Origin of the sequence: Leclercia sp., assembly GCF_036780805.1 — a bacterium.
In the GTDB taxonomy this organism is placed as follows: Bacteria; Pseudomonadota; Gammaproteobacteria; order Enterobacterales; family Enterobacteriaceae; genus Enterobacter.
Window position 1 is genome coordinate 1 of sequence record NZ_DAIQCE010000008.1, and the last position, 113597, is coordinate 113597.

The 113597-nt window shown below is 56.2% G+C and carries 110 protein-coding genes, 1 tRNA gene and 1 other RNA gene (1 of these 112 running past the window's edge); 35 read left to right on the top strand and 77 right to left on the bottom strand.

Going from position 1 to position 113597, the window contains the following annotated elements; all coding sequences use genetic code 11:
- Window positions 1-155: 155 nt before the first annotated feature.
- Window positions 156-1409 carry an N-acetylmuramoyl-L-alanine amidase AmiC gene (gene amiC, locus V7Q49_RS16935; RefSeq protein ID WP_333853714.1) on the bottom strand — a complete coding sequence of 418 codons (1254 nt, stop codon included), beginning with the start codon at window positions 1407-1409 and terminating at the stop codon, window positions 156-158.
- A gap of 229 nt (window positions 1410-1638) precedes the next feature.
- Here amiC and argA point away from each other — a divergent pair, with 229 nt between their 5' ends.
- On the top strand, window positions 1639-2970 hold the full coding sequence (gene argA, locus V7Q49_RS16940; RefSeq protein ID WP_333853717.1) for an amino-acid N-acetyltransferase: 1332 nt from the start codon (window positions 1639-1641) through the stop codon (window positions 2968-2970).
- A 37-nt stretch (window positions 2971-3007) separates the two neighbouring features.
- Here argA and recD read toward each other — a convergent pair whose 3' ends face one another.
- The 12 genes from recD to rppH form a co-directional block, all read right to left on the bottom strand.
- Window positions 3008-4828: an exodeoxyribonuclease V subunit alpha gene (recD, locus tag V7Q49_RS16945; protein WP_333853719.1), complete on the bottom strand. Its 1821-nt coding sequence runs from the start codon at window positions 4826-4828 to the stop codon at window positions 3008-3010.
- Complete coding sequence (recB, locus tag V7Q49_RS16950; RefSeq protein WP_333853720.1) at window positions 4825-8370, bottom strand: exodeoxyribonuclease V subunit beta; 3546 nt, start codon at window positions 8368-8370, stop codon at window positions 4825-4827. The genes recD and recB overlap by 4 nt, the downstream gene beginning before the upstream one ends.
- Window positions 8367-11249: a pitrilysin gene (gene ptrA / locus V7Q49_RS16955; protein ID WP_333853722.1), complete on the bottom strand. Its 2883-nt coding sequence runs from the start codon at window positions 11247-11249 to the stop codon at window positions 8367-8369. Before ptrA ends, recB begins: the two co-directional genes overlap by 4 nt.
- A 145-nt stretch (window positions 11250-11394) precedes the next feature.
- A complete protein-coding gene (gene recC / locus V7Q49_RS16960) occupies window positions 11395-14763 on the bottom strand; it encodes an exodeoxyribonuclease V subunit gamma (RefSeq protein ID WP_333853724.1) in 3369 nt (1122 codons plus the stop codon).
- A 12-nt stretch (window positions 14764-14775) separates the two neighbouring features.
- Window positions 14776-15099, bottom strand: a complete 324-nt coding sequence (locus V7Q49_RS16965) for a prepilin-type N-terminal cleavage/methylation domain-containing protein (protein WP_333853726.1) — start codon at window positions 15097-15099, stop codon at window positions 14776-14778.
- Window positions 15084-15488 carry a DUF2509 family protein gene (locus V7Q49_RS16970; RefSeq protein ID WP_333853728.1) on the bottom strand — a complete coding sequence of 135 codons (405 nt, stop codon included), beginning with the start codon at window positions 15486-15488 and terminating at the stop codon, window positions 15084-15086. Before V7Q49_RS16970 ends, V7Q49_RS16965 begins: the two co-directional genes overlap by 16 nt.
- Window positions 15485-16048 (bottom strand): prepilin peptidase-dependent protein, encoded by a 564-nt coding sequence (locus V7Q49_RS16975; protein ID WP_333853730.1) that lies wholly within the window; start codon window positions 16046-16048, stop codon window positions 15485-15487. The genes V7Q49_RS16970 and V7Q49_RS16975 overlap by 4 nt, the downstream gene beginning before the upstream one ends.
- Window positions 16039-16503, bottom strand: coding sequence for a prepilin peptidase-dependent protein (locus tag V7Q49_RS16980; RefSeq protein ID WP_333853732.1), 465 nt, complete (start codon window positions 16501-16503; stop codon window positions 16039-16041). Before V7Q49_RS16980 ends, V7Q49_RS16975 begins: the two co-directional genes overlap by 10 nt.
- 184 nt (window positions 16504-16687) lie before the next feature.
- Window positions 16688-17482, bottom strand: coding sequence for a thymidylate synthase (gene thyA, locus V7Q49_RS16985; RefSeq protein WP_333853734.1), 795 nt, complete (start codon window positions 17480-17482; stop codon window positions 16688-16690).
- Between the two features lie 6 nt (window positions 17483-17488).
- Window positions 17489-18361 carry a prolipoprotein diacylglyceryl transferase gene (gene lgt / locus V7Q49_RS16990; RefSeq protein WP_333853736.1) on the bottom strand — a complete coding sequence of 291 codons (873 nt, stop codon included), beginning with the start codon at window positions 18359-18361 and terminating at the stop codon, window positions 17489-17491.
- A gap of 191 nt (window positions 18362-18552) precedes the next feature.
- Window positions 18553-20799: a phosphoenolpyruvate--protein phosphotransferase gene (gene ptsP / locus V7Q49_RS16995; RefSeq protein WP_333853738.1), complete on the bottom strand. Its 2247-nt coding sequence runs from the start codon at window positions 20797-20799 to the stop codon at window positions 18553-18555.
- Between the two features lie 12 nt (window positions 20800-20811).
- Entirely contained in the window at window positions 20812-21342 is a 531-nt protein-coding gene (gene rppH, locus V7Q49_RS17000; protein ID WP_142486968.1) for an RNA pyrophosphohydrolase, read from the bottom strand.
- Window positions 21343-22026: 684 nt separating this feature from the next.
- Here rppH and mutH point away from each other — a divergent pair.
- The 3 genes from mutH (at window position 22027) to V7Q49_RS17015 (ending at window position 24361) form a co-directional block, all read left to right on the top strand.
- Window positions 22027-22719, top strand: coding sequence for a DNA mismatch repair endonuclease MutH (mutH, locus tag V7Q49_RS17005; RefSeq protein ID WP_333853740.1), 693 nt, complete (start codon window positions 22027-22029; stop codon window positions 22717-22719).
- Between the two features lie 130 nt (window positions 22720-22849).
- Complete coding sequence (locus tag V7Q49_RS17010; protein ID WP_039029896.1) at window positions 22850-23068, top strand: YgdI/YgdR family lipoprotein; 219 nt, start codon at window positions 22850-22852, stop codon at window positions 23066-23068.
- Window positions 23069-23320: 252 nt separating this feature from the next.
- On the top strand, window positions 23321-24361 hold the full coding sequence (locus V7Q49_RS17015) for an NADP(H)-dependent aldo-keto reductase (RefSeq protein WP_333853742.1): 1041 nt from the start codon (window positions 23321-23323) through the stop codon (window positions 24359-24361).
- 172 nt (window positions 24362-24533) lie between these two features.
- On the opposite strand, the gene lplT is transcribed toward V7Q49_RS17015, so the two are convergent.
- A complete protein-coding gene (lplT, locus tag V7Q49_RS17020) occupies window positions 24534-25727 on the bottom strand; it encodes a lysophospholipid transporter LplT (RefSeq protein ID WP_333853745.1) in 1194 nt (397 codons plus the stop codon).
- On the bottom strand, window positions 25720-27879 hold the full coding sequence (gene aas, locus V7Q49_RS17025) for a bifunctional acyl-ACP--phospholipid O-acyltransferase/long-chain-fatty-acid--ACP ligase (RefSeq protein ID WP_333853747.1): 2160 nt from the start codon (window positions 27877-27879) through the stop codon (window positions 25720-25722). The genes lplT and aas overlap by 8 nt, the downstream gene beginning before the upstream one ends.
- 620 nt (window positions 27880-28499) lie before the next feature.
- On the opposite strand from aas, the gene galR reads away from it, so the two are divergent.
- Window positions 28500-29516, top strand: coding sequence for an HTH-type transcriptional regulator GalR (galR, locus tag V7Q49_RS17030; protein WP_333853749.1), 1017 nt, complete (start codon window positions 28500-28502; stop codon window positions 29514-29516).
- On the opposite strand, the gene V7Q49_RS17035 is transcribed toward galR, so the two are convergent.
- The 4 genes from V7Q49_RS17035 to V7Q49_RS17050 all read right to left on the bottom strand — a co-directional run bounded on the left by V7Q49_RS17035 (window position 29477) and on the right by V7Q49_RS17050 (window position 33557).
- On the bottom strand, window positions 29477-29953 hold the full coding sequence (locus V7Q49_RS17035) for a GNAT family N-acetyltransferase (RefSeq protein ID WP_333853750.1): 477 nt from the start codon (window positions 29951-29953) through the stop codon (window positions 29477-29479). The genes galR and V7Q49_RS17035 overlap by 40 nt on opposite strands.
- Window positions 29950-30723, bottom strand: coding sequence for a GntR family transcriptional regulator (locus V7Q49_RS17040; RefSeq protein WP_333853751.1), 774 nt, complete (start codon window positions 30721-30723; stop codon window positions 29950-29952). Before V7Q49_RS17040 ends, V7Q49_RS17035 begins: the two co-directional genes overlap by 4 nt.
- Window positions 30724-30795: 72 nt before the next feature.
- The gene (locus V7Q49_RS17045) at window positions 30796-32223 is read right to left on the bottom strand and encodes a glycoside hydrolase family 1 protein (protein WP_333853754.1); all 1428 of its coding nucleotides are present in this window, start codon (window positions 32221-32223) and stop codon (window positions 30796-30798) included.
- Window positions 32220-33557, bottom strand: a complete 1338-nt coding sequence (locus V7Q49_RS17050) for a PTS sugar transporter subunit IIC (protein WP_333853755.1) — start codon at window positions 33555-33557, stop codon at window positions 32220-32222. The genes V7Q49_RS17045 and V7Q49_RS17050 overlap by 4 nt, the downstream gene beginning before the upstream one ends.
- 291 nt (window positions 33558-33848) lie before the next feature.
- Here V7Q49_RS17050 and V7Q49_RS17055 point away from each other — a divergent pair, with 291 nt between their 5' ends.
- Entirely contained in the window at window positions 33849-34886 is a 1038-nt protein-coding gene (locus tag V7Q49_RS17055) for a LacI family DNA-binding transcriptional regulator (RefSeq protein WP_333853757.1), read from the top strand.
- Here V7Q49_RS17055 and lysA read toward each other — a convergent pair.
- A complete protein-coding gene (gene lysA, locus V7Q49_RS17060; protein ID WP_333853759.1) occupies window positions 34856-36118 on the bottom strand; it encodes a diaminopimelate decarboxylase in 1263 nt (420 codons plus the stop codon). The two genes, V7Q49_RS17055 and lysA, sit on opposite strands and share 31 nt — an antisense overlap.
- 121 nt (window positions 36119-36239) lie before the next feature.
- Between lysA and V7Q49_RS17065 the strand changes: the two genes are divergently transcribed.
- Window positions 36240-37178 (top strand): LysR family transcriptional regulator, encoded by a 939-nt coding sequence (locus V7Q49_RS17065; RefSeq protein ID WP_333853761.1) that lies wholly within the window; start codon window positions 36240-36242, stop codon window positions 37176-37178.
- Here the strand turns inward: V7Q49_RS17065 and V7Q49_RS17070 are convergent.
- Window positions 37165-37857 carry an aspartate/glutamate racemase gene (locus tag V7Q49_RS17070; protein WP_333853763.1) on the bottom strand — a complete coding sequence of 231 codons (693 nt, stop codon included), beginning with the start codon at window positions 37855-37857 and terminating at the stop codon, window positions 37165-37167. The genes V7Q49_RS17065 and V7Q49_RS17070 overlap by 14 nt on opposite strands.
- A 137-nt stretch (window positions 37858-37994) precedes the next feature.
- On the opposite strand from V7Q49_RS17070, the gene V7Q49_RS17075 reads away from it, so the two are divergent.
- From V7Q49_RS17075 to V7Q49_RS17100, 6 genes are all read left to right on the top strand, one after another.
- Entirely contained in the window at window positions 37995-38318 is a 324-nt protein-coding gene (locus V7Q49_RS17075; RefSeq protein WP_333853765.1) for a cupin domain-containing protein, read from the top strand.
- Between the two features lie 450 nt (window positions 38319-38768).
- Window positions 38769-39659 (top strand): carbohydrate ABC transporter permease, encoded by an 891-nt coding sequence (locus V7Q49_RS17080; protein ID WP_032613798.1) that lies wholly within the window; start codon window positions 38769-38771, stop codon window positions 39657-39659.
- Entirely contained in the window at window positions 39652-40554 is a 903-nt protein-coding gene (locus tag V7Q49_RS17085) for a carbohydrate ABC transporter permease (RefSeq protein WP_333853770.1), read from the top strand. Before V7Q49_RS17080 ends, V7Q49_RS17085 begins: the two co-directional genes overlap by 8 nt.
- A 12-nt stretch (window positions 40555-40566) precedes the next feature.
- On the top strand, window positions 40567-41694 hold the full coding sequence (locus V7Q49_RS17090; RefSeq protein ID WP_333853772.1) for an ABC transporter ATP-binding protein: 1128 nt from the start codon (window positions 40567-40569) through the stop codon (window positions 41692-41694).
- 13 nt (window positions 41695-41707) lie between these two features.
- Window positions 41708-42997: an ABC transporter substrate-binding protein gene (locus V7Q49_RS17095; protein WP_333853774.1), complete on the top strand. Its 1290-nt coding sequence runs from the start codon at window positions 41708-41710 to the stop codon at window positions 42995-42997.
- Window positions 42998-43063: 66 nt separating this feature from the next.
- Window positions 43064-44191, top strand: a complete 1128-nt coding sequence (locus V7Q49_RS17100) for an oligogalacturonate lyase family protein (RefSeq protein ID WP_333853776.1) — start codon at window positions 43064-43066, stop codon at window positions 44189-44191.
- Between the two features lie 79 nt (window positions 44192-44270).
- Here V7Q49_RS17100 and araE read toward each other — a convergent pair whose 3' ends face one another.
- From araE to kduI, 3 genes are all read right to left on the bottom strand, one after another.
- The gene (gene araE / locus V7Q49_RS17105) at window positions 44271-45704 is read right to left on the bottom strand and encodes an arabinose-proton symporter AraE (protein ID WP_333853969.1); all 1434 of its coding nucleotides are present in this window, start codon (window positions 45702-45704) and stop codon (window positions 44271-44273) included.
- A gap of 295 nt (window positions 45705-45999) precedes the next feature.
- Window positions 46000-46761 (bottom strand): 2-dehydro-3-deoxy-D-gluconate 5-dehydrogenase KduD, encoded by a 762-nt coding sequence (gene kduD, locus V7Q49_RS17110; protein WP_032613810.1) that lies wholly within the window; start codon window positions 46759-46761, stop codon window positions 46000-46002.
- A gap of 62 nt (window positions 46762-46823) precedes the next feature.
- Window positions 46824-47660: a 5-dehydro-4-deoxy-D-glucuronate isomerase gene (kduI, locus tag V7Q49_RS17115; protein WP_333853778.1), complete on the bottom strand. Its 837-nt coding sequence runs from the start codon at window positions 47658-47660 to the stop codon at window positions 46824-46826.
- A gap of 455 nt (window positions 47661-48115) precedes the next feature.
- Between kduI and V7Q49_RS17120 the strand changes: the two genes are divergently transcribed.
- Window positions 48116-49291 (top strand): oligogalacturonate lyase family protein, encoded by a 1176-nt coding sequence (locus V7Q49_RS17120; protein ID WP_333853780.1) that lies wholly within the window; start codon window positions 48116-48118, stop codon window positions 49289-49291.
- Window positions 49292-49436: 145 nt separating this feature from the next.
- Here the strand turns inward: V7Q49_RS17120 and V7Q49_RS17125 are convergent, their stop codons facing one another.
- Together V7Q49_RS17125 and V7Q49_RS17130 are read right to left on the bottom strand one after the other, a co-directional pair.
- Window positions 49437-50120, bottom strand: a complete 684-nt coding sequence (locus V7Q49_RS17125; RefSeq protein ID WP_333853782.1) for an oligogalacturonate-specific porin KdgM family protein — start codon at window positions 50118-50120, stop codon at window positions 49437-49439.
- Between the two features lie 328 nt (window positions 50121-50448).
- On the bottom strand, window positions 50449-51627 hold the full coding sequence (locus V7Q49_RS17130; RefSeq protein ID WP_333853784.1) for an acetyl-CoA C-acetyltransferase: 1179 nt from the start codon (window positions 51625-51627) through the stop codon (window positions 50449-50451).
- Window positions 51628-51875: 248 nt separating this feature from the next.
- Here V7Q49_RS17130 and V7Q49_RS17135 point away from each other — a divergent pair, with 248 nt between their 5' ends.
- Complete coding sequence (locus V7Q49_RS17135) at window positions 51876-53054, top strand: M20 aminoacylase family protein (protein ID WP_333853786.1); 1179 nt, start codon at window positions 51876-51878, stop codon at window positions 53052-53054.
- A gap of 14 nt (window positions 53055-53068) precedes the next feature.
- Entirely contained in the window at window positions 53069-53845 is a 777-nt protein-coding gene (locus tag V7Q49_RS17140) for an ABC transporter substrate-binding protein (RefSeq protein ID WP_333853788.1), read from the top strand.
- A 14-nt stretch (window positions 53846-53859) separates the two neighbouring features.
- Here V7Q49_RS17140 and V7Q49_RS17145 read toward each other — a convergent pair whose 3' ends face one another.
- Window positions 53860-54387: a cupin domain-containing protein gene (locus V7Q49_RS17145; RefSeq protein ID WP_333853790.1), complete on the bottom strand. Its 528-nt coding sequence runs from the start codon at window positions 54385-54387 to the stop codon at window positions 53860-53862.
- 80 nt (window positions 54388-54467) lie between these two features.
- Window positions 54468-55343, bottom strand: coding sequence for a LysR family transcriptional regulator (locus V7Q49_RS17150; protein ID WP_333853792.1), 876 nt, complete (start codon window positions 55341-55343; stop codon window positions 54468-54470).
- A gap of 106 nt (window positions 55344-55449) precedes the next feature.
- On the opposite strand from V7Q49_RS17150, the gene V7Q49_RS17155 reads away from it, so the two are divergent.
- Window positions 55450-55911, top strand: coding sequence for a multidrug/biocide efflux PACE transporter (locus V7Q49_RS17155; protein ID WP_333853794.1), 462 nt, complete (start codon window positions 55450-55452; stop codon window positions 55909-55911).
- A 118-nt stretch (window positions 55912-56029) separates the two neighbouring features.
- Window positions 56030-57259: an amino acid permease gene (locus V7Q49_RS17160; protein ID WP_333853796.1), complete on the top strand. Its 1230-nt coding sequence runs from the start codon at window positions 56030-56032 to the stop codon at window positions 57257-57259.
- Here V7Q49_RS17160 and V7Q49_RS17165 read toward each other — a convergent pair.
- The 3 genes from V7Q49_RS17165 to yjdI are packed head-to-tail and all read right to left on the bottom strand — an operon-like array spanning window position 57249 to window position 58309.
- Window positions 57249-57815, bottom strand: a complete 567-nt coding sequence (locus V7Q49_RS17165) for a GNAT family N-acetyltransferase (RefSeq protein WP_333853797.1) — start codon at window positions 57813-57815, stop codon at window positions 57249-57251. The genes V7Q49_RS17160 and V7Q49_RS17165 overlap by 11 nt on opposite strands.
- Entirely contained in the window at window positions 57796-58068 is a 273-nt protein-coding gene (locus tag V7Q49_RS17170; RefSeq protein ID WP_039029866.1) for a GNAT family N-acetyltransferase, read from the bottom strand. Before V7Q49_RS17170 ends, V7Q49_RS17165 begins: the two co-directional genes overlap by 20 nt.
- A 10-nt stretch (window positions 58069-58078) precedes the next feature.
- Window positions 58079-58309 carry a 4Fe-4S mono-cluster protein YjdI gene (yjdI, locus tag V7Q49_RS17175; protein ID WP_333853799.1) on the bottom strand — a complete coding sequence of 77 codons (231 nt, stop codon included), beginning with the start codon at window positions 58307-58309 and terminating at the stop codon, window positions 58079-58081.
- 196 nt (window positions 58310-58505) lie between these two features.
- Here yjdI and V7Q49_RS17180 point away from each other — a divergent pair, with 196 nt between their 5' ends.
- Together V7Q49_RS17180 and fabV are read left to right on the top strand one after the other, a co-directional pair.
- Entirely contained in the window at window positions 58506-58733 is a 228-nt protein-coding gene (locus V7Q49_RS17180; RefSeq protein ID WP_333853801.1) for a hypothetical protein, read from the top strand.
- A gap of 183 nt (window positions 58734-58916) precedes the next feature.
- Entirely contained in the window at window positions 58917-60113 is a 1197-nt protein-coding gene (fabV, locus tag V7Q49_RS17185) for an enoyl-ACP reductase FabV (RefSeq protein ID WP_333853803.1), read from the top strand.
- A gap of 29 nt (window positions 60114-60142) precedes the next feature.
- Here the strand turns inward: fabV and V7Q49_RS17190 are convergent, their stop codons facing one another.
- The 6 genes from V7Q49_RS17190 to V7Q49_RS17215 form a co-directional block, all read right to left on the bottom strand.
- Window positions 60143-60787 (bottom strand): LysE family translocator, encoded by a 645-nt coding sequence (locus tag V7Q49_RS17190; RefSeq protein WP_333853805.1) that lies wholly within the window; start codon window positions 60785-60787, stop codon window positions 60143-60145.
- Between the two features lie 463 nt (window positions 60788-61250).
- Window positions 61251-61436: a hypothetical protein gene (locus V7Q49_RS17195; protein ID WP_333853807.1), complete on the bottom strand. Its 186-nt coding sequence runs from the start codon at window positions 61434-61436 to the stop codon at window positions 61251-61253.
- A gap of 763 nt (window positions 61437-62199) precedes the next feature.
- Window positions 62200-62718, bottom strand: coding sequence for a GNAT family N-acetyltransferase (locus V7Q49_RS17200; RefSeq protein ID WP_333853809.1), 519 nt, complete (start codon window positions 62716-62718; stop codon window positions 62200-62202).
- A 25-nt stretch (window positions 62719-62743) separates the two neighbouring features.
- The gene (locus V7Q49_RS17205; RefSeq protein ID WP_333853811.1) at window positions 62744-63205 is read right to left on the bottom strand and encodes a GNAT family N-acetyltransferase; all 462 of its coding nucleotides are present in this window, start codon (window positions 63203-63205) and stop codon (window positions 62744-62746) included.
- Window positions 63202-63705: a DinB family protein gene (locus V7Q49_RS17210; protein ID WP_333853813.1), complete on the bottom strand. Its 504-nt coding sequence runs from the start codon at window positions 63703-63705 to the stop codon at window positions 63202-63204. Before V7Q49_RS17210 ends, V7Q49_RS17205 begins: the two co-directional genes overlap by 4 nt.
- Before the next feature lie 51 nt (window positions 63706-63756).
- Window positions 63757-64359 carry a helix-turn-helix domain-containing protein gene (locus V7Q49_RS17215; RefSeq protein WP_333853815.1) on the bottom strand — a complete coding sequence of 201 codons (603 nt, stop codon included), beginning with the start codon at window positions 64357-64359 and terminating at the stop codon, window positions 63757-63759.
- Between the two features lie 43 nt (window positions 64360-64402).
- On the opposite strand from V7Q49_RS17215, the gene V7Q49_RS17220 reads away from it, so the two are divergent.
- The 6 genes from V7Q49_RS17220 (at window position 64403) to V7Q49_RS17245 (ending at window position 69633) form a co-directional block, all read left to right on the top strand.
- On the top strand, window positions 64403-65092 hold the full coding sequence (locus V7Q49_RS17220) for a B3/B4 domain-containing protein (RefSeq protein ID WP_333853817.1): 690 nt from the start codon (window positions 64403-64405) through the stop codon (window positions 65090-65092).
- Between the two features lie 26 nt (window positions 65093-65118).
- Window positions 65119-66012 (top strand): dihydrodipicolinate synthase family protein, encoded by an 894-nt coding sequence (locus V7Q49_RS17225; RefSeq protein WP_333853819.1) that lies wholly within the window; start codon window positions 65119-65121, stop codon window positions 66010-66012.
- Window positions 66013-66138: 126 nt separating this feature from the next.
- On the top strand, window positions 66139-67284 hold the full coding sequence (locus V7Q49_RS17230) for an MFS transporter (RefSeq protein WP_333853821.1): 1146 nt from the start codon (window positions 66139-66141) through the stop codon (window positions 67282-67284).
- A gap of 37 nt (window positions 67285-67321) precedes the next feature.
- Window positions 67322-67960 carry a leucine efflux protein LeuE gene (gene leuE, locus V7Q49_RS17235; protein WP_333853823.1) on the top strand — a complete coding sequence of 213 codons (639 nt, stop codon included), beginning with the start codon at window positions 67322-67324 and terminating at the stop codon, window positions 67958-67960.
- Window positions 67961-68060: 100 nt separating this feature from the next.
- Window positions 68061-68375, top strand: a complete 315-nt coding sequence (locus V7Q49_RS17240; protein WP_333853825.1) for a DMT family transporter — start codon at window positions 68061-68063, stop codon at window positions 68373-68375.
- A 718-nt stretch (window positions 68376-69093) separates the two neighbouring features.
- Entirely contained in the window at window positions 69094-69633 is a 540-nt protein-coding gene (locus V7Q49_RS17245; RefSeq protein WP_333853827.1) for a hypothetical protein, read from the top strand.
- A 35-nt stretch (window positions 69634-69668) separates the two neighbouring features.
- Here V7Q49_RS17245 and V7Q49_RS17250 read toward each other — a convergent pair whose 3' ends face one another.
- From V7Q49_RS17250 to actS, 21 genes are all read right to left on the bottom strand, one after another.
- Entirely contained in the window at window positions 69669-69998 is a 330-nt protein-coding gene (locus tag V7Q49_RS17250) for an HGGxSTG domain-containing protein (protein WP_333853829.1), read from the bottom strand.
- A 78-nt stretch (window positions 69999-70076) separates the two neighbouring features.
- Window positions 70077-73229, bottom strand: coding sequence for a phage tail tape measure protein (locus V7Q49_RS17255; RefSeq protein WP_333853831.1), 3153 nt, complete (start codon window positions 73227-73229; stop codon window positions 70077-70079).
- 11 nt (window positions 73230-73240) lie between these two features.
- Entirely contained in the window at window positions 73241-73576 is a 336-nt protein-coding gene (locus V7Q49_RS17260; protein ID WP_181593647.1) for a phage tail assembly chaperone, read from the bottom strand.
- Complete coding sequence (locus V7Q49_RS17265) at window positions 73564-73842, bottom strand: hypothetical protein (protein ID WP_181593648.1); 279 nt, start codon at window positions 73840-73842, stop codon at window positions 73564-73566. Before V7Q49_RS17265 ends, V7Q49_RS17260 begins: the two co-directional genes overlap by 13 nt.
- A complete protein-coding gene (locus V7Q49_RS17270; RefSeq protein WP_181593649.1) occupies window positions 73839-74012 on the bottom strand; it encodes a hypothetical protein in 174 nt (57 codons plus the stop codon). Before V7Q49_RS17270 ends, V7Q49_RS17265 begins: the two co-directional genes overlap by 4 nt.
- 134 nt (window positions 74013-74146) lie before the next feature.
- Window positions 74147-74515, bottom strand: a complete 369-nt coding sequence (locus V7Q49_RS17275; RefSeq protein ID WP_333853971.1) for a zinc ribbon domain-containing protein — start codon at window positions 74513-74515, stop codon at window positions 74147-74149.
- A 252-nt stretch (window positions 74516-74767) separates the two neighbouring features.
- A complete protein-coding gene (locus V7Q49_RS17280; RefSeq protein ID WP_333853836.1) occupies window positions 74768-75760 on the bottom strand; it encodes a helix-turn-helix domain-containing protein in 993 nt (330 codons plus the stop codon).
- Window positions 75751-76212 (bottom strand): ProQ/FinO family protein, encoded by a 462-nt coding sequence (locus V7Q49_RS17285; RefSeq protein WP_333853838.1) that lies wholly within the window; start codon window positions 76210-76212, stop codon window positions 75751-75753. The genes V7Q49_RS17280 and V7Q49_RS17285 overlap by 10 nt, the downstream gene beginning before the upstream one ends.
- Window positions 76213-76223: 11 nt before the next feature.
- Complete coding sequence (locus tag V7Q49_RS17290) at window positions 76224-76673, bottom strand: single-stranded DNA-binding protein (protein WP_333853840.1); 450 nt, start codon at window positions 76671-76673, stop codon at window positions 76224-76226.
- 190 nt (window positions 76674-76863) lie between these two features.
- Entirely contained in the window at window positions 76864-79644 is a 2781-nt protein-coding gene (locus tag V7Q49_RS17295; protein WP_333853842.1) for a DUF927 domain-containing protein, read from the bottom strand.
- Window positions 79637-79990 (bottom strand): hypothetical protein, encoded by a 354-nt coding sequence (locus V7Q49_RS17300; protein ID WP_333853843.1) that lies wholly within the window; start codon window positions 79988-79990, stop codon window positions 79637-79639. Before V7Q49_RS17300 ends, V7Q49_RS17295 begins: the two co-directional genes overlap by 8 nt.
- Window positions 79987-80196 carry a hypothetical protein gene (locus V7Q49_RS17305; RefSeq protein WP_181819680.1) on the bottom strand — a complete coding sequence of 70 codons (210 nt, stop codon included), beginning with the start codon at window positions 80194-80196 and terminating at the stop codon, window positions 79987-79989. Before V7Q49_RS17305 ends, V7Q49_RS17300 begins: the two co-directional genes overlap by 4 nt.
- Entirely contained in the window at window positions 80193-80375 is a 183-nt protein-coding gene (locus V7Q49_RS17310) for a hypothetical protein (protein WP_181819681.1), read from the bottom strand. Before V7Q49_RS17310 ends, V7Q49_RS17305 begins: the two co-directional genes overlap by 4 nt.
- Window positions 80372-80917, bottom strand: coding sequence for a host cell division inhibitor Icd-like protein (locus tag V7Q49_RS17315; RefSeq protein ID WP_333853844.1), 546 nt, complete (start codon window positions 80915-80917; stop codon window positions 80372-80374). Before V7Q49_RS17315 ends, V7Q49_RS17310 begins: the two co-directional genes overlap by 4 nt.
- Window positions 80910-81488, bottom strand: coding sequence for a BRO-N domain-containing protein (locus V7Q49_RS17320; protein ID WP_333853846.1), 579 nt, complete (start codon window positions 81486-81488; stop codon window positions 80910-80912). The genes V7Q49_RS17315 and V7Q49_RS17320 overlap by 8 nt, the downstream gene beginning before the upstream one ends.
- A gap of 308 nt (window positions 81489-81796) precedes the next feature.
- Window positions 81797-82246 carry a hypothetical protein gene (locus V7Q49_RS17325; protein WP_442913077.1) on the bottom strand — a complete coding sequence of 150 codons (450 nt, stop codon included), beginning with the start codon at window positions 82244-82246 and terminating at the stop codon, window positions 81797-81799.
- A complete protein-coding gene (locus tag V7Q49_RS17330; protein WP_181819685.1) occupies window positions 82246-82443 on the bottom strand; it encodes a helix-turn-helix transcriptional regulator in 198 nt (65 codons plus the stop codon). The genes V7Q49_RS17325 and V7Q49_RS17330 overlap by 1 nt, the downstream gene beginning before the upstream one ends.
- 190 nt (window positions 82444-82633) lie before the next feature.
- On the bottom strand, window positions 82634-83434 hold the full coding sequence (locus V7Q49_RS17335) for a hypothetical protein (protein WP_333853850.1): 801 nt from the start codon (window positions 83432-83434) through the stop codon (window positions 82634-82636).
- Between the two features lie 143 nt (window positions 83435-83577).
- On the bottom strand, window positions 83578-84792 hold the full coding sequence (locus V7Q49_RS17340) for a tyrosine-type recombinase/integrase (protein WP_333853852.1): 1215 nt from the start codon (window positions 84790-84792) through the stop codon (window positions 83578-83580).
- Between the two features lie 164 nt (window positions 84793-84956).
- Window positions 84957-85030 (bottom strand) — tRNA-Gly (locus V7Q49_RS17345).
- A gap of 80 nt (window positions 85031-85110) precedes the next feature.
- Window positions 85111-85848 carry an amidase activator ActS gene (actS, locus tag V7Q49_RS17350; protein ID WP_333853854.1) on the bottom strand — a complete coding sequence of 246 codons (738 nt, stop codon included), beginning with the start codon at window positions 85846-85848 and terminating at the stop codon, window positions 85111-85113.
- Window positions 85849-86012: 164 nt separating this feature from the next.
- Between actS and idi the strand changes: the two genes are divergently transcribed.
- Entirely contained in the window at window positions 86013-86555 is a 543-nt protein-coding gene (idi, locus tag V7Q49_RS17355) for an isopentenyl-diphosphate Delta-isomerase (RefSeq protein ID WP_333853856.1), read from the top strand.
- A 38-nt stretch (window positions 86556-86593) separates the two neighbouring features.
- On the opposite strand, the gene lysS is transcribed toward idi, so the two are convergent.
- The 5 genes from lysS to xerD form a co-directional block, all read right to left on the bottom strand.
- A complete protein-coding gene (gene lysS / locus V7Q49_RS17360; protein ID WP_333853858.1) occupies window positions 86594-88111 on the bottom strand; it encodes a lysine--tRNA ligase in 1518 nt (505 codons plus the stop codon).
- Window positions 88112-88120: 9 nt separating this feature from the next.
- Window positions 88121-89219, bottom strand: a protein-coding gene (gene prfB / locus V7Q49_RS17365; protein WP_333853859.1) for a peptide chain release factor 2 whose coding sequence is annotated in 2 segments (ribosomal slippage) — window positions 88121-89143 and window positions 89145-89219 — 1098 coding nt in all. Because the reading frame shifts where the segments join, the coding sequence is not laid out codon by codon here.
- A gap of 91 nt (window positions 89220-89310) precedes the next feature.
- Window positions 89311-91044, bottom strand: a complete 1734-nt coding sequence (gene recJ / locus V7Q49_RS17370; protein WP_333853860.1) for a single-stranded-DNA-specific exonuclease RecJ — start codon at window positions 91042-91044, stop codon at window positions 89311-89313.
- A gap of 5 nt (window positions 91045-91049) precedes the next feature.
- Complete coding sequence (gene dsbC / locus V7Q49_RS17375; protein ID WP_333853862.1) at window positions 91050-91763, bottom strand: bifunctional protein-disulfide isomerase/oxidoreductase DsbC; 714 nt, start codon at window positions 91761-91763, stop codon at window positions 91050-91052.
- A 21-nt stretch (window positions 91764-91784) separates the two neighbouring features.
- Window positions 91785-92681, bottom strand: a complete 897-nt coding sequence (gene xerD / locus V7Q49_RS17380) for a site-specific tyrosine recombinase XerD (RefSeq protein WP_333853864.1) — start codon at window positions 92679-92681, stop codon at window positions 91785-91787.
- 102 nt (window positions 92682-92783) lie between these two features.
- Between xerD and fldB the strand changes: the two genes are divergently transcribed.
- Window positions 92784-93305 carry a flavodoxin FldB gene (fldB, locus tag V7Q49_RS17385; RefSeq protein WP_333853866.1) on the top strand — a complete coding sequence of 174 codons (522 nt, stop codon included), beginning with the start codon at window positions 92784-92786 and terminating at the stop codon, window positions 93303-93305.
- Window positions 93306-93309: 4 nt separating this feature from the next.
- Here the strand turns inward: fldB and V7Q49_RS17390 are convergent, their stop codons facing one another.
- Both V7Q49_RS17390 and sdhE read right to left on the bottom strand, forming a co-directional pair.
- Window positions 93310-93723 (bottom strand): protein YgfX, encoded by a 414-nt coding sequence (locus tag V7Q49_RS17390; protein ID WP_333853868.1) that lies wholly within the window; start codon window positions 93721-93723, stop codon window positions 93310-93312.
- Entirely contained in the window at window positions 93704-93970 is a 267-nt protein-coding gene (gene sdhE, locus V7Q49_RS17395) for an FAD assembly factor SdhE (RefSeq protein ID WP_142487010.1), read from the bottom strand. The genes V7Q49_RS17390 and sdhE overlap by 20 nt, the downstream gene beginning before the upstream one ends.
- Before the next feature lie 304 nt (window positions 93971-94274).
- Here sdhE and ygfZ point away from each other — a divergent pair, with 304 nt between their 5' ends.
- Window positions 94275-95255, top strand: coding sequence for a tRNA-modifying protein YgfZ (gene ygfZ, locus V7Q49_RS17400; protein WP_333853870.1), 981 nt, complete (start codon window positions 94275-94277; stop codon window positions 95253-95255).
- Between the two features lie 99 nt (window positions 95256-95354).
- Here the strand turns inward: ygfZ and trhA are convergent, their stop codons facing one another.
- Window positions 95355-96005 (bottom strand): PAQR family membrane homeostasis protein TrhA, encoded by a 651-nt coding sequence (gene trhA / locus V7Q49_RS17405; RefSeq protein WP_333853871.1) that lies wholly within the window; start codon window positions 96003-96005, stop codon window positions 95355-95357.
- Between the two features lie 164 nt (window positions 96006-96169).
- Window positions 96170-96481, bottom strand: coding sequence for a N(4)-acetylcytidine aminohydrolase (gene yqfB / locus V7Q49_RS17410; RefSeq protein WP_333853872.1), 312 nt, complete (start codon window positions 96479-96481; stop codon window positions 96170-96172).
- A 52-nt stretch (window positions 96482-96533) separates the two neighbouring features.
- On the opposite strand from yqfB, the gene V7Q49_RS17415 reads away from it, so the two are divergent.
- Window positions 96534-97265, top strand: a complete 732-nt coding sequence (locus tag V7Q49_RS17415; RefSeq protein WP_333853973.1) for a MurR/RpiR family transcriptional regulator — start codon at window positions 96534-96536, stop codon at window positions 97263-97265.
- Between the two features lie 114 nt (window positions 97266-97379).
- Entirely contained in the window at window positions 97380-98813 is a 1434-nt protein-coding gene (locus tag V7Q49_RS17420) for a 6-phospho-beta-glucosidase (RefSeq protein WP_333853874.1), read from the top strand.
- Between the two features lie 85 nt (window positions 98814-98898).
- Here V7Q49_RS17420 and V7Q49_RS17425 read toward each other — a convergent pair whose 3' ends face one another.
- The 8 genes from V7Q49_RS17425 to V7Q49_RS17460 all read right to left on the bottom strand — a co-directional run bounded on the left by V7Q49_RS17425 (window position 98899) and on the right by V7Q49_RS17460 (window position 108951).
- Window positions 98899-99642 carry an SDR family oxidoreductase gene (locus V7Q49_RS17425; RefSeq protein ID WP_333853876.1) on the bottom strand — a complete coding sequence of 248 codons (744 nt, stop codon included), beginning with the start codon at window positions 99640-99642 and terminating at the stop codon, window positions 98899-98901.
- A gap of 69 nt (window positions 99643-99711) precedes the next feature.
- On the bottom strand, window positions 99712-102585 hold the full coding sequence (gene gcvP, locus V7Q49_RS17430; protein ID WP_333853878.1) for an aminomethyl-transferring glycine dehydrogenase: 2874 nt from the start codon (window positions 102583-102585) through the stop codon (window positions 99712-99714).
- 126 nt (window positions 102586-102711) lie between these two features.
- The gene (gene gcvH, locus V7Q49_RS17435; protein WP_039029826.1) at window positions 102712-103101 is read right to left on the bottom strand and encodes a glycine cleavage system protein GcvH; all 390 of its coding nucleotides are present in this window, start codon (window positions 103099-103101) and stop codon (window positions 102712-102714) included.
- A gap of 23 nt (window positions 103102-103124) precedes the next feature.
- Complete coding sequence (gcvT, locus tag V7Q49_RS17440) at window positions 103125-104219, bottom strand: glycine cleavage system aminomethyltransferase GcvT (RefSeq protein WP_333853881.1); 1095 nt, start codon at window positions 104217-104219, stop codon at window positions 103125-103127.
- Window positions 104220-104647: 428 nt separating this feature from the next.
- Complete coding sequence (gene ubiI / locus V7Q49_RS17445) at window positions 104648-105850, bottom strand: FAD-dependent 2-octaprenylphenol hydroxylase (protein ID WP_333853883.1); 1203 nt, start codon at window positions 105848-105850, stop codon at window positions 104648-104650.
- Window positions 105851-105862: 12 nt separating this feature from the next.
- On the bottom strand, window positions 105863-107041 hold the full coding sequence (ubiH, locus tag V7Q49_RS17450) for a 2-octaprenyl-6-methoxyphenyl hydroxylase (protein ID WP_333853885.1): 1179 nt from the start codon (window positions 107039-107041) through the stop codon (window positions 105863-105865).
- Window positions 107038-108351 carry a Xaa-Pro aminopeptidase gene (gene pepP, locus V7Q49_RS17455; protein ID WP_333853887.1) on the bottom strand — a complete coding sequence of 438 codons (1314 nt, stop codon included), beginning with the start codon at window positions 108349-108351 and terminating at the stop codon, window positions 107038-107040. The genes ubiH and pepP overlap by 4 nt, the downstream gene beginning before the upstream one ends.
- Before the next feature lie 21 nt (window positions 108352-108372).
- Window positions 108373-108951 (bottom strand): YecA/YgfB family protein, encoded by a 579-nt coding sequence (locus tag V7Q49_RS17460; protein ID WP_333853889.1) that lies wholly within the window; start codon window positions 108949-108951, stop codon window positions 108373-108375.
- Between the two features lie 167 nt (window positions 108952-109118).
- Between V7Q49_RS17460 and zapA the strand changes: the two genes are divergently transcribed.
- The 3 genes from zapA to V7Q49_RS17475 all read left to right on the top strand — a co-directional run bounded on the left by zapA (window position 109119) and on the right by V7Q49_RS17475 (window position 110295).
- A complete protein-coding gene (gene zapA, locus V7Q49_RS17465) occupies window positions 109119-109448 on the top strand; it encodes a cell division protein ZapA (RefSeq protein WP_032613890.1) in 330 nt (109 codons plus the stop codon).
- A 41-nt stretch (window positions 109449-109489) separates the two neighbouring features.
- Window positions 109490-109673, top strand: a non-coding RNA gene (ssrS, locus tag V7Q49_RS17470) — 6S RNA.
- Between the two features lie 25 nt (window positions 109674-109698).
- Complete coding sequence (locus V7Q49_RS17475) at window positions 109699-110295, top strand: 5-formyltetrahydrofolate cyclo-ligase (protein ID WP_333853893.1); 597 nt, start codon at window positions 109699-109701, stop codon at window positions 110293-110295.
- Window positions 110296-110395: 100 nt separating this feature from the next.
- Here V7Q49_RS17475 and serA read toward each other — a convergent pair whose 3' ends face one another.
- The gene (gene serA / locus V7Q49_RS17480) at window positions 110396-111628 is read right to left on the bottom strand and encodes a phosphoglycerate dehydrogenase (RefSeq protein ID WP_106994369.1); all 1233 of its coding nucleotides are present in this window, start codon (window positions 111626-111628) and stop codon (window positions 110396-110398) included.
- Window positions 111629-111895: 267 nt separating this feature from the next.
- Window positions 111896-112555, bottom strand: coding sequence for a ribose-5-phosphate isomerase RpiA (gene rpiA, locus V7Q49_RS17485; protein WP_032613951.1), 660 nt, complete (start codon window positions 112553-112555; stop codon window positions 111896-111898).
- 150 nt (window positions 112556-112705) lie between these two features.
- On the opposite strand from rpiA, the gene argP reads away from it, so the two are divergent.
- Window positions 112706-113597 carry the 5' portion of a DNA-binding transcriptional regulator ArgP gene (gene argP / locus V7Q49_RS17490; protein ID WP_106994367.1) on the top strand. The gene runs 2 nt beyond the window's last position, so 892 of the gene's 894 nt are visible here — the first part of the coding sequence; the start codon lies at window positions 112706-112708; the stop codon is cut by the window's right edge — 1 of its three bases falls inside, at window position 113597.

The following is a 113597-nucleotide window of genomic DNA, read 5'->3' on the forward strand; positions in this document are numbered from 1 at the left end:
CTCGTCGGGCTCATAACCCGAAGGTCGTCGGTTCAAATCCGGCCCCCGCAACCAACACTTCTGAAAACAATAAACACCCTTTCGGGTGTTTTTTTGTTTTTGTCGCCCGCCATTCACAGGCCCGGCAAGCGCAGCGCCGCCGGGCAGTGTTGAAGTTATCCGCGTCTCGCCAGCGTCGCGCTATCCGAGAAATAGGCTTTAATCCCCGCCAGTATCGACTCCGCCACTTCCTGCTGGAAGGCCGCTGTCTTGAGCTTGCGCTCCTCTTCCACGTTACTGATAAACGCCGTCTCCACCAGAATCGACGGGATATCCGGCGCTTTTAACACCGCAAACCCGGCCTGCTCGACGCTGTTCTTATGCAGCTTATTCACGTTGCCGAGCTTACCCAGCACCGCTTTACCAAATTTCAGGCTGTCGGTGATGGTCAGCGACTGCACCATATCAAACATGGTGTGGTCGACGTAGCGATCGCCGCTCTTCCCTACCCCACCGATCAGGTCGGAGGCGTTTTGGGTATCAGCGAGATAGCGCGCCGCGGTACTGGTTGCCCCTTTGGTGGAGAGCGCAAACACCGACGACCCGCTCGGCTGACGGCTGGTAAAGGCATCCGCATGGATCGAGACGAACAGATCCGCACGCTGCTTCTGCGCCTTTGCCACACGCACCTTCAACGGAATAAAGACGTCTTCATTACGCGTCATATAGGCGCGCATGTTGCCTTCCCTGTCGATCAGCGCCTTCAGGCGGCGGGCGATTTGCAGCACCACATCTTTTTCCCGCGTGCGGTATTTGCCCACCGCACCGGAGTCTTCCCCGCCGTGTCCCGGATCGAGCATGATCACAATCGGGCGATCGCGCCCGGCTTTGCCCGGCTGCGGGCCACTCTGCGCAGGCGGAACCTGACGCTCGAGATCGCCTTTGTTGTAATCTTCCAGCAGCGCCAGCAAAGGATCCTGAATGTCCGTCGCGTTGGCCGGATAGAGATCCATCACCAGACGCTCTTTAAAACCGGCCACCGGCGCCAGAGCAAACAGCTGCGGCTTTACGTTCTGCTTGAGTTCAAACACCATGCGCACGGTATTCGGATCAAACTGCCCGACCCGCGCAGACTTGATAAAAGGATCGTCGCCACGGATCTGGGCGCTCATCCCTTTGAGGACTGAATTGAGGTTCACCCCTTCGATATCCACCACCACCCGCTCCGGATTACTCAGAGCGAATTGCTTATAGTTCAGCACCCGGTTGGACTCGACCGTCACGCGTGTATAGGTCGACGCTGGCCAGACACGAACCGCCACCACCTGACTGACGGCGGCAAGCCCTACCTGACTTACGCTAAGCAACCACATTGCCCCGGCCCCTTGTAACAGACGGCGGCGACTTAATGCTTTACTGGATCCCGACATGCTTCTCCCGAGCAAAGATATCGAATAACTTCTCATAACGTCCAAATTGACCGAAAACTTTAACGAATGATGCATAAACTGTCATCCCTAAAAGGGTAAACAATCATGCGTTAACGATTACTTCACTGAATGTTTTCTTTGCTTCGTAGAAAACTTTGGCTTGCGCGCAGGCGCATATTCGAATAAAAATACAAAAATTACGAATAAACATTCATTGAGGGGTTGTGCCGTGGTGAAGGAACGTAGAATCGAACTGGTCCAGGGATTCCGCCATTCTGTTCCCTATATCAACACTCACCGGGGGAAGACGTTCGTCATTATGCTCGGCGGCGAAGCCATTGAGCACGAGAACTTCTCCAGCATTGTCAATGACATCGGCCTGCTGCACAGCCTGGGAATTCGCCTTGTTGTTGTTTATGGTGCCCGCCCGCAGATTGAGGCCAACCTGGCCACACATCATCACGAGCCGATTTACCATAAACATACCCGCGTCACCGACGCCAAAACGCTGGAGCTGGTGAAGCAGGCCGCCGGTCTGCTGCAGCTGGACATCACCGCGCGGCTGTCGATGAGCCTCAACAATACCCCGTTGCAGGGGGCGCATATCAACGTGGTGAGCGGCAATTTTATTATCGCTCAGCCGCTTGGCGTGGATGACGGGGTGGATTACTGCCACAGCGGACGTATTCGTCGTATTGATGAAGAGGCGATCCACCGCCAGCTCGACGGCGGCGCGATTGTGCTGACTGGCCCGGTCGCGGTCTCGGTGACCGGCGAAAGCTTCAATCTCACCTCTGAAGAGATTGCCACCCAGCTGGCGATCAAGCTGAAGGCCGAAAAGATGATCGGCTTCTGCTCCTCACAGGGGGTGACTAACGAGCTGGGAAATATCGTCTCGGAGCTGTTCCCGAACGAGGCCCAGGCGCGGGTCGAGGCGCTTGAGGAACAGGGCGATTATTACTCTGGCACCGTGCGTTTCCTGCGCGGCGCCATCAAAGCCTGCCGCAGCGGCGTGCGCCGCAGCCACCTGATCAGCTATCAGGAAGATGGCGCCCTGTTGCAGGAGCTGTTCTCCCGCGACGGTATCGGGACGCAGATCGTGATGGAGAGCGCCGAGCAGATCCGCCGCGCCACCATCAACGACATCGGCGGCATTCTGGAACTGATTCGTCCGCTGGAGCAGCAGGGGATCCTGGTGCGTCGTTCCCGCGAACAGCTGGAAATGGAGATCGACAAGTTCACCATCATTCAGCGCGACAACCTCACCATCGCCTGCGCGGCGCTCTATCCCTTCCCGGAAGAGAAAATTGGTGAGATGGCCTGCGTGGCAGTACACCCTGACTACCGCAGCTCATCACGCGGTGAGGTGTTACTGGAGCGAATCGCGGTTCAGGCGCGGCAGCTGGGGCTGAGCAAGCTGTTCGTGCTGACGACCCGCAGCATCCACTGGTTCCAGGAGCGCGGCTTCACGCCGGTGGACATTGATTCCCTGCCGGAAACCAAGAAAGAGATGTACAACTATCAGCGTCGCTCGAAGGTGCTGATGGCCGATCTGGGTTAAGACGCCTCACCCTCTCCCTAAAGGGGAGAGGGAATAATTACAGGGCCTCAAAAATCGCACTCAGGCCGCTGCGTCGCTCCGTACGGGTGGTAACGGCCTGCACCAGCACGCCGTCGTCCGCATACAGCGATAACCGACGACGGGCACGCGTAATGGCCGTATAGACCAGCTCGCGGGTCACCACCGGGGAGATCTGGGTGGGCAGGATCAGCGCCGCATGATCGAACTCCGATCCCTGAGATTTATGCACCGTCATCGCCCACGCTGTTTCATGCTCCGGCAGGCGGCTCGGCTGTACGGACTTCAGACTGCCATCCGGCATCTGGAACCAGACGCGCAGCCCCTGGCCCCGATCCAGCGCAATCCCGATATCACCGTTAAACAGACCCAGCGCACTGTCGTTGCGCGAAATCATCACCGGGCGGCCTTCATACCAGCGCGAATGCGGCTGACGGCTGATACGGCGTTTTTGCACCAGCACCTGCTCCAGCCTTTCGTTGAGCCCGGCGACGCCAAAAGGCCCGTCCCGTAAGGCGCACAGCAGCTGGTAGCGGCCAAATGCCGCCAGAATCTCCCCTTCGGAAGCCTGGTGTTGCACCTGGTCAAGAAAATGGTGATATCCCTGCAGGGCGTCTTCAAGCATTACCAGATACTCTTCCCCACTCTGGAGCTTTTTTTTCTCGATATCGCCGAACTTGCCATCAAATACCGAGCGCAGAGCGTGCCGGTCGCCGCGGTTGACCGCCGCCGCCAGCTGCCCGATGCCCGAGTCGCTGCCGAACCGGTAGCTTTTTTGCAGCAGGCACAGGCTGTCGCGCAGCGCACCCGCTACCGGGCTAACGTTGCCTTCCATCTGGCATCCGGTCATTCCGGCCAGCTCCTGAGCACGCTGTACGGTAAAACCGGCGCTGGCCCAGGTGCAGATATCGCCCAGCACGGCCCCGGCTTCGACGGAGGCCAGCTGATCGCGATCGCCAAGGAAAATCACCCGGGCATGGGGCGGCAGAGCATCAATCAGACGAGACATCATCGTCAGGTCGATCATCGAGGCTTCATCCACCACCAGCACATCCAGATGCAGCGGGTTACCGGCATGGTAGCGCAGACGCTGGCTGCCCGGCTGAGCGCCGAGCAAACGGTGCAGGGTACTGGCTTCGGTCGGGAAGCGCTTGCGCTGGACGTCGGTCAACGGAAGCTGTTGCAATGCCCCGCCCAGCGACTCGGTGAGACGCGCGGCGGCTTTACCGGTCGGGGCCGCCAGCCGGATACGGCACTTCTCCTCCCCCGCCATCTGGATCAGCGCCGCCAGCAGGCGGGCGACGGTAGTGGTTTTACCGGTGCCCGGGCCGCCGGAAATCACCGAGATACGCCGCGTTAACGCCACGGCTGCCGCCACCTTTTGCCAGTTGACGGCTTCGTCAGAGGTGAACAGCGCGTTCAGGGTACGCTGAACGTCGGCGCTGTCATGGGCCAACGGCTGGTTGGCTTCACTAAAGAAACTGGCCACGGCCCGCTCGTAGCGCCACATCCGGTTAAGGTAGAGGCGGTCGCCCACCAGCACCAGCGGCGTTGGTTCGTCCCCTGCGCTTACTGCGCGCGAACGCATCAGCGTAGCGGACCAGTCCAGGGTTTCATCATGCAGGGCAAAACAGGCCTGCAGCGCAGCGCTTTTCGCCTCTGCCTGCAGGCGCGACAGCGGCAGGCAGACATGCCCCTCTCCGGCGTCCCGGCTTAAGATCGCCGTCGCCAGCATCACCGAGGGTTCATCGTTCCCCGCCACCATCATCGCAAACTGTACATCCAGACGACGCAATACGCGCTGTTCGACGGCCTCCAGCAATAACTCCTGCATCGTCATGACACAAGCTCCTCTCGGCTTGCAGAAAACAAGCTATCCATTTGATTTATTAACATTTCATTCGGGCGAGTGGCGAAGCAGCCTGATCCCGGCGAGCTGCCGTCCACCCCGCGTAAAAACAGGTAGATCACGCCGCCGAAATGCCGCTCATAGTCGTAGTCGGCAATACGGTGGCGCAGATAACGGTGCAGCGCCAGGGTGTAGAGCTGGTACTGCAGATCGTAGCGGTGGGTCTGCATCGCGCGGGCCATCGCCTCCGGGGTATAGGCCTCGCCGTTCTCCCCCAGCCAGTTGGACTTATAGTCCAGCAGGTAGTAGCGGCAATTATGGCGGAATACCAGATCGATAAAGCCTTTCAGCATGCCGCGCACCTGGCGGAAATCGAGCGGTGGGCAGTCGCGCGACAGCGGATCGTGCTCGCGGATCAGCGCATCCAGCGCATCGGCGGTCAGCGGCCCGGCGACCGGCAGGTAAAACTCCATCTCCACCTGTTTATCAGACGCTGAAAGCTGGCTCAGTGAGACCCCCTCCTCATTGAGCGGCGTCTGCAGGATCTGCGTAAGCCAGTGGGTCAGCACCGGCTCCCAGCGGGCGTCATAGCCGCCTTTCTGCAGCATCTCCAGCACCCACTCTGGGGAGACCGGTTGCGTAAAATCGAGCGTTTCAAACAGGCTGTGTAAAAAGGTGCCCGGCGAGGCGCCGCGCGGGAACTGATGCGGCGTCAGCTCCGGCTCCTGTGCCACCTCGCCGGTGCCTGCGGCATCCACGTCGAGGCGCGGCATCAGATCCTGAGCAATACTGTGCCCGTGCTGCTGCAGCCCGGAGTAACTGGTCACCCGCCAGTCATCGAACAGGGCGCGAGCCACCTGCCTCGCCTGCAGGTCCGGCATTGTCGACTCCGGCATGTGCCAGCGGGCGGTGTCGGCCACCCCGGCAACCTGGAGCGCAATATGGTCATTGCACAGGGTTTCCAGACACTGGCGCAGCCCGGCAGAATCTTTCGGCTCGCCGCGCTGGATCAGGCGTCCGAGGGCGCTGAGGTGGAAATCGCTGTCGCCGGACTTGTCGCCCCGACGACGAAACAGCGGTGCAACGCCCAGGCTGCAGTGCCAGACCGAGCGGGTTAACGCCACATACAGCAGACGCAAATCCTCCGCCAGCCGCTCGGCTTCGGCCAGCTCGACGCTGTCCTCGGCTTTGCTGAGGTCGAGCACGGCTTCAAAGGTTTGGCGATCGTGGTAAAACGCCTGATCCTGCACCCGGTAATTGGCAATGAAAGGCAGCCAGACCAGGGGGTACTCCAGCCCTTTCGATTTGTGAATGGTGACGATTTTGACCAGATGTTTGTCACTCTCTAGGCGCATCTGCTGGCTGGAGGCATTGCTGTTGGGTTCAGCGATGTGCTGCGCCAGCCAGCGCACCAGGGCATGCTCGCTCTCAAGCTGCGTTCCTGCTTCCTGCAGCAGCTCGCTGATGTGCAAAATATCGGTCAGACGGCGTTCACCGCCCGCGGTGGCCAGCATATTTTCGGCAATATTGCGCTGCGCCATGATGTCGCGCAGCATCGCCATCACGCCCCGCTTCTGCCAGCGCTCGCGGTAGCGGGTAAACTCTTCCACCGCCTCATCCCACAGGGTTTCACTGTTATTCAGCCTGTCGATGTCACGGGCGTTCAGCCCGAGCATTGAGCTTGCCAGCGCGCTGCGCAGGAGGCTTTCACGCTCGGGTGCCAGCACTGCCTGCAGCAGCCAGAGCATCTCCTGGGCTTCGAGGGTTTCAAACACGCTATCGCGGTTGGAGAGATAGACCGAGGGAATGGTGAGCAGCGTCAGCGCGTCGCGGATCAGCGCCGCCTCCTGACGGCTGCGCACCAGTACCGTAATGTCGGAGGCCCTCACCGACCGGGCCTCGTCGCCCCGGTGCAGGACGGCTTCACCGCGAACCCCGGCGCTCAGCCAGTCGCGGATTTGCGCCGCGCAGTGCTGGGCCATAAAGGCCTGATAATCCCCGACGCCGCATCCTTCGCCGTCCATCAGCCAGACGTTCATCGCCGGCTGGAAATCTCCCCGTAGCTCAAAGCGCAGCCCGGCGTTTCGCGGGGCGGATTTGACCGGCTGGAAGGGGATTTCACGGAACATGAAGGCGTCGTTCATCTGTGAAAAAAGGGTATTCACGCTTTCTACCATGCCGGGCGCCGAGCGCCAGTTGGTATCCAGCGTATAGTGCGCAGCGACTTCGCCACGCGCTTTCATATAGGTGAAGATATCCGCCCCACGGAATGCGTAGATCGCCTGTTTCGGGTCGCCAATCAGCAGCAACGCGGTGTCAGGCTGCTGGCGCCAGATCCGGCGGAAAATGCGGTACTGCTGGGGGTCGGTATCCTGGAATTCATCGATCATCGCCACCGGAAAACGACCACGGATGGCCGCGGCCAGCGCGTCGCCATTGTCGCTGTTCAGAGCCTCATCGAGACGGCTGAGCATGTCGTCAAAACCCAGCTCGCCGCGACGGCGCTTTTCGCGCGCCACCGCGTCACGGATCTCGGCCAGCGCCCGGGTGATCATCAGATCGTTCAGGGTCAACGGCTCGGCCAGCAGGGTATCGATAGCGACAAAGAGAGGGTGCTGCGGCACCTCGCCGCCCGCTTTGGTCCGCTCCGCCAGGAACGTCTGCGAGAACTTTTCCAGCGCGTCGGGGAGCTGATAGCTGTGCTTCTCTTCCTGGGCCCAGGCCGTGATGCGTTCGATGTATTTTGCCTGGTTGCCGCGGTTGAACTTGCGCCGGTCGATACCGGAGCGCTCAATCACCGCGTCGATTTCCGCCACGCTGTTGGACCACTGCTGTTTCATGGTCGCGATGAGGCCGACGATCTTCTCATGGCGGGAGGCCAGGGTTTCGTCCGCAGGCGGGGGCGATTTGATTACCGGGGCTTCACCCTGCAGATAACGGTCAAGGGACCGGAGTAACTCTTCCGGGCCTTTCCATAAACCGTGTACCGCTTCGGCAATGTCGCGAGGCAGAGGATAGCAGTGACGACGCCAGAAGTCGGCGCACGCCTGGTAGCGCAACAGGGATTCGTCTTCGATGAGTTGCTGCTCAAAGAGCATGCCGGATTCAAAGGCATTCAGGCTGAGCATCCGCTGACAGAAGCCGTGGATGGTGAACACCGCGGCCTCATCCATCTGGCGTTCCGCCAGCAGCAGCCACTGCGCCGCCTGCTGTTTATCGACGATCTCTTCCAGCAGGCTGACATACAGCGGGTTGTCCGTGCTCTGTCTCAGGCAGGCGATGCGCAGCTCGTGGATGTTGGCGCGGATACGGCCGCGCAGCTCTTCCGTTGCGGCTTCGGTGAAGGTCACCACCAGCAGCTCTTCCACGCTGAGCGGGCGGCTGAAGGCTGCGCTGCCGCCCAGTCCGAGCAGCAGTCGCAGATAGAGCGCAGCGATGGTGAAGGTTTTTCCGGTTCCCGCTGAGGCCTCTATCAGTCGCTCCCCCTGTAACGGTAAACGTAGGGGATCAAGGGACTCGGCGGTATCGGTCATTCGTTCTTACTCCTGGGCAAAGATTGCTGCAACGCACTCACGCTCTTCCAGACCGTCCAGCCAGCAGGCGGGGTGACGTCAGCTTTTTTACTCTGACTACCCGACACCTGAGACAGGATCGCCATCCCCTGCGGGGCAACCACCGCCTGGTGGAAGAAGTCGGCGACTTTCTGCGGCGTGAGCTGTTTTATCTCGGCCACTACTTTATCATGCGAATCGAAGCGCATATTACCCCGATCAAAATCTTTGCTGATCTTTGAGGCCTCTTCGGCCAGGGTTTGCGGCGGCTGCGTGATCTGGGCGATCACCGCCTGCTGGATCTGGGCAAACTCTTCTGGCTTCATGGCGCGCAGCTTCGCTTCCGCCTGCGGGAAGAAGGCCTGGAAACGCTGCCAGAGGTAATCCGGCTGTTTATCACTGCTTTGCAGCAGGAAGCCCATCCCCCACTGGCGGCCGACGTTCATCGAGAAGGCAAACACGGCATAGCCCAGCTGCTCTTCGGTACGTAACTGGGTGTAGAACCAGGGCTGCACGATCTGTCCGAGTATGGCGCTGTAGGCCGAGCTGGCATATTCGTCATAGCCGGTCGGGACAAAGACCGCCGCCAGCGCGGAGTCGGTGCTGCTGCCCGGTTTCTCGAAAATCACGTTCTGCTGTTTTTCCACCAGCACATCCTGGTTGCGGCACCATTCGGTCCCCTTCGCCCCCAGCTGGGTGCGGACGTCCTGCGCCAGGGTTTTCGCCTGATCTTCGCTCATATTGCCGACCACCAGAAACTCTGGTCTGGCGTTGGTTTTCAGCGCCGCACGGTAGGCCATCACTTCGTCCAGAGTAATAGACGGCAGCAGATCCCGGCGCGCTTCACGCTGGAAATAAGGTACCTGGGACAACATCTGCACCGGCATAATCGCCTGGTCGAAGGCTTTGCCCTTTTCGGCGGAGTCCATCATCTGGGCATACCAGGATTTGGCCTGCGCCAGCTGCTCCTCGGTGGCGGTGTAGCTGAAGTAACCCTCCAGCAATGCCTTAAACAGCTGCGGCAGACGCTGGGTGTAGCCGTTGGCGTTGAGCATCAGGCCATTGTTGGCGTTGGTCGAAAAACCAATCCCGCCCACGGCGGCCTGGTTGCTGAGCTGATCCAGCGCGATACCTGCCAGATAATCATTCAGGGCAAACATCACCTGGTTTTTGGCGCTGTCCATTGCCGCAGGGTTACGCAGTACCATGCTGACGTTAGCTTTCGGCTCGCTGGCAAAATAGCGACTCGGGGTGTAGACCACGCGCAGGTCAGGTTCATCCACAATCAGCTGCGGTTTCGGATACTCTTTAGCAGGTTTGATCAGCGTAAAGTCATCCGGGATATAGGGGTTCACCTCCGGCAGCTTGAGCGCGATAGCAGCGGATTTCTTCTGCCAGTCGGCAAAAGTTTGCTCGCTGATTTTGTCCACCTGATACTCAGCATTCACAAAGTAGGCGGTTTTGTTATGCGGCTCGTCCGGGCTGATATACCAGATACGGGCGTTCTGCGGGGTCATCATTGCCAGGCGGGCTTTGACGGCGTCGGCATCGTACTTATCCGCGATATTGACCGCATCCAGCGTATGCTCAACCGGCACACGGATCATGGTATCGGCCAGCCACTCCACGTAGTCCATATCGCGGGTGATGGAAGGATAACGGAAGTCGAGATCCAGCACGTGCGCCAGCTCGTCGAAGTAGCGTTTATCGACACCTTTGTCACGCAGCAGCGAGAGGTAGCTGAAAATCGCGGCGACCACCTCATCACGATGGGCCAGCCCTTTATCGGTCAGGGTTGCGGAGATGGCCAGCACACCGCTGTTGCCGTTGACGATCGGATCGGAGTCGGCGCGGATGCCTTCCACCAGGCCCTGGTTTTGCAACCAGTCGGAAAGCGTGTCCGGGCTACGATTGCCAATCAGGTAGTTAACCAGCTCGTCGGTTTTGCTGCGAAACTGCGCGGTGTTGTTATCAATGCGGAATTCAACGCGCAGCACCTTACGCGGCATCGCGGGAACGTAGTGAATGATTAACCCTTTCTGCGCATCGGTGACGACCGGCACGGTAACTTCCGGGCGGGTAATGTTTTTATTCGGGACCCGGCCGTAGGTTTCAGCGGCGAGTTTCGCCAGCTCCGGCAGGGGTTTATTGCTGTACACCACCGCTTTCATCAGGTTGGCGGAGTAATATTTGTCGCGGAACGCGTGCAGCGCATCGAGTACCGGGCTGTTCGGTTTATCGCTCAGGGTTTCAAGGTTGCCGCCCGAGAAGCGGGAGCCAGGGTGCGCGGGGTTGATGGTTTCGGCGCTGACCTGGGCCATACGCATACCGTCCCGGGTGCGGGCCAGCGTCAGCTCGGCATTAACGGCGTTGCGCTCGCGATCGGCATATTTTTTATCCAGCAGCGGGGAGGCAATGGCGTCCGCAAGGCGATCGACCGCCCCTTCCAGCGCATCGTTTTCGACTTCAAGATAAAAGGCCGTACGGTAAGGCGCGGTGCTGGCGTTATGGCTGCCACCGTGCATTTTTAAAAATTCGGCCAGGCTGTCAGGCTGCGGATACTTCGTTGAGCCCATCAGGGTCATATGTTCAAGATAGTGCGCAAGCCCTGGATGAGATTCAGGATCTTCCAGCGAGCCCACCGGCACCACCAGCGCCGACAGTGACTTTACGGCCTGCGGATCGGAAACCAGCAGCACGACCATCCCGTTATCAAGGCGGATCGCCTGATAGTCACGGGTATCTTTATCGCTTTTGCGAATCGTTTCCTGAACGGGTTGCCAACCGGTATTTGCCTGACTGAGGGGGGCCCAAAGAGCGACGAACAAAACTAACGTTTTCAACAAGGTGCTGCCTGGCATTCACTACCTCTTCATCACGGACATCATCATTAACACGCTTCGTGCCGGACAGGCCAGCATCTCTTTGTGGTGTACATCAGTCCATGACAAGATGGGCATCATAAATGAATGCCCAAACCTGCGCAATTTTTATACAGGGTCAGGACTAATTAAATTTATACAGCGGCAACAGGTAGCGTCGGGCCTCTTCGGTGATGGCCTCAAAGTACTCTGGCTCAAGGGTTCGCCACAGGCGTTGATACCAGACGTCGTCCCCTTCCCCACGCACGATCATGTTGCCTTCGTATGCCTGCAAAAACTTGCTGCGCGCTTTTTGCAGGGTCGCATCATCCGTTAACATCGCATCATTTGTGGCGTCGTAACAGGTTTTAATCCACGCCCCCCCACTTTCTGGCAGCAGCAGCAGCGGCGTATTCATCCCCCGCCGGTAACCGTCTACCAGCTGCGAGAGATACTCCATGGCCTGCGCGGCAGGCAGTGCCGGGAAGCGCCATTCACCGTCTTTGCGCACAAACAGCCGGCTCTCACCTTCGCCACCGCTTGCACAGTAGACAAGGTGTTCCAGCCAAAGTTGCAAACCTTGCGAAACGCTGAGCATCGACGGACGCCAGCGCAGCAGCCCGTCAGGCTGGACATGCTGCAGCCACCCCGTCAGATTCACGCCGTTGCAGTTGAGATCGATCTCCATGCTCTTGCCGGGCTGGCGACACTCAATCACCCGCTCAGCCAGGACCTGCATCTCCTCACACTGGGCATCCCAGGTGATTTCCCCGAAAGCACCATACGGCAGTTGGCCCGCCGCACGGTAGCGACGGAACAGCTTCTGCGCATCCTCCTGCTCCACCAGCGCGTTGAGCAGCTGCTGGTTTAACTGGTAGCGGCTTAACCCGTCCAGCGTAAACGGCTCCGCATCCGGGATCTCGCTCTCTTCGGAGCGGAAATGGACCTGCAACCGCATCTGGAAAAAGGCCCGCACCGGGTGGGCCCAGAAACGCTGGAGCTGTTCAAACGCGACCGTATCCAGCGGCAGCGGATCCAGCGTCTGGATAAAGTCGCCATGGGCCACCCCTTCCCGCTTCGCGGCCGGCAGCCATTCCCGGGCGTAGCTCTGCTGCTCGTTGTTCTCGTAGTTGACGGCATCAAACGGCATACGACTGTGACAGCAGGTAATATGCGCCTTCACCCGCTGTTCGCTCTCATCGCAATTGAGATGCTCATCCCCCGGCAGGTAGTGGCTTTGACCGATGTAATCCACCAGTTCCTGAACCAGCACCGAAGGGAAACGTTCGCTGTTGTCCTGGATGGAGCGGCCGATGTAGCTGATATAGAGCTGCTGCTGGGCGGAGATCAGCGCCTCGAGGAACAGATAGCGGTCGTCATCGCGACGGCTACGGTCGCCGCGCTGGGACTGTTGGCTCATTAAATCAAACCCCAGCGGCGCCAGCGCCCGCGGGTAGACGCCGTCGTTCATGCCCAGCAGGCAGACCACCTTAAACGGAATGGAGCGCATCGGCATCAGGGTGCAGATATTCACCGGCCCGGCGAGGAAACGCTGGCTGATACGCTCCTGGTCGAGACGCAGCGTAAGTTCATCGCGTAACAGCGACAAAGGAATCGCTTCGCCATAGTGCGAGGAGATCCCTTCATCAATAATCGCCTGCCACTGCTGCTCGATTAACGCCATCGCCGCCTCGGTTTCCTGATCCGGCAGGAAGAAATCATTGAGCATCTCCCGGCATACCGGCATCCACTCCTCGAGCGAGCGCGACTTCATCAGCTCCCGCCGCCAGCGGTTAAGCTGCATCAGCAGCGAAGCCAGATGGCCGACCAGCTCGGCAATTAAGCCACTGGATTCGTCATACGGCAGGACGGCATTCCACTCCCCCTGGCTGCTCTCCATGGCATAGCCGAGTAGCATACGCGTCAGGCCAAACTGCCAGGTATGCTGACCGGTGACCGGTAGCTCAAACTCCTGCACGTTGTCATCGTCCATGCCCCAGCGTACGCCCGATTCGTTGACCCACTGGCGCAGGTAGCGCAGCGCGTCCTCATCAATATCAAAACGGGCCGCCAGTACCGGCACGTCCAGCAGAGCCAGCACATCCTCCGGCACGAAGCGGCTGTCCGGCAGGGAAAGCAGGCTGACAAACGCCTGCAGGGCCGGGTGCGACTGGCGCGCACGACGATCCGATATCGCAAACGGCAGGTAGCGATCGCCCGTCGCGCTGCCAAACACCGCCTGAATATAGGGGCTGTAGCTGTCGATATCGGCCACCATCACCACGATATCGCGCGGCGTTAGCTGCGGATCCTCCTCCAGCATCGCCAGCAGTTTGTCATGCAGCACCTCCACCTCACGCTGCGGGCTGTGGCACAGGTGGATGGTCACACTGCGATCGTCAGGATCGAGCAGACGCTTGTTGGCGCTGTTAGCAAACTCGGCGGCGGTGACGCCTGCCACTGCGTGGTTATCCAGATCCAGAATATCCCGCTGCACGTTATGCAGCAGGCTGTCCGGAGTGATATCCGCAAAAGCATCGACATCCCCTTCACCGGAGGCGGTAAGCTCGGAGAGCATGTAGATATAGTCGCGACCCAGTTTTCCCCAGGAAGCCAGCAGCGGATTCGGCAGGTTCTGATTACCCTGTTCGTCAAAGAGGTCAGCCGCCGTATCGCTGTCTTTAAACAGCGGCACCGCGCGTTCGTCAAACAGGCGACGACGCTGGCGCGTGACGATGCGGGCCAGCCAGCGGGCATCCTGAATATCCCCCCAGTAGTGCCGGCAGGGATTGGTGAAAAGAATATGAATGTCGATATGCCTGCCCAGCGCATTTAGCGCTCTCAGATAAACCGGCGGCAAGGCGGAGATTCCGCAGATAAAGACCCGGGACGGTAATCCGGCAGGCGGAACAGCGGCCGACTCCAGCGTGGCGATAAAACGTTCATAGAGATTGGCACGGTGCCACTGCGGCTGGCCCAGCTTTTCAGTGTGCTCCACCAGCGCTTTCCACAGCGGCGCCTGCCAGACCTGCGCCTGGTCAAGGCCGTCAATCAGTTCACCGGCTTCCCAGCGCGTTAACCACTCGGGACGATAGACCAGATACTGGTCATAGAGATCGGCGGTACGCGATGCCAGCTGAAACAGTTTTCGTTTGTCGGTATCGTCGTTCAGGTAGTGGCGCAGCATGGCGAATTCGTCATGCGTCAGCATCTCCGGCAGCAGCGTCATTAGCTTCCAGCTCATGCTCTGTTTGTTGAACGCGCTCTGTTTGGGGATCTCCGGCAGCACGCGGACAAACATATCCCAGATAAAGCTGGCGGGCAGCGGGAAATCAATGTTGGCGGCAATGCCAAACTTTTGCGACAGGGACATCTGCAGCCACTGGGCCATACCGGTGCTCTGAACCAGGATCATCTCCGGTTCAAAGGGATCGTCGAGCCGCTGCTGCTCGACGATAAATTCCATCAGCGCTTCCAGCACATCAAGACGGTTTGAGTGGTAGACCCTTAACATTGCTGCTCCCAACTACTGGCTAACCGGGCAGTGCAGGCGCGTAATTTGACCCTGCCGACCCAATGGAGAAATAAGTGTGACCGAGATGCTGACACATCCGGCCGGTGTTGTCTGCACCCTGTTTAGCCGCCAGCCCGGAGGGATCTCCCCGGCGGCCAGCTGTGACTGCGACCAGACATGACGCCAGAGCTGGCGATACTGCTCAAGCGTGATAAACCGGCTGGCTAAAACACGATGGTAACCCGCCAGCCCGGTGACGACCATCATCATCAGCATCATGGCCAGCAACACCTCGACGATGCTGAACCCCTTCTGTTTCGCTACGGTTGCTGACATAACGTCCTCTCCTTCAGGGGGCAGAAATCGCTCCAGCCCTGCGGCGAAAAACGCACCCCGTCGACCGTCACTTCGCCCAGCCGCCACAGCGTTACGCTGCCGCTGCTGGCGACAAGCAGCGCGCGTCCCTCCATAATGCGTAAGCAGACGCGCCACGGCTGCTGCGGATGCTGTTGGCACGCGAACTCAGTCTGGCTTTGCCACGGGAGCGTTCTTCCCCACTCCAGCGCAGACTGGGCGATGGCCTGATGCTGTATCGCCTGACGTTCCGTACTGACGATACGCGTCAGGGCAGCCAACTGCTGGTTAAGCCCGGCCAGCATCATGCTGCCGAGCATCAACAGCAGGAGCACCAGCGCCAGCGACGACATACCCTGCTGCCGGTTCACAGATTAAACCCGGTCACGGTGTGGCGCGCTTCGACCTCATCGTCATGCTGTCCGTTGACGGAGGCCGTCAGCGTCAGGCTCAGCTCCGGAGCAAAGCCCGTGCGCGAAATGCGTTGCACCTGAAAACGCTGAACCTTGATCCTGTCAGGGTCAGTCATTCTCTCCCACCCCTTCCCATCGCACTGCGTTGCACCTCGCAACGTTTCCAGTGCGCCGCCGTTGAGGCGAAAGCCGGTCTGCTCTGCGGCGGCTGATGGCAAGGTTTCCCAACGGCCGTTGCTGTTTTCATCCCACTGGACAAGGACGCATTCGCCGCGCAGGCCAATCTTCAACGCCTCGCCTTCACATTTGCCCGCACAATACCCCGCCCGTTGCAGATGCTTACCAATGCCGTTGATGCGCAGCCACAGCTCCTCTTCCAGTTCCTGCTGCTTCGTGAGCACCATGATCGACCGCTGTAGCGCGGGCAAAAATCGCGCCGCACTCATCAGCAGTACGCTGCTTATCGCCATCGCGATCAGCACTTCGATCAGGGAAAACCCCTGCTGCTTTACCGGCATGCGAACTCTCCTTTACCGTTGCACATGCGGATACGGCCCCACGCGGAAACGAGGATCAGCCACTCTCCGGCCGGGCTTTGCAAACGGACGCGTCCGGCCCAGGCGGTATCCCGCAGACCGTAAAACCCCAGCGCAGGCGTCAACTCGGCGAGGCGAATATCAGGCCACTGTGGGGTGAGGACAAACGCGTTGTCTGCCTGACATGCCGGGATACCGGTCTTTAACAGACACCACCGCTTGCCGTCCTGTTTCAGGGCCACGATATGGTCCCGGTTATTCCGCCAGGCGTCGTTTCGCAGCACCACCAGATAGTCCCGCACCTGGCGCGCCGTCTGCCACAGCTGCTGTTGCTGCTGCCAGCGCCGCCAGCCATAAAGCCCTGCAGCACTGAGCGTCACGATCAGCGAGAGGGCGATCAGCATTTCCATGAGGGTAAAACCCTTTTCCTTTTTCATGGCGGCAGTGTGACGTGAAGAAAAAAACGGTTCGAGGGGCAAACAGGCAGATTACGAGGCGGTTTCAGCACTTTTGAAGGAATTGCAGCGCGTTGCAATTCACGCGGACGCAGGCTCGCAAAACCACCATGCAGACATAAAAAAAACCGGCGCAGAGGGCGCCGGTTGTGTCAGGATTGCAGCATCAAATGGCTACAGGGGCTTTGATGCCCGGATGCGGGTCGTAACCTTCAATTTCGAAATCTTCGAAGCGATAGTCGAAGATAGAGTCCGGTTTACGTTTGATCACCAGCTTCGGCAGCGCACGCGGCTCACGGGTCAGCTGCAAGTGGGTCTGCTCCATGTGGTTGCTGTACAGATGGGTATCCCCACCGGTCCAGACAAAATCACCCACTTCCAGGTCACACTGCTGCGCCATCATATGCACCAGCAGCGCATAGCTGGCGATGTTAAACGGCAGGCCGAGGAACACGTCGCAGGAGCGCTGGTAGAGCTGGCAGGAGAGCTTGCCATCCGCTACGTAGAACTGGAAAAACGCGTGGCACGGGGCCAGCGCCATCTTATCCAGTTCACCCACGTTCCAGGCCGACACGATGATACGGCGCGAGTCTGGATCGTTTTTCAGCTGATTCACCACGGTGGTGATCTGGTCAATATGGCGGCCATCCGGCGTTGGCCAGGCGCGCCACTGTTTGCCGTAGACTGGGCCCAGATCGCCATTTTCATCCGCCCATTCGTCCCAGATAGAGACGTTGTTTTCACGCAGATAAGCGATATTAGTATCGCCCTGCAGGAACCAGAGCAGCTCATGAATGATTGAGCGTAAATGGCAGCGCTTGGTCGTGACCAGCGGAAAGCCTTCCTGTAGGTTGAAGCGCATCTGGTGGCCAAAAATGGAGACCGTACCGGTACCGGTGCGATCGTTCTTTGGCGTGCCCTCATCGAGCACTTTTTGCATCAGTTCAAGATACTGTTTCATGATTCCTCAGGAGACCTGTTGCTGTGGACGACGGTACGCCCAGACCATCATCGCGATACCCGCGACAATCATCGGAATGGAGAGGATCTGCCCCATGCTGATGTACTGGACCCACGTCCCGGTAAACTGCGCATCCGGCTGGCGGAAGAACTCAACGATGATGCGGAACGCGCCATAACCGATGAGGAACAGACCCGATACGGAGCCCGTAGGACGCGGCTTGCGGATGAACAGGTTCAGAATGATAAACAGCACCACACCTTCCAGCGCCATTTCATACAGCTGGGACATATGGCGCGGCAGAACACCGTAGGTGTCGAAAATCGACTGCCACTCCGGGTGCGACGGCAGCAGCGCGATATCTTCGGCACGCGACTGCGGGAACAGCATGGTAAAGGAGACGCTCGGATCGACGCGGCCCCACAGTTCACCGTTGATAAAGTTACCGAGACGCCCAGCGCCCAGACCAAACGGGATCAGGGGAGCAATAAAATCAGCCACCTGGAAGAAGCTGCGTTTGGTACGTTTAGCGAAGATGACCATCACCAGGATGACGCCAATCAGGCCACCGTGGAAGGACATGCCGCCATCCCAGACGCGGAACAGGTAGAGCGGATCGGCCAGGAAGACCGGGAAGTTATAGAACAATACATAGCCGATACGTCCACCGAGGAAAACGCCGAGGAAGCCGGCATACAGCAGGTTTTCCACTTCGTCTTTGGTCCAGCCGCTGCCAGGGCGTTTGGCGCGACGGCCAGCCAGCCACATGGCAAAGACGAAACCGACCAGATACATCAGGCCGTACCAGTGAAGCGCAACGGGTCCAATTGAGAAAATGACCGGATCAAACTCCGGAAAATGCAGATAGCCACTGTTCATCTGTCACCACAAGATGTTGTTATTCCGCTGAAAGTGGACAGCGGCAGAGATGCGCGCAAAGGATTACCCTGCGCTCCAAAGTTGCGAATCATAGCACAAGCGAGCGTGGAGGTTGCGCCCGAGATGTAAAAGATGTGTATAGAGACCTGGCGTAGTTTGTATCCCTTCCCGGGGGAAGGGATACCCGGCGCTTAGCGCCCTCCGCGGATCAGGCCACCCATGCCGCGACGCTCCATAAAGGCCGCCACCTGATGACGCACTTCCGTTGCCAGCTGTGCTTCAAGGCTGCGTTTCGCCAGCAGCTGTGCCTCTTCGAAGTCGATATGGCGCAGGAGATACTTCACGCGGGCGACGGAGCGTCCGTTCATGGACAGGTGACGGAAGCCGAGGCCAATCAGGATCGCCACACACATTGAGTCCCCGGCCATCTCGCCGCACAAACGCAGATCGAGCCCCTGCTCCTGCGCCTCGCGGGCAATCATCGCCAGCGCACGCAGCATTGCCGGATGCAGGCTATCGTAAATGCTCGCCACCCGGGTGTTGTTGCGATCCACCGCCAGCATGTACTGGGTCAGGTCGTTGGTGCCTACCGAGATGAAATCGACGCGGCTCGCCAGCTGCGGCAGCATAAAGACCATGGAAGGCACTTCAAGCATCACCCCAATGCGCGGTTTCGGAATTTCGTAGCCGATCATCTCTTCGACTTCGCGTCCGGCGCGTTCGATCAGACGGCGGGCTTCATCGATCTCGTCAATGCTGGTGACCATCGGCAGCAAAATGCTGAGGTTGCCGGTGGCGGCATTGGCGCGCAGCATGGCGCGCACCTGGATCAGGAAGATCTCCGGCTGATCGAGGGTAATGCGGATCCCGCGCCAGCCCAGACAGGGGTTTTCTTCGCTGATCGGCATGTACGGCAGTTGCTTATCCGCGCCAACGTCCAGGGTGCGCAAGGTCACCGGTTTGTCGTTGAACATCTGCAACATGCCCTGATACTGTGCGACCTGCTCCTCCTCAGAGGGGAAGCCGCTTTGCAGCATGAACGGAATTTCTGTGCGATAGAGACCGATGCCATCAATGCGGCTGCCGAGCTTTTCTTCATGTTCCGGGCTCAACCCGGCATTGAGCATCACTTTGATTCGCTCGCCGCTTTTCAGCGCGGCAGGCTGATTAACATCATCTTCGGCAAGACGGCTCAGCTCGTTCTCTTCGCTGATAAGTTTTTGATATTCCTGCAGCAGTACCGGTTCAGGATCGACCAGCAGCTCGCCGCGATAGCCGTCGACCACCAGCGTGCGCCGGTGCAGCGCCGAGGGCTGAATATCCGCACCCATCACCGTCGGGATCCCCAGCGCACGCACCATAATGGCGGCATGGGAGTTGGCGGCACCATCGCGTACCACGATCCCGGCCAGCCGGTCCTGCGGCAGTTCCGCAAGGGTGGTTGCCGAGAGTTCATCCGCCACCAGCACGAAGCGCGGCGGCCAGGTATTGGCACCCTGAATGGTGTCATCGAGATGGAACAGCAGGCGCTGGCCTAAGGTGCGAAGATCCCCGGCACGCTCTTTCAGATAACCGTCAGTTAAGGCGGCAAACTGCTCGGCGAATTTTTCGATGATCTTTTTGACCGCCCACTCGGCGACCGAGCCTCTGTCGACCTCGTCAAACAGCTCCCGGCGCAGCCGGGCATCGGACAGCAGGTGGGAATAAAGATCGAAGATCGCCGCCGTCTCTTTCTGCGCACCGGCAGCAAAACGCTTGCTGTAGCGACGAAACTCATTGGCGGCCTCTTCCAGCGCGCCGGTGAGACGCTCCCGCTCAAGGGCAGTGTCCAGCGTCGAGGCTTCGTAAACCTGCTCCATTAACGGCAGCGTGGCGTCCATCCAGCCTTCCGCAATCGCAACGCCCGGCGAGGCCGGTAAGGCGCGAATACGCGTCTGACGGTACTGACCAAACAGCGCCGCCAGCTGAGACTGTGAGAGGATGGCCGCCATTTGCGTGGCCAGCGTAACGAGGAACGACTCTTCGCTTTCATCGTACTGACGCAGTTCACGCTGCTGTACCACCAGCACGCCAAGGAGTTGACGACGCTGGATAATAGGTACGCCGAGGAAGGCGCGGAAGCGCTCCTCTTTTACGGAGGGGATGTATTTAAAGCTGGGATGTTTCTGCGCATCGGCAAGGTTGATGGGTTCCGCCAGTCGCCCGACCAGACCCACAACGCCTTCATCAAATGCCAGCGCAACGGTACGACCACGCGGTTTTTTTAATCCGCGCGTGGCCATAAGGTAGTAACACCTGCGGTCGTGGTCGGCCAGATAGACCGAACATACCTCGGTTTCCATCGCAAGGCAGATATCCGTGACCAGAATATCCAGCGCCTCGTTGAGCCGTGGGGCACTGGCCACCTTCTCGACTATTTCGCGCAGGCGGGTGAGCATAATGTGCGTAGCTTAACCTCTTTTACGTCGCCAGGCAGGTGCGCTCTGCGGCTTAGGAGGCGTCTCCTGAAGCAACATCACAGCACTTGCGAACTCTTTCATCACCCTACGGTAAACGTCGCGCTTAAACGACACGACCTGACGAACGGGATACCAGTAGCTGACCCAGCGCCAGCCATCAAATTCGGGCGTGCTGCTGGTTTGCATATTGATATCCGCATCGCTGCTCACCAATTGCAGAAGAAACCATTTCTGTTTCTGGCCGATACATACCGGCTTTGTGTCCCAACGCACCAAACGCTTCGGTAACTTGTAACGCAACCAGTTGCGGGTCGAAGCCAGAATGCGAACATCCTTGCGGCTTAAGCCAACCTCTTCGAACAGCTCCCGGTACATCGCTTGCTCTGCGGACTCTCCTGGATTGATCCCACCTTGGGGAAATTGCCAGGAGTGCTGACCATATCGCCGGGCCCACATAACCTGACCCTGGCGATTACAAATTACGATACCTACATTCGGGCGGTAGCCATCGTCATCAATCACCGGACTACCCCAAACTAAACCTTATATATAAATGATTGTTTCACACTCCAGTGAGGCGGTAAACCACTCTCTTTCTGGCCTGAAGCCTAATAACATTTGAATAACTCACAATTATCAGCCGAGTTATAAACAGATGACCGGTTTGAAGGGCAATTTTATTCACTTTTTCTGTGGATAGAGTTGTGAAGAAGTGTGGAATTACCGATGGACAACCCAGATCACTCTGAATATTGCAGAGATGAGCGTTTTTTACAAACCGCTATAATTCATGAAGTTAAACTGTGAATTACCTGAATTGCACAGCATAGTGTGATGTACATCACCTTAAAGATCCTGGTGCTGATGAAAGATCGAACAACGTCGGTTTTATCCACAGATTGTGCCAATAAGTTAGGCACATTTTGTCTGATTTTTCGATTTTCGTCGCACGTCAAGGCTGTAAATGGAAACAGTAGTGGGGGTTATTCGCAGTTATCCCATTTTTCTGTGGATAACAGGGTGTAAGATCCTGTTCATTGTCAGTGACCAGATTTGAACAACCGGGATAACCTCCTTGGCGAAACGGGATTACAGGCAATAAAAAGGCTGATAAATCATCGACCTGGCATCGGTAAAAAGAAAAAGATAAACTCAGTCCGTGCAGTGGAAAACTGCTGTTCATTTTTTAACCAGAAGGCAATGCTCATGCTTCCCCTCGCTCCCCTGACCTCTCCCCCCGCAACGGAAGCGGCATTACTGCAACAAGCGCAACGCCTGGCGGGATACTCGCTGGGAGAACTGGCTGCCCTTGCTGGTTTGCCCATTCCGCCCGATCTTAAGCGGGATAAAGGATGGACGGGCGTTCTGCTGGAGCTGTGGCTGGGGGCCTGCGCGGGCAGCAAACCTGAACAGGATTTTGCCGCGCTGGGGGTGGAGCTGAAGACCATCCCGATCGACAGCCTGGGTCGCCCGCTGGAGACCACCTTTGTCTGCGTGGCACCGTTAACCGGCAATACGGGGATCACCTGGGAGAGCAGCCACGTGCGGCATAAGCTGAAGCGCGTGCTGTGGATCCCGGTAGAGGGGGACCGCGCGATCCCGCTGGCAGCCAGGCGCGTCGGGGCACCTTTGATCTGGAGCCCGGATGAAGAGGAAGATCGCCAGCTACGGCTGGACTGGGAAGAGCTGATGGACATGATCGTGCTGGGCCAGGTTGAGCGTATCACCGCCCGCCACGGCGAAGTGCTCCAGCTCAGACCCAAAGCGGCAAACAGCAAAGCCCTGACTGAAGCCATCGGCGCGCGCGGCGAACCGATCCTGACCCTGCCCCGCGGCTTTTATCTCAAAAAGAACTTCACGGGCGCTCTTTTAGCACGTCACTTTCTGCTGAACACCTGACTTTTTAGCCAGAATTATGCTGTTTATCACATATTTGCCTGTTTTTTCAGATTTCACCGCTTTGTGAAAACCATTGCCCGGGTTATTACTACAATAAGATGTGATACGAGCCAGGTGGAGGTAATAAACAATGAAAAAATGGGCAGTAATAATCTCGGCTGTTGGTTTAGCGTTTGCCGTTTCAGGTTGTAGCAGTGATTACGTCATGGCGACGAAAGATGGTCGTATGATCCTGACCGACGGCAAACCCGAAGTCGACGATGATACCGGTCTGGTCAGCTACCGCGATCAGCAGGGTAATAATATGCAGATTAACCGCGACGAAGTTTCCCAGATTATCGAAAGATAGTATTGAAGGTCAGCGGCTTGCTGGCCTTTTGATTTTTCTCTTCCTCTTTCGCTTCCCCTCTGCCATGTTTATATACCCGTCATACTTCAAGTTACAGACGCGTTGGCTGCGCTCGCTCAACCCAGTCACATAGTTATCTATGCTCCTGGGGATTCGCTCTCTTGCCGCCTTCCTGCAACTCGAATTATTTAGGGTAGGTCCTTTGTCAGGAGTTTCCTGACGCGTACAACATGTCTACTAAGGAAGCCGGCTATGCATTATCACCGTATCCCCCATAGCGCTCTTGAGATAAGCCAACTGGGGTTGGGCACGATGACATTTGGTGAACAAAATAGCGAAGCCGATGCCCATGCACAACTCGATTACGCCGTCAGCCAGGGCATTAACCTGATTGACGTCGCTGAAATGTATCCGGTTCCGCCACGTCCGGAAACCCAGGGTTTAACCGAAACCTACGTCGGCAACTGGCTGGCAAAACGCGGCAACCGCGAAAAGCTGATTGTTGCCTCCAAGGTGAGCGGCCCGTCGCGCAATAACGACAGCGGCATTCGCCCGAACCAGATCCTCGATCGTAAGAACATCCGCGCGGCGCTGGACGCCAGCCTGACGCGTCTGCAGACCGATTACCTCGACCTCTATCAGGTTCACTGGCCTCAGCGCCCGACCAACTGCTTCGGCAAGCTCGGCTACAGCTGGAGCGACAGCGCGCCGGTCGTTACGCTGCTGGAAACGCTGGAAGCCTTAACCGAGTGCCAGCGTGCGGGTAAAATCCGCTACATCGGCGTCTCTAACGAAACGGCCTTCGGCGTGATGCGCTACCTGCATCTTGCAGATAAGCACGACCTGCCGCGCATCGTCACCATTCAAAACCCCTACAGCCTGGTAAACCGCAGCTACGAGGTGGGTCTGGCGGAGGTGAGCCAGTATGAAGGCGTTGAGCTGCTGGCATACTCCTGCCTCGGCTTTGGCACGCTGACCGGTAAGTATCTCAACGGGGCAAAACCGGCGGGGGCGCGTAATACCCTGTTCAGCCGCTTTACCCGTTACAGCGGCGAGCAGACGCAGAAAGCGGTAGCGGCCTATGTGGATATCGCCAGACGTCACGGGCTCGATCCGGCGCAGATGGCGCTGGCTTTTGTGCGTCGTCAGCCGTTTGTTGCCAGCACCCTGCTGGGCGCGACCACCATGGAGCAGCTGAAAACGAATATCGAAAGCTTCCATCTGGAGCTGAGCGAAGAGGTGTTAGCGGAGATTGAAGCGGTGCATCAGGTGTATACCTACCCGGCACCGTAATAAAAGCAAAAAGGCAACGTAAGTTGCCTTTTTTGTGTTTGCTCCCTCTCCCTGTGGGAGAGGGTCGGGGTGAGGGCATCAGGCCGCACATCCGCCTGATTGCCCGGCGGCGCTTCGCTTGCCGGGCCTACAAGGTCAAAGGCGGGGTGTTACCGCCACCCAACAAATCCCGTTAACGCCGACGTTGCCACACCCACAGCGCCGCAATCGCCAGCGCAAACAGGCCACCAAACCCGACGCCAATGCCGACCACCGGCACCCCTACCTTCACCGCCAGTGAGTAAACCCCGAGCATCAGCAGCATGGCGGCGTTTTCGCCAAGATTTTGCACCGCAATCGCATTACCGGCCCCGACGGTCTGCTTCCCGCGCTCCTGTAGCAGCGCATTCAGCGGCACCACAAAGAAACCACCGCAGATCCCCATCAGGAACAGCAGCGCATAGGCCGGTAACAGCGCATGCTGCAGCGCGAAGAGCAGCACGATAACGCCAATCAGGATCCCGGCGGGCATGCAGCGCGCGACGGTTTGTAAGGTCACCAGCTTCGCCGCCGCCCCTGCGCCCAGCACGATCCCCACCGCCACCATGGCGTTAAGGTAGGTTGGCGTGGCGTTATCGGTAATGCCCAGTGCCGTCGGTACCCACAGCACCAGCAGGAAGCGCAGCGTGACGCCCGCGCCCCAGAACATGCTGGTTCCCAGCAGCGAGAAGCGGGTTTCTCCATTCCGCCACAGCACGCGGCAGGCGTTAAAGAAGCTGGCGGTCATCGGCGTAAAGCGCCAGGACTGCCCCGGACGCGCCGCCGGCAGTTTCGGGATAAACAGGTTGGCGATCACCGCTCCGGCATACATCACCGCGCAGACACCCAGCGCCGCCAGCACGTGCCAGTCTGCCAGCACGCCGCCCGCCATCGAGCCCAGCAGGATCGCCGCTATGGTTGAGGCCTCCATCAGCCCGTTGGCTTTGACCAGCTTATCGCCGGTTGTGAGTTCACCGAGGATGCCGTACTTGGCCGGCGAGTAGGCTGCCGCCCCGATCCCCACCAGCGTATAGCCAATAAACGGATTCACGCCAAAGCAGATGCTGGCCGCGCCCAGCAGTTTCAGGCTGTTGGCGAACATCATCACCCGGCCTTTGGCGAAGCTGTCCGCCACCTGACCGACAAAGGGGGCGAAAATGATGTAAGCGCCCACAAACACCATCTGCAGGATCGGCTGGCTCCAGTCCGGATAAAACTGGGATTTGAGCAGCGCCAGGGTGGCAAACAGCAGCGCGTTATCACCAAAGGCAGAGAGGAACTGGGCGGCGGTGACCGCCATCATCCCCTTTGACCAGATGGAGGTGTTAGTGGGTACTGACTCACTCATTATGCGGCTCCGCCTGTTCAACCATGCCTTTGAGGGTGACAAAATCCGGTTTGCCGCTGCCCAGCACCGGGAGTTGTTTCAGATAACGAATATCACGCGGCACGGCGAGCTCCGGGATGCCGTGTTCACGCGCATGCTGGAGCAGCTGCTCGCGCTTCAGCTCGCTGTCGGTGGTAAAGAGCACCAGCGCCTCGCCTTTGCTGGCATCGGCTTTCACCGCGGTGGCGTGCATTTTGTCGGCCGATACGGCCAGCGCCAGCTGTTCCACCATCTCCAGGGACACCATTTCCCCGGCGATTTTAGCGAAGCGTTTCGCGCGGCCCTGGATCTGCACAAAGCCCTGCTCGTCGAAGCGCACGATGTCACCGGTGTCGTACCAGCCGGTCTCCACCTCACCGTTAACGTTTTCCGCGGTCGGCGCTTCCAGCACGCCCGGGTTTTCAACCCGCAGATAGCCGTTCATCACGTTCGGCCCTTTCAGCTGCAGGCGTCCGCCCTCTTCAATGCCCGGAACGGCGAGCAGACGCGCGTCCATCCCCGGTAAGATGCGCCCGACGGTGCCGGGTTTGGCCGCCATCGGCACGTTAATGGAGACGACCGGCGCGCACTCGGTCACGCCGTAGCCTTCCAGAATGCGCAGACCAAACTTGTCCTGCCACAGCTGGCGGGTGCTCTCCTGCAGTTTCTCTGCCCCGGCCACCACGTAACGCACGCGGTGGAAATCATACGGATTGGCGAATCGGGCGTAGTTGCCGAGGAAGGTCGAGGTGCCGAAAATCACCGTACAGTTACGGTCATAGGTCAGCTCCGGCACGATGCGATAGTGCAGCGGGCTCGGGTAGAGGAACACCTCGGCACCGGTCAGCAGCGGCGTGAACAGCCCCACCGTCAGGCCAAAGGAGTGGAACAGCGGTAGCGCCGACATAAAGCGGTCTTTCGCAGTGAAGTCGGCGATAGTTTTGATCTGCTCGACGTTGGCCAGCAGGCTCTTATGGCTATGAACCACCCCTTTAGGGTTCCCCTCCGAACCGGAGGTAAAAAGGATCACGGCGGCATCTTCCGGCTGCTGTTTAACCTGCGCCAGATGCGGTACCAGCAGGTGCGCAAAAATCCACAGCTTGTCGCCGGTGGTCACTTCCGCTTTCAGATCTTCGAGGAAGACCCAGCGCACCTGGGTGAGCTGCTCCGGCAGATGCCAGAGTTTGCCTTTATCGAGGAAGGTGCGTGAGGTGAACACGGTGTTGATCTGCGCGGCGGTGATGGCGCTGCCGAGCCCCTTCACCCCTGCGGTGTAGTTCAGCATCGCCGGGATACGCCCGCGAGAGACGGCACCAAAGATCACCGCGGCGCTGATCCCGGCATTCGGCAGCATCAGACCGATCTTTTCGCCCTGCTTGCTGTATTTCTCGAGAATACGGCCAACAAACAGGGTTTTGGTCAGCAGCTTGTGATAGCTGTCAGGGGCAAAATTGATGTCGTCGATGCAGTGTTTTTTCGCGCCATAGCGGTACATCGCCGTCAGCAACGACTCGTACAGGGTTTCACGCGGGCGCACCGCCATCCGGGCTTCCATCATCACCTGATGCAGCATCTCACCGGCGATTTTACGTCGATCGCGGGCGCGCGGCGCGTCGGGCATCGGCAGGGAGGTCGGCGGCAGCAGATGCAGGGTGATGCGCGGGAACAGGCGCTGTTTCACCAGTCCTTTCAGGCGGCTGAAAAAGGTCAGCTCCGCGCCTTCAATACGTACCGGCACCACCGTGGCGCCGGATTTCGCCGCCACAAAGCCCGCGCCGTCATAGATTTTCATCAGCGAGCCGGTAATGGTGATCCGCCCTTCCGGGAAGATCACCACCGGACGCCCCTGCTCAATCAGACGCACCAGGTGTTTGATCATCATCGGCTTGGTCGGGTCGAGCGGGACAAAATCAATCAGCTTCGTCAGCCAGCGCATGTACCACTGTTGGCTGACGGAGGTATAGACCGCAAACACCGGACGCACGGGTAAAAACAGCGCCAGCAGGATGCCATCAATAAAGGAGACGTGGTTGGGGGTAATAAGAACGCGCCCGGCGTGCAAAGCCTGGGTATCGCCCGTCAGACGGACGCGAAAAAGGATACGGAACAGCGTGCGGAAGAACCCAAATAGCATTTCAACTCCCTTTGCCTTTCAATAAGCCGGGTTACGGTAAATTGTGGCAGATTACACGAGAAGTGCAGCAGGAGCGACAGCCGGATAAAGACAAAAAAAAACCTGCGCATCTGCGCAGGCTGGTGCAAGAGATGAGTACGCAGTACGTACTAAGAATTCTCACCAATCAATACCTCTGGGATCTTGATTGTGGATCCTGGCCATCGACTTCACCAGCGCAAAAAAGCAAGCGAATGAGCCGAAGTGCAACCAGGTGTGAATTTTATCGGCGGCTGTTACATGTTGAACAACAAGCAAAAAAAACCTGCGTAAGAACGCAGGCTGGTGTAAAGCGTGGCAGTTAACCGGGGTTAACTTCACCTATCAATACCTCTGGGATCTCAAATGTAGCAACGGCGACCAAATCCTCGCCAGCGGACAATCGCAACAGCCTGAGGCAAAGTGTAACCAAAGATTCAAATTCGCCCGTCTCTGTCACGCTTCGCTGTGTAACGATTACACGAATTCCGCAGCCGAGTGTCACCTTTGTGAATTGCCTCACCGCCCTGCGCTTGAATACGCCTCACTTTTCCGCAACACTATTTAGTGTGTAAACGCTTACCCCAACGAGAAGGTAGATAATGGCGACAATTAAGGATGTGGCCCGGCTGGCGGGTGTTTCTGTCGCCACGGTTTCACGCGTCATCAATAATTCCCCTAAAGCCAGCGAAACCTCCCGCCAGGCGGTGCTGACGGCTATGGAGTCGCTTAACTATCACCCCAACGCTAACGCCCGGGCGCTGGCTCAGCAGTCCACCGACACCGTCGGGCTGGTGGTGGGCGATGTGTCGGATCCTTTTTTCGGCGCGATGGTGAAAGCCGTCGAGCAGGTCGCCTACCACACCGGCAACTTTCTGCTGATTGGCAATGGCTACCACAACGAGCAGAAAGAGCGTCAGGCAATAGAGCAGCTGATCCGCCATCGCTGCGCGGCGCTGGTGGTGCATGCTAAAAAGCTGTCGGATGACGAGCTAGTGCATTTGATGAAGCAGATCCCCGGCATGGTGATTGTGAACCGCATTATCCCCGGCTATGAACAACGCTGCGTGGCGCTGGACGATCGCTACGGCGCCTGGCTTGCCACCCGTCATCTGATCCAGCAGGGTCATACCCGCATCGGCTATCTCTGCTCAAACCACGCCATTTCTGACGCCGAAGATCGGCTGCAGGGCTACTACGACGCGCTGCGCGAGAACGATCTGCCCTGCAACGATCGGCTGGTTACTTACGGTGAACCCGATGAGAGCGGCGGCGAGCAGGCGATGACGGAGCTGCTGGGACGGGGGCGTAACTTTACGGCGATCGCCTGTTACAACGACTCGATGGCCGCCGGGGCAATGGGTGTGCTGAACGATAACGGGATTGACGTGCCGGGAGATATTTCGCTGATCGGCTTCGATGACATTCTTATCTCCCGCTACGTGCGGCCGCGGCTGACCACGGTGCGCTACCCGATCGTCACCATGGCGACCCAGGCGGCGGAGCTGGCGCTATCCCTGGCGGATAAACGTCAGCCGCCGGAGATCACGCACGTGTTCAGCCCGACTCTGGTGCGCCGTCACTCGGTCACGCCGCCGGCAGAGTCCGCCAGCGAATAGCGGTAGAGGTGCACGGTTTTGTCCGGGTACTCCAGACCGTCACCGATATAGTGCCAGCCGTAGCCTTCATAGAAGTCGCGGCAGGCAGACCAGAGATGCAGTTCGCGATAGCCGCGCTCTGCGGCGTATCTCTGCACGTGCTGCTGTAATTTTCCCGCCAGCCCCTGCCCGCGCGCCGCTTCATCCACGTACAGCGCCGCCAGCCAGGGATAAAGATCCTGGCGGGTGATCAGGTCGCAGCGCCATAGCCCCACCGTACCGAGTAGCTGTTCGCCCTCGGTGGCAATAAAGGTCAGCGGCAGCGCGCCGGAGGTTTGACTGTGGGTCACTACGCTGGCAAAAAAGTCGCGCGACAGACCATCACCAAAGGCCTGCCACAGCCAGTCGATCACCTGCTCCGCATGCTGCGGGGCGGCGTACAGCGGCTGGATCTTCACACCAGCTTGCCCTGAAAAATGGGCACCGACTCAAACAGATAGCCGTCAAAATCCGGGGCGTCTTCGTCGGAAAGCTCCAGCAGGCTCTTTTTCACATTCTCCAGATGCTGGAACATCGCCTGCCAGGCCCCCATCACGTCGCGGCGGCGTAACGCGGCGAGGATGGTCTGCCTGTCGCCCAGCCACTTCAGGCGATACGCCCGGCTGGCAATGTGGGCATTAAACTGCTGCCAGAGCGGGCTGCTGTCCATGTTGTGCCAGACGCTTTCGACGGTCGCCAGCAGCATCTGATTCTGGGTGGCACCCGCCAGCACCAGATGGAACATCTTGCTGTTGTCCTGGCTGTTGTCGTTGGCGGCGATCGCCCGCTGCTCCTGCTCGATGATGCGACGCAGATTGTCGATGTCCGCCCGGGTTGCCATTTTGGCAGCAAAGGCGGCGATGTTGCTTTCGAGCAGCTGGCGCGCCTGCAAAATCTCGAACGGGCCAACGTCGCTTTTCAGCAGACGCTCTTCCTCGTTCTCATGCTCCTCAGGGATGCGCATCACGTAGACGCCGGAGCCCTGGCGGATATCCACGGTGCCCTGCAGCTCGAGCATCAGCAGCGCTTCCCGCACGATGGTGCGGCTCACGCCGTAGGTCTCCGCGATATTGCGCTCCGGCGGCAGACGCGAGCCCACGGGATAGTGCCCCTGGATGATCTGGGCGCGTAAATCCTCGCCAATCTCCTGGTACTGCTTCTTTTCCGCCGGGACGACAGCCTTATCCACGTTATCACCTGTACTCTGAGTTAATGCGGGCCAGTTTGCGCACTATGTTACCAGAAGCGTCGCGATCTGCGCCTACTTCCATTCGTCATCGAGGGTCAGGGTCAGGACGCGCTCATCGCGCAGTTGCCGGAACCAGCTGGCCGACTTTTTGGCGCGTCGGGCGCGGTTATCCGCCAGGTCGATCTCAATCAGGCCATAGCGGTTCTTGAAGGCGTTCATCGGCGAGACGTTATCGGTGAAGGCCCACAGCATGTAACCGTGGCAGTTCGCCCCCTCCTCCCGCGCCAGCAGGGTGTAATAGAGATGCTCGCTGATAAAGTTGATGCGGTAGTTATCCTCGATGATGCCGTCGCGGTTGCGGTACTGCCCTTCGTTTTCGACTCCCATTCCGCTTTCGGCCACGAACCAGTCGATGTTGCGATAGTCGTTTTTGATGCGCATCGCCATGTCGTAAATGATGCGCGGGGCGATCTCCCAGCCACGGGAGGGATTCATCCGCCGCCCCGGCAGTTCAAACGGCTCGTAGTAGTACGCCGGGTGGAACGGCGTCTCGGAGTGCCAGGCCCGGGACGGAGCCTTCACCCGGTGCGGGTAATAGAGGTTGATGCCCAGCTCGTCGACGGTGTTGTCGGCAATCAGCGCCAGCTCGTCGGGGCTGTACTCCCACGGCACCTGATGTTTCTCCAGCAGGGTGAAGAGTTCCTGCGGGTAATGCCCGTGCACCAGCGGATCGAGGAACACCCGGTTGTAGAACAGGTCGTAGATCTCCGCGGCCTTCACATCGTGGGCCGCGCGTGAGCGGGGATACGTTACTTCCGGATTGAGAATGCAGCCCACGCTGCCGCTGTAGCCCTTCTCGCGGAATAGCTTCACCACCTTCGCCGTTGCCAGCACTTTGTGGTGATTCCACTGCATCCAGGTGCTGGTGTTCTGCTCATAGGGCCAGCGCAGCGCGTCAAGATAAACCCGGGTCTGGACCACAATAGGCTCGTTGAAGCTAAACCAGCGCTTCACCACGTGGTGATAGCGGGCAAAGACCTGTTCGGCATAGCGGACAAACAGCTCCACCACATGCTTCGACGCCCAGCCGCCGTAGGTTTCCAGCAAGGTACCCGGCAGCTCGTAGTGCTCAAGGCAGATCATCGGCTCAATGCCCTGGCGGTGCATCTCGGCAAACAGGGCGTCGTAATACGCGGCGTACTCCTCATCGACGGTGGCGTTTTCATAGTCGGTAAGAAAACGCGACCAGTTGATGGAGGTGCGGTAGTGGGTCAGCCCGGCCAGCTTCATCAGCGCCACGTCTTCGCGGAAACGGTTGATGAAATCGGTGGCGACCGCCGGGCCGTAGCCGTTATGCCACACCTGGCGATCGTTTTTGTACCAGAGATCGATCCACGAATCCTGCCCCGCTTTCTTGCCGCCCCAGCCCTCGGTCTGCCAGGCGGAGGCCGCAGCCCCAAGGATAAAGTCCTCGGGAATAGTCATCTGTTTGATACTCATACGTTATTCGTCGCCTCCTGGTTAGCGGCCTGAATCGCGGCCTGTTCAGCACGGCGTGAAGCGATCTTCACAAACGGCAGATAGATAAGAATGGCCGTGATGATGCACACAAACTGGGTGACCACTGCGCCCATAGAGCCCGCGGTGGAGAGCCAGGCGTTGATCAGCGGCGGCGTGGTCCAGGGCACCATCACCACCGCTTTGCCGGCAAAACCGGTAACGGTAGCGAAGTAGCCGATGGAGCCGGTCACCAGCGGGGTGATGATGAACGGGATCGCCAGAATTGGGTTCAGCATGATTGGCATACCGAAGATCACCGGCTCGTTGATGTTAAAGATCCCCGGGCCGATGGAGAGCTTGGCGATCTCCTTCATCTCTTTGCGTTTGGTGCCGATCATCACTGCGATCAGCAGGCCGATGGTCAGGCCCGAGCCGCCGATGCTCATGTACACATCCCAGAATGGCATGGTGATGATGTTCGGGATCTCTTTACCCTGCTCAAAGGCGCTCATGTTGACGGTGATCGCCCCCAGCAGCAGCGGCTCGCGGATCGGTTTGATCATCTGGTTACCGTGAATACCGATCACCCAGAACAGCTGAGCGACGAACATCAGCAGCAGGATCCCCGGCAGGCTTTGCACTACCCGCTCCAGCGGCTGTTGCACCACCTGGTAAACCGCATCGTAGAGGTACATGCCGGTGACCTGATGGAACACAAAGCCAAAGGTAGCGATGAGGGTGGTGGTAATGATCGCCGGGATCAGCGCCGAGAACGAGGCCGATACGTTCGGCGGCACGGTGTCAGGCATGCGGATTTTCAGCCCCGGACGGCCCTCCAGCCAGCAGTAGATCTCGACCGACAGGATGGCGATAAACATGCCGAGGAACAGGCTGCGGGTATCGGAGAACTGGCGCAGGAGCACATCTTTTACCATGTGCATTTCGCCGTCGACCATCATCTCGACGGTCGTCGGCGTGACGCAGATAAAGCAGATCACCGCCAGCAGGCCCGGGAACAGGGACTTAATGCCGTTGATACGCCCCAGCTCGATGCCGATCAGGAACACGGCCCCGATATTGAGGAAGTTCAGCGTGGCGTAGTTCAGGGCGCTGGTGATCGGCTTCAGCGTGGCGAGAAACGAAAGCGACTGAAAGCTGGCTAAGCCGTTTTTCGGATCCAGCACCATGTTGGAGATCAGCACCGAAAATGCGCCCACGATGATGACCGGCATTAAGGTGATGAAGGCGGACTTTATCGCCATGATATAGCGATAACTGTTGAACTTTGTGGCGAAACTGCCCAGAGAGTTGATCAGTTTTTCCTGTAATGCCATGGGGTAATACCTCAGTAAAAGGGCCTTTATTGGGATAAGGTGTACAGCCGTCTTCTATTGGCATACCAAAAATAGCTTCCAGTCACGATTTGTTCTGTGATTAAGCTCTCAACGCGGCAAGAGGTATCCCAGAGTGTGAATTATAATCACTTTGGTATGCCACTTTTGCCTGGCCCGCTATCCGTTACCAGAAAGCGTGATCCTGATGGGGGTTTTGCCTCTCCCGCCCGGCGTATGCCCCTGAACGTCTGTGATAAACTTGCGTGCATAACGTGGAAGCAGGAAGAGCAAATGGCAACAATGCTGGATGTCTCACTGCGTGCGGGCGTGTCGAAAGCCACGGTGTCGCGCGTACTGAACGGCACAGGTCAGGTCAAAGAGAGTACCCGTCAGCAGGTGTTTAACGCGATGGAAGAGCTGGGCTATCGCCCGAATTTTCTGGCGCGATCGCTGGCGAACCGGACCAGCAACAGCATTGGTCTGGTGGTCTCGACCTTTGACGGTTTTTACTTTGGTCGCCTGCTGCAGCAGGCCTCCCGTCAGACCGAAACGCACGGCAAGCAGCTGATTGTCACCGACGGTCACGATACCCCGGAGCGGGAAGAGGAAGCGGTGCAGATGCTGGCCGATCGCCAGTGCGATGCCATCGTGCTCTACACCCGCTACATGAGCGAAAAAGCGATCATGAAGCTCATCAACAGCGTGAAGATGCCGCTTATCGTGATCAACCGCGATGTCAGCCAGGCCCGGGAGCGCTGCGTGTTCTTCGAGCAGCAGGCAGCCGCCTTCAGCGCCGTGGAGTACCTGATAAGCCAGGGGCATCGGGAAATTGCCTGCATGACGGTGCCGATCCACACCCCCACCGGCAAGGCGCGTCTGACCGGCTACCGCAAGGCGCTGGAAAAGCACGGCATTCCCTGGGATGAGAGCCGGGTGAAGTATGGCGATTCGGGGATGACCCGCGGGTATGAGCTGTGTCAGGAGTTGCTAAGCGACAAGGTGCCCTTCAGCGCCCTGTTTGCCTGTAACGATGATATGGCGCTGGGCGCCTCAAAGGCGCTGCACCAGGCCGGACTGCACATTCCGCAGGATGTGTCGCTGTTCGGTTTTGACGACGCGCCCTGCGCGAAGTGGCTGGAGCCGGCGCTGTCCACCGTCTATCTGCCGATCGACAACATGATCACCACTGCCATCGATCAGGCGATCCGGCTGGCGAAAAACGAGCCGATCGACGCGATCCCGCCCTTTACCGGCACGCTGGTGTTACGCGATTCGGTGGCGACGGGACCCTGGTTCGATCAGAACAGCTCGAGGGCGAGCAGCTCCTGAATGGTCTGGCGACGACGGATTAACCGCGCCGTGCCCTGGTCGAACAGCACTTCCGGCAGCAGCGGACGGCTGTTGTAGTTCGAGGACATGGACGCGCCGTACGCGCCGGTGTCGTGCAGCACCAGATAATCCCCCGGCACCACCTGCGGCAGCGCGCGGGTTTCCACTTTCCCGCCCTCCTGCTGGGTGAAGACATCCCCGGATTCGCACAGCGGCCCGGCCACCACCGTCTCCACCACCGGGGCCTGGGTTAAATCCCGGCCATCAGCCGCGAGGGCGGTAATGTGATGATAGCTGCCGTACATGGACGGACGCATCAGATCGTTAAAGCCCGCGTCGATCAGCACAAAGTGACGGCTGCCCATCGCCTTCACGCTGCGCACCTGCGCCACCAGCACGCCGGATTCCGCCACCAGGAAACGCCCCGGCTCGATCTCCAGCTTCACCGCGTGCCCCAGATGGGCGGCAATTTTGTCGCGCGCGCCGTTCCACAGGCCGTAGTAGTGATCGGTGTCGATCGCCTCTTCCCCTTCGCGATACGGGATCGATAAGCCACCGCCCGCAGAGATCGCCTCAAGATCCTGACCAAACTCGATCACCTGGCGCACCATCGCGCCGCACACCTGCTCAAGGTGACCGTAGTCCACGCCCGAACCGATGTGCATGTGGATCCCCACCAGCTGCAGGTTATAGCGCTGCAAAACGTCCAGAGCCGCAGGCAGATCGCTGTACCAGATGCCGTGCTTACTGTTTTCGCCGCCGGTGTTGGTCTTCTGGCTGTGGCCGTGACCAAAGCCCGGGTTGACGCGCAGCCAGACGCGATGGCCCGGCGACACCTGACCCAGCTGCTCCAGCATATCCACCGAACCGGCGTTGACCGGGATTTGCAGCTCATGCACTCGCGCCAGGGTGGCGCTGTCGATCAGGTCGGCGGTAAAGACGATGGCATCGTGGTCGGCCTTTGGATCGTAGCCTGCCGCCAGCGCGCGCTCGATCTCACCCAGCGATACGGAGTCGACCTTGACGCCCTGCTCGCGCATCAGACGCAGAATATGGATGTTAGAGCAGGCTTTCTGAGCAAAGCGCACCACGTCGAACTGATGCAGGGCGGCAATTTTGTCGCGGATAATCTGCGCGTCATAGACCCAGACCGGGCAGCCAAACTCCGCAGGCAGGCGCAGCAAATTGTCGGCATTGAGATCGGTATCGGTGTTGTTCAGCGGGCGTGGCATGGTGTTCTCCGGGAGTGCAATTTTTACTGATTACGCCACAGCGCGAAGAGAATAAAAAATATCGTTTTATCGCCAGTCTATGCAAAAATGATATGGATTACCCTCAACCAGGTCGCCTCCCATGCCCGCTGTAAACCTGCGCCATATTGAAATTTTCCACGCGGTGATGACCGCCGGAAACCTGACCGAAGCCGCGCGCCTGCTGCATACCTCCCAGCCGACGGTGAGCCGCGAGCTGGCCCGGTTCGAGAAGGTGATCGGCCTGACGCTGTTCGAGCGCACGCGCGGACGGCTGCACCCCACGGTGCAGGGGCTGCGGCTGTTCGAGGAGGTGCAGCGATCCTGGTACGGGCTGGACCGCATCGTCAGCGCCGCCGACAGCCTGCGCGAGTTTCGTCAGGGCGAGCTCTCCATCGTCTGCCTGCCGGTCTTCTCCCAGTCGTTTTTACCCGCCCTGCTGCAGCCGTTTCTCGCCCGCTACCCGGACGTAAACCTGACCATCGTGCCGCAGGAGTCGCCTCTGCTGGAGGAGTGGCTTTCGGCCCAACGCCACGATCTCGGCCTGACCGAAACCCTCGCCACCCCGGCGGGGACCGCCCGGCACGAGCTGCTGTCATTAGATGAGGTGTGCGTCCTGCCCGCCGGACATCGGCTTGCCGAAAAAGCGGTGCTGACCCCGGCGGATTTTCAGGGCGAGAACTACATCAGCCTGTCGCGCACCGACAGTTACCGGCAGCTGCTGGACCAGCTCTTTGCCGAGCATCAGGTAAAGCGACGGATGGTGGTGGAGACGCACAGCGCGGCGTCGATCTGCGCCATGGTACGGGCGGGAGTGGGAATTTCGGTGGTGAATCCGCTGACGGCGCTGGATTATGCCGACAGCGGCATTGCGATCCGCCGCTTCACTGTTTCGGTGCCCTTTACGGTGAGCCTGATCAGGCCGCTGCACCGCCCGGCCTCGGCGCTGGTGGAGACCTTTAGCGCCCATCTGCAACAGGGGCTGGGCGCCATCATTGACCCGCTGGAGCGGCTTTTAGCCCCGCACGCTACGAAAGCATAAACGCCACCGCATCGGCGGCGTGGATCGCGGCGGTATCAAACACCGGGATCGGGCTTTCATCCGCCGGGATCAGCAGGCCAATCTCGGTGCAGCCGAAGATCACCCCCTGCGCGCCTCGATCGGCGAGGGTCTGGATCACGCTCAGGTAGTACTGGCGCGAGGCCTCGCTAAAGGTGCCGAGGCACAGCTCTTCAAAAATAATCTGATTAATGCGGGCCCGATCCGCCTCGTCCGGGATCAGGCTCTCGATGCCGTACTGCGCCGTCAGCCGTCCACGGTAGAAATCCTGCTCCATGGTGTAGCGGGTGCCGAGCAGGGCCACGCGGTTCATGCCCGCTGCGGTGATAGCCCGTCCGGTGGCATCGGCGATATGCAGGAACGGCAGGGAGCAGCGCGCTTCAATCTGCGCGGCGACTTTGTGCATGGTGTTGGTACAGAGCAGAATGGCTTCCGCCCCTGCCCCCTGCAATCCCAGCGCCGCATCGGCGAGGATCTCCCCGGCTTTGTCCCAGTCGCCGCTGGACTGGCAGGCTTCGATCTCATGAAAATCGACGCTGTGCAGCAGCAGGCTGGCCGAGTGCAATCCTCCCAGACGCTGCTTCACCCCCTCGTTAATCAGACGATAATAGGGAATGGTGGATTCCCAACTCATTCCCCCCAACAGGCCAATCGTTTTCATGGTGCTCTCCTTTCCAGTTTTACTCAGTGAAGCAAACTTGTGATCGAGTTTCCAGTTCTCTGGTTCCACATTTCCTTTTACCCGGCACTGGGATAAATTAAATGAAACGATGTTTCACTATATAACAGGATCTGAGCATGTTTATTTTCCACAAAGAGACCCAACTTGACGATCTGGGTAACGGCGTTACCCGCCGTATTCTGGCGCACGACGGCAAAATGATGGCGGTGGAGGTTAATTTTGAACAGGGCGCCGTCGGCCCGATGCACAACCATCCGCACGAGCAGCTGACCTACGTTTTATCCGGCGAATTCGAATTCACCATCGGTGAAGAGAAGCATGTGGTTACCGCCGGGGATACGCTGTATAAGCAGCCGCACATTATGCACGGCTGCGTTTGCCTGAAGCCGGGCACCCTGCTGGATACCTTTACCCCGGTTCGGGAAGACTTCCTGAAATAAAAAACAAGGCGATGCTCCGGCATCGCCTTTTTTCTGCTTAAGCGCAATTCCGCTTTATCTCAGCAAAGTAATCATTCAACAAGTTAATTATATCCTCGCTACCTTAATTGCCATGTTACAAATTTGCTACAAATATTAGTAGTTTGTATCTGCTGGCGATAATTCCCAGAATATGTGAGCAAAGTCCTCTGTTTAACGGTTTTTTTCTCATCGTCTTTCCGCGCAAGTCGATAAAAATGCCATCCACCTCACCTTATTGAAACGCTGTTTCGACCGCGATCACATTTCCACTATTTATCGAATGACGTGGATTTAAATCACAATAAAATAAATTAAAACGTCGTTTTACAAATTGAAAACGGTGGTTCATAAGTTTTAAAAAATTGAAACAGCGGCCAGCAGCACCTGTACAGATTCCGTTTTAAACCATTAATTACCAGGTAGGTATGTATGAATGAAAACAAGATGTTGGGGCTGGCGTGGATATCACCCTACATAATTGGGTTGATACTTTTCACCGCCTTCCCCTTTGTTTCATCTTTCTTCCTCAGTTTTACTGAGTACGATTTGATGAGCCCGCCGGTATTTAACGGCATAGAAAACTATCGCTACATGTTTACGGAAGATACCCTCTTCTGGAAATCCATGGGCGTGACCTTTGCCTATGTCTTTTTAACCATCCCTCTGAAACTGGCCTTTGCGCTGGGTATTGCGTTTGTTCTGAACTTTAAACTGCGCGGCATCGGCTTCTTCCGTACCGCTTACTATATTCCGTCGATCCTCGGCAGCTCCGTGGCCATTGCCGTGCTGTGGCGCGCTCTGTTTGCGATTGATGGTCTGCTCAACAGCTTCATCGGCGTGTTTGGTTTTGACGCGGTGAACTGGCTTGGCGAACCCTCTCTGGCGCTGATGTCCGTAACCCTGCTGCGCGTCTGGCAGTTCGGCTCCGCGATGGTGATCTTCCTCGCCGCCCTGCAGAACGTCCCGCAGTCGCAGTATGAAGCGGCGATGATCGACGGCGCGTCCAAGTGGCAGATGTTCATGAAAGTGACCGTGCCGCTGATTACGCCGGTGATTTTCTTCAACTTCATCATGCAGACCACTCAGGCGTTCCAGGAATTTACCGGTCCGTATGTTATTACCGGCGGTGGACCAACCTACTCCACCTATCTGTTCTCACTGTACATCTACGACACCGCATTCAAGTACTTTGACATGGGTTACGGCGCGGCACTGGCCTGGGTCCTGTTCCTGGTAGTTGCTGTCTTCGCCGCTATCGCCTTTAAGTCTTCGAAATACTGGGTGTTCTACTCCGCCGATAAGGGAGGCAAAAATGGCTGATATTCAACAACTCTCCACGGCGAGAAGCATCGCGGAACGTGAAGTCGCCCGGACGATGCGTCGTGAAAAAATTAGCGCCAGCATTCGCTATGTGATCCTGCTGTTTGTTGGCCTGCTGATGCTCTATCCGCTGGTGTGGATGTTCTCGGCGTCGTTCAAACCGAACCACGAGATCTTTACCACGCTGAGCCTGTGGCCAGCCCACGCGACCTGGGACGGCTTCATTAACGGCTGGAAAACCGGTACCGAGTACAACTTCGGTCATTACATGCTGAACACCTTCAAGTATGTGATCCCGAAAGTGATCCTGACCATTATCTCCTCCACTATCGTGGCGTACGGCTTTGCCCGTTTCGAGATCCCGTGGAAGAAGTTCTGGTTCGCGACGCTGATCACCACCATGTTGCTGCCAAGCACCGTGCTGCTGATCCCTCAGTACCTGATGTTCCGTGAAATGGGCATGCTGAACAGCTATATGCCGCTGTATCTGCCGCTGGCTTTCGCGACGCAAGGGTTCTTCGTCTTCATGCTGATCCAGTTCCTGCGCGGCGTACCGCGCGATATGGAAGAGGCGGCGCAGATTGATGGCTGTAACTCCATTCAGGTGCTCTGGTACGTGGTCGTACCTATCCTGAAACCGGCCATCATCTCCGTGGCGCTGTTCCAGTTCATGTGGTCAATGAACGACTTTATCGGGCCGCTGATTTATGTCTACAGCGTGGATAAATACCCGATTGCACTGGCTCTGAAAATGTCCATCGACGTCACCGAAGGTGCGCCGTGGAACGAAATTCTGGCAATGGCGAGCATCTCCATTCTGCCATCCATCATTGTCTTCTTCCTGGCACAGCGCTACTTCGTACAGGGCGTAACCAGCAGCGGAATTAAAGGTTAAGAGGGAAATATCATGGCTGAAGTTATTTTCAACAAACTGGAAAAGGTTTACTCCAACGGCTTCAAAGCGGTACATGCTATCGACCTGAAAATCGCTGAAGGTGAATTCATGGTGATCGTCGGCCCTTCCGGCTGCGCCAAGTCCACCACCCTGCGTATGCTGGCCGGTCTGGAGACCATCAGCGGCGGCGAAGTGCGCATCGGCGACAAGATCGTCAACAACCTCGCGCCAAAAGAGCGCGGGATTGCGATGGTGTTCCAGAACTATGCGCTCTATCCGCACATGACCGTGCGTGAAAACCTGGCCTTTGGCCTGAAGCTGAGCAAGCTGCCAAAAGCGCAGATTGAGGCTCAGGTGAACGAAGCGGCCAAAATCCTCGAACTGGACGAGCTACTGGACCGCCTGCCGCGCCAGCTCTCCGGTGGCCAGGCTCAGCGTGTGGCCGTAGGCCGTGCGATTGTGAAAAAGCCGGACGTGTTCCTGTTCGACGAACCGCTCTCCAACCTTGATGCCAAACTGCGTGCGTCGATGCGTATCCGTATTTCGGATCTGCACAAGCAGCTGAAGGCCTCCGGCAAACCGGCGACCACCGTCTACGTGACACACGACCAGACCGAAGCGATGACCATGGGCGACCGCATCTGCGTGATGAAGCTCGGTCATATCATGCAGGTAGATACCCCGGACAACCTGTACCACAAACCGAAAAACATGTTCGTGGCTGGCTTTATCGGCTCGCCGGAGATGAACATCCGCGCCAGCAAACTGGTGCAGCAGGACGGCCAACTCTCCCTGACCATCGGCAACCAGACTATGCCGTTAAGCCCTGAGCTGAAAGAGAAAGTCGCCAGCTACGCCGACAAGGACATTTTCTACGGTATTCGCCCGGATTTTGTCTCGATCTCCGATGAGCCCTTCGCCCAGGGCAGCTGCAGCGGCGAGATGGTTCGCGCGGAAAACATGGGACATGAATTCTTCGTGTACCTGAAAGTTGGCGAGTATGAACTGACGGCCCGAATTCCTTCCGATGAAGCTAAGCCTATGATCAACAAGGGTCTTCACCGTAAGGTGTACTTCAAGTTTGATATGAATAAATGTCATATTTTTGACGCTAAAACTGAACAGAACATCTCTCTTTAATGGAGTTATAAAAATGAAAAAAGTGCTTTTAAGCGCCGTTATCTCCGCTACCTTTGGAATGAGTGCCCTACCCACTTTTGCTGCGGACAGCACCGATCTGCGTATGTCCTGGTGGGGCGGCAATGGCCGTCACCAAGTCACGTTGAAAGCTCTGGAAGAGTTCCACAAGCAGAACCCGGATATTAACGTTAAGTCGGAATACACCGGCTGGGATGGTCACCTGTCGCGCCTGACCACGCAGATTGCGGGCGGCACCGAGCCTGACGTGATGCAGACCAACTGGAACTGGCTGCCGATCTTCTCCAAAACCGGCGACGGCTTCTACGACCTGAACAAAATGAAGGACGTTATCGACCTGTCTCAGTTCGATCCAAAAGAGCTGCAGTCCACCACGGTGAACGGCAAGCTGAACGGGATCCCAATCTCCGTCACCGCGCGCGTCTTCTACTTCAACGATGAAGTCTGGAAAAAAGCGGGCGTTGAATACCCCAAAACCTGGGATGAGCTGATGGCGGCGGGTAAAGCCTTCGAGAGCAAACTGGGCAAACAGTATTACCCGGTCGTGCTGGAGCACCAGGATACCCTGGCGCTGCTGAACTCATACATGATCCAGAAGTACAACATCCCGGCAGTCGACGAGCAGGCGAAGAAATTCTCCTACAGCAAAGAGCAGTGGGTGGAGTTCTTCCAGACCTATAAAAAGCTGATCGACAGCCACGTGATGCCGGACACCAAGTACTACGCCTCCTTCGGTAAGAGCAACATGTATGAGATGAAGCCGTGGATCGAGGGGGAATGGGGCGGGACCTACATGTGGAACTCCACCATCAAGAAATACTCCGACAACCTGAAGCCACCAGCGAAGCTGGAGCTGGGTAGCTACCCAATGCTGCCGGGTGCAACGGATGCCGGTCTGTTCTTTAAACCTGCTCAGATGCTCTCAATCGGTAAATCCACCAAAAACCCGGAAGCCGCAGCGAAAGTCATCAACTTCCTGCTGAACAGCAAAGAAGGTGTTGAGACCCTGGGCCTGGAGCGTGGCGTACCGTTGAGCAAAGTGGCGGTGAAATACCTGACCGAAGACGGCACCATTAAAGAGAACGATCCGGCGGTTGCCGGTCTGCGCCTGGCGCAGTCTCTGCCAGCCAAACTCTCCGTATCGCCATACTTTGACGATCCGCAGATCGTGGCCCAGTTCGGCACCTCCCTGCAGTACATCGACTACGGTCAGAAAACCGTGGAAGAGACTGCCGCTGACTTCCAGCGTCAGGCAGAACGTATCCTGAAACGCGCAATGCGCTAATTATCTTAGATTATCAATACCCTGCCGTTATGCGGTGGGGTATTTTTTTATCTGAAGGAACATATCATGAAAGGAAAAATCATCCCCCTGAGTTTTCGTACCCGTCAGGACAATCAAACCGGACATGAGGTGATACGCCTGACGCCGCCGCACATTATTTGTCACCGTAACTACTTCTATCAGAAATGCTTTACCCGCGATGGCAGCAAGCTGATCTTTGGCGGTGCCTTTGAGGGGCACTGGAACTACTATCTGCTGGATATTGAGCAGCAAAAGGCGACCCAGCTGACCGACGGCGCGGGCGACAACACCTTCGGCGGCTTCCTCTCGGCTGACGACAACTCTCTGTGGTACGTGAAAAATAGCCGCGAGCTGAGACGCGTCGATCTCGAGAGCCTGGAAGAGTATGTGGTGTATGAGGTCGATAGCGACTGGGTGGCCTACGGCACCTGGGTGGCGAACTCTGACTGCACGAAGCTGGTGGGCATCGAAATCAAAAGCAGCGACTGGCAGCCGCTTACCGACTGGAGCAAGTTCCGCGCGTTTTACTTCACCAACCCGGAATGCCGCCTGATCAACATCGATCTGCAAACCGGCGAACGGCGAGTAATTTTGCAGGAAAAACGCTGGCTCGGGCACCCCATTTATCGCCCGTTCGACGACAGCACGGTAGCCTTTTGTCACGAAGGCCCGCGCGATGCGATTGATGCGCGGATGTGGCTGATCGGCGAAGATGGCAGCAATCTGCGTAAGGTACGCCAGCACGCCGCGGGCGAGAGCTTTACTCACGAATTCTGGGTGCCGGACGGCTCGGCGCTCTATTACGTGGCGCACAAGGAGAACGATCCTAAGCGCTATCTTTTCAGCGCCGATCCCGCGACGCTGGAGAATCGTCAGCTGATGGCGATCCCCCCCTGCTCTCATTTGATGAGTAACCACGACGGCTCGCTGATCGTCGGTGATGGCGCCCCGCACAATACCGGGGATATTAGCCTCAACGATCCTTTCATCTGGGTATTCGATATTGCACAAGGCACGCAAACGGCCATTTGCCAGCACAACACCAGCTGGAAAGTGCTGGACGGCGATCGCCAGGTGACCCACCCGCATCCGTCGTTTTCACCGGATAATAAGTGGGTGCTGTATACCTCGGACGAAGAAGGGATGCCGGCGCTGTATCTCGCCCGGGTGTAAAAAAGCCGGGTAGCGGCTACGCCTTACCCGGCCTACGGTTTTGTAGGCCCGGCAAGCGAAGCGCCGCCGGGCATTAACCTCACACGCCGATATTTCTTAACTTCTCCCCTGCCATCAGCTTGCGCTCGATGTGCTCCAGGGTGACGCCTTTGGTTTCAGGAATCAGCCAGAAGGTGATACCAATAAATGCCACGTTCAGCACCGTATAAAGCCAGAAGGTTCCCGCCGCGCCGATAGCATCCAGCAGGGTCAGGAAGGTGGCGCCAATGATCATGTTCGATACCCAGTTCGTGGTGGTGGAACAGGTGATGCCAAAGTCGCGGCATTTTAGCGGCTGAATTTCAGAGCACAGGATCCACACCACCGGGGCGGCACTCATCGCATAACCCGCGATGCACATCATCGTCATCCCCACCGAGAGCCAGGACAAGCTGCTGGACGCCGTACCGTTATCAAACTGCATCAGGCAGTAGCCGAGGATCAGCGTCCCCAGCGCCATCACGCTAAAACCAATTTTAAGCGCTGGCTTACGGCCCGCTTTATCGACGGTAAACACCGCAATAAAGGTGGCAAACATAAAGGTCAGGCCAACCACCAGGGTGGCGATCATCTGCTGTTCGGTGGTGGTGAAGCCGGCCATTTTGAAAATACGCGGCGCGTAATACATGATGATATTCATGCCGGTAAACTGCTGCATCGCCTGCAACAGCATGCCGAGGAAGACCGCCCGACGGACGTTGCGGTTTATTTTGAATAACGACCAGCCCCCCTGTTTCAGCTTGAGGCTTTCGCGGATCTCATTCAGCTCTTCACGCGCTTTCTCCGAGGTATCGCGCAGCATCCGCAGCACCTCTTCCGCCTCGACGTGACGCCCCTTTTGCGCCAGCCAGCGTGGGCTATTGGGCAAAAAGATCACCAGCACAATCAGCAATATCGCCGGTAATGCCAGAACCCCCAGCATCGCGCGCCAGTTGCCGCTGTAGCTGAAATACGTATCAGAAAGAAAGGCCAGCACGATACCGAGCGTGACCATCAGCTGGTACATGCTGATCATTTTGCCGCGTACGTTTTCGCTCGCCATCTCCGAGAGGTAAAGAGGAGCGGTGTAGGAGGCAATCCCCACGGCTACGCCAAGCAGCACGCGAGAAAGCAGTAACGCCTCAACGCCTGTGGCAAACGCGGAGCCGAGTGAACCGGCCACAAACAGAACGGCGCCCACCATCAGGCTGTATTTTCGGCCCAGGCGGAACGAGAGCCAGCCGTTGAACAGGGCCCCCAATGCCGCGCCCAGCATCATACTGCTCACCACCCACTCCTGCAGGCGGTTGCTGAGCGTAAAGTGATCGGTGATAAAGGGTAACGCACCGGCAATCACGCCGATATCCAGCCCAAAGAGTAAACCGGCCACCGCGGCGGAAACGGACACAAACAGGTTCATCCTGCGGGTATCGCGCAGGGCGCGGGGCATAAAGGTAGAGTCGTTAATAGATGTCATATTTTCCTGCCTGAACAGCGAAGACGTTAAATGAAATTACGAGAAACCCTGAGAAAGTGTCAGGTCGTATAACGTGAAAATATGGATTTATCAGCTGGCAAGGTGCGATCTGTGATGGACATTACACTTTAAAACAGGGATGAATATTCCCCACTTTTTGTTAATAACATGATTTTTAGACACTAAAGATGTGATGCATGCCCTTTTCGTAAAATGACTATGGATTTTCCTCTTTAAACGATATGGACAATGTCTGATTCAGGACAAAAAAAACCTCCGCCCGGGGGCAGAGGTCTTTTGACAGGCGCGAGAATTAACGCGCCAGCCAGCCGCCATCAACCGCTACGGTGTAGCCGTTGATGTAGTCAGATGCGCTGGAGGCCAGGAACACCACCGGCCCCATCAGATCGCTCGGCAGACCCCAACGACCCGCCGGGATACGCTCGAGGATCGCCGCGCTACGCTCTTCGTCAGCACGCAGCTGCTGGGTGTTGTTGGTGGCCATGTAGCCCGGAGCGATGGCGTTGACGTTGATGTTGTGCTGCGCCCATTCGTTCGCCAGCAGACGGGTGACGCCCATGACGCCGCTTTTGGACGCGGTGTAAGAAGGCACACGGATGCCGCCCTGGAAAGAGAGCATGGAGGCGATGTTGATGATTTTGCCGCCGTTGCCCTGCGCGATGAAGTGCTTCGCTGCCGCCTGAGACATGAAGAATACGCTCTTGATGTTCAGGTTCATCACGTCGTCCCAGTCCTGCTCGCTGAAGTTAATCGCATCTTCGCGACGGATCAGACCGGCGTTGTTGACCAGAATGTCGATTTTACCGAATTCAGCCACCGCACGATCCAGCAGCTCAGGAATGGCGTCGATTTTACGCAGATCGGCGGTCAGGCTCAGGAAACGACGGCCCAGCGCAGTCACACGCTCGATGGTCTCCTGTGGCTCAACGATGTTGATGCCGACGATGTCACAGCCGGCTTCCGCCAGACCTACCGCCATACCCTGGCCCAGACCGGTGTCACAACCGGTGACGACCGCAACTTTACCCTGCAGAGAGAATGCATCCAGAATCATTTTTTATCCTTTATCTTTCAGCGCCTGAACGAACAGGCAAGTTTGTGCTTAACTGTCCGCGACTAGCGCAGATCCTTAACGGCTACGTGGTCCATATCATCGAAGACCTGGTTTTCACCCACCATGCCCCAGATGAAGGTATAGGCACGCGTGCCCACGCCGGAGTGAATCGACCAGCTTGGCGAAATCACCGCCTGCTCGTTATGCATCACGATATGGCGAGTTTCCTGCGGCTGTCCCATCATGTGGAATACGCAGGCGTCCTCTTCCATGTTGAAGTAGAAGTACACTTCCATGCGGCGCTCGTGGGTATGGCACGGCATGGTGTTCCACAGGTTGCCCGGCTCAAGCTCGGTCAGACCCATGCTGAGCTGGCAGGTTTCCAGCACATCAGGAACGAAGTATTTGTTGATGGTGCGGCGGTTGCTGGTGAGGTTGTCACCCAGAGTGACCGGAGAGACGTCCGCCGGGGTCACTTTTTTGGTTGGATAAGTGGTGTGTGCCGGGGCGCAGTTATAGTAGAACTTCGCCGGTTTGCTGCTATCGACGCTGGCGAAGACCACTTCCTGCGCGCCTTTCCCAACGTACAGGGCGTCGCGATGACCAATCTCGTAGCACTGACCGTCAACGGTGATGGTGCCCGGCCCGCCGATGTTAATCACGCCCAGCTCACGACGCTCAAGGAAGAAGCTCACGCCGAGCTGCTTGCCCACTTCACCACCCACGGAGACCGTTTTGGTCACCGGCTTGATGCCGCCAACGATGATGCGGTCAATGTGGCTGTACACCATGGTGTACTCATCCGCGACAAACACTTTCTCGACTAAAAACTCATCGCGCAGACCCTGGGTATCCAGCGTTTTTGCATGCGCGCTGTGGATGCTTTGTCTGACTTCCACATTAACCTCCAGAATTTATCGGCCTCAAAGGCCTGGATAATTAACAAAACGGCGTTCCGTTTTCATGATGAGCACATATTATCTGCTGTGAAATGGGTTTTCAATTACATTTAAAACGTTGTTTCACTTTTTCTGCCAGTTAATCTCAAAATTGCAATTGCGATCACGATTGTCAGGGAGTTGACATCGCTTTCTTAAAACAGTTTTTTAAAACCACCTGGTTAATTTGCAATTTAAACAATAAGTTAAACAAGAATAAAAAATTGATTCCGGGATGATAAAATTCTGAACAGATGTAAAGAAGAGGATGATTTTGCGGGGTTTTCCTTCAGAAGTGCGCCACCAGTCACACACATTGAAACAATGTTTTGATATTTTAACACCCAGTTTTTAAACTCATATTTTATCGATCGGACCGCAGGCAAAACCCTGCTGTCGAATTCAAGGAGCGCATCATGGCAAAAGGCATGCGGGTCAAACTGAACTATGAGGTCAGTCGCGATCCGGATACAGGCGTGGAAGTGACCCGTCTGACCCCACCTGAAGTTACCTGTCATCGTAACTACTTCTATCAAAAGTGCTTTTTCAACGACGGTAGTCATCTGCTGTTTGCCGGCGAATTCGATGGCCACTGGAACTACTATCTGCTGGATCTGAAGAAGGCCGAAGCGGTGCAGTTAACCGAAGGCGCGGGGGATAACACCTTCGGCGGCTTCCTGTCACCGGATGATAAATCCCTCTATTACGTTAAGAACGATCGCACCCTGCTGGAAGTCAATCTGACGACGCTTGTCGAGCGTGAAGTGTACCGCGTCAGCGACGACTGGGTCGGCTACGGCACCTGGGTCGCCAACTCTGACTGCACCAAACTGGTGGGTATCGAAATTGCGAAGCGCGACTGGACCCCGCTGAACGACTGGAAAATCTTCCATGACTTCTTCCACAAAGGCCCGCATTGCCGCCTGCTGCGCGTCGACCTACAGACCGGTGAAAGCAGCGTGATCCACGAAGAGAAAAACTGGCTCGGCCACCCGATCTACCGTCCGTTTGATGACAACACCGTTGCGTTCTGCCACGAAGGTCCGCACGATCTGGTGGATGCCCGCATGTGGATGGTTAACGAAGACGGCAGCAACGTGCGTAAGGTAAAAGAGCATGCGGAAGGCGAAAGCTGCACCCATGAATTCTGGGTACCGAACGGCTCGGCGCTGGTGTATGTCTCTTATCTGAAAGGTCAACAAGGCCGTACCGTGTACAGCTTCAACCCGGATACCGGGGAGAACAGCGCGGTGATGCAGATGCCAGCCTGTTCGCATCTGATGAGTAACTTTGACGGCACAATGCTGGTGGGCGATGGTTCCGGTACTCCGGTCGACGTGAAGGACACCAGCGGTTACACCATCGATAACGACCCTTATCTGTATGCGTTCGACGTGGCGAAAAAGGCTTACTTCCGCATCGCCCGTCACGATACCTCCTGGGCAACCGTGGCGAACAGCCGCCAGGTAACCCATCCGCATCCATCCTTTACCCCGGATGATAAAGCGGTCCTGTTTAGTTCCGATAAAGACGGCAAACCTGCTCTCTATATTGCGAAGCTTCCTGAGCAACCTGAACTGTTGCGTGAGTAAAAAGTAAGTGTTTGTGTTCCTGTAACTGGCCTTGCCCTTCTTTATGGAGGGCTTTTTTTTGTCTGCCGATCGCTGCCATCATAAATTGCAGGCATAAAAAAACCGGCTCATACGAGCCGGTTTATCCCGGAGGTACTGCTTGTTATTAGAACGAGTAGGCTACACCGACACGCAGACGGGTCTGGCGTTCATCCGTTGTTTTCACACCGACGTTACCCACTTCACCATACGGGGACCAGTTTTTATCAATTTTGTACGCCAGCTTGACGTTATATTCCTGGGAGTAATCTTTGTTGTTGTTACGAATATTGCCTTCGGAGCTTTTCGCGTAAACGTAGTTCAGCTCGGTACGCCAGTCACCCATCACCCAGCCAATCCACGCATCACCACGGTTAACTTTATCGTCTTCTCTGTCCGGGGTTGAAGGATAACGGGTGTACTCATAGCGGTAACGACCGGAAATATAGAAACCATTGTCGAAGCTATATTGCGCTTGCAGGAATGGTTTATAAATAGTGTTGCTTTCTTTACTTTCGACCGTAAAGCCCGGCGTCAGGGAAATATTATCGTTGGCCTTCCAGCGCCAGCTAATCTGGTCTTCGTGACCATTACCTACCACATCGGAAAACGGCTGGTCAGCTTTATCACCGCCGGATTTCCATTTCGCTTCGACAGAAAAACCAAAGCCATTATCAAAACGGTGTGAAACTGCCACGCGGTCTGCGTTGGTACCCGTATCAATGTATTCGTGACGCAGGTCGACGGTGACAGCCTGAGCTGCGAAAGACGCGCCAATAAGAGAAGCAAGGACCAGAGATTTCTTAAACATGGAAAAACCCTCGTTTAAAATGATGTTTCGTTTTTATGGAATTGCATTTTATTTTTTTAAACACGTAATTTTAGTGATCATGATCGTAATTATTTGTTTCATTTTTTTTGGCAAAGCCAGGCGTGAGCAATATCAACAAAAGAGAGCTTTTAAGCGGAATTTAACGGATCGGGATCACACTAAAGTGTTATTAGCGATTCAGGGAATGAAGTAAATATTTCGGGGATGTTTGAGAATTTACTTACAAGGGTAAAAATATGACAAAGCTCACAAACAAATAAGCCTCCGCAACGGGAGGCCTGTTTGGGTTGATATAAATCAAAGCGAATTAACGTTCTATGGCTAGCGCCACGCCCTGCCCGCCGCCGATGCACAGCGTAGCCAGCCCTTTGCGGGCATCACGTTTCACCATCTCATGCACCAGTGAGACCAGAATACGGCAGCCTGATGCGCCGATGGGGTGACCCAGCGCAATCGCCCCGCCGTTAACATTGACCCGCCGCTCATCCCACTCAAGCATTTTGCCCACCGACAGCGCCTGGGCGGCAAAGGCTTCGTTCACTTCAATCAGATCGACATCCGCCAGCTGCCACCCTGCCCGCTCCAGGCAGCGGCGCGTGGCATGCACCGGGGCGATCCCCATCAGGGCAGGATCCACGCCAACGCTGGCAAAGGCTTTGATCCGCGCCAGCACCGGCAGATTCAGCGCTTCGGCTTTGCTTTCGCTCATCATCATCACGGCGGCGGCACCGTCGTTAATAGAGGAGGCATTCCCGGCAGTGACCGAACCCGTGAGTTCAAAGGCCGGATCGAGCAACGCCAGCCCTTCGGCGCTGGCATCGGTGCGTGGCTGTTCATCGGTATCTACCAGCAGAGGTTCACCGTTCTGCTTCCGGGCGCTGACCGGGACAATCTCATCCCGGAAGCGGCCTGCGTCGATGGCGGCCCGGGCTTTATGTTGAGAGCTCAGGGCGTAAGCGTCCTGACGCTCACGGGTGATACCGTATTCCCGCGCCAGGTTTTCCGCCGTCACGCCCATATGGTAATCGTTGAAGGCATCCCACAGCCCGTCATGCACCAGGCTGTCGATAAGCTGGCTGTTCCCCAGCTGGGCGCCCGTGCGGCTGTCGGTCAGAACGTGTGGCGCGCGGCTCATGTTCTCCTGACCCCCGGCAATCACCACGTCGGCTTCACCGCACTGGATTGCCTGGGTTGCCAGGTGCAGCGCCTTGAGCCCGGAGCCACAGACGTCGTTGATGGTAATGGCAGAGACGGTGTTGGGTAATCCCCCCTTCAGCGCGGCCTGGCGGGCAGGGTTTTGCCCGGCCCCGGCGGTCAGCACCTGACCGAGGATCACCTCGTCGACCTCGTGGGCCTCAATGCCACTGCGCTCCACCAGCGCGCGGACCACCACGCTGCCCAAATCTACCGCAGAGTGGCGTGAGAGCGCTCCCTGGAAACAGCCAATTGCTGTGCGCAACGCACCCACTATCACGACGTCTTTCATCTCAACCTCTGCGCAAAATGACACCGCACATACTAGAGTATGTGTTATCAACTAATGATGTAATTGTTTAAAAAAAGTGAGTTTTATCACAAAGGATCGGCCATTCATTTTGCATGCCTCGCCGTAAAGCCTTGCATGTATTCACACAACTTATAATTTCCGCGCTAATTATAAGAGAACGCATTTGCATTATGCCGACACGGCGATAAGTTAGGAGTTGCAAACACGCGTTTACACTGGAGTAACAAATGTCCGACTGTATCATTCCAGAAATAAAAGAATCAGAAGAAGAAATCATCGCCATTCGCCGTCATTTACATGCCAATCCTGAATTAAGCCTCGAAGAGTTTAATACCAGTAACCTGGTGGCTCGCCAGCTGGAAGGCTGGGGTTATCAGGTGACGCGCGAAATCGGAAAAACCGGCGTGGTGGGTTCGCTCAGCAAAGGCCAGGGCAGCAAATCCATCGGCCTGCGCGCCGATATGGACGCCCTGCCGATCTTTGAAGCCACCGATTTACCCTGGGCCAGCACCGTACCGGGCAAAATGCACGCCTGCGGCCATGACGGCCATACGGCGATATTGCTGGCCGCAGCGAAATATATCGCTTCCGACGCCTGCCAGTTTAACGGCACCGTGCACCTTATTTTTCAGCCTGCCGAAGAGGCGATTGGCGGCGCGGATTTAATGATTAAAGACGGACTGTTTGACCGCTTCCCCTGCGACCGTATTTTTGCCCTGCACAATATGCCTTACCTGCCGACCGGTAAGTTTGGCTTCTATGAAGGCAACTTTATGGCCTCCGCCGATACCGTGAAAATTACCCTCAAAGGGTACGGCGGACACGGCGCGCACCCTGAACGCACCGTGGATCCGATTGTGACCGGAGCGGCCCTGATCATGTCCCTGCAAAGCATTGTGGCGCGTAACGTGCCGCCGGGTGAAACCGCCGTGGTGACCGTCGGGACCTTCCAGGCGGGCATCGCCTCCAACGTGATCCCGGACAGCGCGGTGATGGAGCTAACGGTACGTTCGATGAAGCCGGAGATCCGCGATCTGCTGATCCGCCGCATTCAGGAGCTGACCGATTTCACCGCCCGCAGCTACGGTGCCACCAGCGAAGTGGAGATTTACGACTCCTACCCGGTGTTGGTCAACGATGCGGAACAGACCGCGTTTGCCCGCCAGCTGGCCGTCGAATTCTTTGGCGAGGATGCGGTGCTCGACAGCGTCTCCCCGTCCAACGGCAGTGAAGATTTTGCCTTTATGCTCCAGCAACGCCCGGGCAGCTATTTCCTGCTCGGCAACGGCGAGAAAGGGGAAAAAGGCGGCTGCATGGTGCATAACCCCGGCTACGACTTCAATGACGAGATCATTACCACCGGGGCCTCCTTCTTTGCCCGTTTGGTTGAAAACTATTGCCGTTAAGACAGGGACAGATAATGAAAAAATACCTTTTACCGCTGGTAGCACTGCTGGCCACGTCATCCGCGTTTGCGGGTGAGATCAAAGAGCTGCGTTTTGGCGTGGATCCGACCTTTGCCCCCTTCGAGTCGAAAAACCCGCAGGGCGAGGTGGTCGGTTTTGATATCGATCTGGGCAATGCCATCTGCAAACAGCTGCAGGCGAAATGCGTCTGGGTTGAAAGCAACTTCGACGGCATCATCCCTTCCCTGAAGGCGCGTAAATTTGATGCCATCCTCTCCGGGATGTATATCACTGAGAAGCGTAAAGAGCAGATTGCCTTCAGCGATAAGATCTACAGCGGCCCGGCCTTCCTGGTGGCGCGTAAAAACAGCCTCACCGGCAACAGCGTGGATCAGCTCAAGGGGAAAACCATCGGCGTTGAGCAGGGTTCTGCCCAGGAAACTTATGCCAACGAGCAGTGGCGCGGCAAGGGCGTTAACGTGGTGGCCTATCAGGGTGCCGATCAGGTGATCCGCGACCTCGAGTCCGGGCGTATTGACGGCGCGGTGCTCTCCGGGGTGATGGCGGATTACAGCTTCCTCAGCAAGCCGCAGGGTAAAGAGTTTGCCTTTGTCGGCAGTGCGCTACAGGACGATGCCCTGTTTGGTGCCGGAGCGGCGATTGGCCTGCGCAAAGAGGATGACAAGCTGCGTCAGGAGCTGAACGGCGCTATCGCGGCGATCCTGGCCGACGGCACCTACAAAAAGCTCGCCTCACGCTACTTCAGCTTTGATATTTATACGGGCAAGTAACGCCAGTCCGCCCTTCACTGGCTGAAGGGCGGAGATTTCCAGTACTGGGTCAAGGCGGGCGAGTTGCCATTTAACGGGTCCGATTCAGGAAACGGCAGCGCAACGATACGCGCCAGTATTGCCGGCGTTGCCGCCTGTTTACAGAGATCGAACTCCATTCCCGGCGGATACGCCCCCACCACCTGAAAATCGAGCGTGGCGGATAAGCGGCAATGCCCGGTTCCCGCAGGCAATAACAGCGCGTCCCCGGCTTCGACCTCGATCTCTTCTCCCCCCGGACCGCCAATCATCAGGCGCGCCGCCCCCCGGGCAACCCCCAGCACTTCATGAGCAGTGGAGTGGTAATGGTGATAGTCGAAAATCCCATCGCGCCACTGGGGCGGCCACCCGTTGTCGGCAAAGCGTTGTTCAAACTGGCTGGCAATATCGCCTTCCGATAGCACCCCTTTATAGATCAGCACCGGCAGATGGGGATGATTCGGCACCCAGTCTCTGGCGGAGAGCATCAGTGCCCGGGGCGTAATGGTATTTTTAGCGTTCATGTCTTTTCTCGCCGGTTAATTCACCCCATTAAGTGTAGTCCTTTTAAATTTCGGTACCGATCAGGTGAATGTCGTATTCATCACACCGGATCCGCCTGGTGCTGAAGCCAGTGCCGGAGCCAGTTTCCCGCCGTCCCCGGCGGGGAGCGTTTATTCCACACCAGATCGATCGCCACCGAACGTGGCCAGCCCGGCACGTTGATCTGCACCAGCGCGTTCGCAGGGGCGAACTCCGCCACCAGCGCACAGGGCAGCGCGCACCAGCCGAAGCCCTGCACCGCCATGCTGAGCAACATCAAGTAGTTGGGCGCTGACCACACCGGCCCCTGGGCCAGCACCGGTTCGCGCTCGAGATAGGTGTTCAGGCGCAGCTCCCGCCAGCCGTGCAGTTCATCGGCCTCGGTGCGGCTTTGCGCGGCCAGGGGATGGGTGGCGGAGGTATAGATCGCCATGTGGGTCTGCATCGGCAGGCGGACGGCGGCGATGTCGGTAGGATAGTTCTCCCGCGCCTCGGTAAGGCCGATGTGCGCCCGCCCTTTTTGCAGCAGGTCGATGACATCCTCCTCTTCACCGATCAGGCACTCAAATTCGGTATGGGGAAAACGCTCGTCAAAACGAAACAGCATCTCCTCCAGCACGTCCGGGTGCAGGGTATCGGAGAGCACAAAGGTCAGCCGCGCTTCGGTATCTTCGCTGAGGGAGACCGCCAGCTCGTCCAGCCGCGCGCTGGCGGCAAGGATCGACTGAACGTAGCCCAGCACCTGCTTGCCCTGGGCGGTAAGCACCGGCTGGCGGGCGCTGCGATCGAACAGCGCAAAGCCGAGGTCGTCTTCCAGATGGGCGATGGCGGTGCTAATGGTGGACTGACTTTTACGCAGACGGCGGGCGGCGGCGGAGAACGAGCCCGCGGCAACCGTCTCGACAAAAGCGGTTAAGGCTTCGGGTGAGTAGCGCATGATGTATCTACTTTATCGATGGAATCTAACTTTTATATATCAGTTTTAGCGATAAAAATAGCGGCCTGATTCTGCCCATCCTGGCAAGTTAATGAGGTATCAGGTTATGCAGCACAACGATATTCAACACCGAAAACTGCCGGAGCGTATCTTCCACGCCGTCTTATTCGAAGGGATTGCCACGGCGATCCTCGCCCCGACTACCGCCTGGCTGATGCAGCGCCCGGTGCTGGAGATGGGCGGATTAACTATTCTGCTCGCCACCACGGCGATGATCTGGAACATCATCTATAACGCCGGTTTTGACAGACTGTGGCCGCGGCATGTTGTCACCCGCACCGCCAAAGTCCGCGCCCTGCATGCCCTCGGCTTTGAGGTCGGGTTTATTTTTATCGGCGTCGGCATTGTGTCGCTGGTGCTGGGCGTGAGCCTGCTGCAGGCGTTCACCCTGGAGATTGGCTTCTTTATTTTCTTCCTGCCGTACACCATGCTTTATAACTGGGCGTACGACACCCTGCGCGATCGCGTGATGAAGCGCCGCCAGCAGCGCCAGACCGCCACGTCTTAATCCCTCCGGCCGGAAATGCTTTCCGGCCCGCTTAAACCCGCGCCAACCGCCACGCCAACTGATGATTATGGTAAAATAGTCTCCTTTTTGTTGGTTTTATAGTTGATACGTTTCTCTCATGTCGAAAATCTGGTCTAAAGAAGAGACCCTCTGGAGCTTTGCCCTGTACGGCACGGCCGTGGGCGCAGGAACCCTGTTTCTGCCCATCCAGCTGGGATCTGCGGGCGCTGTCGTCCTGTTTATCACCGCCCTCGTGGCATATCCATTCACCTACTGGCCCCACAAAGCGTTATGCCAGTTCATCCTTTCGGCAAAAACTAAAGGTAGCGAAGGGATCACCGGTGCGGTGACGCACTACTACGGGAAAAAGATCGGCAATTTGATCACCACCCTCTACTTCGTCGCCTTTTTTGTGGTGGTGCAGATCTATGCCGTGGCGATCACCAACTCGCTGACCGAACAGCTGGCGAAGCATATAACGGTGGATATGACCGTGCGGGTGCTGGTCAGTCTGGGCGTGGTGCTGACGTTAAATCTGATCTTCCTGATGGGGCGTCATGTCACCATCCGGGTGATGGGTTTTCTGGTCTTTCCGCTGATTGCTTACTTCCTGCTGGTGTCGCTGTATCTCACCCACAGCTGGCAGCCCGCGCTGCTCACCAGCCAGATGAGCGTGGATAAACACACTCTGCACCAGGTGTGGATCTCCATTCCGGTGATGGTGTTCGCCTTCAGCCATACCCCGATTATTTCGACCTTTGCCGTCGATCGGCAGGAGAAATATGGCGACGCCGCGATGGGCAAATGTACCCGCATCATGAAGGTGGCGTATCTGATCATCTGCCTGAGCGTGCTGTTCTTCGTCTTCAGTTGCCTGCTGTCGATCCCCCCGTCGTACATCGTCGCCGCCAAAGAGGAAGGGGTCACCATTCTCTCTGCGCTGTCGATGATGCCCTCCTCCCCCTCCTGGCTTGGGATCTCCGGGATTGTGGTGGCCATCATCGCAATGTCGAAGTCGTTTCTCGGCACCTATTTTGGCGTGATTGAGGGGGCGACGGAGATGGTGAAGTCAGGGTTAAATCAGGTTGGGGTAAAGAAAAGCCGGGCCTTTAATCGGGCCGTGTCGGTGATGGGAGTCTCGCTGATCACCTTTGCGGTGTGCTGCATTAATCCCAATGCCATCTCGATGATCTACGCCATCAGCGGGCCGCTCATTGCCATGATCCTGTTTATCATGCCGACCCTGTCGACCTTCCTGATCCCGGCCCTGAAGCCTTACCGCTCCGTTGGCAATGTGCTGACGCTGATTGTCGGGGTGTTATGCGTGTCGGTGATGTTTATTGCGTAAAGCGGGGATGCGTGAGATAGCGCTGCCGGGAAAGGCTATAAAGCACATGAGTGGCAAGCCGGTGATCCGCCGGCAGGCCCGGATGCAGAAAGTGCCCCTGCCGGGTCATTCCCAGGCGCTGCATTAACGCCTCGGAAGGGAGGTTATGGATGGAGGTAAAAGAGACCACCTCGTCCAGCGCAAGCACCTCAAAGGCGTACGCCAGGCAGGCCGTGGCGGCTTCACAGGCGAATCCCTTGTGCCAGAACGGTTTCGCCAGCCGCCAGCCAATTTCGGTGCAGGGGGAAAACGAAAAACGATCGGGCTGATGGTGCAGGCCGACCATGCCGATCAACGTTCCGCTGGCCTTCTCCTCTACAGCCCAGAAGCCCCAGCCGTTAAGGTCAATGAGGGCGTGACAACGTTCCGCCAGGGCGTCGCTCTCTTCCCGACTCAGGAGCGCGGGAAAACAGCCCATCACCTCCGGGTCACTGTTCAGCGCGGCAAATGGCGCCAGATCCTCTGGTCGCCACTGCCGGAGCCGGAGCCGTTCGGTCTCAGGCGCGGATATCGTCATACTCGCGGGTGTTATCAAATTCGTGTTTCGCAAACGGACACAGGGGAATGATTTTGCGGTTCTCTGCGCGCATCTTCTCTACCACCTTCGCCACCAGCTGTTTGCCCACGCCCTGCCCTTTCAGGCTGGGATCGACATCGGTATGCTCAATAATGCTGAGGTGTTCGCCGGTGGGAACAAAGACGATCTCCGCGACCTGATTACCTTCGGCATCATTGACATAAAACTTGTTATGGCCTTCCTGAATTTCCATAGTTTCTCGCTTATTTGTGGCGGTATTTGAGTGCGCCGCTTGGGCAGGTGTCAATCACACGCACCACCGTATCAACATCCACTTCATCAGGGATGATCCACGGCTTACGTTTCAGGTTGAAGAGTCTGGCGCTGCCACGCACGCAGTTTCCCGCGTGCTGACAAATACCGGTATTGAAGTAGACGTCAATTTTCTCACCGGTATAGGCCCGGTATCCCGCTTCCAGCAGTTCGTTATCCATGACATTGCCTCTATGGTTATTATGGGTTCGGGAACAAACATAGCGCTGGCATGCAGCTTCAAAAAGTTAACATTTATTTAATACATTGATCCACTCCCTTTCGCGCCCGGCATCATTCAGTAACCATGGTTAATGAAAGGCCTTTCGGTTAGTCTGTTTTTTTGATCGGCAAACCTCCCGGAGCTTAGGATTCGCTATGGATAACCCGCTACTTTTGAAAGGATTAGTTGTTTTGCTATTTGCCCTTTGGATCTGGGATCTCCTCAAACCAAAGCGAAAAAAACAACCCGCTGATCCTGCCATTGCACAAGCTGATGCCAGAGAACGCCATGCATGGCGCGATGTCAGATGGGGGTTTCTGGTAATAAAGATTGCTTGTGCGTTGTATTTTGTACAGATGCTGACTCAGTTCTTATTGACGTAATTTTGCAGGAAGAATTCTGGCCCTGCAGTGATGACGCTGAAATCTAATAACAGTTACGTTTTAACAAAACCATTATCAATCTGATGGTTAGTTAATGAAGGCGTATTCTTCATTACAACTGTTCCTAAAAGAGTTATCATTAATTGTATGTTAAAGAAATTTTGAATATGGATTAAAATCAACATGATAATTAAACCCAAGATTCGTGGATTCATCTGTACCACCACACATCCGGTTGGTTGCCAGGTCAACGTAAACAAACAAATCGAGTACGTCCGCCAAAACGGAAAACTCACTGATGGCCCTCGGCGTGTGCTGGTGATCGGCGCTTCCACGGGTTACGGGCTTGCATCCAGAATTTCTGCTGCATTTGGCGGCGGTGCTTCTACTATCGGTGTTTTCTTTGAAAAACCGGGAACGGATACCAAGCCTGGCTCTGCGGGCTGGTACAACTCTGCGGCTTTTGATGAAGCGGCGAAACGTGAAGGACTTTACGCGAAAAGCATTAACGGCGATGCATTCTCCGATGAATGCCGCGACGAAGTCATCAAGCTCATCAAAGAAGATCTGGGTCAGATTGATTTAGTGGTGTATTCGCTGGCGTCTCCGGTAAGAAAGATGCCAAAAACAGGCGAAGTAGTTCGTTCTGCGCTGAAGCCAATCGGTGAGGTTTATACCTCTAAAGCCATTGATACCAACAAAGATCAGATCATTACCGCCAGCATCGAACCGGCAACCGAAGAAGAAGTACGTAATACGGTTACCGTGATGGGCGGCGAGGACTGGGAACTGTGGATTGATGCCCTGAATAACGCGGGCGTTCTGGCTGACGGCGTGAAGACCGTTGCCTACTCCTACATCGGCACAGATTTGACCTGGCCTATTTACTGGCACGGCGCGCTGGGTAAGGCGAAGGAAGATCTGGATCGGGCTGCGGAAGCGTTACGCAACAAGCTGGCTCCTCTCAACGGCGCTGCAAACGTCGCGGTATTAAAGTCTGTTGTCACCCAGGCATCCTCAGCCATTCCTGTCATGCCGCTTTATATTTCTATCGTGTTCAAGCTCATGAAAGACCGTGGGATCCACGAAGGTTGTATCGAGCAAATTAATCGTCTGATGACAACCAGCCTGTATGGGGGTAATGCCCAACTCGATGACGAGCAGCGAATCCGCATGGACGATCTGGAACTGCGGGAAGACGTGCAGCAAGCGTGTCGCGAAATATGGCCGACGATTACCGATGAAAATCTGGAACAGTTAACAGATTACATTGCTTATAAAGAAGAGTTCCTGAAGTTGTTTGGTTTTGGATTCGAAGAGGTTAATTACGAAGCCGATACCAATACAAACATAGATTTTGATGTGAAAACATTAATCTAATAAAAGGGGGCGAAACGCCCCCTCATTTTTTAACGACGTGTCAGAGCCAGCCTTAAACCTAATCCAATAAACGTCACACCCACAATCCGATCTAAGATCTTCTGCAATCCTCTATTTTGTGAGACGGCACCCGCGGCGCTTCCTGCAAGTATGGCGAAGGTTAAATCCGTCAAAAAAGCGATCAGCGCGTAAGCCATCCCCAGGATCAGAAAAGAGGCTGTTTGGTGCTCGCCTCCGGGTGAAACGAACTGAGGAAAGAAGGAGATAAAGAACAACAGAACCTTCGGATTGGTTAAAGTTGTAATGAAGCCTTTAGAAAGCAGATTCGTAAGATTAGCTTTTGTCTTAACGGGTTCAGCTTCGCTGTGATTCGTGGTTTGTTTTGCGAAGGTGCCCAAAACCATCTTACTGCCGAGATAAATAAGATAAGCCGCACCGAGATACTTGATGATGGTGAACATCAACGGAGAAGCGGTAATCAATGCCGTTAATCCCACTGCGCTTGCTACAGCATGAGTACAGCTACCTAATGCTACACCAGCAGCAGAGATGACCCCCGATCGTCTTCCGTTAGCCACGCTTTGACCTATCACATAGGCCATATCAGGCCCTGGTGTCACGGAAAGAAGAAAAACAGACAGGGCAAAAAGCCCAAAGTTTGTTATGTCCAGCATAGCCATCTCCAGAAGTACTAAAACAGACCTGTCATGCTAGCACTGAATGGATATGCGTTAAATGAAGATTTTTATTCAAAACGAGTGATAAACACGACTGTGCAGTATGCTGAAAGAAATGGCGTTTTTCGAACGATTTTACCTGGGGAGAGAACTGGAGCGGCGAAGGGCTTATAACAAACCACAACCAACCCAGCAATAGAGCAAAACCATGAGTTTTTAAATTGTTTCTATACACATTCCTATACACATACGATCGCTGCTTGGCGGTTTTCCGGCTCCAGAACCAGCTTAACTTCCAATGGGGTCGCCATCGGATTCTCTATATAAGCAGAAAAGTGCCGATTTTTTTGGGATAACGGGATAACTTCGAAATATGTCATTGATATCATGAGATTAAGAGGTTGAGTTTATCCCAAGGTTATCCCAGTTATCCCAAAACAGGACTGTTTATCCCAGTCCCTCACCGCCGCGGTACCGGCTTACTCCACCGGTATACGGGGCCGGTCATCATTTCACGGTACCGCTTGGATAATGCCGCTCCGTCTTCCAGCTGCCGCTTCAGTTTCCGCAGTTCTACCGCTTCGAGCTGGTGGCCGTCATGCTCGAGCTTGGCAATGGTCAGTAACTCTATTTCACGTGGCGTCATGGTTCATCTCCCTGCTGGTGGTGATCAGCATTGTAATGCCCGCCAGGAGATACTTCACTGGCTGGTGCCGTTATGCGTGAACCCCGGCGGCTATGCGTTAAGTTGCCACTGAGAAACCACCTTTTCGCTGGAAACCTGTTTGGAAACCTCATGTTTGGCAACCGCTCTATCCGGCTGCCGGGCCGGTGACCAACTGCAGGTATCCAGTCCACTCCCTGCCGTTCTGGTGGATACCAGCGTGGATACCTCGCGTTTGGATACCGGTGCGATCCGGATGCTGCTTACAGCGGCTTCGCCAATCCACCTCACCATTTGCAAGCCACTGCCAATGGCTCACAAACCATATGACATGGCGAATGAACGGGCAGCACGGTGGCAAGCACTACGAAACTCTCGTAGTTCGAGAGTTTGCCGGTACCACTCCGCAAACATCCAGCAGGCGTTGGCGCTCCTCTGGTTCGCGCTGATAAACAGGCAAAACTCTGCGAACCTCTCGTTTGCGAACCTGCCAGCTCCGGTTACCTGCCCGATGACCACTGCAGGTACCCAGTCCCCCCTGCTGTTCTGGTGGATACGGAAGTGGTTACCAGCCTTAATTTTTATACCACCTCATGAGCAGCCAGCAGTAGGTGCCTAATTAGCGAATTGCTTAAGTAAATGGAGGAGTAATAACCAGGCCGCAAGTATCAGTGAGTGTGATGAAAGACTAAGCTCAGATATTGGGCTTGGCTCAAAGGTCTGCTTGGTGCCAAAAGGGAACTGCTCAGCTAACACAAATTGAGCGTTTCATAATGATATCTCTCTGCGGATCTGACCCAACCTCAAAGATATGCTCACCCACCTCGGTAAAACCAAGCTTAAGGTAAAAAGAGATTGCCCTTGGGTTATGTTCCCATACACCCAACCAGACAGGATCCGATCCCTTTTCTTCAAATTCAGCAAAGCACTTTTGCATCAGTGCTTGTGCAACCCCTTTGCCATGGTAAGGCTCATCAACATAGAGACAGAGGATTTCTCCGGCGTGGATGCTATTTATACACAGAGGAAACTCTTCCCACCTCAGTTGGGCATATCCGATTAGTTTGCTCTCATATTCGCAGACTAATGTAATCCAGTCTTGTCTGAGAATTTCCTTCAACTGGATATCTGTTGAGTAGCTTGCCTGGCAGTGAAGATCCATATCCTCCTGAGTATTACCTTCCTGGAAGGTCTTTCTGAAGGTTCGTTCGGCTAAAATGGCAAGCTCTTCTGCATCAAAGGGCCTGGCTCTACGAATTAACATTTACATTACTCTCTGAAACGTATTCTCATTTTTGCCCGGCCTTACGATAGATGTCGGGCCGATTGATCTGCCAGACAAAATCTGGCCGGTTTAAGGGGGTATATCCGAGCTTCTGATAAAGCCAGGGGGCACTGTCCGTTACCAGCATTATGCGTCGCAGACGTGACATTACAGGGTGGGCATGACAACACTCGACCAGCCAGCGTCCAAGCCCTGTCTTCTGATACGTTTCAATTACATAGACATCGCAGAGATAACCAAAGGTAGCATAGTCTGTAACCAGGCGCGCAAACCCGATTTGGTCAGCACCGTCGAGTAAGCCGAAACACAGACTGTTCTGCACGGATACCCGAACCGTTTCTTCATCAATCCCGGGAGCCCAGGATGACTGAGACAGATAATCACGGATGGCGGCTATCTGAAAAAACGCAGGGTTGGTGGTTACCGTAAAGCGGTCATTTTTAAAGGTCAGATATTGTTCGCTCACAAGTTATATCCTCGTGATGAGCCCAGCATGGTAGTGAGTAGCATAGAAGGAACTGGAAGCTGTTTTTTTTCCAGTGACGGACTGCAGGTGCTCAGGTGATAACTGGCATGAGTGAGCAGATGCAGAAGAATTTCTTCACGCGTCATATCGCCAGGTGCTCCGTCTGTGAATGTGAACTGAACGCTCTCGGTGGCAATGTCTGCTGTCAGTGACCCTGCGTAGGCAATAAGCCAGTCATTACTGTTAATGGCCTCTTGTCTCAGCATTCGTAGTTCCGGGACATCATCGCTCACCGTGGACGTAAAACCATGTCTTTCACCGCACAGGTGAGCGCGAAATATTTTGTCCACAATATGAATATGATAAAGCCAGTAAGAGCCTGTACGAACAATTTCGGGCAGGGAATGGCACGCCGGGGAAAGTAACAGGTCATAAAAAGCAATTTCCTGATATTTCTTGAGTTCCATCAGGGTGACTAAAAGACCGGATGGCTTACGCATGATCATATTCTCCTTGTGCCTGAGGACAGTGAATATCCTGTGATGCATCCCTCAGGATGCTTTTTCATTAACCGTCATGATGAATCTCAGTGTTCCTTCACCCTGGTTTTCATAGAAATGAGGTACATCCGTTCTGGCTGTGGCGGAATAACCAGTCATCACCTGGAAAAGACTCTCATTCACACCCAGCGTGAGCGTTCCTGATTGCACATACAGCAACTCAAGCGTTCCCGGAGGGTGTCCTGGCGAAGTAAATTTTTCACCTGCCTGCATTTCCCACATCCAGAGTTCTGTCATATCAGGCCCGCCTGAGCCCGCAAGAAGCCTTGCGCTACCGCCTTTTTCTCCCTTCCAGAGTTCAGGGATTTCTGTATCGCCAATAATGTGAACGTCAGGTTTTGCGCTGACATCGACAAAATCCGCAACGGATACACCCATTGCAGCGGCGAGGCGGCACAACAGGGCAATACTTGGGTTGGCCTTACACCCTTCTATCTCTACCAGCATGCCTTTACTGACATTTGCTCGTTTTGACAGCTCGTCGAGAGACAATTTTTTTTGCTTACGGTACTGCTTAATCCGGAGTGAAACAGCTTCGTTCACCAGACTGACATCTGCACCGGCATCGGTCACTAAATTGACTTTTTTGGTCATAGGTCGATATCATGTAATAAATTGGTCATTACAGGATTATCACGTGTTAACTGTCTCTCCGTCAATTGCCCCGGATGTTTATGGTATCGCCCCCGGTTTCCGTGCTCTCAGTATCACCGTGAAGGCAGCAGCGGTGCAAAATCCTCACGTTGGTGAAACAGCGCTGAAAGAAGCCTGCGCTGCGGTACTGGCGGGCGCACCTGAATGGGCTGAGGATCATCTCGCTGCATGGGCGAAGGTGTTTCAGGGGTTTGGTGCTAAACCCAAACGTACACCCTGCTCAGCCGATGCGCTCCGTAAACGCGTTCTTCGCGATGGTGAAATGCCGGCGCTCGACCCGGTAGTGGATCTCTATAACGCCGTCAGCCTGCAGTATGCCGTGCCGGTTGGTGGAGAGAATATCTCTGCCTATCAGGGTTCACCGCGTCTGGTTGTGGCAAAAGGCACCGAGCCTTTTGATACCGTCAAAGAAGGCGAGCCCGCCATTGAATACCCTTCACAGGGTGAGGTCATCTGGTGTGATGATATCGGCGTGACCTGCCGCCGCTGGAACTGGAGACAGGGGATCAGAACCCGTCTGGGCGTGGAAGCGCAGGAAATGTGGTTCATCCTGGAAAGTCTGCCGCAGATGCCGCTGGAGAAGCTTCATGAAGCCGGAAAGATGCTGACCGACGGCCTTGAAAAAATGATGCCTGGTCTGTGGTTTGATGTGGCTCTCATCGAAGAGCAATAAGAGTAATATCATTCAGGAGAAACACAATGTTTACCGGCTTGTCTGCATTTCCGTTAACCCCGATCACTGCCAGCGGCGTCGACGAACAGGGGTTCATTAAAATTCTGGCCCGCCTTACGGCGGCACGCGTTGATTCTATGGGTATTCTGGGTTCAACCGGAAGCTATGCCTACCTGACCCGCGAACAGCGCAAGCGCATTGCTACTCTGGCAAAACAGCATGCCGGTGATATTCCAATGATGGTGTGCGTGGGGGCGGTCAGTACCGATGCCATCCTGGGCCTGGCAGATGATGCGCAGGCTGCAGGCGCAGATGCCCTTTTACTCCCACCGGTAAGCTACCAGTCACTCCGTGATGAAGAAGTCTTCGCACTTTTTGAGACGGTGACCCGGCACGCCTCTGTCCCGGTTTGCGTTTATGATAATCCGGGCACCACGCATTTTATCTTTACGGATGAACTGCACGGTCTGCTGTCATCACTGAACGGGGTCCGTTCAGTTAAGATCCCGGGCGTACCTGACAGCCCGGCAGCGGCCAATGAGCGGGTGAATGCGCTACGCAGACATCTTCGCCCGGGAATGACCATCGGTATCAGTGGTGATGCTTATGCCGGGCTGGGATTAAATGCAGGCTGTGAGGTCTGGTACTCCGTGTGCGGCGGTCTGTTCCCGGAAACAGCAAAACAGATCACGGAGGCCGCAGCAGCCCAGGATCATGCCCGCGTCACGGCACTGACAACCCGGCTCGAACCGTTGTGGGCGCTGTTCCGTAAACATGGCGGAAGTATACGCGTTATTGCCGCTGCCGCTGGCGTGCTTGGACTGACCGATACGGATTGCCTGCCTCGTCCTCTGCAGCCGTTGTCAGCAGGCGATATCGCGGATATTGCCCGTGTAATAACGGCACTGGAGCTGAAGTAACTCTCCCGCAGGACCGGCAGTCTGCCGGTCCTTCTGAAACCTGACCGGGCAATAATCTTCATGACTACCCTTCGGTATACAAACACCTCTGCCAGGGCAGGCCTTGCCCGCTATGCCTGTGCCGCAATGCTGGCACGCATTGCTGATGGCGGCGGGGTGCTGGCCGTGATCTTACTGTGTCAGTCATCTGAACAGTATTTCGCGGTAACAGGATGGATGGCTGCCTGCATAACCCTCCCCCATATGCTGGGTCCGTTTATTGCCCGCAGGATCGATACGGCCAGTGACGGGCGCAGGGTAATCGCGGCGGCCTGCCTGGCCTATGCCGTTATCACGGGGTTAATGACGGCAACTTTCGGCCATGTCCCTTTAATTTTGACTGCATTATTACTTATCGCCGCAGGACTCTGTGGCCCACTCCTTACGGGCGGGATCAGCACATTCCTGCCTGCCATTGCAGGTCCGGACCAGAGAAGTCAGCGCCGTGCTCAGGGTCTTGACGTGGCAACCTACGGTTTCGGTGGCACGATTGGCCCCTCTGCTGTTGCTGCCATCTCCGCCTGGGCTTCTCCTTATGCAGCGTTTTACCTTCTGGCTCTTGGCACTGTTATTGCTGCTTTCTTTATCATGCGGCTACCGGTGCCACCGATAACACACACCGGCAAGTCAGCAGAGGTAGCAGGTGCCATCGCAACGGTAGGTTTAATGATCAGGCACACCCGACTTCGCAGGACACTGTATCTGACGATGGCCGTCGCTTTTGCTGTCGCAGTCCTGCCAGTTGTTGCTGTAAATATGTCCGGGATCCTGGGGGTACCTGCAGCCACTGCTGCTTTTCTGACGGTTGCCTACGGTGCGGGTAATCTGGCGGGGTCAGTATGCCTGATGGTTATTCCGCTGAGAGGTGAACCCGATGGGCTGATGCTGAACACCGGATGGCTGATTGTCGGAGGTCTGATTTCCATTTTTGTGGTCAGCAGTTTTGTGCCGGTATTTATATGCTTCTTCATTACCGGAATGCTCAATTCAGCCTTTTTCGCCGCCACGCTCGCCGCACGCAGTGAATACTCTCCTCCTTCCTGCCGGGGACAGGTCTTCGTCTGGGTTGGCGCAATGAAGATTACTGCAGGTTCTCTTGGTACCGCTGCAGCAGGCCAGATAATGACTTCAGGGACGTATGCACCGCTGCTATTAAGCCTAGGTGTCCTGTCGGCAATACTTATTATGGCCCTGTCGGGCCGTCTCTGGCTGTCGATTAAAAATCATAGATAAAAGAACAATTTCAGGAACTATTTAAGAGGAGGAAGGTATGTTTCACGACTATGGAGTACTGAATTTCTGGACCTTTCTGGCCGGTGCGCTGGTTATTATAATAGTGCCCGGACCTAACAGTCTCTATGTACTGCGTACAGGGATAAGCAGAGGTACCGGCGCAGCATACAGGGGCGTGGCTGGCATTATGCTTGGAGACATTTTTCTCATTTTTCTGGCCTGGGCAGGAATAGCAACACTGATTCAGACAAGCCCGCATATATTTATCGCCGTCAGATATCTCGGCGCGCTTTTTCTCTTCTGGCTTGGTTTTAAAGTCATCTTGTCCACCCTTCGGTCCCCTCTCAAACAAAGCGAAGAGGTGCTTATCAGGAAGGAAAATTACTTCCTGAAAGCATTTCTGCTGAGTATAACGAACCCAAAATCTATTCTGTTTTACGTATCATTTTTTATCCAGTTTATCGATCCGGTAGCCACGCATACGACCATTGCCTTTAGTCTTCTCGGGGCAACACTTCAGATCATTAGCTTTATCTGGTTATCTATTTTGTTGCTAACTGGTGCAGTGTTGGCCCGGTGGTTTCGTGGACATCAACGTATGGTTCGACTGGCTAACACACTTACTGGCCTGCTCTTTATTAGTTTTGCTACACGTCTGGCGGTGTCCCAAAACTGACGCCATCAGCAGGCTTCACAGTATTCAGGCCGTAGCGGGACGACCCGTTACATCAAAGGCTTTAAACGGGACGACCCGGACCAAGACAGAAGGAATAATTATGGCCTGGTTAATGCTGGTTGCCGCAGGTTTACTTGAAGTGTTATGGGCTTATGCGATGAAGCTCTCTGAGGGATTCACACGCCCGTTATACTCGGTAGTGACTCTAGTGGGTATGATAGCGAGCTTTGCCTTACTCTCGGCAGCAATGCGCTCATTACCATTGGGAACAGCATATACAATATGGACCGGGATAGGGGCAGTAGGCTCATTTGTCGCAGGCCTGTATTTTCTGGGAGAGCCTGCTACGCCGATGCGCATACTTGCAGCAGTGGTGATCGTAGTAGGCCTTATTATGATGAAACTGGCATCCTGAGATATTTCATGTGCTGGGATGAGGTAACCTCGCCCAGCAGGAGAGCAATTATCATCACCTGTTTGAAACGAAACCTTTAGGGCCGTTTTTCGCTCAAAGCAGACATTAAGTGCCCTTGGTTGCCACTTCCTTACCAGGTCATAGAGAATATCCATAAAGCCCACCGCAACCATAACAGGCTCTGCGTACTAACAATGACTAACAGGGTGACACGCGGTCCCCTAGTTTTCCCTAGCGGATAGCTGCGCGCCTGAAGTTATCTGAAGCCTCCAGATGGCCCTTTGTGCGGTCGCAATGTCAGCTTTTATCAACCTTTCATGGGGTAAGGCAGAATTGCGCAGTTTGCGGATTACTGCGCAGTGCGCAATTTTGCGCAGCTCTGTGCGCAGATTGAGGGGGGATCTCTCTGGCGTGATATTGGGCCACCAGCCCTTATCTGACGGGTATTGTCGGGGCGATCTGCGCGCGAGCGTCGGCATCGCGCTGCGCATTTCATGCGTGAGGAAACGACAGGTAGTACGCAACTAAATAGTGCGTTTTTGCTGCGTACCAGTCTGCGTACCGGTGCGGGTTTCGTATCTGGCGTTAGCTGTGTACCTTACTGCACACCGGTACCGTAGCCCATTCCCTCTCAGTAAAGAGCGGGAAAGCCAGCACTCTTTGTGTGAAAATAAGTACCTTCATGTCAATTATCACTCCATCAAACATAGAGCTATCAATGAACATTGATGATTTTGAGAACCATTATCGCGCCCGTTCAAAGCCATCCGAAGAAAGACTGCTTCTTGAGGCGATACATAAACGCTCTAGATGGGTGGAGTTTCTTAATACGATTCAGAAAGATAGCTCGGCTACACCAGCTCTGAAAGAGGCCTTCCATTTAAAATGGATAGAGAGTGGTCATTTTATCCGTGAAAAAGTAAATAACGACGAAATTTTGACGAAGCTACTGGTGACCTTGCTGCCTGAGTATGAAGGTGAAGCGGTGACTATTTACCGCGGCGAAAATGAAGAACGGTTCAATTCTGGAAGCGTTGGTTTTTGCTGGTCGGAGGATCGCAAGGTTGCTGAGATGTTTGGTCGCGGATTGAACGCTTGTAAATCTCGAGGCATGCTTTTACAGGCACACGCGCCTATAAAGGCCATTATCTCCGGGCCTAATGCCCACAGTCGTTATTTGGGTGAGCATGAGCTAACCGTAGATCCAAAAATGTTGGAGGATATAACCATTATAAAATTCTATCCCCCATCCCATTGAGACGACTTTTAGGCCATGATGGCTGAAGCACACACTCATTGCGTATTTGCGGCCGCTCGGCACTTTTCCTCCAGCCAGCGGCGATATCCTTCACGCTGCCGCGCCTTCCCTTCTTCCGTTCTGGCCCCGGTGCTCATGCCGCCGTGAAACTTACAGCGCCCATTGGCATGAATATCCGTGCGTTTGCAGGGTGTGCCGGCTCTCGTCATGGCTTCGCACTTCATACCCTTTAAATCGTCAGGAAACTGGCGCAGCGGCGGCCTGACAGCGTAACCAAAGCCGCTGGCCTCCCATGTATTGTGCTCGGTTGCGCGCTGGTCAGTAAGGGCTTTCTTTCGTAATAATTTTCGGGCGCGTTCGTCCATTCAAAAACTCCGGAAATGACCCCACCAGCATTTGCTGGTGAGGCGTTTTAATGTTGCGATGAGATTAGCTGATGTCTCTTACCGTGCCCTTCTACTGGCATCCTGAACCGCATCTCTGAGAGGCCCGGGCTTATTAACTGTCGCAGCAACAGTATCGATTATGGCTTTCATCAACTGGCTGGTCGCAGCACTGGAAGCCCCTCCCCTGGTCTGCTGCCCGGATTGCTGACCATTGCCGTAGATATTGATATCACCCATCGTCACACTCACTACAGGTGCGCCACCACCACCACCCTGGGCGCGGACACCCAGTCGCCCGGCAGAATCGCGAGTAAGCGGCATGATCGCCTCTGGCCCGGCCTCCGCAAACACGCCACCTTTTGCAAACTTCGACGCCCCCTGGAACGCGAAGTACTGAGGTGAGTCGTAGATCCCGTTCACGTACTTACTGAGGCCCGGCGATTCGTACACCCCACCTTTGGCATTGGCGACCGTTCCACCCATCGACTTGCCGATAGACGCTATCCAGCCAGTAGAGGAGCCTGACATGCCGTCAAACGCAGCTTTCAATGCTGCGGCAACTGCCAGCTGCATGGTGACCTTCTCGATTATTTTGATAACCGACATGCCCCAGCTTTTCCACGAACTGGCTGAGCCGTTCAGCGTATCAACCAGGCTGTCTATCGCTCCACCCATAGTGACGTTGATAACTTCACCCGCCGCCTTTGACGAATCAGCAGCCTGATCCATCCAGTCCTTCATTGAGCTGTTGGCGCCGGACATCCAGTCGCCCTGGCTTTCCTTCAGCTTGTCGTATTTAGCGTCAATCAGGTCGAGCGTTTTGAGGTATTCCTGTGTGGATCTCGCGTTTGTATCGCTGAGGTTGCCGCCCCCTTTCTCAAATTCAACGCGCGCCTGCTGGAGGTCGGCAAACTTCTGCCGCTGGAGCGATGACATACCCGCGGTATCGGTGATGTTTCGGATCTGCGCCTGATACTTCAGCTGCTCATCCTGCATGGTCTTAGCCAGGCTGTTTATCTTCTTCTGGGCTTCCAGCTCTTCGTTCTTTTTGTCCACGGCTTTGGCCGCCAGCTCAATGGCCGTCTGGTTGGCAAGCTTGGATTTTTCCTGAGCACTGAGCAGGTTGTCCTGGGCGTAGGTAGCCAGTTCGATGAAGTGGGCGTGAACCTTGCTGTATTCGGTATTGCGCACCTGTACTTCGCCGGACTGCTTCAGCGTTTCGAGCGTTTCGCTGAGGGTTAAGGACTGCGCTTTATAGTTCAGCAAAGTGCGATCGCCGGCAGGCATGGTGATTGCCGGAGTTTTGGTTTTGGCCTCCTTGTACATCTCGTCGATGCCTTTGCGCGCCCGGGCGATATCGGCATCTGACCAGAGGGTTACACGCTGGTCTTTAGGCAGGAATTGTGTTTCTTTGGCGGCCTTGGCATTTTCGGCAATGAGTTTGTTGAGGCGCGTCACCGCTTGCGAGCGTTTCTCTGTGGTGGTGGTACCGGCATCGAGGTATTTATTCAGCTCCTGCTGGCCAGCAATCGCTGCTTCATTGGCGCTGGTGGCTCTTGCCTGCGCAGCGGCATAGCCTTGTTGAGATTTAATAACAAATTCAAGAGCACTTTGCTGTTGCTTTAACTCTGCGATTTGGCGTGCATTAGCCCCGCCATCACCAATACTTCCCAGCCCAAAGACGCCTGGCCGGGAGGTATCGCTTAATGTTTTGATTTGCTGCCTGACCTGCTCAAGACGATCGGAATCGCTGGTTGTTCGGCCAATACCCATAGCCGCATCCCAATACTTGCCCCAAGCATCAGCAGCCCCCCGCAGAATGCGGTCAATAAGCCCCATATTTTCCAGCGTTGCCTGAGCCCTTTGCTGCTCAGCCTGACTGTAAGCTTTGGCAGCGGCCTCCGCTGCGCCCTCTTTGTCTCCCCGGCGCTCCAGCGATGAAATGTATTCGTACTGGCTGGCCGTCAGGTAGTGCATGGTGGAGTTCAGCTCTTCTGAGGCTTTGGTCGGGCTGGCGTAAAGCTTCTGGAAGTTCTTCACCGTGGCGTCCACGGACTGACCGGTGGCCTGCTCCATGGCCATAGCCGCACGGGTGACAGATTCGAGCTGCTCAGGTTTGAACGTACCGGCGCCCGCAACCTGTGCGAGTGCGCGGGCCGCTGCAGATACCTTCCCGCTGGCTCCGCCAATCTTGAGCGCCATATCCGCGAGCTGTCCGGCAGATTCAGCTGAATAGTGCCCGGTCAATATCAGTTGCTTGTTGAACTCCGTTGCCTCCTGTGCCCCCTGATACCAAGCGGTCGCCAGCGCGCCGGCGCCAACAGCCAGCGCACCGATCCCGAGTGTTGCTGGTGTAAGCGCGCCCGCCAGCGTGCGGAGATAACTCCCGACACCTGACACCGCTCCTTTCACGCTACCGAACTGGTCTTTTATCTGCCCACCCTGCTGGAGCAGGATCAGGAAAGGTGACTGCCCACCAGCCAGCTGCGTGGCTATATCGGTGAACTGCGCCGGTAGCGTGCGTAGAGCCGCGTTATATTGACCGATTGAGATACCGGCCCGCTGGGCCGCCAGCTCCTGCCGGGATAGCGCCTGCGGCATGGCATCGGCGATCCCGTTCAGTTTCCGGCGTGTGTCCTCCAACTGCTGATTGAAGTGCTCGAACTGCGCGCCATTGATGCGCCCGGCTTCGAAGTGCGCCACCAGTTGCGCGTACTGCTCATCCAGCGTGTTGAACGCGCGGATGGTCGGGTCGATGGAGCCCAGCAGGTTCTTCAGCGCGGCGGACTGTTTCTCTGCGGCCTGGGTGGCGGCCAGTTCTATCTGGGCGCGCGCTGCCGCCTCGCCGGTATCGGTTAATTTCAGGCGGGTTTGATCAAGGAGTTTTTGATAATGCTCATACTCCTCGCTATCCAGCCAGCCTTTGCTGAATACGGCCTTGAGGTGATCCTGCTTATCTTCCAGCCTGCCAAGCGCGGCAACGGTCGGGTCGATGCTCTCCAGGAGGCCTTTGATTTCCTGGTGCTGGGCCCGAAGAGCTTCAGCCCCCTCTTTCGCAGAGGGCTTAACTCGCTTTGTCGCATCTGCCAGCGCATCGGCGCCAGCCACGGCACCGGCCGCCGCCTGGCCGAGTTTATCCAGTTCATTGTTGGCCGTTTTCAGATCGGATACATCGGCCCTGAGAGTGATTGAAGCTATTTGGTCTGTCATCAGACCTCCTGTTAATGATATCGGTCACAAACGCCTGACCAGAGGGTTGGTGCTGCCGCTCCGATTCTTTGGCTGTGCGCCTGGCTGACTGCCTGCCCCCACGCCTGCAGCACATCATTGAGTGCGCCGGGGTAGTTATCCGCAAACAGCCGGGCCGTATCTGCGTTAAACGGCATATCGGCCTCCCAGTCTGCAATCATGAAAAGCAGCGCTTCGGCGGTGGTTGGGGTGGGTTGATTCGGGGCGGCCTGGAGTTCGGCAAGGGAGGGGATTTTAAAGGTCAGCTTAAGCGGGGCGGGTTCGCCGCCCGGCTTAGTGACGTAGACGGTTTTTTTCACCGTCTCCATGACTGCTGCCCCAGCGTTGTTTTGATCAGGTCGTTCACCGCCTGATTTACAACATCGACATTGGCTGTGCTGCTTTCCACCTGGATAAAGCTGCGATCCCCCACTGACACGTTAAGGTTTTCCAGTTTCTTACCCAGGGCATCCGGTAACTCGCCGCCGAAACGGTGATTAATGGCCGCCACCAGTTCGCTGCGGAATGCTTCGTTTTTATTGATGCCATGGCCCTGCCAGAGGTGGCGCTGATCCACCTGAATATTTAATTTCATACGTAACCTTCCTGTTTAAGAATTTTTTCCATCAGCCCGCGCGCAATAGCGTTAAGAGTCGGGGCCACGTTGAGAGGGGATTTAATGCGCTCACCGTCCTGTATGCGCTTGATTACCTCCATCTGCTCCTTGGTAAGCAGGATGGGTTTGAAGTTCGGGTTGTACGCCATAACTGACCTCACTGTATATTTATCAGGGTCAATAATATTTCATAAAACGCAACACAACCACAATTCATTGCATTAATAGGCATAATAAGCACAAAAAAAAGCCACCTGCTGGTGGCTTGTGTGAGTGGGAATCTTTAAAACTTAGACTTAACGGTCTGCCTAAATGAGTCTCTAATCTGCGGGGGTAACTCGTTCGAAAGTGTTCGTATCTGGGCTTTATATTTTTCGTAAACATCTTTGGGGGGTTGGCCTGGGTGTAAGCCAATCAGGGAAATAGAAAGCGTATCAATAGCCCCACCCTCAAGCACCACATCACCGTTATTCAGCTTGAAGTAGTGATCAGCTGACCATAGGGATGGGTCGTGTTCTTGGCTTTTCGCATTTGGCTGGATATCACTCCCGCAGTGCTTACACTTGATAGCTTCGCTCTGGATCAATTCCGCGCAGAACGGGCACTTAACCAGCCCGGCTGTAGAAGAGGCCCCCTTGCCAAAAATCAGCATGAGAACGCCCACCAGCACGATCAGCCCGCCAATAATGATGTGGTTTTGCCGTGAAGCCATCAGGCCGATATTATTCACCCTGCCATAGCCGGTATCGACGCTGACATCCATGTTTAACGCCACCACTACCCAGAGAACGCCGATCACCAGCGCGAAAAAACCCAGCTTTTTCATTTTATTTGCCCTGCTGTGAAAGAATACACGCATCATATCAGGGGTGTTTTGCACCCCCTATGCAATTTTTATTTCCCGTCAGCCATCCGGATCCGCGGCGCCGCCCACCAGGTTAAGCAGAATGTCGTCGATCTCTTCCCTGCCCTCGTGCCGTTCGCTGGCCAGTAACCATTTCAGTACGCCCACCGCCTCGCGCTGGTGACGGGGCCGGATAGTTATCAGCTTTTTATCCAGCCAATCCTCCCGGTCGCTGACCTCCTGCCGTTGATCCGCTCCTTCCTCCCAGCCCAGCTCCTTGCTGGCGGTGTGGCGCATCTCATACAGCCAGTTCCAGTATTCGAACTCGCGCACCACGTCAGAAAGGGTGTGCGGATCGGGGAGAACGTCGCAAAAACCGCTGTGCGCTTCGGTGCGGGCATGCTCAACCTCAAAATAGCGATCTGCGCTGGATATGGAGCCACTGGACGCCTCCTCTTCTGTCATGCCGAAGTCATCCCCCACCAGCAGCGCCGACTGGTCAATCAGCAGCTCTGCGGCCACCGGCTCCATCGCGGCATCATAGCTGCCGTAATGCGCCCTTACCTGGCGGGCGCTGTCGATGATGCTTCTGGCCCGGTTGAGGAAATACTGCGGGTTATCCATAAACAGCGTGCCGAACGCCACGTTTAGCAGGTCTGTGCCATTGAGCACCAGCCAGTCACGGTACCGATTCTCTGCGTCTTTCGGATTGATGGTCAGCTTCTGCAGGGCTTCCTCGGCGGCGGCCAGGTGCGCCGGTTCGTTCAGCTGGATCACCTCCAGAACCCAGAGATAAGCGTCGGTTTGCTGATGCCCAGTTACCACTTTCTGCGGCGGCAGTGGCTTCACCGTCGCCAGCTCGCTACTGTGAACTGGGGCCGGGATGGTGAACAGCGCCGCGTGAGCTGGATTGTCATCAAACAGGCCGCTGCGTTTGCAGACGGCGCGCACGGTGGTGGTTTTGATGCCCAGCTCACCGGCAATGCGGCCATAACCCAGGCCCCGGCGTTTAAGGCGGATGATCTCCGCCTTTTGCTCTGTAGTCAGGCGCATCCTGATACCCCCTTTTTTTTCGTGGCTGCCAGGGTATCAAGTGCCCGTTGCTGCTGTTCCGCCGTTACTTCCCCGGCGGGATCCCCGGCAAGGTTATAGCGCGCCCCTCCGGCGGCCAGGGCTTTCAGGTAGGACGTGCGCCGGGTGTACATGGCGATGGCGGCCCGCACCCTGCCCCCGCCGGTAATGCCCCTGGCGCGCATGTCTGCGGCTATCAGCTTGGCAGCGCCCACCACCAGCGGCCGCGGCGCGTCCAGGCTGAATGCTGCAGGCCAGTGAGTGATCAGCAGCTCCAGCTTTTTGCGGTTGTACCTGCTGCGCTTTGTGCCTGCTGCTGCGCCAGCTCCTGCATGAGCCGCTTTCTCTGCTGAGTCCGTGTTACGGGATGGTTTTGCCGCTGCGCCTGTTGTGGCGCGTTTCAGGCTCAATACCGGGCGTTTCTGTTCTTCCATTTTCGGCATCCTCAGAAGGGGATCTGATCGTCGTAGGGCTGGCTCTGGTCATAATCGTCGTAGCCATGCGCAGGTGGTCGCGGTTCCTGCGCGCGGCGCAGCGCGTCGGTTGCCTGCCCCTGCTGGCCTTTCTTCCCGCCCGGGCGTGCCGTTCTGGCGCTGATCACGCTGTCGGCGATCACCTGGTACCCGTTCTGCGTGCCGCCGTCCTTTCCGGTCCACTGGTTAACCTGCATATTGCCCGCCACGCTGACCATATCGCCCTTCTGGTGCTTCGCCAGCGCCTCGGCCTGTCTGCCGAACGCGGTTACCGCCAGCCAGAATGTGGCCTCTCCGTTCTCTGCTTTCTGGCACGGCAGCGTCACCGCCATACGGGTGAACGCCATCGGGTTGCCATTGCCAGTGGTGCGGCTCTGCACATCCGCCACCAGCCGCCCGTATGCTGAAATTTGTGCTGTCATGGATGAAATCCTCACGATAAAGAGATAAACCGGCACGTTTCAGGCTGTTATGCGGGATAACCTGGGATAACTTTGGGATAAACTTATAAGCATTAACTTACTGTTATATAAGCAATAACTATTAAGTTACCCCGCTATCACACTTATCCCAGCCATTTACGCGCGTGTAAGGGATTTGCTACTGGCTGGATTAATCCTCTTCGACATCTACCAGCACAACAAACCTTTGCTGCGTACCGTTAATGCTGATGGTTCGACTATCCAGCCGCCCCTTCTCTTTACGAACGAGCATTCCGGCATCTTCCAGCGCCTCGCCCCCCAGTTTTTTCTGGATACCGCAAAGGATCTCCACCTCAAACACGGAAGGGATGATGTGGTACTCCTTGCGCCCATCCTCCCGGCGACCATCTACCAGATACCCGGCAAGGTTCTGGATACGCTGTGCGTGGGTCTGATCCATATTCCCGTTAACCTTGCTGGTGGTGTAAGGCTGGAATCGTGAGAGGCCATAACGCTGGATGAAGTCACGCGCACGCGTAACCACCTGGTGCTTTTCACGATTGCCCAGACCATAGCTTTCCAGCCAGTCATTAAAGCTCCGACGAACGGCGGCACTACACGCACTGGCGCACCATCCGGTTAATGGTGCTGACAATGTGGCGGCAGCATCCAGCAGAGCAAATCGCGTGGCCACACGTTTAACCTGCGCCGACGCGCCTACGGGCAGACTGTTTATCCACTCTTCTTCGCGAGCATTCACCATCCGGATGGCGGATTCTTTATCAGCTGCCAGGAGTGAGATCCATTCGCGCCCGACAGCACCACAGTAGCGGGCCGCTTCGCGCTTAATGGCCCGGGAATGCTGATCGCCATCATCCATGCCGTTGAATTCCACCGTATCCACGAACGGTACGCTGACCAGCCGCACCAGCTGCCCGGCTTTAGGGCTGATCCCGCTTTTCAGCATGAAGGTTTCAAAATCCTCTTCGCCGGTACTAAGTGCGGCCACCGTCCATCGCAGCACGGCTCGGTTACCGCCTTCTTTGGCCCCTTGTACTTTGCCCACACCGTTAAAAAGCGTGTATGCGCTGGTGGATACCTGCCGGGCATCACCACCCTGGCCGATCTCGTCGATAGGCAAAAAACCGTCATTGCGCGATGCGGCTTCCACCGTCATCCCGTAGGCGGTAGTAAACCAGGAGAGTTTCAGCATGTCAGGCACACCATAGATGCTCGATGCTGCCTCGACCGTCGTGGTCTTACCTGCCGATGACTGCGCAAACAGGTGAATACCGAAGCAGGATCCGCCCGCCAGTGAGTTGAGAGGGGCGGCTAATGCCACCAGCGCGCCCAGCATCATCGACTGATTGCCTCGCATCAGTGCCGCTACGTTCTCACGCCACTGCTTCGCGCTGCCCCGCACAACATAGCCCGCCACCGCCGATGTTCCACCACTGAACGCAACCGGCATATCAGGCTGGCCGACAATCTCCCCATCCGGCATGACATAAGCACCGCAGTGCCAGCCGGCTGTCTGCGTGATAGTCCATTGAGTACGTTCGCCATGCCGCTGCAGGTAATCACCCAGAATATCGAGCAAGGATTTGCGAGTCGTGATATTTACCCCGCGGGATCGCAACCTGGCCCATCCTGCAGGCTGTCCGACCTCACGGCGTGGCACTGCCTCAAACATTACTGCGGCGCTGCCCTCCGGCCGGAGCCGGATTACCAGATAGCTTTCACGTCCGTCCTGGCCGATCCCTACCGTTGCCAGTTCATCGCATAGCCACGTTTCTTTCTCGTCGGTCTCTCCGGTATCCCGGTTGTATTTGGGCTCAACCCAGTACAGGCCGCCATGCCGAAGACTCACATAAGGCTTTTGCACGATTGGTTTCTGCCTGGTATGAGAGCCAATATCAATTACTTCTGCTGGCGCAGTCACTTTTTCTCCTTGCGGCCGGTATAGCGATTCGTTAAATGTTGCGCTGGCGGACTGGAGGCCATCACGCTGGCGCAGATCATCCCAGTCGGCTTTTTCTTCGCCTGGCGGCAGCGCTACCAGCCCGGAAACCGACTCTGCGGCCCGTTCTGCGCTGATGCGCCCGGTGTTCACCATAGGTTTCCCCTGCTCATCCAGTTCGCCCGGTGCGTGCCAGTCGTTATCCGCGGCAATAACGATCTGTGCCTGCGGGTGCTGCTGGCGCATCACCTGCGCTACGGGCAGCAGGTTCCCGGCGTCAATCGCCACCACCGCCAGCGCATCGGGGCGCATCAGGTGAACAGACAGAACAGTTGCCAGTCCTTCACCAATAATCACTGTCTGCGGCGAATGGGTGGGGTTAATGACGTGATATGAACCCTTTTTCGCTGAACCGGTAAGCAGGCGTTTTTCACCATTAGCCGTAATGGTCTGCGCGGCAGCTGTTGCGCCGGATTCATTCACCAGGGTCAGTACCAGGGCCCCATCAGGCAGGATCGGATAGGTAAACCCGGGCAGCCCCTTGCCAGCCAGGTAAGCGGGTTCAGCAGGTTGTGCCTGCGCTGTCAGTGCCGCCAGCTTAGAAGAGAAGCGCGCCGCGCGCGCCGCCTGCTCCTGGGCTTGCTGCTGCGCCAGCGCCGCCCGGCGTTCTGCCTGGTCCTTTTGCTGCTGGGCAACACCCTGGCTGGTGGAATTGTGTATGTCCTGCACGTTCATCCCCAGCGCATCAGCCACCAGCTGAGCGGCCCGGGTGGCGTCGCAGCTGTTCACTTTTTTCACCAGCTCCAGCCCGTCCCCGGCACCGCAGTTATTACAGAAGTGCGCACCCCGCCCGTCATCATCGAATCGGAAACGGTCTTTACCACCACAGGCAGGGCATGCAACCTGCGCACGGGGTGAGGCGGGAACGTCGATTCCCATCAGCGAAAGAACATCAGGCCAGCGCCCGGCAGCGGCATCGGATACCTGACGGATCATGTCGATACTACGCATGGAAAATGCCTCCTTTCGACAGGCTGTCGCTCATATCCCGCAGCATATCCAGCCAGATTTCATGGCCCCATTGGGTCAGCACACCATTAGCCAGGCAGCCGGTCAGCAGTTCCGTGGCCACCGCCTCCCAGTGGGTGTATTCCTGTTCAATCGGAGAGAGCATCCAGCTATCCACCAGCAACAGAATCCCGCTTTCACCGTCAGTTACCGCCACGTGGACGATCTGCCCGTTCACTGGCATGGGAAACCACTCACCGCCATTCTCCTGGCGCAAACGCAGAAGAACCGCAGCAGCAAACTCGTTAACCAGCATGGTCAGGCGCGCATTGTGGGCTGTAGGCTTCACTTGGTTTCCTCCGGCGGGGTGATCGTATAGCCGCAGCGTTTGAGGAACTGGACCATACCTGCAGGGGTGATCAGCACTTCCTCTTCAGAAAGCGGGCGAGCGGACGCTATACCGTTGTTGGTATAAAGCTGCCAGCGGCCACCAGCCGGGAAGCTGGCAACGGTCGCAGCATCAGCGCGACGTACGAGGTCGTAAATGTCGTTCATTCGCCGAACCCCGCATCGTTCAGGTTATCCCAGACGGTATGGGCCAGCCGGCGGCTGAGGGAAAGCAGCGTTTTGAGGTCGGTTTCATCCACCTTATCGCTGACCATTTCAGTGGCGATCAGCAGTGCGCACAGCTCTGTGGTGGTTTCGATTGTGTTCTGTCGTTCGGTTCTGTTCACGCTGCCACCTCTTGGCGGATGCGCCCGGCGAAGAAACAGACGTGATCGCGCGCCAGGGTGCGGCGTGCTTCGTGTTCAGATACAGCAGAGATGTGGTGAAGAACAGGTTTGATTGTCGGGCAATCGCGGCGAACAGCGGCGATAATCCAGATAAATTGCGGATTCTGGGTAGGGGTAGTAGCCATCATGATGGCAGCCTCCTTGTACTTATTTAAGGAGTCACCACCAGAGTTTCCACGCTCGAGGGTGGTGACACTGACAGGGGTGGAAATACCGGCGTACAAGGGAACCGGCCAGCCTTTCGGCTGCCCTATCAGCGCCACCATAGAAGAATATCGACCCAGTTGGGCAATATAGAAATATGCTGGGGCTGCGACAATAAAAAAGACGCTCACGGCGTCTACAGTCGCCTTGTACAAATTCGGGTTTCCACGCCCGGCACCAGATTTTGCTGGTGCGGGATAACCATACACTTGACGTATTGACACAGGCAAGCCCTTTTTGTGCATAGGGTGCATATTGTGATTCACGGCATTATTCATCGGCTTCGCCCTCAACTTCCGGCAGTTGCGGCTGGTGGTCACGCCAGAGCTTCGCCTCCTCCTGGCTCAAATGCTCTTTCTCCTTCCGGCACGCCTGCAGGTCATGGCCGCGCTTGCTCGCCTTGCGTGTGTACTGCGCTTTGCGGCGCGTGAAGTCGTTCAGGAACGCGAACGGCACGCCATATGAGCCGGTTTTGCGGATGGAAGGGATAACCTGGCGGAACACCCAGTTACTGAAACGGTGGGCGAACGTGCCCGGCGTGGTGGCTTTGCGGCTACGGGCGATCAGTTTGTAGAAACCGGATTCGCAGACGGTACGCATAATTTGCAATCCACCCGGGGTGGGTGCTAAACACTCCCCCTTTTCATCAGCATCTAATCGCCGTAATGCGACTTTGTGATCGACTATTTCCAGCGCTTCACAAACGTCTTTAGAAACAAACCACGGCTCCCCGCCGATTTTGACGATCCGCACTTTGGCCCCCTCAAACCGAATAACTGAAACATCATCCGGGCTGATTTTAGGTTGAGTTTGGCCCTGACCCAGAAGGCCATATTTTTTCTTTGTCATTTTTTACTCCACAAATTTTTTAATATGAAATAAGTGAAACAGGAGCCTGTATCTTCCGTGCCAATAAAAAATACCATGTCTCAACGTTACTGCCTGATATTTCAATATCAGTTTAATACCCGCATAAACTGGGGCTTGCAGCTGATTCGGCTTTTATGGCTCTGGAGTTTTCTGTTAATACCCGCATGAAATCTGGCTCCAAATTGATTATTAAAAATCAATCCACCTTTTTTTCATTCTCTGGCTAGAGCCAGGGTGAGCGAGGCCCTGACCGGCTAAGGTCATATTATTTTTCATCAGGATTTTCCTTATTCGGCGGCGTTGTCCGGGTATAGTTTCAGAATGCCTTCAACGTCCAGCTGATTAAGCGGCTGGTGACCGTTGATAACTGCGCTGGCATTAACGAGAGCGATCACCTTCTGCACATCGGCGCGTTTAATGAAGCGGTAACGGTAATGGCTGCCAATACCATCAGGGTTAGCTTCGTCGATACGCTCAAATTGCATATCAAGGCGACGCTCCAGATCCGTAAGGTAGTTCCGGCCAGAGGAAAGGCGACAATGCCGCAGAATTTCATTTTCAGTGATGCCGTCAGCACCAGAACGCAGAATCAGCAAACGAGCCTTATGCTTCTTTGGCACTGGCTTTGAATAAAGCAAATGGCTATCATGACCACCAGCAATATTAATTTGCGCATCAGGTACAGGTTTGTTTTGTTCACTATGACGCTCGGTAGCACGGGCGTTTTTTATTTCCATCACGCCACCTCCCCACGAGACTCAGCGATACGCTGATTGACCCATTCATCAATTTCACTCTCTACGAACGCGATTGCACGAGAGCCAATTTTAATGGATGAAGGGAAGCGTTTCTGGCTAATCAAGCGATATATCCACGCCTTACTGTAACCAGTGCGGCGCTGAACTTCGGGCAGGCGAATTAGACTTTTAGACATGTTTACCTCGTAACGTCTATTGCGGTTTACGAGTTATATTCCAGCAGAAAAAGGTCTGTAATTGTGGAAGTGCGGTAAATATTGATGGAAGTGCGTACATCATTAATTTGGAAGTAACAAAGGCTCTAACAAGGCATTTTGGAAGCCCTCCATCTTCATCTGGAAGTCTTCCAACATGTTTTGGAAGTCCCTAGGCTGAGATTTTTGGCGCATACGAACGTAGGGCCTCGTCAATGAGCATTATCAGCGCCTTATCCGTAACATCCACCCCATGCCCATACTCATCTATCAGCTTCTTGACTGTCCTGGATATCTCTGACTTGTTCAATTTCCCACCCCGAACATACTTACCCTTAGTTTTTTCAAGCGCGATGGCCATTCCGGCAATGAGTTTTAGCGCCGTATCTTTTCCAGCAAAATTATCCCATTTAGCCTCAGCACATTCATTTGGCGTACTACTTTCTTCATCGGAACCTTCAATTTCCTCCATGAATCTTGCAATACTTTTATCAATTAATTTTTGATAAAAAGCATGCGATTTTTCAGCATCAGGCATAGCATGATTAAATTCAGGGGGGATGGCTACTTTGTTTTGAATAAGAAAACGAAGTAGCTCTGACAGCTTAAAATAAAATGAATAGCACGACGTATATTCATGCCCATACTCGTCGATAAGATAGTATGTTCCGGCGTTATTAGGATTTGGGTCCTCGTTATAATCATGACCTTTAGCAATCTCATTTAAAAAAAATGAATGCCTTTTTGCAGAAATTTCTTCAACGTGAAAACCTGTAGAGGGGCTGTAGTTGTACAGCTTAAACTCCATTCCACGATATGGGTGTTCGTCACGAAAGGAGTTCATGGCTCGGCTTAATACAATGGCTGTATCACGGAATGTACGACCGTTGGCTTTGGATAACGCATTGAGGACAGTTTCAAAATGAACTGCCTCCGCTGATTCTGAGTCCAGCTTTTGAAAATTGAATGACATACGCCGCCTCGCGCCCTCTAAATTGGCGGCCATGCCAGCCCGCAGAGGTGTACGGGTTTTCGGGGATCAGCCTAGACATAGCCTTATTCTTTGTACGTGCACCGAAGTCTACTCCGGTGTACTGATACTGTCTATTCGTCCAGTTACGAGACTTTACCAAACGAGCCGTGAACCACATTTCCGCCGTGCTCCAGGCTATCCATATAATCGGCATACCACTGAAGCATTTCACGGCGGCCGTCCAGATACTGGGCGTGGTTGTACGTGCCGCGGATAGAGTTTTTATCGACGTGAGCCAGCTGCGTTTCAACCCACGCTGTGTTGTAGCCCTGTTCGTGAAGAATGGTACTCATTGTGTGGCGGAAGCCGTGCCCGGTCACCCTACCTGCATATCCAATGCGACGGATCAGGACGTTCATTGCCATCTCACTCATTGGTTTGCTGTGCTGGATCCTGCCGGGGAAAATAAACCGGTAATTGCCGGTGATAAGGCGCAGTTGTTCCAGGATGGCGATCGCCTGGTCGGATAATGGGACACAGTGAGGGCGACGCTTTTTCATGCGTGCTGGTGGCACTTCCCACAGTCGTTTATCAAAATCAATTTCGGCCCACTCACCCTGGCGCAGTTCGCCCGGGCGTAACCCGGTAAGAACCTGCAGGCGCATCGCCAGCTTCACAACAGAACTGCCGCTATAAGTGTTCAGCGTGCGGAAGAACTCGGGGAGTTCGTCACTGGCGAGAAAAGCGTAATGCTCCTTCTTATGAGGGGCAAACGCGCTGGCCAGATCAGGAGCCGGGTTATAATCAGCCCGGCCAGTCACAATCGCGTACCGCCACACCTCACCACAACGCTGCCTCACCTTTCTCAACTTTTCGGTCGCGCCCCTCTCATCCAGCTTAGAAAGAACGGCCATGAGCTCCATCGGTTTGATATCGGCGATCGGTCGTCGCCCGATTATCGGGAAAACATCGGCCTCGAAGGTTTTCATCATCTCTTCGCCGTAGGACTCAGACCAGCGGTCAATACGCTTGGCGTACCACTCGCGGGCGATCGCCTCGAAGGTACTTTCGTTGCGGCCCTGCTTCGCCAGCTTATCTTCTTTGCGGACATCGCTGGGGTTAATGCCACCAGCTACCTGCTTACGGGCATCATCACGTTTGAGCCTGGCATCATTCAGGGTTACATCGGGATAAGTGCCCAGCGAAATCATCTTGGGCTTACCGTCGAAACGGTAACGGAAACGCCACCCTCTCGATCCGTTCGGTTCGATGAGCAGAGAGAGCCCATTGCCATCGTTGAGTGTATAGGACTTCTCACGCGGCTTAGAGCGCCGGATTTCAAGGTCTGTGAGGGGCATTGTGTATAGTTCCAAAGTGTAGAGCGCGGGCTATACGCATTACTATACACATGAATGTATAGATTTGAGTAGACGTTAGTTTACGTCAAAATACGGAGATATTGGCGGAAGCCTTGTTATTACTGGGTTTTATTGACTTGAGTAGACGTTAAAAGAAGTGTGTTTGGAGCGGGCGAAGGGAATCGAACCCTCGTATAGAGCTTGGGAAGCTCTCGTTCTACCATTGAACTACGCCCGCTTTGAGGTGCGTAAAGCATTATAGACCTTACGCCTCTTCTGACAAGACTCCTTTGCGCTAACCGGCGATAAAATAACCACTTAGCACTTAGGTTTGCCGCCCTGCGCCGGTAAATAGCGTTGCGGATCGATAGCGGTCGCCTTATAACGAATCTGGAAGTGCAGCTTCACCGAATCTGTGCCAGTGCTGCCCATCGTCGCAATCTTCTGCCCGGCCTTCACGTTTTGTCCGTTATTCACCAGCATGGTGTCGTTATGGGCATACGCGGTGATGTAATCCTCGCCATGCTTAATCATGATCAGGTTACCGTACCCGCGCAGCTGATTACCGACGTAGACCACCTTCCCGGCCCCTGATGCATAGACCGGGGTGCCTCGCGCAGCAGCGATATCAATGCCTTTATTACCGCCTTCGGACAATGAATATGGCACGACGACTTTTCCGCTGGCAGGCCAGACCCAGCAGCGCTGCCCGACAGGCGGCCAGGAGGATTTAGGCACTGCGTAAGAAGGAGTGACCGCGGCGGTTTTACCGCTGCTCTTTGCAGAGGACTTTTTGGACGTGGTGCTGCTGCCGTTAACTCTCAGCTTTTGCCCCACTTCAATGGTGTAAGGCGGCGAAATATTATTCAGGCGCGCCAAATCCTTCACGCTGGTACCGGTGGCACGTGAGATACGGTACAGCGTATCGCCGCGTTTAACGGTATACACAGGACCAGAGTCCGATGACTGATTGCCCGCACATCCCGCCAGCAACAGGGCAAAGATCAGGCAAAACAGAGCAGAAACAGGGTTTTTCGTCGGGCTTCCTGCAAACAAAACAGTTCCTCGGTCAACGTGAATGGCCGCGCTATGATAGCAGCCCGGACTGATTTGGGTCAGCCCTTTTCCGCTCTGCGCGACAAACCGTTCGTATAAGAATGCAGTATAATAATGCCGCGGATGGTGCTGAACCGTCTGGCATGATTGGTACTGGAGCACGAATGAGTATTCAAGAACACGTTATTTTGGTAAATGACCAGGGAAAGGTGATTGGCACTCAGGAAAAATACGCCGCGCACACCTCGCATACCCCACTGCACATGGCCTTCTCCTCCTGGCTCTTTAACGCTAACGGTGAGTGCCTGATTACCCGACGCGCACTGAGCAAAAAAGCCTGGCCCGGCGTCTGGACGAACTCGGTCTGCGGCCATCCGCAGTCTGGCGAAGAAATTGAGCAAGCGATTATCCGTCGCTGCCGTTTTGAAGTGGGGGCTGAAATTGCCAGTATCATCTCCGTCGCGCCTGACTTTCGCTACCGTAAAACCGACCCTTCCGGGATTGTTGAAAACGAGATTTGCCCGGTATTTGCCGCTCGCATCATCAGTGAAATAACAATAAATGATGATGAAGTGATGGACTATCAGTGGGTCGAGCTGGAGGCATTATTCCGCGCGCTGGATGCAACGCCCTGGGCCTTTAGCCCGTGGATGGTCATGGAGGCGAGTACGGCTCGCGAGGCACTTCGAGCCTTCGCGGCGCAATAAAAAAGCCCCTTTCGGGGCTTTTTTTACATCTTTACGGCTTACTTCACCGGACGCATCGCCGGGAAGAGGATCACGTCACGGATGGTGTGGCTGTTGGTGAACAGCATAACCATACGGTCGATACCAATGCCCAGACCCGCCGTTGGTGGCAGGCCGTGTTCCAGCGCGGTCACGTAGTCTTCGTCGAAGAACATCGCTTCGTCGTCGCCTGCGGCTTTCGCATCAACCTGATCCTGGAAGCGCTGCGCCTGATCTTCTGCATCGTTCAGCTCGCTAAAGCCGTTGCCGATTTCGCGGCCACCGATGAAGAATTCAAAGCGGTCAGTGATCTCCGGGTTCTCGTCGTTACGACGCGCCAGCGGAGAAACCTCTGCCGGGTACTCGGTGATGAAAGTCGGCTGAATCAGGTGCGCTTCAGCCACTTCTTCGAAGATCTCGGTCACGATACGGCCCAGACCCCAGCTCTTCTCAACCTTGATACCGATGCTCTCTGCGATCGCTTTCGCAGAGTCGAAGTTATCCAGATCGGCCATCTCGGTTTCTGGACGGTATTTCTTGATCGCTTCACGCATGGTCAGCTTAACGAACGGCTTACCGAAGTCGAAGACCTCTTCGCCGTAAGGCACTTCAGTGGTGCCCAGAATGTCCTGCGCCAGAGTACGGAACAGGGATTCGGTCAGCTCGATCAGATCTTTGTAATCCGCATACGCCATATAGAGTTCCATCATGGTGAACTCTGGGTTATGACGCACGGAGATGCCTTCGTTACGGAAGTTACGGTTGATCTCGAACACGCGATCGAAACCACCCACCACCAGACGCTTCAGGTACAGTTCCGGCGCGATACGCAGGTACATGTCGAGGTCCAGGGCGTTGTGATGGGTGATGAATGGACGCGCAGACGCACCGCCCGGGATCACCTGCATCATTGGGGTTTCTACTTCCATGAAGTCGCGTTTAACCATGAACTGGCGGATACCGGCCATGATCTGGGAGCGAATTTTGAAGGTGTTGCGGGATTCATCGTTAGAGATGAGATCCAGGTAACGCTGGCGGTAGCGCGCTTCCTGATCCTGCAGGCCGTGGAACTTGTCCGGCAGCGGGCGCAGGGCTTTAGTCAGCAGACGCAGCTCGGTGCAGTGAATGGACAGCTCGCCGGTCTTGGTTTTGAACAGCTTGCCTTTAGCACCGAGGATATCGCCCAGGTCCCATTTCTTGAACTGTTCGTTGTAGATGCCTTCTGGCAGATCGTCACGGGAGACGTACAGCTGAATACGGCCGCCAACGTCCTGCAGCGTAATAAAGGAGGCTTTACCCATGATACGACGGGTCATCATGCGGCCTGCAACGGCCACTTCGATGTTCAGCGCTTCCAGCTCTTCGTTCTCTTTCGCGTCGAAGTCAGCGTGCAGTTGGTCTGAGGTGTGGTCACGACGAAAATCGTTCGGGAACGGCACGCCCTGCTCGCGCAGCGCAGCCAGCTTCTCGCGGCGGGTTTTCAGTTCATTGTTAAGATCGACGACCGCGTCAGCGCCCTGTGCTTGTTGTTCAGACATGTTGGTTCCTCATAACCCTGCTTTCAGACTTGCTTCGATAAATTGGTCCAGGCTGCCGTCCAGCACCGCCTGCGTGTTACGGGTTTCGACACCGGTACGCAGGTCTTTGATGCGGGAGTCATCAAGGACGTAAGAACGGATCTGGCTGCCCCAGCCGATGTCAGACTTGTTATCTTCCATCGCCTGCTTCTCAGCATTTTTCTTTTGCATCTCCAGTTCATAAAGCTTCGCTTTCATCTGCTTCATGGCCTGGTCTTTGTTTTTATGCTGGGAACGGTCGTTCTGGCACTGTGTGACCAGCCCGGTCGGCAGGTGCGTAATACGCACCGCGGATTCCGTACGGTTAACGTGCTGACCGCCCGCACCGGAGGCGCGGTAAACGTCGATACGCAGATCCGCCGGGTTGATTTCGATGTCGATATCGTCCTTCACTTCCGGATAGACAAACGCGGAACTGAACGAGGTATGACGACGGCCGCCGGAGTCAAACGGGCTTTTACGCACCAGTCGGTGAACGCCGGTTTCAGTACGCAGCCAGCCGTAAGCATAATCGCCAATGATTTTAACGGTGACAGATTTCAGGCCTGCCACTTCGCCTTCAGACTCTTCGATGATTTCGGTCTTAAAGCCGCGGGCTTCAGCCCAACGCAGGTACATACGGGTGAGCATGCTGGCCCAGTCCTGGGCTTCTGTCCCGCCGGAACCGGCCTGAATATCCAGGTAGCAGTCGGCGCTGTCGTATTCACCGGAGAACATGCGACGGAATTCCAGCTGGGACAGCTTCTCTTCCAGCACGTCGAGCTCTGCCACGGCTTCGTTGAAGGTCTCTTCGTCGTCGGCCTCAACGGCCAGCTCCAGCAGCCCGGACACGTCATCCAGACCCTGCGCCATCTGATCCAGCGTATCGACGATAGCTTCCAGAGAGGAACGCTCTTTACCCAGCGCCTGTGCGCGTTCAGGTTCGTTCCAGACGTCCGGCTGTTCCAGCTCGGCGTTTACTTCTTCGAGACGCTCTTTCTTGGCATCGTAGTCAAAGATACCCCCTAAGAACGTCGGAGCGCTCCGTGAGGTCCTGAATGCGGTTTTTTACCGGATTAATTTCAAACATGGTCTGTTTTCTTTTATGGACTAGTCAAAATGCGGAGATAAGGGCGGAATTGTACCGGATTCACGCCCTGTTTTATAGCGGAATAGTGATGCTAAAGTGGCCAGATATGGTCGATGATGATTTGCAGCGTGCGGTTGCCGCGAAACTCGTTGATATCCAGTTTGTAGGCCAGTTCGACTTCGCGCACGCCGTTGTCCGGCCAGATGGTGGTATCGACGTTAAAGGCGATACCGTCCAGCAGCGGGCCGCCGCCGACCGGTTCCACCATCACTTTCAGATGGCGTTCACCCACCAGCCGCTGTTGCAGCAGACGGAAACGGCCATCGAACAGCGGCTCCGGGAACATCTGCCCCCATGGACCAGCATCACGCAGCATCTGCGCCACTTCCATGGTCATTTCAGCAGGCGTTAACGGACCGTCGGAGACCACTTCGCCCTGCAACAGGGCCGGATCCAGCCACTCGGTGACCAGTTTGCCAAACAGCTGTTGGAATTGCTCGAATTTGGCCTCTTCCAGCGACAGCCCTGCCGCCATCGCATGGCCGCCGAATTTGATCATCAGATCGGGATGGAGGGTATGCAGCCGCTCCAGCGCATCGCGCATATGCAACCCTTGAATGGATCGCCCCGATCCTTTCAGCGTGCCGTCTCCGGCTGGAGCAAAGGCGATCACCGGACGGTGAAAACGCTCTTTGATGCGCGAAGCCAGGATCCCGACCACTCCCTGGTGCCACTCGGGGTGATACATCGCCAGCCCGCCGGGCAGCGTTTCGCCGCTGCGCTCCAGCTTCTCGCACAGGATCAGGGCTTCGGCCTGCATCCCCTGCTCGATCTCTTTGCGGGTCTGGTTCAGGGCATCCAGCTCGTTGGCCAGCACGCGCGCCTCGCCGACGTTGTCGCACAGCAGCAGCGCCACACCCACCGACATATCATCCAGTCGCCCGGCGGCGTTGAGCCTCGGACCAAGGGCAAATCCCAGATCGCTGGCCGCCAGCCGCTGCTGATCCCGGTTGGCGATCTCCAGCAGCGCCTTAATGCCCGGACGGCATTTTCCCGCGCGAATGCGGTTTAAGCCCTGCCAGGTGAGAATGCGGTTATTGGCATCCAGCGGCACCACGTCCGCCACGGTGCCCAGCGCCACCAGATCGAGGAATTCCGCCAGATTCGGCGCGGCAATGCCCTGCGCCTCAAACCAGCCTTTATCCCGCAGCCTGGTACGCAGCGCCAGCATCAGGTAGAAGGCCACGCCCACGCCCGCCAGCGCTTTCGACGGGAAGTCGCAGTCGCGCAGGTTGGGGTTGATGATCGCTTCTGCCGCCGGCAGCGTGTCGCCAGGCAGATGGTGATCGGTGACCAGCACCGGGATCCCAAGATCGTGCGCCCGATCGACACCGGAATGGGACGAGATCCCATTGTCGACGGTGAGGATCATCTGCGCGCCGCGGGCATGGGCCTGATCGACCACTTCCGGGCTCAGGCCGTAGCCATCTTCGAAGCGGTTCGGTACCAGGTAGGAGACGTTATCGCACCCCATCGCCCGCAGGCTGAGCACGCTCAGCGCGGTACTGGTGGCGCCATCGGCATCGAAATCCCCCACCACCATGATGCGGGTTCCTTCACGGAAGGCGTTGTACAGCAGCTCCGTGGCCGTATCGACGCCACTCAGCTGCTGCCAGGGCAGCATGCCTTTTACGCTTCGCTCAAGGTCGTCTGCCGTTTGCACGCCACGGCTGGCGTACAGTCGACGCAACAGAGGCGACAGATCCGCGGGTAACGCGGCGCTGTCGTTCACTTCACGACGACGGAGTTGTATCGAAGATTTCACGCGAATTATTTACCGCCAAACTGTTTCTGATGCGCGTCGAGGAACGCTTTCATCTCTTTCGGCCCCTGATAACCCGGCACCACGTAGCCGTTGCTCAGCACGATGGCTGGCGTACCGGTCACGCCAAACTGCACGCCCAGCGCGTAGTGGTTGGCAATGTCAATATCGCAGGAGGCGGGCTGAATGCCCTTGCCGCTCATGGCATCATCAAAGGCTTTGTTGCGATCTTTCGCACACCAGATGGCCTTCATGTCCTGCTCAGGCTGGCTCTGCACGCCCGCACGCGGGAAGGCGAGATAACGCACGGTAATCCCCAGCGCGTTGTAGTCTTTCATCTCTTCGTGCAGCTTGTGGCAGTAGCCGCAGGTGATGTCGGTGAAGACGGTGATGACATGCTTTTCCTGCGCGGCTTTGTAGACGATCATCTCTTTTTCCAGCGCGTTCAGGTTTTTCATCAGCATCTGGTTAGTGACGTTGACCGGCTGGGCGCCGCTCACATCGTACAGCGGCCCCTGCAGAAAGTGCTTACCGTCTTCGGTGACGTACAGCACGCCGCCGCTGGTCATCACGGTTTTCATCCCGGGGATTGGCGCAGGCTGAATGTCGCTTCCGGTGACGCCGAGCTTCGCCAGAGACTGTTTAATGGCCGCATCGTCAGCATGCGCCAGACCAGATAATGAGGCTGCCAGCAGAGAGAACAGCACTAAAGACTTTTTCATATGGATTCCTGTTACAAGTCATCACGCACGTGGGTGATGCTGTTGGTGTAGCTGCCGCAGGCGTTCCGTCGCGACATGCGTGTAGATTTGCGTCGTTGAAAGGTCACTGTGCCCAAGCAGCATCTGGACCACGCGCAGGTCGGCGCCGTGATTCAGAAGATGGGTCGCAAAAGCGTGACGCAGAACGTGCGGCGAAAGTTTTTCACTGTCGATACCTGCCAGTGTGGCGTAATGTTTGATGCGATGCCAGAAGGTTTGACGCGTCATCTGCTGCGCACGCTGGCTCGGAAACAGCACATCAATGGAGACCCCGTTGAGCAACCAAGGACGTCCATGCTGAAGATAGTTCTCCAGCCAGTACACCGCCTCTTCACCCAGCGGTACCAGACGCTCTTTGTTGCCTTTACCGATCACCCGTACCACGCCCTGACGCAGGCTGATATCACTCATCGTCAGACCGACCAGCTCAGAGACGCGCAGTCCCGTCGCGTACAAGACCTCAAGCATCGCTTTATCGCGTAACTCCAGCGGTTGGTCAACCACCGGCGACTGTAATAATCTCTCAACTTGTGCTTCGCTGAGATCCTTCGGCAGACGCTGCGGCAGCTTTGGCGACGCCAGCGCGGCGCTGGGATCGTCAGCGCGTAATTTCTCACGGTACAGATGCTGAAACAGACGCCGCATGGCGCTCAGCAACCGTGCGGAGCTGGTGGCTTTGTAGCCCCCCTCCATGCGCTCGGCCAGCAGCGTCTGTAGATCGCCGCTTTGGGCCGTGGCAAGCGAGAGGTCATGATGGTGCAACCAGGCCACCAGCATCGCCAGATCGCGTCGGTAAGCGCTGAGGGTATTTTCGGCAAGATTCTTCTCCAGCCACAGCGCATCGAGAAACTGCTCGATGAGTGCGAGATCCTTTTCCACGTCAGCCTCTTTCATTCTGCAATGGGGTGCATTATGCCTGAATGCGGGTTGTTTCTGGTACACTACTCGCAAAGTCATAGCAAGTATTGAGACATTTTAGCGATGAATATTGGTCTGTTTTATGGTTCCAGCACCTGCTACACCGAGATGGCCGCAGAGAAAATTCGCGACATTATCGGTCCGGAACTGGTCACCCTGCATAATCTCAAAGACGACGCCCCGACGATGATGGAGCAGTACGACGTGCTGATCCTGGGTATCCCGACCTGGGATTTTGGTGAGCTGCAGGAAGACTGGGAAGCCATCTGGGATAGTCTGGATGGCCTGCAGCTGGAAGGTAAAATTATCGCGCTGTACGGCATGGGCGATCAGTTGGGCTACGGCGAGTGGTTCCTCGACGCGCTGGGAATGCTGCACGACAAGCTGGCGCCGAAAGGGGTGACCTTCATCGGTTACTGGCCGACCGAAGGCTATGAGTTTACCAGTAAGAAACCGATCATTGCCGACGGCCAGCTGTTTGTCGGGCTGGCCCTTGATGAGACGAATCAATACGATCTGAGCGAAGAGCGCCTGCAGAACTGGTGCGAGCAGATCCTCGGCGAAATGGCGGAGCAGTTTAGTTAACCCGCTACCGCCCCTGCGTCGGTTGCTGCGAAAGCATCCGGCGCAAATCCCGCCACTCCCCTTCGTCCATACTGTCTGCCGCCAGCCACAAATGCTGGCAGCGTTGTCCGGTGGCCTTGCGTAAGCGAAGCATCATCCCGGCATTTAACATCCACGGCGTGCCGACGATCTCCCACTCGCTGCCCTGCCAGTGCAGGCGGGAATCCATAAACAGTTTGATTTCGCCCTGACGGGAATTAATGCGCCGTTGGCTGCGCACGCTGTCGAACACCACCAGCGACAGTAAGATGAGCCATAATGGGGTGTAGCTCAGCGGCCACGGCATCAGCAGAATGCAGGCCGCAACCAGGCCGTGGAGCAAAAGCGACATCCACTGCGAGCGCCACGAGACGCGTAAATCAGATTGCCACAGGACCACGTTCCCGATTCCGTGTTTGAATTAAAAGCACCATCCGTTGCAGTTCGGCGTCGGCAGGTTCGCCGTGATTCATCAACCAGTTAAATAAATCAGGATCGTCGTTCTCCAGCAGGCGGATGAACAGCTGTTTGTCTTCATCGCTCAGAGTGTCGTATTCGTATTCGAAGAACGGCATGATGGAGATATCGAGTTCGCGCATGCCGCGACGGCATGCCCAATGAATGCGGGCTTTGTTAGTAATGTCCATGTGCATTTTCCTGCATAACGTTGAGTTCAGGCAGTGTTCCGTTCGTATCGGCGGAGATTGATAATCTACCGGGAAGAAACGGCTCTTAGTGTAACGTGTTTTTTGCTGTTTCATTACTGGAATATTACGTTCCTGACGCGCTCTTTCAGAAAAAACCACAACAAAAACGGGCGTTCATCCGTTTTGCGTCGCGTTACGCACAACAGCGCGAGGGCACGAATAGCCTGTTGAAACCGCTTGCATTGGCTACAGTCTCTTTTACCATTAGGCATCAACAAAGCGTTATGCAATTCAGGACATCATTATGGCATTTACACCCTTTTCTCCGCGCCAGCCTGTCGCCTCTGCGCGTCTGCCGCTGACGCTTATGACTCTTGATGACTGGGCGCTGGCAACGCTGGTCGGCGTGGACAGCGAAAAGTACCTGCAGGGCCAGGTGACCGCTGATGTCAGTCAAATGACCGAACACCAGCACCTGCTGGCCGCGCACTGCGATCCAAAAGGCAAAATGTGGAGCAACCTGCGTCTCTTCCGTCGTCAGGACGGTTTTGCTCTGATCGAACGCCGCAGCCTGCGCGACGCGCAGCTCGCCGAGCTGAAAAAATATGCGGTGTTCTCAAAAGTGACCATCGCCGCCGATGACGAGCTGGTGCTGTTGGGCGTCGCTGGATTCCAGGCGCGTGCGGCGTTAAAGAACCTGTTCAGCGAACTGCCTGATGCCGAAAAGCAGGTCACTAGCGACGGCGCCACCTCGCTGCTGTGGTTTGAACACCCGGCGGAACGCTTCCTGCTGGTAACCGATGTCGCCACCGCAGAGCGCGTCACCCAGGCCCTGCGTGGCGAAGCCCAGCTGAATAACAGCCAGCAGTGGCTGTCGCTGAACATTGAAGCGGGCATTCCGGTTATCGACGCGGCCAACAGCGGGCAGTTTATCCCTCAGGCAACCAACCTGCAGGCGCTCGGCGGGATCAGCTTTAAAAAAGGCTGCTATACCGGCCAGGAGATGGTGGCGCGCGCGAAGTTCCGCGGTGCCAATAAGCGTGCGCTATGGTATCTGGCGGGCCAGGCCAGCCGCGTACCGGAAGCCGGTGAAGATCTGGAGCTGAAAATGGGTGAGAACTGGCGCCGGACCGGCACCGTGCTCGCCGCCGTTCAGCTCGATGATGGCCGTCTGCTGGTGCAGGCCATTATGAACAATGACATGGAGCCCGACAGCGTGTTCCGCGTGCGTGAAGATGCAAATACCCTGAGCATCGAGCCGCTGCCGTATTCGCTGGAAGAGTGAATAAAAGCAAAACGGTAACCCCTGGGTTACCGTTTTTGATGTTTGCTCCCTCTCCCCGTGGGAGAGGGTTGGGGTGAGGGCATCAGGCCGCACATCACCTTAAACGTACAAATAAATCGCCAGGAAATGGCACAGGCTGCCGCCCAGCACAAACCCGTGCCAGATCGCGTGGTTATAGGGGATGCGCTTGCAGACGTAAAAAATCACCCCCAGCGAATAGACAATCCCGCCCACCGCCAGCAACGTTACCCCACCTGCCGCCAGTTTTACCGCCAGCTGATAGACAACAATCAGCGACAGCCAGCCCATGGTCAGATAGGTCACCAGCGACAGCACCTTAAAGCGGTGCGCGATGGTCAATTTAAACAGGATCCCCAGCAGCGCCAGGCTCCAGATAACAATCATTAGTCCGCGTGCCAGCGGCGAATCCAGCCCCACCAGCAAAAACGGCGTGTAGGTTCCGGCAATCAGCAAATAGATGGCACAGTGGTCGAATTTTTTCAGCCAGATTTTGGCCCGCTGATGCGGAATGGCATGGTAAAGGGTGGACGCCAGGAACAGCAGAATCATGCTTCCGCCATACAGGCTGTAACTGGTGATCGCCAGCGCGCTGGCGTTGGTGTCAACGGCCTGAACCAGCAGCAGTACCAGCCCGACGATGCCAAACACCAGGCCGACTCCGTGACTAATACTGTTGGCTATTTCCTCAGCCAGCGAATATCCCTGTGCGGTTAATGGTTTGCTAACCATAGAGAACTCCGGGAAAACATAAGTGAATACTGCATCGCTGACTATGCTAACTGAGAATGATTCCAGTGAACACCTGTTAGCTAAAATAAATATCGCATGAATATTTATTCAATAAAATCATAGTGTTGCATGATATTTTCAGCTAACGGGTGTTCAGATTAAAATCAAAAGCATTTAAAATCAATGACATAAAACTGAGTCTGATTTGGGTAGATCTCCGCGATGACCTGCTTAAGTTTCCCCAGGGTCATGTTCTCCTGCTGAGCATGTTTTTCGGTCAGCGTTTCCAGTGTCACGGTTGAGGTCCCCGTCACCTCAATGGTGCAAAAGTAACCGTCGTCTTCATAACGCCCTACCCGCAGAACATCGCCCGTTTTAAAGTGCGCCTCGCTCTCATCACGGATAGTGATGGTCTTACGCCCAGCCAGAATGTCATCCTGAAAGCGCTGAAAAAAAGTCATGTCGTTTGGCTGCATGGTATTATTCCCTGAAGATGAAGTCTGATGAGTGAGTTTAGTTACTGTGAGCATGTTCTCCCATTCCGCCATTGCCAGTCTCAATAATCTGGAGATGATGGTTTACAACACCGTCATCAAAAACCGCGATCGGGTGATGTACATGACCATCCGCGAACTGGCGGATGCGGCAGGGGTTTCCACTACCACCGTGCTGCGCTTTTGCCGCAAACTCAACTGTGATGGCTATTCTGAATTCCGCGTCCGTTTTAAATTATATCTCGAACAAAACGAACCACAGCAGGCCAATTTTGGCGCCAGTGAGATTATCAGTTTTTTCAAAAGCGTAAACAACGACGAATTTGATTCGCTATTAAATAATGCCGTGGATATTATCTTATCGTCGGAGCGTATTATATTTGTCGGGGCAGGCACCTCGGGATCGCTGGCGAAATATGGCGCACGTTTCTTTTCCAATATTGGTAAATTCAGCAACCACATCGACGACCCTTATTTCCCGGTCACCAACGATATGGCGAAAAATGCGTTGGCGATAGTCCTCTCGGTCTCGGGCGAAACGGAGGAGATCCTGCGCTTCGCCAGCCAGTTCAGCCTTCATCACTGCAAGGTGCTCTCCATCACCAGCCACGAACATTCGCGGCTGGCAAAACTGGCGGACTTTAATCTCTCATGGCATGTACCACAAACCCGCATCGCGGGCGTCTATGATATTACGACGCAAATTCCGGTGATCTATATTCTTGAATCGCTGGGGCGTAAACTGGCGAAGAAATTAACGGAATAAAACACCCTGTTTTTTAGAGGTAACATATTACAATTTCTGCGAATTGTTATATCGTGACTTTTCATTCCCCTTTGTTAGACTCAAAAACAATAGCAATAAATGAGATTAGCAAAGATGAAAAAACTCACCTTACCAAAAGACTTTTTATGGGGCGGCGCGGTTGCGGCGCATCAGGTTGAAGGCGGCTGGAACAAAGGCGGCAAAGGCCCGAGCATTTGTGACGTGCTGACCGGCGGCGCACACGGCGTGCCGCGTGAAATCACCCAGGAAGTGGTCGATGGCAAATACTACCCGAACCATGAAGCCATCGACTTCCACGGCCACTATAAAGAAGACATCAAACTGTTTGCCGAGATGGGCTTCAAATGCTTCCGTACCTCCATCGCCTGGACCCGTATCTTCCCGAAAGGTGACGAAACCCAGCCGAACGAAGAGGGATTGAAGTTCTACGATGACATGTTCGATGAGCTGCTGAAGTACAACATCGAGCCGGTGATTACACTCTCCCACTTCGAAATGCCGCTGCACCTGGTGCAGGAATACGGCGGCTGGACCAACCGTAAGGTAGTCGACTTCTTCGTGAACTTCGCTGAAGTGGTGTTTGAGCGCTACAAGAGCAAGGTCAAATACTGGATGACCTTCAACGAGATCAACAACCAGCGCAACTGGCGCGCGCCGCTGTTCGGCTACTGTTGCTCCGGCGTGGTTTATACCGAGCATCAAAACCCGGAAGAGACCATGTACCAGGTGCTGCATCACCAGTTCGTGGCCAGCGCCCTGGCGGTGAAAGCCGCACGTCGTATCAACCCGGAAATGAAAGTCGGCTGCATGCTGGCGATGGTGGCGCTGTATCCATTCTCCTGCAAACCAGAAGATGTGATGTTTGCCCAGGAATCGATGCGTGAACGCTATATCTTTACCGACGTGCAGCTGCGGGGTTACTACCCGTCTTACGTCCTGAACGAGTGGGAGCGCCGCGGTTTCACCATCCATATGGAAGCGGGCGACGAGCAGATCCTGCGTGAAGGCACCTGTGACTATCTGGGCTTCAGCTACTACATGACTAACGCGGTGAAAGCGGAAGGCGGTACTGGCGATGCGATCTCCGGCTTTGAAGGCAGCGTCCCGAACCCGCACGTGAAGGCGTCAGACTGGGGCTGGCAGATCGATCCGGTGGGCCTGCGCTACGCCCTGTGCGAGCTGTACGAGCGCTATCAGAAGCCGCTGTTTATCGTGGAAAACGGCTTCGGCGCTTACGATAAAGTGGAAGCGGACGGCAGCATCAACGATGACTACCGTATCGACTACCTGCGCGCCCACGTTGAAGAGATGATCAAAGCGGTCACGTATGATGGCGTGGATCTGATGGGCTATACCCCGTGGGGCTGCATCGACTGCGTGTCGTTCACCACCGGCCAGTACAGCAAACGCTACGGCTTTATCTACGTGAACAAGCACGACGACGGCACCGGCGACATGTCCCGTTCGCGCAAGAAGAGCTTTGAGTGGTACAAAGATGTGATTGCCAGCAACGGCGAGACGCTTTAACTCCGTAATGCCGGGCGGCGCTACGCTTGCACCGGCCTACGATTGATCCCCTCTCCCCTTTGGGGAGAGGGTTAGGGTGAGGGGTTTACTTCCCGCCCGCTAACTCAATAAAACTGCCCGTCACGTACGATGCCTTCTCGCTCAGCAGCCAGACAATCGCCTGGGCCACCTCTTCGGGCTGCCCGCCGCGCTGCATCGGCAGCATCGACTTCACCCGATCCACACGTCCTGGCTCACCGCCGGAGGCATGAATGTCGGTGTAGATCAGCCCCGGACGGACGCAGTTGACCCGAATGCCCTGCGCTGCCACCTCCAGCGCTAACCCGGTGGTAAGGGAGTCCACGGCACCTTTCGACGCTGCGTAATCCACATACTCCCCCGGCGCACCAAGACGTGATGCCGCAGACGAGACGTTGACAATCGCCCCGCCTTTCCCGCCATGCTTCAGCGCCATGCGTTTTACCGCCTCGCGGCAGCAGAGGAAATACCCGGTCACGTTGGTGGCCAGCACCCGGTTAATGCGCTCGGCAGAGAGATTTTCGATGGTGCTCTGCTCGAACAAAATGCCGGCGTTATTAACCAGCGCGGTGAGGAGCTCACCTTCACGATCGAGGCTGTCGAACATCGCCATCACCTGGGCTTCATCACTGATGTCCGCACGCAGGGCAAAGGCTTTACCGCCCTCTTCCACAATCTGAGCGATCACGTCGGTCGCGGCTTTGATGTTGTGGTGATAATTCACCGCCACGGTGTAGCCTTCGCGTGCCAGCTGCAGTGCGGTCGCTTTGCCAATTCCTCGGCTGGCGCCGGTTACAAGTGCGATTGCCATTCACTACCTCCAGATAAAAAAAAGCCGGGTGGCGCTTGCGCTTACCCGGCCTACAGTATGGCAGAAAGGTTACTGGTATTCGCTCATCGGCACGCAGGAGCAGAACAGGTTGCGGTCGCCGTAGACGTCATCAAGACGCTTCACGGTCGGCCAGTACTTGTTGGCAACGCCTGCCGGGAAGACCGCCAGCTCGCGGGAGTAAGCGTGATTCCACTCAGCCACCAGCTCGTGCTGGGTGTGCGGGGCGTTGACCAGCGGGTTATCTTCCAGCGTCCATTCGCCATCCTGAACGCGGTCGATCTCAATGCGGATCGCCAGCATCGCGTCGATAAAGCGGTCCAGCTCGGCTTTGCTTTCGGATTCGGTTGGCTCCACCATCAGCGTGCCCGCGACCGGGAACGACATGGTTGGCGCGTGGAAGCCGTAGTCGATCAGACGTTTGGCAATGTCCAGCTCGCTGATGCCGGTCTGCTCTTTCAGCGGACGAATATCCAGAATACATTCGTGAGCCACACGGCCATCGCGGCCGGTATAGAGCACCGGGAAGGCAGACTTCAGACGCGTCGCAATGTAGTTCGCATTGAGGATCGCCACCTGGCTGGCCTGCTTCAGCCCTTCCGCGCCCATCATGCGGATGTACATCCAGCTGATTGGCAGGATAGAGGCGCTACCGAACGGTGCCGCAGAGACCGCCCCCTGACGGGTCAGCATGCCTTCGATCTGCACGACGCTATGGCCTGGGACAAACGGGGCCAGGTGCGCTTTGACACCGATTGGACCCATACCCGGGCCGCCACCGCCGTGCGGAATGCAGAAGGTTTTGTGCAGGTTCAGGTGCGACACGTCCGCGCCGATAAAGCCTGGCGTGGTGATGCCCACCTGGGCGTTCATGTTGGCACCATCGAGGTAAACCTGACCGCCGTGCTGGTGCACGATTTCGCACACTTCACGGATAGTCTCTTCGTACACCCCGTGGGTGGACGGATAGGTCACCATGATGCAGGAGAGCTTATCGCTGGTCTGTTCTGCTTTCGCACGCAGATCAGCCAGATCGATGTTGCCGTTTTTATCACAGGCGACAACCACCACTTCCATTCCTGCCATCTGGGCCGATGCCGGGTTGGTGCCGTGGGCGGAGCTTGGGATCAGGCAGATATCGCGATGGCCTTCGTTGCGGCTCTCGTGATAGTGGCGGATCGCCAGCAGACCCGCGTACTCACCCTGCGCGCCGGAGTTCGGCTGCATGCAGAGCGCGTCGTAGCCGGTCAGTTTCACCAGCCAGTCGGAGAGCTGGTTGATCATCATATGATAACCTTCCGCCTGGTCTGCCGGGCAGAACGGGTGCAGCTCAGCAAATTCCGGCCAGGTGATCGGGATCATCTCGGCGGCGGCGTTCAGCTTCATGGTGCAGGAGCCCAGCGGGATCATCGCCTGGTTCAGCGCCAGATCCTTGCGCTCCAGCGAGTGCATGTAGCGCATCATCTCGGTTTCGCTGTGGTAGCGGTTAAACACCGGATGGGCCAGGATTGCGTCGTTACGCAGCATGGTTTCCTGGATGGAGCGGCTGTCGTGCGCCACCTCTTTGTCGAGGGTATCCACATCCAGACCGTGACCTTCGCCCAGCAGGACGTTGAACAGCACCTGAATATCTTCACGAGTGGTGGTCTCATCCAGGGTGATGCTCACGGCATTCAGGATATCGCTGCGCAGGTTAATTTCTGCGGCTTCAGCGCGCGCCAGCACCGCCGCTTTGTCGGCCACTTCAACACACAGGGTATCGAAGAAGTGCGCATGGCGCAGTTTTTGGCCTTTCTGCTGCAGGCCGCAGGCCAGGATATCGGCCAGACGATGAATGCGGCTGGCGATACGCTTCAGGCCAACAGGGCCGTGGAACACAGCGTACAGGCTGGCGATGTTGGCCAGCAGCACCTGTGAGGTACAGATGTTGGAGTTCGCTTTCTCACGACGAATGTGCTGCTCGCGAGTCTGCATCGCCATGCGCAGGGCGGTGTTACCGGCGGCATCTTTCGATACGCCAATAATGCGGCCTGGCATGGAGCGTTTGAATTCATCTTTCGCGGCGAAGAAGGCCGCGTGTGGACCGCCGTAGCCCATCGGCACGCCGAAGCGCTGCGCAGACCCGAAGACAATGTCTGCGCCCTGTTTGCCTGGAGCCGTTAACAGCACCAGCGCCATAAAATCGGCCGCCACGCTGACGACGATTTTGCGCGCCTTCAGTTCTGTAATCAGAGTGCCGTAGTCGTGGACTTCACCGGTGGTACCCACCTGCTGCAGCAGCACGCCGAACACGTCCTGGTGATCCAGCACTTTATCAGCGTCATCAACAATCACCTCGAAGCCAAAGGTCTCCGCACGGGTACGCACCACGTCGAGGGTTTGCGGGTGAACGTCGGCGGCAACGAAGAAGCGGTTAGCGCCCTTCAGTTTGCTGACGCGTTTTGCCATCGCCATCGCTTCTGCGGCGGCAGTGGCTTCATCCAGCAGCGAGGCCGAGGCGATGTCCAGACCGGTCAGATCAAGGGTGACCTGCTGGAAATTGAGCAGCGCTTCCAGACGCCCCTGAGACACTTCCGGCTGATACGGGGTGTAGGCGGTGTACCAGCCCGGGTTTTCCAGCATGTTGCGCAGGATCACCGGCGGCAACTGCACGTTGGTGTAACCTATGCCAATGTAAGACTTAAAGCGCTTGTTCAGGCTGGCAATGCCTTTCAGTTCCGCCAGCGCAGCGTATTCAGTGGTCGATTCACCTACCTGCGGCGGGGTGTCGAGCTGAATATCCTTAGGCACGATCTGGCCGATCAGTGCGTTGAGCGAATCCGCGCCAACCGTCTTCAGCATCTCCTGCTGTTGTTGAGCATCCGGCCCAATGTGACGTTCAATGAAGGCGCCACGGTTTTCAAGCTGGCTTAAAGTCTGTGTCATGAGCGATGGTTCCTGAAACGTGCAGTGAATGTGTTTTCTCCCTCTCCCTAAGGGAGAGGGCTGGGGTGAGGGTGTCGTCTGTTCCCCTCACCCTACCCTCTCCCCACAGGGGAGAGGGATAAAGGTTTACTCGTCTTCCAGTAAGGCTTCGTACGCAGTCGCATCCAGCAGAGCGGCAACTTCCGCTTCGTCGCTGGCTTTAATTTTGAAGATCCAGCCTTCTCCGTATGGCTCGCTGTTGACCAGCTCCGGGGAGTCGCTCAGCGCGTCGTTAACCGCCACAATTTCGCCGCCCACTGGCGCATAGATATCAGAAGCGGCTTTAACGGATTCCGCCACGGCGCAGTCGTCGCCCGCGGTGACGGTCGCGCCCACTTCCGGCAGATCCACAAAGACCATGTCACCTAACAGCTCCTGAGCATGCTCGGTGATCCCAACGGTGTAGGTGCCGTCGGCTTCTTTGCGCAGCCACTCGTGTTCTTTGCTGTATTTCAGTTCTGCTGGCACATTGCTCATTGAATTTCTCCTGATAAAAATAATTAGGCGACCGGTTTACCGGCGCGAACAAAAATCGGTTTGGTCACGCGGACCGGCATTTCGCGGTTGCGGATCTGCACCACGGCAGTCTCGCCAATACCCGCCGGCACACGCGCCAGAGCAATACTGTAACCCAGCGTCGGGGAGAAGGTGCCGCTGGTGATAATGCCTTCGCAGTGGTTGCCATTGGCGTCGGTGAAGCGTACCGGCAGCTCGCCGCGCAGCACGCCTTTCTCGGTCATGACCAGGCCAACCAGCTGTTCGGTGCCCTTCTCACGCTGCTGTTCCAGCACTTCACGACCGATAAAGTCGCGATCGGCCGGTTCCCACGCAATGGTCCAGCCCATGTTGGCCGCCAGCGGAGAGACGCCTTCGTCCATCTCCTGGCCGTACAAATTCATCCCGGCTTCCAGACGCAGGGTATCGCGCGCGCCCAGACCGGCCGGCTTAACGCCCGCTTCCACCAGCGCACGCCAGAAATCGGCCGCTTTTTCGTTCGGCATTGCAATTTCATAGCCCGCTTCGCCGGTATAGCCGGTGGTAGCCACAAACAGTTCGCCCGCCTGCACGCCAAAGAACGGCTTCATGCCCTCGGTGGCTTGACGCTGTTCATCAGTGAACAGTGACGCGGCTTTCGCCTGCGCGTTCGGCCCCTGGACCGCGATCAGCGACAGGTCATCACGCACGGTGATGTCAATGGCGTAAGGTTCAGCGTGCTGAGTGATCCAGGCGAGGTCTTTTTCACGGGTGGCGGAGTTAACAACGAGGCGGAAGAAATCATCGGTGAGGTAATAAACAATCAGGTCGTCAATCACGCCGCCGGAGGCATTCAGCATGCCGGAATAGAGCGCTTTGCCCGGCTTCGTGAGTTTGGCCACGTCGTTCGCCAGCAGATAGCGCAGAAACTCCCGGGTGCGGCTGCCGTGCAGATCGACAATGGTCATATGCGAGACGTCGAACATACCGGCATCGGTGCGCACCGCATGATGCTCATCAATCTGCGAACCATAATGCAGCGGCATCATCCAGCCATGGAAATCGACCATGCGCGCACCGCATAAGGTGTGTTGTTCGTACAAAGGCGTCTGTTGAGCCATCTTTTCCTCGTTGAATAAGCTGGGCTGTCTTGCGTTTTATGCTGAAAAATTCATCACAAAACCCGGCATCGGCACCACTCCCGGACGCCGACGCAAACGTTCTCTTTAACCTGAACTTACCACCGAAAATGGTGGTTAACCATAAGGCAAAGTGGGTCATCACATTAGCTTATGGTCAAAAATGCCAGCAAAGCGTACAGAGTTATTCACTATAAAAATGCGAAACGTTCCGCACAAAAGCAAAGTCTATAAGAGCATATTTAGCATGGGCTGATATTTAGTGCGGAAAAACGCGCGGAATTTCCGTAACATAAAAATAGCCAGATTAGATAATCTAATGCGAAAAAGTCAGTGAAATTAGATTATTTCAAACGAGGGAATTTCCCCGGCGCAGAGGCCGGGCAAATAAAGTGTGACGAGGTTCTAAATTAGCGTAGCCAGTCCGGCAGGTCGTTAAGACCCATCGCCTGACGCAGGAGTTGTGGTTTGACGCCCGGGAGGGTGTCGGCCAGTTTCAGGCCGAGATCGCGCAGCAGTTTTTTCGCCGGATTGGCACCGGCAAAGAGTTCGCGGAACCCCTGCATGCCCGCCAGCATCATCGCCGCACTGTGCTTACGGCTGCGCTCGTACCGACGCAGATACAGATGCTGACCAATATCCTTGCCCTCGCGATGCAGGCGGCGCAGTTCATTCACCAGCTCGGCGGCATCCATAAAGCCCAGATTCACGCCCTGCCCGGCCAGCGGATGAATGGTATGCGCCGCGTCGCCAACCAGCGCCAGACGGTGCGCCGCGAACTGACGCGCATAGCGGCCGGTTAATGGAAACACCTGACGCTCGCTTTCGACGGCACAGAGCCCCAGCCGGTTATCAAAGGCCACACACAGGGCCTGATTAAACTCGTCGGCTGAGGCCTCCTGCATCTGCTGAGCCTTCTCGGGGGACAGCGACCAGACGATGGAGCAAAGATGCGGATCGCTAAGGGGCAGGAAGGCGAGGATGCCGTCGTTGTGGAAAATCTGCCGGGCCACGGCCTGATGCGGCTCTGCGGTGCGGATGGTGGCGACCAGCGCGTGATGGCGATAGTCCCAGTACGTCAGCGGAATGTCGGCTTTGTTGCGCAGCCAGGAGTTTGCGCCATCAGCTCCCACCACCAGGCGCGCGGTCAGCATGTCGCCGTTTTGCAGGGTAATAAAGGCATCGTTTTCACCCCAGGCTACCTGCTGCAGCTGAGCGGGGGCCATCAGCGTGACGTCGCTGCACTGCTGCGCTTTCTGCCACAGCGCATGGTGAATCACCGCATTTTCGATGATATGGCCGAGATGGCTGTAACCCATGCTCTCATCATCAAAGGCGATATGGCCGAAGCTGTCTTTATCCCACACTTCCATCCCGTGATAGCAGCTGGCACGCTGAGCGATAATATCTGACCAGACGCCGATGCGGGTCAGCAGCTTTTCACTGGCGGCGTTTATCGCCGAGACACGGAGTTCAGGCGGCGCATCGGAAGCGACAGGCTGAGGCTGTTTCTGCTCCAGCACCGCCACGCGCAGACCGCTACCCTGCAGACCGCAGGCCAGCGCCAGTCCTACCATTCCGCCACCGACAATGGCGACATCAACATTCTGCACTATGTTTACTCCTTAGCGAGCGACCCAACCGAGAGTCCTCTGCGCCAGCACATCGCGTGCCGGAATGAATAATTCCATTGCCATCAGCCCCAGGTTACGCCCTGCAACCAGCGGCGCCCAGCGATTGGCAAACAGATGCACCAGCCCGTCGGTGACGCCGATGGTGGCTTCTTTATCTGCCTGACGTCGTGTCTGATACTGGCACAGCACCGGATACGCGCCGCAATCCTGCTGTTGGGCAAAGGCCTGCGCCAGCGTTTCAGCCAGGCTCATCACATCGCGCAGCCCGAGGTTAAAACCCTGTCCGGCGATGGGGTGTAGCGTTTGCGCCGCATTGCCCACCAGCGCAACGCGATGGGAGACAGACTGCGACGCCGTGGTTAAAGCCAGCGGATAGATCGAACGCTTCCCGGCATGAGTGATACGCCCCAGCCGCCAGCCAAAGGCTTTTTGCAGCTCGGCGCAGAAGCGTTCGTCAGACCAGGCCTGCACGTCATCCGCCTTTTCCAGCGGATGGCACCAGACCAGCGAGCTGCGCCCCTGCGACATCGGCAGCATGGCCAGCGGGCCGTATTGGGTAAAACGTTCAAAAGCGCGGCCACGGTGTGGCTCGGCGGTGGCGACGTTGGCGATCACCGCCAGCTGATGGTACGGCTGCTGCTGCCACTGGATCCCACACTGCTGGCCGAGCGCCGAACGGGAGCCGTCGGCAGCCACCAGCAGTTGTCCCTCGAGCGTACTGCCGTCATCCAGCGTGACGCTGACCGCGGTTTCGCTGCGGGTGAAGTGTTCCACGCGCGCCGGGCAATGCAGCGTCACGCCAGGGGCATCCTGCAACAGGCGGAACAGGCGCAGCCCCACATCGTGCAGCTCAACCACCTGCCCCAGCGCATCAATGTGATAATCCTGCGCCTCAAGGGTAACAAACCCGGCGTGGCCCCGGTCGCTGACGTGAACGGTTTCAATAGCGGTGGCACAATCGGCAATCGCCTGCCAGATGCCGCTGCGGGCCAGCTGCTGGCAGGTGCCCTGTGCCAGGGCGATAGCGCGGCCATCAAACCCCGGGTGGCCGTTCGACTGCGGCGCCACGGCCTCAACCAGATGGACCGGAAGCTTGCCCTCAGTCAGGGTGGAGATCGTCAGCGCCAGGGTGGCGCCCGTCATGCCTCCGCCAACGATGATGATGCTCATGGGCGTGCCGCCGCCATCAGGGCTTCAATCTCATCGGCGTTTTTCACCACCGAAGCCGTCAGGTTTTCGTTACCGGTTTCAGTGATGACGATGTCATCTTCGATACGAATGCCGATCCCGCGATACTCGGCGGGCACGTCGGCATCCGGGGCGATATAGAGCCCCGGTTCCACGGTCAGCACCATTCCAGGCTCCAGCACGCGCGAACGTTCCGGGCCGTAGACGCCCACATCGTGCACATCCAGTCCCAGCCAGTGGCTCAGGCCATGCATAAAGAAGGGACGGTGAGCGTTCTCGGCGATCAACTGCTCGACGTCGCCGTTGAGGATCCCCAGATCCACCAGGCCGCTAATCATAATGCGCACCACTTCGCCGGTGACCTCCTGAATGGAGGTGCCGGGACGGAACAGCATCAGCGCGGTGTCCAGCGACTGCAGGACGATGTCGTAGATGGCGCGTTGGGCCGGGGTAAATTTGCCGTTGACCGGGAAGGTGCGGGTGATATCTCCGGCATAGCCGTTAAATTCACATCCGGCGTCGATCAGCACCAGATCGCCATCCCGCAGTTCAGATTCGTTTTCGGTGTAATGCAGAATGCAGCCGTTTTCACCGCCGCCGACAATGGTGTTGTACGCCGGATAGCGTGCGCCGTGGCGGGTAAATTCATGATGAATTTCGCCTTCCAGCTGATATTCGAACATCCCCGGACGGCATTTTTGCATCGCCCGGGTATGGGCCAGGGCGCTGATCTCACCCGCGCGACGCATCACATCCAGCTCTTCCGCCGATTTAAACAGGCGCAGCTCGTGAACGGCAGGACGCCAGTCGGTAAGCGTTGCGGGCGCTTTCAGGTTTTGCCGGGAACCTTTGCGCAGCTTATCCAGCGCGGCAAAGACAATCTCGTCGGCATACGCGTATTCACCCTGCGCATGATAGACCGTATCCAGGCCATTGAGCAGCTGATAGAGCTGATCGTCGATCTCGCTGAACGCCAGGGCGCGATCCACGCCCAGCTTTTCCGGCGCGGCCTGCTGGCCCAGACGGCGGCCAAACCAGATCTCAGCGGTGAGATCGCGAACGCGGTTAAACAGCACGCTGTGGTTGTGGGTATCGTGACTTTTAATCAGCACCAGTACCGAATCCGGCTCGTTGAAGCCGGTGAAGTACCAGAAATCACTGCTCTGGCGGTACGGATATTCGCTATCGTTGCTGCGCGTGGCTTCCGGTGCGGCAAAAATCAACGCGGCGCTGCCCGGCTGCATAGTGGCCAGCAGCGCCTGACGGCGGCGAAGATACTCTTGCTGAGTCATGACACCCTCCTGGAATTGTTATTAGTGTAAGGTTGGTTTGCGCACTTCCGGCGCGGTCGGTTTTGTCCGGGTAAACGTATCGTGGCAGAGCAGCGACGCAACGCGCACGTACTCGATGATCTCTTCAAGAGACATCTCCAGCTCTTCCTGATCTTCGTCTTCATCGTAGCCCAGTTGAGCGATGTTACGCAGATCGTCGATAGCCTCTCCGGCCTCGCCCGTCACTTTTTCCAGCTTAGGCTGCGTTACACCCAAGCCTAACAGGTAGTGGTTGACCCAACCGGCCAGCGCATCGGCGCGATCGAACACGCTGACGTCGTCCCCATCAGGCAGATAAAGCTGAAAAAGGAAGCCGTCATCTTCCAGCGCATCGCTGGTTGCGCCATGCATATTGCGCAACGCCTGAGCGAGGTCGTGACCAAACGCCAGACCCTCGTTCGTCAGGTCGTGAACCAGCGGCAGCCATGAGCTGTCGTTGTTTCCACCACACAGCATCCCGCTGATCAGACCGTGCATTTCAGCCGGGGTCAAACCCACGCCCTGCTGGTTCAGTAACTGGCTAACTTCGTTGTAACCAGGCATTTCGTTCTGTATAGACATGAGCATTCGTCATCAATGGGAGGAATATTCATGATATGCTACCACTTTGGACCCTGGTGAACCAGAATAGGGCTTGTTTCTACCCGCCAGGGTAGCTATAGTGTCGCCCCTTCGCAGCCCCCGGAAGCGGATGTGAAGGCAGCGCAGTCAAACAGCAGGAAGGTGGCATGTCTGCACAACCCGTCGATATCCAAATTTTTGGCCGTTCGCTGCGAGTGAATTGTCCGCCTGAACAAAGGGATGCTTTGAATCAGGCTGCGGATGATTTGAATCAGCGGTTGCAAGATTTAAAAGAACGCACTAGAGTCACAAATACTGAGCAGCTGGTCTTCATCGCCGCGTTGAACATCAGTTATGAACTGGCTCAGGAAAAAGCGAAGACCCGCGATTACGCGGCGAGCATGGAACAACGTATTAAAATGCTCCAGCAGACCATTGAACAGGCATTGCTTGATCAGGGTCGCATTACTGACAGACCGGGGCAAAACTTTGAATAACACTTCGTGGTCTACTATGGTAGAGTGACCCTGAAGGAAAAATTTCTCTGAGATGTTCGCATGCGGGCCAGTCCCCTGAGCCGATATTTCATACCACAAGAATGTGGCGCTCCATGGTTGGTGAGCATGCTCGGTTCGTCCGAGAAGCCTTAAAACTATGACGACACATTCACCTTGAACCAAGGGTTCAAGGGTTACAGCCTGCGGCGGCATCTCGGAGATTCCCTCACCTTTCTACCCAGCGACTACCATGACGCAACTTCCTGAAGTTCCTGCCTCACGTCAACACATCCGTCAGTTTATTCGTCAGCAACGCAGAGCTTTATCGCCTCAACAGCAAGCCCATTTCGCACAGCAAGCCGCGGCACGCATGATGGCCTATCCGCCCGTCGTGATGGCGCATACCATTGCCCTGTTCCTCTCTTTTGATGGCGAACTCGATACTCAACCGCTGATCGATGAACTCTGGCGTGCCGGGAAAAAGGTCTATCTGCCGGTACTGCACCCATTCAGTCCGGGGAATCTGCTGTTTCTGCACTACCATCCTCACAGCGAGCTGGTGGTGAATCGTCTGAAAATCACTGAACCAAAGCTGGACGTGCGCGACGTGCTGCCGCTTGCACAGCTGGACGTGCTGGTCACGCCGCTGGTGGCGTTTGATGAGAGCGGTCAGCGTCTGGGGATGGGCGGCGGTTTTTACGATCGCACGCTGCAGAACTGGCAGCAGTACGGCTTACAGCCCGTGGGCTATGCGCATGATTGTCAGGGGGTGGAAAAATTGCCGGTAGAGAAATGGGATATTCCGCTGCCTGCGGTGGTGACACCGTCGAAGATTTGGCTGTGGTGAAAAAGCCGGGTGGCGGCTGCGCCTTACCCGGCCTACATAAACCCTCGGACTTTGTAGGTCGGGTAAGCGCAAGCGCCACCCGACACCACAAACCGCATAATTAATACAACAGGCGCGCGCGAATCGTCCCCGGAATAGCCTTCATCCCCTGCAGCGCTTTCTCTGCCACATCTTCATCCGCTTCGATATCGATAACCACATAACCCATCTGCGCGTTAGTTTGCAGATACTGTGCGGCGATGTTCACGCCCTGCTCAGCGAAGATCTGGTTAATGGCCGTCAGCACGCCCGGACGGTTTTCATGGATGTGCAGCAGACGACGCCCACCGTGCAGCGGCAGAGATACTTCCGGGAAGTTGACCGCAGACAGGGTTGAACCGTTGTCGGAGTATTTGCTCAGCTTACCGGCCACTTCAAGACCGATATTTTCCTGGGCTTCCTGGGTGGAGCCCCCGATGTGCGGGGTCAGGATCACGTTGTCGAACTCGCACAGCGGCGAGGTGAACGGGTCGCTGTTGGTCGCAGGCTCGGTCGGGAAGACGTCGATCGCCGCCCCTGCCAGATGTTTGCTTTTCAGGGCTTCACACAGCGCAGGGATATCCACCACCGTACCGCGCGCGGCGTTGATCAGCAGCGAGCCCGGCTTCATCAGCGCCAGCTCTTCCGCACCCATCATGTTTTTGGTGGAGGCGTTTTCCGGCACGTGCAGGCTCACCACGTCGCTCATGTTGAGCAGGTCGGAGAGATGCTGAACCTGAGTGGCGTTACCCAGCGGCAGCTTGTTTTCGATGTCGTAGAAGAAGACGTGCATCCCCAGCGATTCCGCCAGAATGCCCAGCTGCGTGCCGATGTGGCCGTAACCGATAATACCCAGCTTTTTACCACGCGCTTCGAAAGAGCCAGATGCCAGTTTGTTCCAGATCCCGCGGTGGGCCTTGGCGTTGGCTTCAGGAATACCACGCAGCAGCAGCAGGAGTTCACCGATCACCAGCTCCGCCACGGAACGGGTGTTGGAGAATGGCGCGTTGAATACAGGAATACCGCGCTTCGCAGCAGCATTCAGATCGACCTGGTTGGTACCGATACAGAAGCAGCCAATCGCAACCAGTTTTTCCGCCGCGGCAATCACATCTTCGGTCAGGTGGGTTCGGGATCGCAGGCCAATGAAGTGGGCATCACGGATCGACTCTTTCAGCTGTTCGGTATCCAGTGCACCTTTGTGAAATTCGATGTTGGTGTAACCTGCCGCACGAAGGTTATCCAGTGCTTTCTGATGCACCCCTTCGACCAGCAGAAATTTAATCTTGTCTTTCTCCAGTGATACCTTTGCCATTTCCCCGACCCTGTCTGATTGTCTGAACTGTTGTTGTGCTGGATTGAAATCCGCTTCAGCCAACATATCAAAAAAAACTATTGCAGCAATATGAACGTTTGCGTCGGCACTCTGAAGAAATGTCATACAGCGTCAAATGGCAGTGAATAATGCTGCGGAGCAATAAGAAAGCGGCAGGATCGTCAGGAGAGGGTTAGAAATGTGACACAAGTCACCGAATATCGCTGTTGCAAAAAAAGTTAGCGGGGGGAAGCTCCCCCCGTCAGATCATTTCACGATGGTTTTAACGCCATCGGCGGTGCCGATCAGGGCGACATCCGCGCCACGGTTGGCGAATAACCCTACGGTTACCACGCCTGGCAGGCCGTTGATGGCATTCTCCAGCGCCACGGCATCGAGGATCTCCAGACCGTGAACGTCCAGAATCACGTTACCGTTGTCTGTTACCACGCCCTGACGGTATTCCGGACGCCCGCCCAGCTTCACCAGTTCACGGGCGACCGCGCTGCGCGCCATCGGGATCACTTCAACCGGCAGCGGGAAGTTGCCGAGGATATCGACCTGCTTGGAGGCATCGGCGATACAGATAAACTTGTCCGCCACGGAGGCGATGATTTTCTCGCGCGTCAGCGCCGCACCACCACCTTTAATCATCTGCATATGACCGTTAATCTCATCCGCGCCGTCGACGTAAATCCCCAGACGGTCAACTTCATTGAGATCGAAAACGGTGATCCCCAGGCTTTTCAGCTTTTCCGTGGAGGCATCGGAGCTGGAAACCGCGCCCTCGATCTGGCCCTTCATCGTACCCAGCGCATCAATAAAGTGTGCTGCCGTTGACCCTGTGCCCACGCCGACAATGGTACCCGGCTGTACATACTGGAGAGCGGCCCATCCTACTGCTTTTTTCAGTTCATCCTGCGTCATGATCTCTTGCCCGTGGTGATTTTGCGTGACGCGCATTATAGAGCATTCGCCTGCGCCATGTGATCTGCGGGGTCACCAATTTCGTCTGTATCAAACATAAATTTATGTCATAGTGCGAAGTATTGAATTTTTTGGGAGTCAGCCAGAGCAATGAAACGTCCGGACTACAGAACATTACAGGCGCTTGATGCCGTTATTCGTGAACGCGGATTCGAACGCGCAGCACAAAAGCTGTGCATTACCCAATCCGCGGTTTCACAACGAATCAAACAGCTTGAGAACATGTTCGGGCAGCCGCTGCTGGTTCGTACCGTGCCGCCGCGTCCAACCGAACAGGGGCAAAAGCTGCTGGCGCTGCTGCGTCAGGTTGAGCTACTGGAAGATGAGTGGCTGGGCGATGAACAGACCGGCTCTACGCCGCTGCTGCTCTCTCTGGCGGTCAACGCCGACAGTCTGGCAACCTGGCTCCTCCCTGCCCTTGCCCCGGTGCTGGCCGATTCCCCCATCCGTCTGAATTTACAGGTAGAAGACGAAACCCGCACCCAGGAGCGCCTGCGCCGCGGTGAAGTGGTAGGTGCGGTCAGTATCCAGCCTCAGGCGCTGCCAAGCTGCCTGGTGGATCAGCTGGGGGCGCTGGATTATCTTTTCGTCGGCTCGAAAGCCTTTGCCGAGCGTTACTTCCCGAATGGCGTCACCCGCGCGGCGCTGCTGAAAGCGCCTGCCGTGGCCTTTGACCATCTGGATGATATGCATCAGGCATTTTTACAGCAGAACTTCGACCTGCCGCCCGGCAGCGTACCCTGCCATATCGTTAACTCCTCCGAGGCCTTCGTGCAGCTGGCACGTCAGGGCACAACCTGCTGCATGATCCCGCATCTGCAGATCGAGAAAGAGCTGAACAGCGGCGAACTGATCGACCTGACGCCGGGCTTACACCAGCGCCGCATGCTCTACTGGCACCGCTTTGCGCCGGAAAGCCGGATGATGCGCAACGTCACCGATGCGCTACTGGCTCACGGGCATAAAGTCCTGCGCCAGGATT

Excerpts from the sequence above, each read along its gene's own strand:
- amiC (WP_333853714.1), bottom strand. The coding sequence starts at position 1,409 with ATGTCGGGATCCAGTAAAGCATTAAGTCGCCGCCGTCTGTTACAAGGG.
- recD (WP_333853719.1), bottom strand. The coding sequence starts at position 4,828 with ATGACGATGCAGGAGTTATTGCTGGAGGCCGTCGAACAGCGCGTATTG.
- recB (WP_333853720.1), bottom strand. The coding sequence starts at position 8,370 with ATGACCGATACCGCCGAGTCCCTTGATCCCCTACGTTTACCGTTACAG.
- ptrA (WP_333853722.1), bottom strand. The coding sequence starts at position 11,249 with ATGCCAGGCAGCACCTTGTTGAAAACGTTAGTTTTGTTCGTCGCTCTT.
- recC (WP_333853724.1), bottom strand. The coding sequence starts at position 14,763 with ATGTTAAGGGTCTACCACTCAAACCGTCTTGATGTGCTGGAAGCGCTG.
- V7Q49_RS16965 (WP_333853726.1), bottom strand. The coding sequence starts at position 15,099 with ATGTCAGCAACCGTAGCGAAACAGAAGGGGTTCAGCATCGTCGAGGTG.
- V7Q49_RS16975 (WP_333853730.1), bottom strand. The coding sequence starts at position 16,048 with ATGCCGGTAAAGCAGCAGGGGTTTTCCCTGATCGAAGTGCTGATCGCG.
- V7Q49_RS16980 (WP_333853732.1), bottom strand. The coding sequence starts at position 16,503 with ATGAAAAAGGAAAAGGGTTTTACCCTCATGGAAATGCTGATCGCCCTC.
- thyA (WP_333853734.1), bottom strand. The coding sequence starts at position 17,482 with ATGAAACAGTATCTTGAACTGATGCAAAAAGTGCTCGATGAGGGCACG.
- lgt (WP_333853736.1), bottom strand. The coding sequence starts at position 18,361 with ATGAACAGTGGCTATCTGCATTTTCCGGAGTTTGATCCGGTCATTTTC.
- ptsP (WP_333853738.1), bottom strand. The coding sequence starts at position 20,799 with ATGCTCACCCGCCTGCGCGAAATAGTCGAGAAGGTGGCCAGTGCCCCA.
- mutH (WP_333853740.1), top strand. The coding sequence starts at position 22,027 with ATGCTTCCCCTCGCTCCCCTGACCTCTCCCCCCGCAACGGAAGCGGCA.
- V7Q49_RS17010 (WP_039029896.1), top strand. The coding sequence starts at position 22,850 with ATGAAAAAATGGGCAGTAATAATCTCGGCTGTTGGTTTAGCGTTTGCC.
- V7Q49_RS17015 (WP_333853742.1), top strand. The coding sequence starts at position 23,321 with ATGCATTATCACCGTATCCCCCATAGCGCTCTTGAGATAAGCCAACTG.
- lplT (WP_333853745.1), bottom strand. The coding sequence starts at position 25,727 with ATGAGTGAGTCAGTACCCACTAACACCTCCATCTGGTCAAAGGGGATG.
- aas (WP_333853747.1), bottom strand. The coding sequence starts at position 27,879 with ATGCTATTTGGGTTCTTCCGCACGCTGTTCCGTATCCTTTTTCGCGTC.
- galR (WP_333853749.1), top strand. The coding sequence starts at position 28,500 with ATGGCGACAATTAAGGATGTGGCCCGGCTGGCGGGTGTTTCTGTCGCC.
- V7Q49_RS17045 (WP_333853754.1), bottom strand. The coding sequence starts at position 32,223 with ATGAGTATCAAACAGATGACTATTCCCGAGGACTTTATCCTTGGGGCT.
- V7Q49_RS17050 (WP_333853755.1), bottom strand. The coding sequence starts at position 33,557 with ATGGCATTACAGGAAAAACTGATCAACTCTCTGGGCAGTTTCGCCACA.
- V7Q49_RS17055 (WP_333853757.1), top strand. The coding sequence starts at position 33,849 with ATGGCAACAATGCTGGATGTCTCACTGCGTGCGGGCGTGTCGAAAGCC.
- lysA (WP_333853759.1), bottom strand. The coding sequence starts at position 36,118 with ATGCCACGCCCGCTGAACAACACCGATACCGATCTCAATGCCGACAAT.
- V7Q49_RS17065 (WP_333853761.1), top strand. The coding sequence starts at position 36,240 with ATGCCCGCTGTAAACCTGCGCCATATTGAAATTTTCCACGCGGTGATG.
- V7Q49_RS17070 (WP_333853763.1), bottom strand. The coding sequence starts at position 37,857 with ATGAAAACGATTGGCCTGTTGGGGGGAATGAGTTGGGAATCCACCATT.
- V7Q49_RS17075 (WP_333853765.1), top strand. The coding sequence starts at position 37,995 with ATGTTTATTTTCCACAAAGAGACCCAACTTGACGATCTGGGTAACGGC.
- V7Q49_RS17080 (WP_032613798.1), top strand. The coding sequence starts at position 38,769 with ATGAATGAAAACAAGATGTTGGGGCTGGCGTGGATATCACCCTACATA.
- V7Q49_RS17085 (WP_333853770.1), top strand. The coding sequence starts at position 39,652 with ATGGCTGATATTCAACAACTCTCCACGGCGAGAAGCATCGCGGAACGT.
- V7Q49_RS17090 (WP_333853772.1), top strand. The coding sequence starts at position 40,567 with ATGGCTGAAGTTATTTTCAACAAACTGGAAAAGGTTTACTCCAACGGC.
- V7Q49_RS17095 (WP_333853774.1), top strand. The coding sequence starts at position 41,708 with ATGAAAAAAGTGCTTTTAAGCGCCGTTATCTCCGCTACCTTTGGAATG.
- V7Q49_RS17100 (WP_333853776.1), top strand. The coding sequence starts at position 43,064 with ATGAAAGGAAAAATCATCCCCCTGAGTTTTCGTACCCGTCAGGACAAT.
- kduD (WP_032613810.1), bottom strand. The coding sequence starts at position 46,761 with ATGATTCTGGATGCATTCTCTCTGCAGGGTAAAGTTGCGGTCGTCACC.
- V7Q49_RS17120 (WP_333853780.1), top strand. The coding sequence starts at position 48,116 with ATGGCAAAAGGCATGCGGGTCAAACTGAACTATGAGGTCAGTCGCGAT.
- V7Q49_RS17125 (WP_333853782.1), bottom strand. The coding sequence starts at position 50,120 with ATGTTTAAGAAATCTCTGGTCCTTGCTTCTCTTATTGGCGCGTCTTTC.
- V7Q49_RS17130 (WP_333853784.1), bottom strand. The coding sequence starts at position 51,627 with ATGAAAGACGTCGTGATAGTGGGTGCGTTGCGCACAGCAATTGGCTGT.
- V7Q49_RS17135 (WP_333853786.1), top strand. The coding sequence starts at position 51,876 with ATGTCCGACTGTATCATTCCAGAAATAAAAGAATCAGAAGAAGAAATC.
- V7Q49_RS17140 (WP_333853788.1), top strand. The coding sequence starts at position 53,069 with ATGAAAAAATACCTTTTACCGCTGGTAGCACTGCTGGCCACGTCATCC.
- V7Q49_RS17145 (WP_333853790.1), bottom strand. The coding sequence starts at position 54,387 with ATGAACGCTAAAAATACCATTACGCCCCGGGCACTGATGCTCTCCGCC.
- V7Q49_RS17150 (WP_333853792.1), bottom strand. The coding sequence starts at position 55,343 with ATGCGCTACTCACCCGAAGCCTTAACCGCTTTTGTCGAGACGGTTGCC.
- V7Q49_RS17155 (WP_333853794.1), top strand. The coding sequence starts at position 55,450 with ATGCAGCACAACGATATTCAACACCGAAAACTGCCGGAGCGTATCTTC.
- V7Q49_RS17160 (WP_333853796.1), top strand. The coding sequence starts at position 56,030 with ATGTCGAAAATCTGGTCTAAAGAAGAGACCCTCTGGAGCTTTGCCCTG.
- V7Q49_RS17165 (WP_333853797.1), bottom strand. The coding sequence starts at position 57,815 with ATGACGATATCCGCGCCTGAGACCGAACGGCTCCGGCTCCGGCAGTGG.
- V7Q49_RS17170 (WP_039029866.1), bottom strand. The coding sequence starts at position 58,068 with ATGGAAATTCAGGAAGGCCATAACAAGTTTTATGTCAATGATGCCGAA.
- yjdI (WP_333853799.1), bottom strand. The coding sequence starts at position 58,309 with ATGGATAACGAACTGCTGGAAGCGGGATACCGGGCCTATACCGGTGAG.
- V7Q49_RS17180 (WP_333853801.1), top strand. The coding sequence starts at position 58,506 with ATGGATAACCCGCTACTTTTGAAAGGATTAGTTGTTTTGCTATTTGCC.
- fabV (WP_333853803.1), top strand. The coding sequence starts at position 58,917 with ATGATAATTAAACCCAAGATTCGTGGATTCATCTGTACCACCACACAT.
- V7Q49_RS17190 (WP_333853805.1), bottom strand. The coding sequence starts at position 60,787 with ATGCTGGACATAACAAACTTTGGGCTTTTTGCCCTGTCTGTTTTTCTT.
- V7Q49_RS17195 (WP_333853807.1), bottom strand. The coding sequence starts at position 61,436 with ATGACGCCACGTGAAATAGAGTTACTGACCATTGCCAAGCTCGAGCAT.
- V7Q49_RS17200 (WP_333853809.1), bottom strand. The coding sequence starts at position 62,718 with ATGTTAATTCGTAGAGCCAGGCCCTTTGATGCAGAAGAGCTTGCCATT.
- V7Q49_RS17210 (WP_333853813.1), bottom strand. The coding sequence starts at position 63,705 with ATGCGTAAGCCATCCGGTCTTTTAGTCACCCTGATGGAACTCAAGAAA.
- V7Q49_RS17215 (WP_333853815.1), bottom strand. The coding sequence starts at position 64,359 with ATGACCAAAAAAGTCAATTTAGTGACCGATGCCGGTGCAGATGTCAGT.
- V7Q49_RS17225 (WP_333853819.1), top strand. The coding sequence starts at position 65,119 with ATGTTTACCGGCTTGTCTGCATTTCCGTTAACCCCGATCACTGCCAGC.
- V7Q49_RS17230 (WP_333853821.1), top strand. The coding sequence starts at position 66,139 with ATGCTGGCACGCATTGCTGATGGCGGCGGGGTGCTGGCCGTGATCTTA.
- leuE (WP_333853823.1), top strand. The coding sequence starts at position 67,322 with ATGTTTCACGACTATGGAGTACTGAATTTCTGGACCTTTCTGGCCGGT.
- V7Q49_RS17240 (WP_333853825.1), top strand. The coding sequence starts at position 68,061 with ATGGCCTGGTTAATGCTGGTTGCCGCAGGTTTACTTGAAGTGTTATGG.
- V7Q49_RS17245 (WP_333853827.1), top strand. The coding sequence starts at position 69,094 with ATGAACATTGATGATTTTGAGAACCATTATCGCGCCCGTTCAAAGCCA.
- V7Q49_RS17250 (WP_333853829.1), bottom strand. The coding sequence starts at position 69,998 with ATGGACGAACGCGCCCGAAAATTATTACGAAAGAAAGCCCTTACTGAC.
- V7Q49_RS17255 (WP_333853831.1), bottom strand. The coding sequence starts at position 73,229 with ATGACAGACCAAATAGCTTCAATCACTCTCAGGGCCGATGTATCCGAT.
- V7Q49_RS17260 (WP_181593647.1), bottom strand. The coding sequence starts at position 73,576 with ATGGAGACGGTGAAAAAAACCGTCTACGTCACTAAGCCGGGCGGCGAA.
- V7Q49_RS17265 (WP_181593648.1), bottom strand. The coding sequence starts at position 73,842 with ATGAAATTAAATATTCAGGTGGATCAGCGCCACCTCTGGCAGGGCCAT.
- V7Q49_RS17270 (WP_181593649.1), bottom strand. The coding sequence starts at position 74,012 with ATGGCGTACAACCCGAACTTCAAACCCATCCTGCTTACCAAGGAGCAG.
- V7Q49_RS17275 (WP_333853971.1), bottom strand. The coding sequence starts at position 74,515 with ATGCTGATTTTTGGCAAGGGGGCCTCTTCTACAGCCGGGCTGGTTAAG.
- V7Q49_RS17280 (WP_333853836.1), bottom strand. The coding sequence starts at position 75,760 with ATGCGCCTGACTACAGAGCAAAAGGCGGAGATCATCCGCCTTAAACGC.
- V7Q49_RS17285 (WP_333853838.1), bottom strand. The coding sequence starts at position 76,212 with ATGGAAGAACAGAAACGCCCGGTATTGAGCCTGAAACGCGCCACAACA.
- V7Q49_RS17290 (WP_333853840.1), bottom strand. The coding sequence starts at position 76,673 with ATGACAGCACAAATTTCAGCATACGGGCGGCTGGTGGCGGATGTGCAG.
- V7Q49_RS17295 (WP_333853842.1), bottom strand. The coding sequence starts at position 79,644 with ATGCGTAGTATCGACATGATCCGTCAGGTATCCGATGCCGCTGCCGGG.
- V7Q49_RS17305 (WP_181819680.1), bottom strand. The coding sequence starts at position 80,196 with ATGAACGACATTTACGACCTCGTACGTCGCGCTGATGCTGCGACCGTT.
- V7Q49_RS17315 (WP_333853844.1), bottom strand. The coding sequence starts at position 80,917 with ATGAATAATGCCGTGAATCACAATATGCACCCTATGCACAAAAAGGGC.
- V7Q49_RS17320 (WP_333853846.1), bottom strand. The coding sequence starts at position 81,488 with ATGACAAAGAAAAAATATGGCCTTCTGGGTCAGGGCCAAACTCAACCT.
- V7Q49_RS17325 (WP_442913077.1), bottom strand. The coding sequence starts at position 82,246 with ATGGAAATAAAAAACGCCCGTGCTACCGAGCGTCATAGTGAACAAAAC.
- V7Q49_RS17330 (WP_181819685.1), bottom strand. The coding sequence starts at position 82,443 with ATGTCTAAAAGTCTAATTCGCCTGCCCGAAGTTCAGCGCCGCACTGGT.
- V7Q49_RS17335 (WP_333853850.1), bottom strand. The coding sequence starts at position 83,434 with ATGTCATTCAATTTTCAAAAGCTGGACTCAGAATCAGCGGAGGCAGTT.
- V7Q49_RS17340 (WP_333853852.1), bottom strand. The coding sequence starts at position 84,792 with ATGCCCCTCACAGACCTTGAAATCCGGCGCTCTAAGCCGCGTGAGAAG.
- idi (WP_333853856.1), top strand. The coding sequence starts at position 86,013 with ATGAGTATTCAAGAACACGTTATTTTGGTAAATGACCAGGGAAAGGTG.
- lysS (WP_333853858.1), bottom strand. The coding sequence starts at position 88,111 with ATGTCTGAACAACAAGCACAGGGCGCTGACGCGGTCGTCGATCTTAAC.
- dsbC (WP_333853862.1), bottom strand. The coding sequence starts at position 91,763 with ATGAAAAAGTCTTTAGTGCTGTTCTCTCTGCTGGCAGCCTCATTATCT.
- fldB (WP_333853866.1), top strand. The coding sequence starts at position 92,784 with ATGAATATTGGTCTGTTTTATGGTTCCAGCACCTGCTACACCGAGATG.
- sdhE (WP_142487010.1), bottom strand. The coding sequence starts at position 93,970 with ATGGACATTACTAACAAAGCCCGCATTCATTGGGCATGCCGTCGCGGC.
- ygfZ (WP_333853870.1), top strand. The coding sequence starts at position 94,275 with ATGGCATTTACACCCTTTTCTCCGCGCCAGCCTGTCGCCTCTGCGCGT.
- trhA (WP_333853871.1), bottom strand. The coding sequence starts at position 96,005 with ATGGTTAGCAAACCATTAACCGCACAGGGATATTCGCTGGCTGAGGAA.
- yqfB (WP_333853872.1), bottom strand. The coding sequence starts at position 96,481 with ATGCAGCCAAACGACATGACTTTTTTTCAGCGCTTTCAGGATGACATT.
- V7Q49_RS17415 (WP_333853973.1), top strand. The coding sequence starts at position 96,534 with ATGTTCTCCCATTCCGCCATTGCCAGTCTCAATAATCTGGAGATGATG.
- V7Q49_RS17420 (WP_333853874.1), top strand. The coding sequence starts at position 97,380 with ATGAAAAAACTCACCTTACCAAAAGACTTTTTATGGGGCGGCGCGGTT.
- V7Q49_RS17425 (WP_333853876.1), bottom strand. The coding sequence starts at position 99,642 with ATGGCAATCGCACTTGTAACCGGCGCCAGCCGAGGAATTGGCAAAGCG.
- gcvP (WP_333853878.1), bottom strand. The coding sequence starts at position 102,585 with ATGACACAGACTTTAAGCCAGCTTGAAAACCGTGGCGCCTTCATTGAA.
- gcvH (WP_039029826.1), bottom strand. The coding sequence starts at position 103,101 with ATGAGCAATGTGCCAGCAGAACTGAAATACAGCAAAGAACACGAGTGG.
- gcvT (WP_333853881.1), bottom strand. The coding sequence starts at position 104,219 with ATGGCTCAACAGACGCCTTTGTACGAACAACACACCTTATGCGGTGCG.
- ubiH (WP_333853885.1), bottom strand. The coding sequence starts at position 107,041 with ATGAGCATCATCATCGTTGGCGGAGGCATGACGGGCGCCACCCTGGCG.
- pepP (WP_333853887.1), bottom strand. The coding sequence starts at position 108,351 with ATGACTCAGCAAGAGTATCTTCGCCGCCGTCAGGCGCTGCTGGCCACT.
- V7Q49_RS17460 (WP_333853889.1), bottom strand. The coding sequence starts at position 108,951 with ATGTCTATACAGAACGAAATGCCTGGTTACAACGAAGTTAGCCAGTTA.
- zapA (WP_032613890.1), top strand. The coding sequence starts at position 109,119 with ATGTCTGCACAACCCGTCGATATCCAAATTTTTGGCCGTTCGCTGCGA.
- V7Q49_RS17475 (WP_333853893.1), top strand. The coding sequence starts at position 109,699 with ATGACGCAACTTCCTGAAGTTCCTGCCTCACGTCAACACATCCGTCAG.
- serA (WP_106994369.1), bottom strand. The coding sequence starts at position 111,628 with ATGGCAAAGGTATCACTGGAGAAAGACAAGATTAAATTTCTGCTGGTC.
- rpiA (WP_032613951.1), bottom strand. The coding sequence starts at position 112,555 with ATGACGCAGGATGAACTGAAAAAAGCAGTAGGATGGGCCGCTCTCCAG.